This is a genomic window from Dyella solisilvae, assembly GCF_003351225.1.
Taxonomy (GTDB): Bacteria; Pseudomonadota; Gammaproteobacteria; order Xanthomonadales; family Rhodanobacteraceae; genus Dyella; species Dyella solisilvae.
In genome coordinates this window covers 1449389-1564275 of sequence record NZ_QQSY01000001.1, presented here as the reverse complement: position 1 = coordinate 1564275, position 114887 = coordinate 1449389, and the positions used below count along the sequence as shown (strand labels likewise).

Annotated in this window: 104 protein-coding genes, 1 tRNA gene and 2 pseudogenes (1 of these 107 cut by a window edge); 58 read left to right on the top strand and 49 right to left on the bottom strand. The window is 63.7% G+C overall.

The annotated features are described in order from the left end of the window. The 3 genes from DVT68_RS06880 to DVT68_RS06870 all read left to right on the top strand — a co-directional run. On the top strand, positions 1-131 hold the 3' end of the coding sequence (locus tag DVT68_RS06880; RefSeq protein WP_114824234.1) for an SPOR domain-containing protein. 631 nt of this gene lie to the left of the window's left edge; 131 of the gene's 762 nt are visible here — the last part of the coding sequence; its start codon lies beyond the left edge, outside the window; the stop codon is at positions 129-131. 52 nt (positions 132-183) lie between these two features. Further along, positions 184-259, top strand: a tRNA-Thr gene (locus tag DVT68_RS06875). A 1227-nt stretch (positions 260-1486) separates the two neighbouring features. Continuing rightward, positions 1487-2035, top strand: a complete 549-nt coding sequence (locus tag DVT68_RS06870; RefSeq protein ID WP_114824233.1) for a cytochrome b — start codon at positions 1487-1489, stop codon at positions 2033-2035. Between the two features lie 25 nt (positions 2036-2060). Here DVT68_RS06870 and DVT68_RS06865 read toward each other — a convergent pair whose 3' ends face one another. Next, positions 2061-2990, bottom strand: coding sequence for a hypothetical protein (locus DVT68_RS06865; RefSeq protein ID WP_114824232.1), 930 nt, complete (start codon positions 2988-2990; stop codon positions 2061-2063). 384 nt (positions 2991-3374) lie between these two features. Between DVT68_RS06865 and DVT68_RS20415 the strand changes: the two genes are divergently transcribed. The 5 genes from DVT68_RS20415 to DVT68_RS06840 are packed head-to-tail and all read left to right on the top strand — an operon-like array spanning position 3375 to position 7072. Beyond that, on the top strand, positions 3375-3737 hold the full coding sequence (locus DVT68_RS20415) for a rhodanese-like domain-containing protein (protein WP_158543460.1): 363 nt from the start codon (positions 3375-3377) through the stop codon (positions 3735-3737). Positions 3738-3746: 9 nt separating this feature from the next. Further along, on the top strand, positions 3747-4661 hold the full coding sequence (gene rocF, locus DVT68_RS06855; RefSeq protein WP_114824230.1) for an arginase: 915 nt from the start codon (positions 3747-3749) through the stop codon (positions 4659-4661). Positions 4662-4698: 37 nt separating this feature from the next. After that, a complete protein-coding gene (locus DVT68_RS06850) occupies positions 4699-6057 on the top strand; it encodes a tryptophan--tRNA ligase (protein WP_114824229.1) in 1359 nt (452 codons plus the stop codon). A gap of 29 nt (positions 6058-6086) precedes the next feature. Next, complete coding sequence (locus tag DVT68_RS06845) at positions 6087-6413, top strand: hypothetical protein (protein WP_114824228.1); 327 nt, start codon at positions 6087-6089, stop codon at positions 6411-6413. Between the two features lie 17 nt (positions 6414-6430). After that, positions 6431-7072, top strand: a complete 642-nt coding sequence (locus DVT68_RS06840; RefSeq protein WP_114824227.1) for a DUF6348 family protein — start codon at positions 6431-6433, stop codon at positions 7070-7072. Between the two features lie 9 nt (positions 7073-7081). Here DVT68_RS06840 and DVT68_RS06835 read toward each other — a convergent pair whose 3' ends face one another. After that, on the bottom strand, positions 7082-8812 hold the full coding sequence (locus DVT68_RS06835; RefSeq protein ID WP_114824226.1) for a SulP family inorganic anion transporter: 1731 nt from the start codon (positions 8810-8812) through the stop codon (positions 7082-7084). 26 nt (positions 8813-8838) lie between these two features. Next, positions 8839-9222 carry a VOC family protein gene (locus DVT68_RS06830; RefSeq protein ID WP_114824225.1) on the bottom strand — a complete coding sequence of 128 codons (384 nt, stop codon included), beginning with the start codon at positions 9220-9222 and terminating at the stop codon, positions 8839-8841. Positions 9223-9513: 291 nt separating this feature from the next. On the opposite strand from DVT68_RS06830, the gene DVT68_RS06825 reads away from it, so the two are divergent. Then, positions 9514-9918 (top strand): globin, encoded by a 405-nt coding sequence (locus DVT68_RS06825; RefSeq protein WP_114824224.1) that lies wholly within the window; start codon positions 9514-9516, stop codon positions 9916-9918. Positions 9919-9979: 61 nt separating this feature from the next. Here DVT68_RS06825 and DVT68_RS06820 read toward each other — a convergent pair whose 3' ends face one another. From DVT68_RS06820 to pdhA, 3 genes are all read right to left on the bottom strand, one after another. After that, positions 9980-11365, bottom strand: a complete 1386-nt coding sequence (locus DVT68_RS06820; protein WP_114824223.1) for a dihydrolipoamide acetyltransferase family protein — start codon at positions 11363-11365, stop codon at positions 9980-9982. Positions 11366-11488: 123 nt separating this feature from the next. Continuing rightward, positions 11489-12469, bottom strand: a complete 981-nt coding sequence (locus DVT68_RS06815; RefSeq protein ID WP_114824222.1) for an alpha-ketoacid dehydrogenase subunit beta — start codon at positions 12467-12469, stop codon at positions 11489-11491. A 3-nt stretch (positions 12470-12472) separates the two neighbouring features. Beyond that, entirely contained in the window at positions 12473-13558 is a 1086-nt protein-coding gene (pdhA, locus tag DVT68_RS06810) for a pyruvate dehydrogenase (acetyl-transferring) E1 component subunit alpha (RefSeq protein WP_114824221.1), read from the bottom strand. A gap of 212 nt (positions 13559-13770) precedes the next feature. Between pdhA and DVT68_RS06805 the strand changes: the two genes are divergently transcribed. The 3 genes from DVT68_RS06805 (at position 13771) to DVT68_RS06795 (ending at position 17965) form a co-directional block, all read left to right on the top strand. Next, on the top strand, positions 13771-14619 hold the full coding sequence (locus DVT68_RS06805; RefSeq protein WP_114824220.1) for a tryptophan 2,3-dioxygenase: 849 nt from the start codon (positions 13771-13773) through the stop codon (positions 14617-14619). 187 nt (positions 14620-14806) lie between these two features. Continuing rightward, positions 14807-16315 carry a peptide MFS transporter gene (locus DVT68_RS06800; protein WP_114824219.1) on the top strand — a complete coding sequence of 503 codons (1509 nt, stop codon included), beginning with the start codon at positions 14807-14809 and terminating at the stop codon, positions 16313-16315. 144 nt (positions 16316-16459) lie between these two features. Beyond that, positions 16460-17965, top strand: a complete 1506-nt coding sequence (locus tag DVT68_RS06795) for a peptide MFS transporter (RefSeq protein WP_114824218.1) — start codon at positions 16460-16462, stop codon at positions 17963-17965. 169 nt (positions 17966-18134) lie between these two features. On the opposite strand, the gene DVT68_RS06790 is transcribed toward DVT68_RS06795, so the two are convergent. Further along, positions 18135-18623, bottom strand: coding sequence for a MarR family winged helix-turn-helix transcriptional regulator (locus tag DVT68_RS06790; protein WP_114824217.1), 489 nt, complete (start codon positions 18621-18623; stop codon positions 18135-18137). Positions 18624-18728: 105 nt separating this feature from the next. Between DVT68_RS06790 and hppD the strand changes: the two genes are divergently transcribed. From hppD to fabB, 16 genes are all read left to right on the top strand, one after another. Continuing rightward, a complete protein-coding gene (gene hppD, locus DVT68_RS06785; RefSeq protein WP_114824436.1) occupies positions 18729-19802 on the top strand; it encodes a 4-hydroxyphenylpyruvate dioxygenase in 1074 nt (357 codons plus the stop codon). A 51-nt stretch (positions 19803-19853) separates the two neighbouring features. Beyond that, positions 19854-20252 carry an endonuclease domain-containing protein gene (locus DVT68_RS06780; protein ID WP_233523368.1) on the top strand — a complete coding sequence of 133 codons (399 nt, stop codon included), beginning with the start codon at positions 19854-19856 and terminating at the stop codon, positions 20250-20252. A 19-nt stretch (positions 20253-20271) separates the two neighbouring features. Next, on the top strand, positions 20272-21573 hold the full coding sequence (gene hmgA, locus DVT68_RS06775) for a homogentisate 1,2-dioxygenase (protein WP_114824216.1): 1302 nt from the start codon (positions 20272-20274) through the stop codon (positions 21571-21573). A 67-nt stretch (positions 21574-21640) separates the two neighbouring features. Then, positions 21641-22627, top strand: coding sequence for a fumarylacetoacetate hydrolase family protein (locus DVT68_RS06770; protein WP_114824215.1), 987 nt, complete (start codon positions 21641-21643; stop codon positions 22625-22627). A 124-nt stretch (positions 22628-22751) separates the two neighbouring features. Then, on the top strand, positions 22752-24152 hold the full coding sequence (hemN, locus tag DVT68_RS06765) for an oxygen-independent coproporphyrinogen III oxidase (RefSeq protein WP_114824434.1): 1401 nt from the start codon (positions 22752-22754) through the stop codon (positions 24150-24152). Positions 24153-24180: 28 nt separating this feature from the next. Further along, on the top strand, positions 24181-24942 hold the full coding sequence (locus DVT68_RS06760) for a helix-turn-helix domain-containing protein (protein WP_114824214.1): 762 nt from the start codon (positions 24181-24183) through the stop codon (positions 24940-24942). A gap of 121 nt (positions 24943-25063) precedes the next feature. After that, positions 25064-26587, top strand: a complete 1524-nt coding sequence (gene nirK / locus DVT68_RS06755) for a copper-containing nitrite reductase (RefSeq protein WP_114824213.1) — start codon at positions 25064-25066, stop codon at positions 26585-26587. A 1-nt stretch (position 26588) separates the two neighbouring features. Continuing rightward, positions 26589-27350, top strand: coding sequence for a formylglycine-generating enzyme family protein (locus DVT68_RS06750; RefSeq protein WP_114824212.1), 762 nt, complete (start codon positions 26589-26591; stop codon positions 27348-27350). A 10-nt stretch (positions 27351-27360) separates the two neighbouring features. Continuing rightward, entirely contained in the window at positions 27361-27930 is a 570-nt protein-coding gene (locus tag DVT68_RS06745) for an SCO family protein (protein ID WP_114824211.1), read from the top strand. A 716-nt stretch (positions 27931-28646) separates the two neighbouring features. Continuing rightward, positions 28647-29831 carry an alginate export family protein gene (locus tag DVT68_RS06740; RefSeq protein ID WP_233523367.1) on the top strand — a complete coding sequence of 395 codons (1185 nt, stop codon included), beginning with the start codon at positions 28647-28649 and terminating at the stop codon, positions 29829-29831. 91 nt (positions 29832-29922) lie between these two features. Next, positions 29923-30183, top strand: coding sequence for a DUF2249 domain-containing protein (locus DVT68_RS06735; protein WP_114824209.1), 261 nt, complete (start codon positions 29923-29925; stop codon positions 30181-30183). Between the two features lie 13 nt (positions 30184-30196). Beyond that, positions 30197-31453: a hypothetical protein gene (locus tag DVT68_RS06730; RefSeq protein ID WP_114824208.1), complete on the top strand. Its 1257-nt coding sequence runs from the start codon at positions 30197-30199 to the stop codon at positions 31451-31453. After that, positions 31450-31857, top strand: a complete 408-nt coding sequence (locus DVT68_RS06725) for a putative zinc-binding protein (protein WP_114824207.1) — start codon at positions 31450-31452, stop codon at positions 31855-31857. The genes DVT68_RS06730 and DVT68_RS06725 overlap by 4 nt, the downstream gene beginning before the upstream one ends. Then, the gene (gene ubiT / locus DVT68_RS06720; RefSeq protein WP_114824206.1) at positions 31838-32716 is read left to right on the top strand and encodes a ubiquinone anaerobic biosynthesis accessory factor UbiT; all 879 of its coding nucleotides are present in this window, start codon (positions 31838-31840) and stop codon (positions 32714-32716) included. The genes DVT68_RS06725 and ubiT overlap by 20 nt, the downstream gene beginning before the upstream one ends. A 117-nt stretch (positions 32717-32833) precedes the next feature. Further along, entirely contained in the window at positions 32834-33349 is a 516-nt protein-coding gene (fabA, locus tag DVT68_RS06715; RefSeq protein ID WP_114824205.1) for a 3-hydroxyacyl-[acyl-carrier-protein] dehydratase FabA, read from the top strand. Beyond that, entirely contained in the window at positions 33349-34557 is a 1209-nt protein-coding gene (gene fabB / locus DVT68_RS06710; protein WP_114824204.1) for a beta-ketoacyl-ACP synthase I, read from the top strand. Before fabA ends, fabB begins: the two co-directional genes overlap by 1 nt. 136 nt (positions 34558-34693) lie before the next feature. Here the strand turns inward: fabB and DVT68_RS06705 are convergent, their stop codons facing one another. Both DVT68_RS06705 and ubiU read right to left on the bottom strand, forming a co-directional pair. Then, positions 34694-35572, bottom strand: coding sequence for a U32 family peptidase (locus DVT68_RS06705; protein ID WP_114824433.1), 879 nt, complete (start codon positions 35570-35572; stop codon positions 34694-34696). A 13-nt stretch (positions 35573-35585) separates the two neighbouring features. Further along, on the bottom strand, positions 35586-36584 hold the full coding sequence (ubiU, locus tag DVT68_RS06700; protein WP_114824203.1) for a ubiquinone anaerobic biosynthesis protein UbiU: 999 nt from the start codon (positions 36582-36584) through the stop codon (positions 35586-35588). A gap of 131 nt (positions 36585-36715) precedes the next feature. On the opposite strand from ubiU, the gene DVT68_RS06695 reads away from it, so the two are divergent. After that, positions 36716-37204 (top strand): DnrO protein, encoded by a 489-nt coding sequence (locus DVT68_RS06695; RefSeq protein ID WP_233523365.1) that lies wholly within the window; start codon positions 36716-36718, stop codon positions 37202-37204. A 42-nt stretch (positions 37205-37246) separates the two neighbouring features. On the opposite strand, the gene DVT68_RS20410 is transcribed toward DVT68_RS06695, so the two are convergent. Continuing rightward, entirely contained in the window at positions 37247-37393 is a 147-nt protein-coding gene (locus tag DVT68_RS20410; protein WP_158543459.1) for a hypothetical protein, read from the bottom strand. A 235-nt stretch (positions 37394-37628) separates the two neighbouring features. Here DVT68_RS20410 and DVT68_RS06685 point away from each other — a divergent pair, with 235 nt between their 5' ends. Beyond that, positions 37629-37937 carry a hypothetical protein gene (locus tag DVT68_RS06685; RefSeq protein WP_114824201.1) on the top strand — a complete coding sequence of 103 codons (309 nt, stop codon included), beginning with the start codon at positions 37629-37631 and terminating at the stop codon, positions 37935-37937. 7 nt (positions 37938-37944) lie between these two features. Here DVT68_RS06685 and DVT68_RS06680 read toward each other — a convergent pair whose 3' ends face one another. The 4 genes from DVT68_RS06680 to DVT68_RS06665 are packed head-to-tail and all read right to left on the bottom strand — an operon-like array spanning position 37945 to position 42584. Then, positions 37945-39438 (bottom strand): UbiD family decarboxylase, encoded by a 1494-nt coding sequence (locus DVT68_RS06680; protein WP_114824200.1) that lies wholly within the window; start codon positions 39436-39438, stop codon positions 37945-37947. Then, positions 39435-40208, bottom strand: a complete 774-nt coding sequence (locus DVT68_RS06675; RefSeq protein ID WP_114824199.1) for a prephenate dehydrogenase — start codon at positions 40206-40208, stop codon at positions 39435-39437. The genes DVT68_RS06680 and DVT68_RS06675 overlap by 4 nt, the downstream gene beginning before the upstream one ends. A gap of 34 nt (positions 40209-40242) precedes the next feature. Next, complete coding sequence (locus DVT68_RS06670) at positions 40243-42174, bottom strand: pyridoxal phosphate-dependent decarboxylase family protein (RefSeq protein WP_114824198.1); 1932 nt, start codon at positions 42172-42174, stop codon at positions 40243-40245. Positions 42175-42179: 5 nt separating this feature from the next. Further along, positions 42180-42584 (bottom strand): SirB2 family protein, encoded by a 405-nt coding sequence (locus DVT68_RS06665; RefSeq protein ID WP_114824197.1) that lies wholly within the window; start codon positions 42582-42584, stop codon positions 42180-42182. Between the two features lie 319 nt (positions 42585-42903). On the opposite strand from DVT68_RS06665, the gene tpx reads away from it, so the two are divergent. Continuing rightward, entirely contained in the window at positions 42904-43404 is a 501-nt protein-coding gene (gene tpx / locus DVT68_RS06660) for a thiol peroxidase (protein ID WP_114824196.1), read from the top strand. Positions 43405-43470: 66 nt separating this feature from the next. Here the strand turns inward: tpx and DVT68_RS06655 are convergent, their stop codons facing one another. The 3 genes from DVT68_RS06655 to gap form a co-directional block, all read right to left on the bottom strand. Beyond that, positions 43471-44361: a hypothetical protein gene (locus DVT68_RS06655; protein ID WP_147281679.1), complete on the bottom strand. Its 891-nt coding sequence runs from the start codon at positions 44359-44361 to the stop codon at positions 43471-43473. Between the two features lie 131 nt (positions 44362-44492). Continuing rightward, the gene (azu, locus tag DVT68_RS06650; RefSeq protein ID WP_114824194.1) at positions 44493-44942 is read right to left on the bottom strand and encodes an azurin; all 450 of its coding nucleotides are present in this window, start codon (positions 44940-44942) and stop codon (positions 44493-44495) included. A gap of 183 nt (positions 44943-45125) precedes the next feature. Further along, the gene (gene gap, locus DVT68_RS06645) at positions 45126-46139 is read right to left on the bottom strand and encodes a type I glyceraldehyde-3-phosphate dehydrogenase (RefSeq protein WP_114824193.1); all 1014 of its coding nucleotides are present in this window, start codon (positions 46137-46139) and stop codon (positions 45126-45128) included. A gap of 194 nt (positions 46140-46333) precedes the next feature. Here gap and DVT68_RS06640 point away from each other — a divergent pair, with 194 nt between their 5' ends. Together DVT68_RS06640 and DVT68_RS06635 are read left to right on the top strand one after the other, a co-directional pair. Next, positions 46334-46804 (top strand): OsmC family protein, encoded by a 471-nt coding sequence (locus DVT68_RS06640; RefSeq protein WP_114824192.1) that lies wholly within the window; start codon positions 46334-46336, stop codon positions 46802-46804. 71 nt (positions 46805-46875) lie between these two features. Next, on the top strand, positions 46876-47688 hold the full coding sequence (locus tag DVT68_RS06635) for a S1/P1 nuclease (protein ID WP_114824191.1): 813 nt from the start codon (positions 46876-46878) through the stop codon (positions 47686-47688). A 47-nt stretch (positions 47689-47735) separates the two neighbouring features. On the opposite strand, the gene DVT68_RS06630 is transcribed toward DVT68_RS06635, so the two are convergent. Together DVT68_RS06630 and DVT68_RS06625 are read right to left on the bottom strand one after the other, a co-directional pair. Continuing rightward, the gene (locus DVT68_RS06630) at positions 47736-49757 is read right to left on the bottom strand and encodes a S9 family peptidase (RefSeq protein WP_114824190.1); all 2022 of its coding nucleotides are present in this window, start codon (positions 49755-49757) and stop codon (positions 47736-47738) included. A gap of 46 nt (positions 49758-49803) precedes the next feature. Continuing rightward, positions 49804-50103, bottom strand: a complete 300-nt coding sequence (locus DVT68_RS06625) for a hypothetical protein (protein WP_114824189.1) — start codon at positions 50101-50103, stop codon at positions 49804-49806. An 86-nt stretch (positions 50104-50189) separates the two neighbouring features. On the opposite strand from DVT68_RS06625, the gene pyk reads away from it, so the two are divergent. The 3 genes from pyk (at position 50190) to DVT68_RS06610 (ending at position 53350) form a co-directional block, all read left to right on the top strand. After that, on the top strand, positions 50190-51662 hold the full coding sequence (gene pyk / locus DVT68_RS06620; protein WP_114824188.1) for a pyruvate kinase: 1473 nt from the start codon (positions 50190-50192) through the stop codon (positions 51660-51662). Between the two features lie 80 nt (positions 51663-51742). Continuing rightward, a complete protein-coding gene (locus DVT68_RS06615; RefSeq protein ID WP_114824187.1) occupies positions 51743-52192 on the top strand; it encodes a TonB family protein in 450 nt (149 codons plus the stop codon). A 150-nt stretch (positions 52193-52342) separates the two neighbouring features. Continuing rightward, positions 52343-53350: a class I fructose-bisphosphate aldolase gene (locus DVT68_RS06610; RefSeq protein WP_114824186.1), complete on the top strand. Its 1008-nt coding sequence runs from the start codon at positions 52343-52345 to the stop codon at positions 53348-53350. A gap of 129 nt (positions 53351-53479) precedes the next feature. Here the strand turns inward: DVT68_RS06610 and DVT68_RS06605 are convergent, their stop codons facing one another. After that, the gene (locus DVT68_RS06605) at positions 53480-54094 is read right to left on the bottom strand and encodes an outer membrane beta-barrel protein (RefSeq protein WP_114824185.1); all 615 of its coding nucleotides are present in this window, start codon (positions 54092-54094) and stop codon (positions 53480-53482) included. A 254-nt stretch (positions 54095-54348) separates the two neighbouring features. Between DVT68_RS06605 and tkt the strand changes: the two genes are divergently transcribed. After that, entirely contained in the window at positions 54349-56352 is a 2004-nt protein-coding gene (gene tkt / locus DVT68_RS06600) for a transketolase (protein ID WP_114824184.1), read from the top strand. A 173-nt stretch (positions 56353-56525) separates the two neighbouring features. On the opposite strand, the gene DVT68_RS06595 is transcribed toward tkt, so the two are convergent. From DVT68_RS06595 to DVT68_RS06585, 3 genes are all read right to left on the bottom strand, one after another. Continuing rightward, positions 56526-58073, bottom strand: coding sequence for a rhomboid family intramembrane serine protease (locus tag DVT68_RS06595; RefSeq protein ID WP_114824183.1), 1548 nt, complete (start codon positions 58071-58073; stop codon positions 56526-56528). 134 nt (positions 58074-58207) lie between these two features. Continuing rightward, complete coding sequence (locus tag DVT68_RS06590) at positions 58208-58840, bottom strand: HAD hydrolase-like protein (protein ID WP_114824182.1); 633 nt, start codon at positions 58838-58840, stop codon at positions 58208-58210. Further along, entirely contained in the window at positions 58840-60018 is a 1179-nt protein-coding gene (locus DVT68_RS06585) for a phosphoglycerate kinase (RefSeq protein ID WP_114824181.1), read from the bottom strand. The genes DVT68_RS06590 and DVT68_RS06585 overlap by 1 nt, the downstream gene beginning before the upstream one ends. Before the next feature lie 136 nt (positions 60019-60154). On the opposite strand from DVT68_RS06585, the gene maiA reads away from it, so the two are divergent. After that, on the top strand, positions 60155-60820 hold the full coding sequence (gene maiA, locus DVT68_RS06580; protein ID WP_199535968.1) for a maleylacetoacetate isomerase: 666 nt from the start codon (positions 60155-60157) through the stop codon (positions 60818-60820). Between the two features lie 82 nt (positions 60821-60902). Here maiA and DVT68_RS06575 read toward each other — a convergent pair whose 3' ends face one another. Beyond that, positions 60903-62018, bottom strand: coding sequence for a PilT/PilU family type 4a pilus ATPase (locus DVT68_RS06575; RefSeq protein WP_199535967.1), 1116 nt, complete (start codon positions 62016-62018; stop codon positions 60903-60905). 83 nt (positions 62019-62101) lie between these two features. Here DVT68_RS06575 and DVT68_RS06570 point away from each other — a divergent pair, with 83 nt between their 5' ends. Both DVT68_RS06570 and DVT68_RS06565 read left to right on the top strand, forming a co-directional pair. Beyond that, positions 62102-62677 carry a DUF4398 domain-containing protein gene (locus DVT68_RS06570; protein WP_114824179.1) on the top strand — a complete coding sequence of 192 codons (576 nt, stop codon included), beginning with the start codon at positions 62102-62104 and terminating at the stop codon, positions 62675-62677. Further along, positions 62674-63303 carry a hypothetical protein gene (locus tag DVT68_RS06565; RefSeq protein ID WP_114824178.1) on the top strand — a complete coding sequence of 210 codons (630 nt, stop codon included), beginning with the start codon at positions 62674-62676 and terminating at the stop codon, positions 63301-63303. Before DVT68_RS06570 ends, DVT68_RS06565 begins: the two co-directional genes overlap by 4 nt. On the opposite strand, the gene DVT68_RS06560 is transcribed toward DVT68_RS06565, so the two are convergent. Then, positions 63291-63524, bottom strand: a complete 234-nt coding sequence (locus tag DVT68_RS06560) for a hypothetical protein (RefSeq protein WP_147281678.1) — start codon at positions 63522-63524, stop codon at positions 63291-63293. The genes DVT68_RS06565 and DVT68_RS06560 overlap by 13 nt on opposite strands. A 201-nt stretch (positions 63525-63725) precedes the next feature. Between DVT68_RS06560 and DVT68_RS06555 the strand changes: the two genes are divergently transcribed. The 3 genes from DVT68_RS06555 to glmS all read left to right on the top strand — a co-directional run bounded on the left by DVT68_RS06555 (position 63726) and on the right by glmS (position 67451). Continuing rightward, positions 63726-63953: an HP1242/YdcH family protein gene (locus DVT68_RS06555; RefSeq protein WP_114824176.1), complete on the top strand. Its 228-nt coding sequence runs from the start codon at positions 63726-63728 to the stop codon at positions 63951-63953. Between the two features lie 165 nt (positions 63954-64118). Further along, entirely contained in the window at positions 64119-65489 is a 1371-nt protein-coding gene (locus DVT68_RS06550) for a pyridoxal-phosphate dependent enzyme (RefSeq protein ID WP_114824175.1), read from the top strand. A gap of 132 nt (positions 65490-65621) precedes the next feature. Further along, on the top strand, positions 65622-67451 hold the full coding sequence (glmS, locus tag DVT68_RS06545) for a glutamine--fructose-6-phosphate transaminase (isomerizing) (RefSeq protein WP_114824174.1): 1830 nt from the start codon (positions 65622-65624) through the stop codon (positions 67449-67451). A 329-nt stretch (positions 67452-67780) separates the two neighbouring features. Here glmS and DVT68_RS06540 read toward each other — a convergent pair. Continuing rightward, positions 67781-68856 (bottom strand): IS3 family transposase gene (locus tag DVT68_RS06540; RefSeq protein ID WP_425477442.1). Its coding sequence is split into 2 segments (ribosomal slippage): positions 67781-68598 and positions 68598-68856, totalling 1077 coding nucleotides; the frame shifts between segments, so codons are not numbered across the junction. A gap of 537 nt (positions 68857-69393) precedes the next feature. Next, positions 69394-69552: a hypothetical protein gene (locus DVT68_RS20530; RefSeq protein WP_199535966.1), complete on the bottom strand. Its 159-nt coding sequence runs from the start codon at positions 69550-69552 to the stop codon at positions 69394-69396. Between DVT68_RS20530 and DVT68_RS06535 the strand changes: the two genes are divergently transcribed. After that, positions 69551-70894: a phosphohexomutase domain-containing protein gene (locus DVT68_RS06535; RefSeq protein WP_199535965.1), complete on the top strand. Its 1344-nt coding sequence runs from the start codon at positions 69551-69553 to the stop codon at positions 70892-70894. The genes DVT68_RS20530 and DVT68_RS06535 overlap by 2 nt on opposite strands. Before the next feature lie 101 nt (positions 70895-70995). Here DVT68_RS06535 and DVT68_RS06530 read toward each other — a convergent pair whose 3' ends face one another. Genes DVT68_RS06530 through rfbB form a run of 5 tightly spaced genes read right to left on the bottom strand, consistent with a single transcriptional unit; the run spans position 70996 to position 75834 of the window. Continuing rightward, a complete protein-coding gene (locus DVT68_RS06530) occupies positions 70996-72408 on the bottom strand; it encodes a mannose-1-phosphate guanylyltransferase/mannose-6-phosphate isomerase (RefSeq protein WP_114824172.1) in 1413 nt (470 codons plus the stop codon). A 6-nt stretch (positions 72409-72414) separates the two neighbouring features. Then, positions 72415-73350: a dTDP-4-dehydrorhamnose reductase gene (gene rfbD / locus DVT68_RS06525; protein ID WP_114824171.1), complete on the bottom strand. Its 936-nt coding sequence runs from the start codon at positions 73348-73350 to the stop codon at positions 72415-72417. After that, positions 73347-73904 carry a dTDP-4-dehydrorhamnose 3,5-epimerase gene (gene rfbC / locus DVT68_RS06520; protein WP_114824170.1) on the bottom strand — a complete coding sequence of 186 codons (558 nt, stop codon included), beginning with the start codon at positions 73902-73904 and terminating at the stop codon, positions 73347-73349. The genes rfbD and rfbC overlap by 4 nt, the downstream gene beginning before the upstream one ends. Continuing rightward, complete coding sequence (gene rfbA / locus DVT68_RS06515; protein ID WP_114824169.1) at positions 73901-74788, bottom strand: glucose-1-phosphate thymidylyltransferase RfbA; 888 nt, start codon at positions 74786-74788, stop codon at positions 73901-73903. The genes rfbC and rfbA overlap by 4 nt, the downstream gene beginning before the upstream one ends. Continuing rightward, a complete protein-coding gene (gene rfbB / locus DVT68_RS06510) occupies positions 74785-75834 on the bottom strand; it encodes a dTDP-glucose 4,6-dehydratase (protein ID WP_114824168.1) in 1050 nt (349 codons plus the stop codon). Before rfbB ends, rfbA begins: the two co-directional genes overlap by 4 nt. 162 nt (positions 75835-75996) lie before the next feature. Between rfbB and DVT68_RS06505 the strand changes: the two genes are divergently transcribed. From DVT68_RS06505 to DVT68_RS20670, 9 genes and pseudogenes are all read left to right on the top strand, one after another. Beyond that, positions 75997-77163, top strand: coding sequence for a cystathionine gamma-synthase (locus tag DVT68_RS06505; RefSeq protein ID WP_114824167.1), 1167 nt, complete (start codon positions 75997-75999; stop codon positions 77161-77163). 50 nt (positions 77164-77213) lie between these two features. Then, the gene (locus DVT68_RS06500) at positions 77214-78044 is read left to right on the top strand and encodes an ABC transporter permease (RefSeq protein WP_114824166.1); all 831 of its coding nucleotides are present in this window, start codon (positions 77214-77216) and stop codon (positions 78042-78044) included. Beyond that, positions 78034-79425 (top strand): ABC transporter ATP-binding protein, encoded by a 1392-nt coding sequence (locus tag DVT68_RS06495; protein ID WP_114824165.1) that lies wholly within the window; start codon positions 78034-78036, stop codon positions 79423-79425. Before DVT68_RS06500 ends, DVT68_RS06495 begins: the two co-directional genes overlap by 11 nt. Further along, positions 79422-84551, top strand: coding sequence for a glycoside hydrolase family 99-like domain-containing protein (locus DVT68_RS06490; protein ID WP_114824164.1), 5130 nt, complete (start codon positions 79422-79424; stop codon positions 84549-84551). Before DVT68_RS06495 ends, DVT68_RS06490 begins: the two co-directional genes overlap by 4 nt. A gap of 101 nt (positions 84552-84652) precedes the next feature. After that, positions 84653-85828 (top strand): acyltransferase family protein, encoded by a 1176-nt coding sequence (locus DVT68_RS06485; protein ID WP_158543458.1) that lies wholly within the window; start codon positions 84653-84655, stop codon positions 85826-85828. Positions 85829-86017: 189 nt separating this feature from the next. After that, positions 86018-86434 carry a hypothetical protein gene (locus DVT68_RS06480; protein ID WP_147281677.1) on the top strand — a complete coding sequence of 139 codons (417 nt, stop codon included), beginning with the start codon at positions 86018-86020 and terminating at the stop codon, positions 86432-86434. Positions 86435-86502: 68 nt separating this feature from the next. Beyond that, complete coding sequence (locus DVT68_RS06475; protein ID WP_114824161.1) at positions 86503-87462, top strand: phytanoyl-CoA dioxygenase family protein; 960 nt, start codon at positions 86503-86505, stop codon at positions 87460-87462. Between the two features lie 340 nt (positions 87463-87802). Continuing rightward, positions 87803-88672, top strand: a complete 870-nt coding sequence (locus DVT68_RS20260) for a class I SAM-dependent methyltransferase (protein WP_147281676.1) — start codon at positions 87803-87805, stop codon at positions 88670-88672. A 198-nt stretch (positions 88673-88870) separates the two neighbouring features. Beyond that, positions 88871-89201: pseudogene (locus DVT68_RS20670) on the top strand (transposase); the annotation flags it as partial. 11 nt (positions 89202-89212) lie between these two features. Here the strand turns inward: DVT68_RS20670 and DVT68_RS20665 are convergent. Then, positions 89213-89464, bottom strand: a pseudogene (locus tag DVT68_RS20665) (transposase); the annotation flags it as partial. Between the two features lie 470 nt (positions 89465-89934). Here DVT68_RS20665 and DVT68_RS06460 point away from each other — a divergent pair. Together DVT68_RS06460 and DVT68_RS06455 are read left to right on the top strand one after the other, a co-directional pair. Beyond that, complete coding sequence (locus tag DVT68_RS06460) at positions 89935-90534, top strand: hypothetical protein (RefSeq protein WP_147281675.1); 600 nt, start codon at positions 89935-89937, stop codon at positions 90532-90534. A gap of 9 nt (positions 90535-90543) precedes the next feature. After that, a complete protein-coding gene (locus tag DVT68_RS06455) occupies positions 90544-92097 on the top strand; it encodes a hypothetical protein (RefSeq protein WP_147281674.1) in 1554 nt (517 codons plus the stop codon). Positions 92098-92266: 169 nt separating this feature from the next. Here DVT68_RS06455 and DVT68_RS06450 read toward each other — a convergent pair whose 3' ends face one another. The 9 genes from DVT68_RS06450 to DVT68_RS06410 all read right to left on the bottom strand — a co-directional run bounded on the left by DVT68_RS06450 (position 92267) and on the right by DVT68_RS06410 (position 102065). Beyond that, the gene (locus DVT68_RS06450) at positions 92267-93901 is read right to left on the bottom strand and encodes an ArnT family glycosyltransferase (RefSeq protein WP_114824156.1); all 1635 of its coding nucleotides are present in this window, start codon (positions 93899-93901) and stop codon (positions 92267-92269) included. A gap of 83 nt (positions 93902-93984) precedes the next feature. After that, positions 93985-94380: a GtrA family protein gene (locus DVT68_RS06445; protein ID WP_114824155.1), complete on the bottom strand. Its 396-nt coding sequence runs from the start codon at positions 94378-94380 to the stop codon at positions 93985-93987. Beyond that, the gene (locus tag DVT68_RS06440; RefSeq protein ID WP_199535997.1) at positions 94377-95669 is read right to left on the bottom strand and encodes an NAD(P)/FAD-dependent oxidoreductase; all 1293 of its coding nucleotides are present in this window, start codon (positions 95667-95669) and stop codon (positions 94377-94379) included. Before DVT68_RS06440 ends, DVT68_RS06445 begins: the two co-directional genes overlap by 4 nt. 33 nt (positions 95670-95702) lie before the next feature. Continuing rightward, entirely contained in the window at positions 95703-96653 is a 951-nt protein-coding gene (locus DVT68_RS06435; RefSeq protein WP_114824429.1) for an NAD-dependent epimerase/dehydratase family protein, read from the bottom strand. 5 nt (positions 96654-96658) lie between these two features. Beyond that, positions 96659-97396 (bottom strand): SDR family oxidoreductase, encoded by a 738-nt coding sequence (locus DVT68_RS06430; RefSeq protein WP_114824153.1) that lies wholly within the window; start codon positions 97394-97396, stop codon positions 96659-96661. A 2-nt stretch (positions 97397-97398) separates the two neighbouring features. Next, positions 97399-98703: an FAD-binding oxidoreductase gene (locus DVT68_RS06425; RefSeq protein WP_114824152.1), complete on the bottom strand. Its 1305-nt coding sequence runs from the start codon at positions 98701-98703 to the stop codon at positions 97399-97401. Further along, a complete protein-coding gene (locus DVT68_RS06420; protein WP_114824151.1) occupies positions 98700-100139 on the bottom strand; it encodes a UbiA family prenyltransferase in 1440 nt (479 codons plus the stop codon). The genes DVT68_RS06425 and DVT68_RS06420 overlap by 4 nt, the downstream gene beginning before the upstream one ends. Positions 100140-100352: 213 nt before the next feature. Next, positions 100353-101297: an electron transfer flavoprotein subunit alpha/FixB family protein gene (locus DVT68_RS06415; RefSeq protein ID WP_114824150.1), complete on the bottom strand. Its 945-nt coding sequence runs from the start codon at positions 101295-101297 to the stop codon at positions 100353-100355. Between the two features lie 21 nt (positions 101298-101318). Then, complete coding sequence (locus tag DVT68_RS06410; protein ID WP_114824149.1) at positions 101319-102065, bottom strand: electron transfer flavoprotein subunit beta/FixA family protein; 747 nt, start codon at positions 102063-102065, stop codon at positions 101319-101321. Between the two features lie 134 nt (positions 102066-102199). On the opposite strand from DVT68_RS06410, the gene galE reads away from it, so the two are divergent. After that, on the top strand, positions 102200-103174 hold the full coding sequence (gene galE, locus DVT68_RS06405) for a UDP-glucose 4-epimerase GalE (protein WP_114824428.1): 975 nt from the start codon (positions 102200-102202) through the stop codon (positions 103172-103174). Between the two features lie 50 nt (positions 103175-103224). Here galE and DVT68_RS06400 read toward each other — a convergent pair whose 3' ends face one another. The 3 genes from DVT68_RS06400 to DVT68_RS06390 all read right to left on the bottom strand — a co-directional run bounded on the left by DVT68_RS06400 (position 103225) and on the right by DVT68_RS06390 (position 108957). Then, on the bottom strand, positions 103225-105249 hold the full coding sequence (locus DVT68_RS06400) for a glycoside hydrolase family 99-like domain-containing protein (protein ID WP_114824148.1): 2025 nt from the start codon (positions 105247-105249) through the stop codon (positions 103225-103227). 24 nt (positions 105250-105273) lie between these two features. Next, positions 105274-107289 (bottom strand): glycosyltransferase, encoded by a 2016-nt coding sequence (locus DVT68_RS06395; protein WP_233523364.1) that lies wholly within the window; start codon positions 107287-107289, stop codon positions 105274-105276. An 81-nt stretch (positions 107290-107370) separates the two neighbouring features. After that, entirely contained in the window at positions 107371-108957 is a 1587-nt protein-coding gene (locus DVT68_RS06390; RefSeq protein ID WP_114824426.1) for an electron transfer flavoprotein-ubiquinone oxidoreductase, read from the bottom strand. 184 nt (positions 108958-109141) lie between these two features. On the opposite strand from DVT68_RS06390, the gene DVT68_RS06385 reads away from it, so the two are divergent. Together DVT68_RS06385 and DVT68_RS06380 are read left to right on the top strand one after the other, a co-directional pair. Beyond that, positions 109142-110539 carry an amidase gene (locus DVT68_RS06385; protein WP_114824147.1) on the top strand — a complete coding sequence of 466 codons (1398 nt, stop codon included), beginning with the start codon at positions 109142-109144 and terminating at the stop codon, positions 110537-110539. A 22-nt stretch (positions 110540-110561) separates the two neighbouring features. Next, positions 110562-111185, top strand: coding sequence for an alpha-ketoglutarate-dependent dioxygenase AlkB family protein (locus DVT68_RS06380; protein WP_233523363.1), 624 nt, complete (start codon positions 110562-110564; stop codon positions 111183-111185). 18 nt (positions 111186-111203) lie between these two features. On the opposite strand, the gene DVT68_RS06375 is transcribed toward DVT68_RS06380, so the two are convergent. From DVT68_RS06375 to DVT68_RS06360, 4 genes are read right to left on the bottom strand one after another with little or no spacing between them, the layout of a single operon-like run. Continuing rightward, positions 111204-111824 (bottom strand): ABC-type transport auxiliary lipoprotein family protein, encoded by a 621-nt coding sequence (locus DVT68_RS06375; protein WP_114824146.1) that lies wholly within the window; start codon positions 111822-111824, stop codon positions 111204-111206. Next, entirely contained in the window at positions 111821-112759 is a 939-nt protein-coding gene (locus DVT68_RS06370) for an MlaD family protein (protein WP_114824145.1), read from the bottom strand. The genes DVT68_RS06375 and DVT68_RS06370 overlap by 4 nt, the downstream gene beginning before the upstream one ends. Before the next feature lies 1 nt (position 112760). Next, positions 112761-113576, bottom strand: a complete 816-nt coding sequence (locus DVT68_RS06365) for an ABC transporter ATP-binding protein (protein WP_267897409.1) — start codon at positions 113574-113576, stop codon at positions 112761-112763. Continuing rightward, positions 113573-114709, bottom strand: coding sequence for an MlaE family ABC transporter permease (locus DVT68_RS06360; protein WP_114824144.1), 1137 nt, complete (start codon positions 114707-114709; stop codon positions 113573-113575). Before DVT68_RS06360 ends, DVT68_RS06365 begins: the two co-directional genes overlap by 4 nt. Positions 114710-114887: the final 178 nt, after the last annotated feature.

Sequence of the window (114887 nt, the reverse complement as noted above, 5' to 3'; positions counted from 1 at the left end):
CGGCACAGATGGCCGAGCGCACCGAGAGCGTGCCCGAATACTGGCTGGACGTAGTGATGGCGGATAACGGCCACAGCGACTGGCGCAGCCGCGTGCACGGGGTCGGTTCCCACAGCACCGGCTGCTTCTGAGCCGCCGCCTTTGGCCTTGGCCCGGGCGAGCCTGCTAGACTTCGTCTCCTTCGCCGGTATAGCTCAGTTGGTAGAGCAACTGATTTGTAATCAGTAGGTCGCGGGTTCGACTCCTGCTGCCGGCACCAAACGATCTTCCGAATCCTTTGATTCCAGGCGCCAAGCCTGGAGGCAAACCATTGGAGCTAGCGCCTGGGCAATCCAGGCGTTTTTCTTTTGGCCAACCGGAAAAATCGACCTACATCCGCGCCGCTTGGCGGCCCTGCCATCGAAATCTACATGGGGCACGTGCTTGTGCTCATGGACCCGGGAGCCGTGCTCGCGGGCCGCATGTAAGGTCGTCATGGCGCCGCCAAGACATCTGCTTTGTTCCCTGGCCATGCAGCCGCGATCGTATCGAGCTACGCCGCCAGGCTCCTGCTGGATGACGCTGCCAATTGGCTGACCATGTCGCGTGGTCGCCAGCAAACGAACCCGGGCGGCGCAACGGATGCCGCATGAGAGGCGATGTGAGAAAGCGTGATGGAGGTCACATTGTGTGATCCATAGGATCAACGTCATTGCCGCGATTCAGCAGGGATGTCATGGCCCCATTTCTACGTCTTGTCTGTTGGCTCCGTAAGCATCAATGGGATAAACCTCAGCCAGGCGTGAGGATCTGCCGACGCTGCAGCGTGGAGCAGCGCCGAGTATGGGATGACTGAAGACTTGGGCGCCTCCGGCAGGTTTCTTCGGCGTCCCGTTTGATCTCAATTTGAGACGTTCATCCGCAGCCGGTCGAGTGATGAGTTCCCGATGCGCACTCTCGAACTCATGCGTCGAGATATTCGCGGAAGACGCCAGGGCGCCGTCACGAGCAGTCGGGCTAATGCTTGGCTCGAGTTCCTGAGGGGGCGACAAGATCAGCTCGCCCAAAGTTGCGCTGTCTTCGTGTGAACTAAGTCAATCGCAACGAGGCTACTCGATTCGCCTTACCCAAGATGGCCGTCCAAACACCGGGCTTCTTCCGCGATTGGCCCGGCATACTTTGTGTAGCGCCGCATCCAGCGGTGCGAGTCGACGATTGCAGGCCAGCATCCTGCCGATGCTGACGAGCACAAGCACCAAAACGGCGGCGCTCCAGCCGGTCGGTTGACGTGGCTGGTTGAGTGAAATGGCAGCGCGGCCGACGTGGAGTCGGTAATGAACGGCACGATTCCGCCGCAAGCGGTCCGCATTGACGCACGTGCATGATCCGAACCATCCGCTAAGCAAACGCAAAGCGGATTTGTCCGACCCTAATGATCCGGGGCGCGGCCCTGCGCGGACTCATGGTTGGCGCCGCGACGCCCTCTCACGTCACTACAGGAATGGACATGTCCAGCGCCACTTACTCACCGTGGATGCGACGCCTCCACTGGATCATCGCCCTGTGCGTCGGCATCGCGTTGCTGCTGATCGAGCTCAAGGGCTGGTTTCCGCGAGGTTCGGCGACGCGGCGCGCGGTGCAGTGGGGACATATCCAGTTTGGTATCGCGGTGCTGGTGTTGATGGCGCCTCGGGTGCTGGTTCGCCTTCGAGCCGCGACGCCGCCGATAACGCCGCCGTCACCGCCATGGCAGATGGTGCTGAGCAAGCTGGTCCATGCGGCCTTGCTGCTGCTGACCGTCGGCATTCCGGTGCTGGGCGTGTCGATGATGTTTGTCTCGGGCAAGCCCTGGAACCTGTTGGGCCTTGCCTTGCCGACCATGACAACGCCCGATTCCACCCTCGCGCATCAACTGAAGGAAGTGCACGAGACCTGTGGAAACGTGCTGATGTGGTTGGCCATCGCGCACGTCGCGGCGGCGCTCTATCACCACTTTGTGCAACGTGATGACACGCTGTTGCGCATGGCCCCGGGCCTGCGCAACCGCTCCCGCTGACTGAAGCAGGAGCTGACGCCAGACCTCAGGCGTTGCGCAGGTCGCGATACGCAGACGCGAGCGGCGCCACGAGGATGGTGAGCATCGGCCCCACCAGCGCGGCGACCAGAACCATCACAGGGCCCAGCACGGACAGCAGCGGCCCGATGTGGGGCAACTGCCCATCGTGGAACAGAGCATGCAGGTGGGGCGGATCGAAGCCGCCAAGTTGCGAATAAATGATCGCGAGAATGACGCCTTCAAGGGTCAAGCCGATGCCGAAGGCGATGATCGCCAGCACGACCATCAAACCGGCCAGTTTCCAGGCATGGTCCCTGGTGAAAGTCCAGGATTCGAACAGCCGGAACTCCCTGTCGACAAACGTCATGACCGGTCCGAGGGAGAGGCGAACCGCTACCCAGATCCACGCGCCCATGGCTGCAACCACGACGCCAGCGATCAGCACGACACGGGTGATGGTGGTCGCTGTCGGGTCCGGTATCAGGCCCGTGAGGAGCCAGACCAGGCCGCCCAGCGCGCCGCCGCCGAGCATCACCCCGAAGATGGCGAACATCATCATCACGCCATAGACGAATAGCGACAGCGCCAGCCAAAGCTCCTGCGTGCCGAGTCGCAGCGCAAAGAAGCGGCGGTTGTCGGGTTCAAGGATGCTGCGGTAGATGGCGCCCACCAGCAGTGCGCGGCCAGCCAGGCCGGTGACGAACATGATGGGGTTGGCCATCATCATCCGGCTCTGCAGCCGAAAGAAGTCGGGTGGCGGTCCGCCTTGGGGGTCGAGGTGCCTGATGCCCGCGAACAGCGATGGCAGCTCGGAGAACATGTAGCCAAATACGCATGCCACCGGGACGAGCGCGATGAGCAGGTAGGCTGCGCTCCATGCGAGGACCGACCCCGGTCGGCGCACGATAAGGTCAAAGCCCGAGCCGATGGCTCTGCTGATGGAGAAATCCGCCACGTTTCGCCCCTGTACGAAAGTGAGTGTTCCGACGCCTTGTCCCCAGACTGCCAGTTGCGCGGGCTTTTTGCAGCCGCCCCCCGGCAAGCCACGACACCCGGAATCTGTCGCCTGCCCTTCAGGCATGGGCGCCGAAGTGAGACCGATGCCCAGGCCGAATTGCCATCCGGCACGGGTAGAATGCCGGGGCTGAAGAGCAGTGAGCCGCACCAGGCGGCCCGCACGGATGACCATGGCGGGCGATGGCGCGCTGTTGTGGCAATTAAAGGCATATTAATCAAGACGTTGATGCGCATTATGGGTTCTGGCTGCCGCACCGCTACGAGGAAATCCGGCAGGCACGGGGGCCTTCTGGCCGTTCTCCTGATGCTGGCCGGCGTGGGCATGGCTATCGCGGCGGATGCGCCGTTGAGCCCCACGCAGCTGGTGGAGCGCCAGCAAGCCGGACAGGCGCCGCTGCTGCTCGATGTACGCCACACCGACGAATACCGCGCCGATCACATTGCCGGTGCGCTCAACATCCCCGTGGAAGAGCTGGGCAGCCGCGCGGGCGCGCTTGGCGTGCCGCACGACCGCGAGATCGTGGTGTACTGCGTGTCTGGGCGGCGCGCGGCCCGGGCGCTGGAAACGCTGCAGTCGATGGGCTACAGCCATGCACGCGTGCTCGATGGCAGCCTCAATGCCTGGCGTGACCAGCATCTTCCGCTGGTGCACGACGGCGTGGCTGCCGCAGGTCAATCTCACTGACGGGTTTTCATGGTCAACAAGTCAATTTCCCTGATTGGCGTTCCCACTGATATCGGCGCCGGCCATCGCGGCGCCTCGATGGGGCCCGAAGCCCTGCGCGTGGCGAACCTCAGCGCCAGGCTGGCCAAGCGCGGCCTGGACGTAGTCGATCGTGGCAATCTGCAAGGGCCGCTCAATCCCTGGCTGCCGCCGCAGGACGGTTATCGGCACCTGCCAGAAGTGCGGGCCTGGAACGAGGCGGTGCATGAGGCCGTGCACGCCGAGCTGGCGCTGGGGCGCTTGCCGATCATGCTTGGTGGCGACCACAGCCTGGCGATCGGTTCGATCAGCGCCGTGGCGCGCTACTGCCGCGAGCAGCGCAAGCAGCTGCGCGTGCTCTGGCTGGACGCACACGCCGACTTCAACACCGCCGAGGTCACGCCCTCCGGCAACATCCACGGCATGCCTGTCGCGTGCCTGTGCGGAAAGGGCCCGAAGGAACTAGTGGAAGTGGGCGGCCACGTGCCCGCCACCACGCCGGACGTGTTCCGCCAGGTCGGCATTCGCTCGGTGGACGAGGCCGAAAAGCGGCTGGTGCGCGAATCGCAGGTGAGCATCTTCGACATGCGCCACATCGACGAGGTGGGCATGAAGCGCACGATGGAAGAGGCGCTGGCCGGCGTGGATGAGAACACGCACCTGCACATCAGCTTCGACGTGGACTTCCTCGATCCGACCATTGCGCCGGGCGTGGGCACCACGGTGCGTGGCGGCCCCAATTACCGCGAAGCACAGCTGTGCATGGAGATGATCGCCGACACCGGCCGCATCGGCTCGATCGACATCGTCGAACTCAATCCCGCGTTCGACAAGAAGAACCAGACGGCGCGGCTGGCGGTGGATCTGGTCGAATCGCTGTTTGGCAAATCCACCCTGATCCGCTGACACTCCCTTTTTTTCAAGCTTCCAAGAACGAGAAACCATGAAGACCCGCGTACTCACTGGCATCACCACCACTGGCACCCCGCATCTGGGTAACTACGTCGGCGCGATCCGCCCGGCGGTGGCGGCGAGCTGGCGTGACGATGTCGACGCGTTCTACTTCATGGCTGACTACCACGCGCTGATCAAGAGCGACAACCCGGAGCGCATCGAGCGCTCGCGTCTGGAAATCGCGGCGACCTGGCTGGCCGCCGGTCTCGATCCGCAGAAGGTGACCTTCTACCGGCAGTCGGACATCCCCGAGATTCCGGAGCTGACCTGGTTCCTCACCTGCGTCACCGCGAAGGGTCTGCTCAACCGCGCGCACGCCTACAAGGCCTCGGTGGACAAGAACACCGAAGCGGGCGAGGACCCGGATGCCGGCATCACCGCGGGCCTGTACATGTATCCCGTGCTGATGGCCGCGGACATCCTCGCCTTCAACGCGAACAAGGTGCCGGTGGGCCGCGACCAGATCCAGCACATCGAGATGGCGCGCGACATCGCGCAGCGCTTCAACCACATCTACGGCCGCGAGTTCTTCGTGCTGCCGGAGGTGGTGATCGAGGAACAGGTGGCGACGTTGCCGGGCCTGGATGGTCGCAAGATGTCCAAGAGTTACGACAACACCATTCCGTTGTTCGCCGGCGGGCAGAAGCACCTGCGCGAGTCGATCATGCGCATCGTCACCGACTCGCGCCTGCCCGGCGAGGCCAAGGATCCGGACAGCTCCTCGCTGTTCACCATTTTCCGCGCGTTCGCCAGCGAGGCCGAATCGGTGGCGTTCCGCCAGGCGCTGGTCGACGGCATCGGCTGGGGCGAGGCCAAGCAGGTCCTGTTCGAGCGCATCGAAGTGGACGTGGCGCCGATGCGCGAAAGCTACGATGCCTTGATGGCGCGTCCCGCAGTGATCGAGGAAATCCTGCAGGAAGGCGCCAAGAAGGCCCGCGCCATCGCCGCGCCCAAGGTGGCTGAGCTGCGTGACGCGATCGGCCTGCGCTCGGGCGTGGCGATCGCGCCGCAGGCCGCCGCCAAGGCGGCGCCGAAGGGGGGCAAGGCGCCGCGCTTTGCGAGTTTCCGTGATACCGATGGCAGCTTCCGCTTCCGCCTGTTCAGCGCTGATGGCGAAGAGCTGCTGCTCTCCAAGTCGTTCGCCGATCCCAAGGCGGCCGGCTCGCTGCAGAAGCGCATCAAGGAGCTGGGCGCCGCCGCGGTGCTGCAGGTGCAGGCGCTCTCGATGGCGCTGGAGCTGGACGGCGAGCACGTCGCGGTTACGCCCACCTACACCGGCGAGCAGGCGCGCGACGAAGCGTTGACCCGCTTGCGCGGTGCATTGGACCAGTTGGCCGCCCAGGAATGAGCGCGGCGCCGCGAGCGGAGTGAACGGACATGCGATATCTCGCCATCGTGTTGCTGCTGCCCTGGCTGCTGATCCTCGCCTGGGCGTATTGGTCCTATCCCAAGAACCTGCTGCGCACACCCACGCGGCGCGCCTTCGACATCGCGGCGCTGCTGCTGGCGGCATTCGGCGCCGTGCAGTGCGCGAACGCAGCCTTCGATACCGCCAGCGTACCTGCCGTCGGCCAGTACGGGCCGCAGAGCGGGGCGATCTGGCAGCAGGTGCTGCCGGCGCTGTGCGGCTATGGGGCCTGCGTGTTGGTATTGGTGCTGGCCATGATCGTGCGCCAGCTGGTATGGCGTTCCCACGCACGTTGATCGGGTAGGGCCCAGAGATGCAAGACACCGCACTGCAGAGTTACCTCCTTCGCCTGTTTGAGCGCCACGACGTCGAGCTTGAGCCCGACGAGGAATGGCTGATGACCGACGGCGACTTTCCGGCCGTGCGCGCCAGCTGGTACGACGGCGCCGATGGCCAGCCTGGACGTCTGGACGTCGATATCGTGCTCAGTGAAGAGCGCCATATCGAAGAGAGCTTCGCTGGCGCCGGTGGCGGCGACTCCGGGTGCCGCCAGGCGCTGGAGGCCTTCGAGCGCAGCGTGTTCCACGTGCTGCTGGCGGCCTGCTGGTACGTCACCGACGATCGCCGGATGCACCTGGAGAGTTGGGACCTGGGCGTGCGCACCTGGGACGTGTTCGTCGGCCCGGTGCAGTCCAGCCACGAGAGCGTCGAGGCGCCGGCCGGCCTGCTGGCGAGCCTGCGGGATGCGCTGCAGAGCGAAGCGCTGAGCGCGGAACTGCATTGGGTGCGCCTGTTCTACCGCCGCGACGAGGACGGCCAGGTCAGTGCGGAAGCCCTGCTGGACAACGCGCCGTGGCCGGCCGGCGACCGCCTGCTGGCGGCGCTGGAGTGGCCCTCTGCCGTGAAGGGCTACAACGTGCGTGGGTTCGTCGCGCTGGATATCCGCGACTACTGAGCGGGATTCCTAGCCATGTGGGGAGGTCTCGTCGGTGGTGGCCGCACGAGACTCCGACCCTTCCCCGAATCGCTCGCGGTAGGCGACCAGCGCCGCCTGCCGCGATGGGTAGTACAGGATGCCGGTGCGTGCCGGTGGCAGCCCTGCCCGGGTCATCCGCGTGACCAACTCCTGGGTGCGGCCCGCGATGACCAACTGGATGCCCTGCGGCTGCAACGCGCGCTGCAATTCATCGATGGCATGCAGCCCGGTGATGTCGTTCTTGGTCATTGAGATGGCGTCGACCACCACCCAGCGCGGCTGTTCCTGGCGACACAGATGCTGGATGCGCCGGCGGAAGTAGTCCGCATTGAAAAAGGTCAGCGGCGATTCGAAGCGGTAGATCAGCAGGCCGGAAATGGCGCGTGCCTGCGGGTAGTGCGCCAGCTCGTAGAAACCATCCTGACCATCGATCAGGCCAAACAGCTGCTCGGTGGGGCGAGTCACCTGCGACAGGAAGCGCAGCAGCGCGATCGTCACCGCCAGCAGGATGCCGGACATCACGCCGAAGAGCACCACGCCGGCCACGGTCATCAGCGCGATCAGGTGCTCGCCGCGGCTGAAGCGGCGCAGTTCGCGCAGCCCACCCAGATCGATCAGGCCGGCCGCGGTGGCCAGCAGGATCGTGCTCAGTGCCGCGTGCGGCAGCATGGCGAGCGCTCCGGTGAGGTACAGCGGCACCAGCAGGATGACCAGGGCGGCCACGATCGACACCAGTCGGCTCTTGCCACCGGAGGTTTCGTTGACCGCCGTGCGTGAGCTGGAGCCGCTGACGGGAAAGCCCTGGCAGGCGGCGCTGGCCAGGTGCGAAAGGCCGAGCGCGAAGAACTCCTGGTCGCCGTCGACGTGGTAGCCGTTCCTGGCGGCGAAGGCGCGGCTGGTGAACATGCCGCTGCTGAACGTGATCAGGGTGAGCGCCCCGGCTGCCGGAACCAGCGTCCCGAGCAAGGCGTGCGGCAACGATGGCGCGACCCACGGCGGCAGGCCGGAGGGCAGGGCGCCCACCATGTCCACGCCCCTGGCGGCGAGACGGAACATCCAGGACGCAAGGCCGGCGCCGGCCAGCGCAATCAACGCGGCGGGTCCGCGTGGCCAGGCCAGCCTGAGACCAAGAAACGCGACCAGCGTTCCAGCCGACAGCAGGGCCGTGGGCCAGTGGATGTGCGCCAGCTGGGCCAGCAGCGAGTGCACCTGCGAGATGGTGTCGCCGCCGCCGAGGGTGATGCCCAGCGCCTTGCCGGACTGGCTGACCAGGATCGTCACGGCGACGCCGTTGAGCAAGCCGATCAGGATCGGTCGCGAGAGGAAATCCGCCAGGAAGCCGAGGTGGAAGCGGCTGGCGACCACGCTCATCACGCCGGTCATCAGGGTCAGCGCCATCGCATAGCCCTGATATTCATCGCTGCCGGGCGCCGCCAGCGGCATCAGGGTGGCGCCGAGCATCGCGCAGGTCGCGGCGTCGGGTCCGACGATCATCTGGCGCGACGAGCCGAACAACGCGTAGACGATCATCGGCAGCACCGCGCTGTACAGGCCGATCAGCGGGCTGAAGCCGGCCAGTTGCGCGTAGGCGATGTTGATCGGCAGCGCCACCGCCGCCACCGACAGCCCTGCCTGCAGATCGGTGCGCAGCCAACCGCGCTGATAGCGCAGCAGTTCCGCCAGTCCCGGTATCAGGCGCTGCAGCAGCGGTTGGGGCATGGCGGCGCCTGTGACGGCGTGGGCCGTCAATCCCAGAGATTGAGGTGGGGCCCGAAGCGGTCGCGCTGCGGTTGCACCACGCAGAATCGATGTCCGCTCGGCGCCTGCATCACCCACCAGCGGTCGCGCACGCAGGCCACCGGCGTGGCGCCAAGCTTCTCCAGCCGCGCCACCTCCGCCTGAAGGTCATCGGTTTCGATGTCCAGGTGCACCCGCGATTCATGCGCCACCCGCTGCAGCAGGATGATCGGCTCATCTTCCGCAGTGGCCAGCTCGGCGTAGCGCCCGTCACCATCCTGGTCCAGCGTCACGATCGCCTTGCCGAGCGCATGGCTCCAGAACGTGGCCGACTCACCGAGGTCCTCGACGTTGCAGTCGATCACGAGGGTGCACAAGCGACTGTGGTGCATGGAAGGCTCCCATCGAAGCGCCATGGCACACCGTATAGCGGCTGGCGGGTCGACGGGCTGTCAAACCGCGTGCCCGACTCGACGCCAGACAGTGGATCGGGCCCGGCGTGTGCCCACGGATCGATGACGTTGGATGTGAGCATCCTGCCTGGCGGGGCAGGCCCGCACGAACACAGTGCATCCGCGATGCGCCTGATCGTCATCTCGCGACCATGTGCCTCAAGAGGGCGAGCGCGCGTGGGTGTAGCTTGCAGCGCCGGAAGGACGATGACGTCCGGGTACGGAACAAGCATGCAAGACACCTTCGATGATCTGCAGACCAGCTATGGACGCTGTCTGCGCCACGGCGGCTTCATTGCCCGCTTCTACGAGATTTTCATGGCGAGCCATGCGGACATCCCCGCCATGTTCCGGCACACCGACTTCAGCGCGCAGTACCTCGCGCTGCGGCGTGGCATCAGCTCGGCCATCGCCTTTGCCGGCGGCAGCACGCTCACAAGGCGCACCATGATCGAGATGGCCAAGGTGCACAGCCGACAAGGCAGGGCGCCGGTGTCGCCCACGCTCTATCCCTATTGGTCAGACAGCCTGCTGCGCGCCATTGCCGAACACGATCCCGAATACGACTTCGCGCTCGAGCAACGCTGGCGCCAGGCGCTGGATCACACGACGGCGTATTTCGTCGCGCATTACTGAGCGAAGGCGACGCACAAAAAAAGCCCCGGACTGGCCGGGGCTCTTCGTGCAACGTCGAACCTCAGTTCGGCAGCGACAGGTCGTCCAGCAGCGCCTTGAGGAAGCGCGCGGCTTCACCGCCGGTGGCGGCGCGATGGTCGAAGGTGAGCGAGATCGGCATGCGGCGATGCACTTCGATGCCGCCCATCACCGCCACCACGTCGTGGCTCAGCTTACCGGCGCCGATGATGGCCACGCACGGCGGCACGACGACCGGCGTGGCGTAGCGACCGGCGAACATGCCGAAGTTGGACAGGCTGATGGTGTAGCCCGAAAGCTCCGACGCCGGGATGGAACGATCTTCCACCGACGTACGCAGGCGCTTGATCGCGGCGCGGATGCCGGCGCCGTCGAGCACGTCGGCGTTGCGCAGGGCCGGCACGAACAGGCCTTCCTCGGTGTCCACGGCGATGCCGATGTCCACGTGCGGGTGCAGCGTGCGGGTGAGGTTCTTGCCGTCGAACCAGGCGTTGAGCGCCGGCACGGTCTTGCATGCCACGACGATGGAACGGATCAGGCGGGCGGTGATGTCCTGCTTGCCGATCCAGGCGTGCAGGTCGGCGTCATCGACCAGCGTGGTGGGCACCACGTTGGCGTGGGCCTCGGCCATCACGCGCGCCATGTTGCGGCGGACACCCTTCAGCTGTTCCGGCTGGCCACTGGCCTGCACGCTCGGCGGGGCCGTGCGCACCGGCTTGCCGGCGAGCGAAGTGGCCGTGCGGGCCGGCTCGGGTTCCGGCAGCTGGGGCGCGAGGTGGCGACCGGCGGAAGCCGGTACGGCGGCGCGTGCCGGGGCGGCGCCCAGCGCGGCGCTGCCGTTGGCGGCGGCGTTCTTCACGTCCTGCATGGTGACGACGCCATCGGCGCCGGTCGGGCGCACGCGGGTCAGGTCGACCTTGAGCTTCTTGGCGAGCGCACGCACCGCCGGCACGGCCTTCACGCCGCCGACGCTGCTGGCCTGCTCCACGTGCACATGGCTGCCGGAGATCATCGCGCCGACCACGGTGCCTTCATCTTCACGATCGGCCGTGCCGTTGCTTTCGATCTCGCCGCCTTCATCGGAAGCGACCACCTTGTGGGCGTCCGGAGTGGCTGCGCCGGCGCCCTTCTTGGGGCCGTGGTGATGGCCGGTGGCTTCGGCCTCGGCGCGCTGCTTGGCGTTCGGATCGGGCTCGAAATCGGCCAGGGCGGCGCCGGTCTCGATGATGTCGCCCGGGGCGCCGTAAAGCTTCTTCACCGTGCCGGTATAGGGCGAGGGCACATCGACCACCGCCTTGGCGGTTTCCATCGAGCACAGCGGTGCATCGAGCTTGATGTAGTCGCCTTCCTTCACGTGCCACTCGACGATGGTTGCGTCGGGCAGGCCTTCGCCGAGGTCGGGCAGGTAGAACGTCTTGATGTCAGCCATGATTCTGATTCCGTGGGACAGGCGGAGAGTTTCATTTTCCGTCATCCCGGCGAAAGCCGGGATCCAGTGCCTTTAAAGTCGCTGGGTCCCGGCTTTCGCCGGGACGACGAGCGAGAAATGCGGTTAGCTGGCGGCCAGGGTGCGCTTGGCGGCTTCCACCACGCGCTCGGTGCTCGGCAGGTACTTCATCTCCAGGCGGAACAGCGGGATGTGCGTGTCGAAACCGGTGACGCGCTCGACCGGGGCCAGCAGGTCATACAGGCACTCCTCGGCGATGCGGGCGGCGATTTCCGCGCCGAAGCCAGCGGTCTTGGGCGCCTCGTGCACGATCACGCAGCGACCGGTCTTCTGCACCGACTCGGCGATGGTGTCGAAGTCCAGCGGGGTCAGCGTGGCCACGTCGATCACTTCGGCGCTGATGCCTTCGGCGGCGAGTTCGTCGGCGGCTTCCAGTGCTTCCTTCACCTGGGCGCCCCAGGTGACGATGGTGACGTCGGTGCCGTCGCGCAGCACGAAGCACACGTCCAGCGGCAGCGCCTCGCCGTCATCGGGCACTTCTTCCTTGTACTGGCGATAGATGCGCTTGGGCTCGAAGAACATCACCGGATCCGGATCGCGGATGGCGGCGAGCAGCAGGCCGTAGGCACGTGCCGGCGAAGACGGCATCACCACGCGCAGGCCCGGGATGTTGGTGAACAGGTGCTCGTTCGCCTCGGAGTGGTGCTCCGGCGCACGGATGCCGCCGCCCCACGGGGCGCGCCACACGGCAGGCACGGTGATGCGACCGCGGGTGCGGTTGCGCAGGCGCGCGGCGTGGCAGGCGATCTGCTCCATCATCGGGTAGATGAAGCCTTCGAACTGGGCTTCGGCCACCGGCTTCATGCCCTGGGCGGCGAGGCCCACGGTGACACCGGCGATGGTGGTTTCGTCCAGCGGCGTGTCGAGCACGCGCAGTTCGCCGAATTTTTCCTGCAGGCCCTGGGTGGCGCGGAACACGCCGCCGTTCACGCCGACGTCTTCGCCCAGCACCACGACGCTTTCGTCGTGAGCCATTTCATACGCGAGAGCCTGGGTGACGGCTTCGATAAGAGTGATCTGTGCCATGACTTAGTGGGCCTTCTTGTCGAGCTGGAGTGCGAGATCGCGCTGCTTGGCGAGATCAGCGGGGACTTCGGCGAAGGTGTAGTCGAACATCGCCGTGACCGGCTGGGTCTTGGTCTCGAGGTAGGCATTCACCTCGTTGTCCATCCACTCGTCGCACTCGTTCTTCCACGCCTCTTCCTTGGCGTCGTCCCACACGCCCTTGGCGACCAGCCAGGCGCGCAGGCGCTTCATCGGCTCCTTCGCCCAGGCGTCCTTCACTTCCTGCTCACCGCGGTAGCGGCGGGCGTCGTCGGCGGTGGTGTGGTCGCTGAGGCGATAGGTGACCAGCTCCAGCACGCTGCCGCCCTCGCCGTTGCGGGCGCGGTCCAGGGCGTCGCCCATGGCCTTGCGCACGGCGATGATGTCGTTGCCATCCACCTGGATGCAGTACAGGCCAGCCGCGATGCCCTTCTGCGCCAGCGTCGGGGCGCCCGACTGGATCTTGCGCGGCACCGAAATGGCCCACTGGTTGTTGACGATGACAGCCACGAGCGGCAGGTTCTGCGCGCCGGCGATGTTGATGGCGCCGTAGAAGTCGCCCTTGGACGAACCACCGTCACCGATAGTGCACACGGCCACGCGCTTCTCGTTGCGGATCTTGAACGCCAGCGCGGAGCCGGCGGCATGCAGGCACTGCGTGGCGATCGGCACCGACCAGGCGAAATCGTGGCGCGCCGGCTCCTTCTGGTAGTCGTTGCCGCGCTCGTCGCCGCCCCAGTACATGTACACCTCGCGCGGCTGCACGCCGCGGTAGAGCTGGGCGCCGTATTCGCGATAGCTGGGCGCGAACACGTCTTCTGGCTTCATGGCGCTGCCGATGCCGACGTGCGCCGCTTCGTGGCCCAGGCAGCTGGCGTAGGTGCCCAGCTTGCCGGTGCGCTGCAGGGCGACCGACTTCGCATCGAACACACGGGTCGACATCATCAGCTTGTACAGCTCGACCATGTGGTCGAGATCCTTGGCGAAGGCAGGCAGATCGTCACGGACCTGCTTGCCGTCCGCGTCGAGATACTGCAGGTATTCGATTTCGAACTTGGCGGCGATGGACACGACTCGCTCCCGGAGTGAGTAATGAAAAAATGGGGTGCGGGGGCGTCGGCGGCCCATCCAGTGGGGCCAGCGGCGGACGTAAAGCCCTGAGCAAGACCAAAATTGTTACAGGGCCTCATGTTGCGCCGCAAGGCACGGTGCAGCATGCGCACGGGTACGGCGCAGTCTTCGCAAGCGGTTAACATGCGTATTCCACCGCTAGCAGGCAGGCCATGACCACGAACCAGCGCGACCTTGAGGCCGGTATCGAACTCGACCTGAACGGGCGACTGACCTATGGCGGCTATCTGCGGCTGGACCAGCTGCTGACCGCGCAACAACCGTTGAGCGATCCGCCGCATCACGACGAGATGTTGTTCATCGTGCAGCACCAGGTCTCGGAGCTGTGGATGAAGCTGCTCATCCATGAGCTGAAGGCCGCCATCGCCCACCTGCAGCGCGACGAGCTTGATCCCTGCCTGAAAATCCTGGCGCGGGTGAAGCACGTGCAGCGGCAGCTGTTCGAGCAGTGGGCGGTGCTGGAGACGCTGACGCCGTCGGAGTACCTGGAATTTCGCGGCGTGCTGGGCTCGTCTTCGGGCTTCCAGTCGCTGCAGTACCGGCAGATCGAGTTCCTGTTGGGCAACAAGAATGCCCAGATGCTGCAGGTGTTTGCCTATGACCCGGCGGCGCAGGAAGCGTTGCGCGCCGTGCTCGAGGCGCCCAGCCTGTATGACGAGTTCCTGCGCTACCTGGCCCGCCGCGGCCACGCCGTGCCGCAGGAACTGACCGAGCGCGACTGGTCGCAGCCGTACCAGCGCCATCAGGGCCTGCTGCCGGTGTTCAAGCGCATTTACGAAGACCGCATGGCGTTCTGGCCCGAGTACCACATGTGCGAGCAACTGGTGGACATGGAGGGCAGTTTCCAGCTCTGGCGTTTCCGTCACATGAAAACCGTGGAGCGGATTATCGGCCACCGTCGCGGCACGGGCGGTTCCTCCGGCGTGTCCTTCCTCAAGAAGGCGTTGGACCTGGAGTTTTTCCCCGAATTGCTGGATGTGCGTACGGAACTGGGTAGCTGATTCGTCACCATTCCCGATTCCACCACCAGCGCTTGTTCACGCCTCCGAAACGGCGGTTGCCAGCTCACCGTCATTCACGCTTACGCGAAGATGACGAAGAGGCGGCCTCGAGGCCGAGGTCGCGAACAGGCTCCGACATCATTTCCGGCGGCGTACATGGCGCCGCTTCGCTTGCAAAGGGGCATGCATGAGCAACACCACCGAGACCGCACCCGCGTCCACGCCCGACTTCCCGCAGATGCTGGGGCATCCACGACCGCTGTGGATGTTGTTCATGACCGAGTTCTGGGAACGCTTCGCGTTCTACAGCGTGAGCTGGGCGCTGGCCCTGTACATCGTGGCGCACTTCTTCCACGGCGATCCGGCGGGCGAGGCCTGGGCCAGCAAGATCTACGGCGCCTATACCGCGCTGATCTACGCCACCAGCATCTTTGGCGGCTTCGTGGCGGACAAGGTCATCGGCTACCAGCGATCGATCCTGATCGGCGCCCTGGTGATGGCGCTGGGACTGTTCGTGGTGATGCTGCCGAGCAAGGAGCTGTTCCTGCTCGGGCTGGCGATGGTGGTGGTTGGCAACGGCCTGTTCAAGCCAAACATTTCGTCGATGGTCGGCCAGCTCTATGGCCCCAAGGATGAGCGCCGCGACCGCGGTTTCACGCTGTTCTACATGGGCATCAATGGTGGCGCGCTGCTGGCGCCGCTGCTGACCGGCTGGCTGGCCGGTTATTTCACCGACACGCCGACGCAGGAGAACTATCGCATCGTGTTCGCCGCGGCCGGCGTTGGCATGGCGCTGAGCCTGTTGTGGTTCTGGTTTGGCCGTCGCGGCCTGCGCAACGTGGGTCGTCCTGCGCCCGACCAGACCAATCGCATGCGCGTGGTGTGGGTGCTGGTGGGCGTGGCGGTGGCGGTGCCGCTGGTCTATCTGCTGTTGGCGTTCATTGGCGCGAGCGGCCTGCAGTGGTTGCTGAGCCTGTTGTTCGTCGGCGTGGCCGCGATGCTGGTGGTGGAGGCGGTGCGTCATGACCGCGTGCAGCTCGATCGCGTGATCGCGATGCTGATCATCTTCGCCTTCAACATCCTGTTCTGGATGATGTACTTCCAGCTCGGCACCTCGTTCAACTTCCTGGCGGAGAACATGGTCGACCGCCAGATGTTCGGCGGCTGGACGTTCCCCGTGGGCTGGTTCCAGTCGGTGAGCCCGGTGGCGATCATCGTGCTGGCGCCGCTGGTGACGCAGGTGTGGTCGTGGCTGGCGCGGCGCCACAAGGAGCCGTCGATCCCCCGCAAGTTCGGACTGGGCCTGGTGTTCAACGGCCTCGGTTTCACGGCGTTGATGTATGCGCTGACCTATTCGGTCGACAGCCACGGGCTGATCCCGTTCTGGCCGTTGACCGCCTGCTATGTGCTGCAGACCATCGGCGAGCTGTGCCTGTCGCCGATCGGCCTGTCGATGGTGACCAAGCTGGCGCCGCCGCGCGTGGTGGGCGTGGCGATGGGCGGCTGGTTCCTGTCGATGGCGGTGGGAGGCAACCTGTCGGGCCTGCTGGCCGGAGAGATCAGCGGCGAGAGCGGCATGACTGCGGCGTCCGCGCTGGCGGGCTTCACCTTCAGCTTCTGGCTGCTGGCGGGCGCCGGCGTGCTGTTGCTGCTGATTTCCCCGCTGATCAATCGCCTGATGCACGGCGTGCGCTGAGCCTGGGCCGCCGAAACCACCGGCGGTCGCGCCACGGAATGGTGCGCCGCATTTGACGGACGCGGCGGTGGCCGGTTACATCTTTAGAGGCGCAAGAAATTACGAGTGGCGCACGGGCGCCGATCCAGCCTCTATGGAAATTGCATGAGCGACACCACCGCCACCCTCAAGGCGATCCCCGAATACCCCCAGACCATGGGCCATCCGCGACCGTTGTGGATGCTGTTCATGACCGAGTTCTGGGAGCGCTTCGCCTTCTACGGCATGCGCTGGGCGCTGACCCTGTACATCGTGGCGGAGTTCTTCAAGGGCGATCCGTCGGGGCAGGCCTTCGCCAGCCGCACGTACGGCGCTTATCTGGCGCTGGTGTATGCGGCGGCGGTGTTCGGCGGCTACGTGGCCGATCGCATCATCGGCTACCAGCGCTCGATCCTGGTCGGCGCGGTCGTGATGGCGGCCGGCCTGTTCATGATCATGCTGCCGAACGAGCAGGTGTTCCTGTTCGGCCTGTCCACCGTCATCGTGGGCAACGGCCTGTTCAAGCCCAACATTTCCTCGATGGTCGGGCAGCTCTATGGCATGGCCGATGCGCGCCGCGACCGCGGCTTCACCCTGTTCTACATGGGCATCAACGCCGGCGCGTTGTTCTCGCCGCTGCTCACCGGCTGGCTGGCCAGCCACTTCACCGACACGCCGATGGAGCAGAACTACAAGCTGGTGTTCCTGGCCTCCGGGCTGGGCATGCTGGTGAGCCTGTTCTGGTTCTGGATCGGCCGCCGCCAGCTCAAGGGCGTAGGCCGCCCCGCGCCGGACCAGGCCAGCCGCCTGCGCGTGGCCTATGTGGTGATCGGCTGCGTGCTTGCCATTCCGCTGGTCTACGTGATGATGGCCAAGGCCGGCGCCGTGGTCTTGCAGTGGATGCTGAGCGCCCTGTTCGTCGGCTTGTCGCTGCTGCTGCTGGTAGAGGGCTTCCGCGAGGGCAAGGTGCAGCGCGACCGCGTGATCGCCATGCTGATCATCTTCGTGTTCAACGTGCTGTTCTGGATGTTCTACGAACAGGCCGGCAGCTCGTTCAACTTCCTCGCGCAAAACATTGTCGACCGCGAGCTGTTCGGTGGCTGGGTGTTCCCGGTGGGCTGGTTCCAGTCGGTCGCGCCGCTGGCGCTGGTGTTGCTGGCGCCGCTGGTGTCGATCGCCTGGGGCTGGCTGGACCAGCGCAAGCTGGAACCCTCCATCCCCCGCAAGTTCGGCCTGGGCCTGCTGGGCAACGCGCTGGCCTTCGTGGTGCTGATGTACGCGCTGTCCAGCCTCGTGGACAGCCGCCATCTCATCCCGTTCTGGCCGCTGGTGCTGGTCTACGTGCTGCAGACCCTCGGCGAGCTGTGCCTGTCGCCGATCGGCCTGTCGATGGTGACCAAGCTCGCGCCGGTGCGCCTGGTGGGCTTCGCGATGGGTGGCTGGTTCCTTTCCACCGGCATCGGCAACAACCTCTCGGGCATCTTTGCCGGCCACGTCAGCGGCAAGACCGGCATGACCGTCGCCTCCGCGCTGAGCGGCTTCACCTTCAGTTTCTGGCTGCTGGCCGGGGCCGGCGCGGTGCTATTCCTGATCGCGCCACTGATCAACCGGCTCATGCACGGCGTGAAATAAGGACACACTCACCCCTCCCGTCAGTCTCGCGAACCCCGAAGGGGGCGAGTGCGGGAATCCCTTGTCGTCAGCTTTCCATGCCCCCGAACTTGCTGGATGGCCAGCTTTGCTGTGGTACAGCGCTCCCGCCCCCGCGGGAGTGACGCAAACCAGGCGAGACGCCTGACGCTTATTTCGGTTCCATCGCCTGCAGCTTGTCGAGGATGCGCACCAGCCAGGTGCGTTCTTCCTCGTCCAGGCGGGCCAGCAGGTTGCGCTCGTGCTGGCGGGCCATGGGGGCGACCACTTCGTGCACCGCCCAGCCAGCCTCGCTCAATCCCAGCACGGAACGGCGCTTGTCGCCGTCATGGGTCGCGCGCGTCACCCAGCCAGCCTCGACCAGTTTGGCCAGGGCGCGGCTCACCGCCACCTTGTCCATCAGGGTGCGCTCGGCGACCTCGCGGGCCGACAGCCCGTCGAAGCGGGCCAGCACGGCCATCACTCGCCACTCGGTCATGCTCAGGTCGAATCGCCGCTGGTAATCGTCGGCAATGGCCTGGCTGACAGCATTGGAAAGGATCGAGAGCCGGTAGGGCAGGAAACGCTCGAGCTCCAGCGGGGCGTGGTCTGGGTGGTGTTCTTCGGGCACTGCTGCTACGCTCCTTGCAAGTGGTTTCATATGTAACTATAACGTCAGGATTATGAGGATGGTCGCACGCTTGGCGTAGGCCATTGAGCATCGATTCTTCAGGAGATCCCCATGAGCGCGCAGCCCAATCTTGGCATGCAGGTGACCACCTTCGAAAACCCCATGGGCATCAACGGTTTCGAGTTCGTTGAATTCGCTGCCCCGGCGGGTCGTGGCCCGGAGCTGCACGCCTTGTTCAAGCGCATGGGATTCTCCCCGGTGCTCAAGCACAAGTCCCGCGCGATCACGGTCTACCGCCAGGGCGACGTGAACCTGCTGGTCAACGAGGATCCGGACTCCTTCGCTGCCGAATTCGCAAAGGCGCATGGCCCCTGTGCAGCAGGCTTCGCCATCCGCTTCCGCAAGCCGTCCGGCGACGTGCGCGCCATGGTGATGGCCAATGGCGGTGAGGAAGTGGGCGCCAAGGGCGAAGCCACCAAGGCCGTGAACGCGCCGGTGGTGAAGGGCATCGGCGATTGCATGCTCTACCTGGTCGACCAGTACGGTGACAACGGCAGCATCTATGGCGATGACTACGCGCCGATACCGGGCGCCGATCAGCACCCGAAGGGTTTTGGCCTGACCTTCATCGACCACCTCACGCACAACCTCTACTTCGGCAACATGCAGAAGTGGTCCGATTACTACGAGCGCCTGTTCAACTTCCGCGAGATCCGCTACTTCGACATCAAGGGCGCCAAGACGGGGCTGGTGTCCAAGGCGATGACCGCGCCGGATGGCATCGTGCGCATCCCGCTCAATGAATCGAGCGATCCGAAGTCGCAGATCAACGAATACCTCGACGCCTATCACGGCGAGGGCATCCAGCACATCGCGATGTTCACCGACAACATCTACGACACGGTGGAGGCGATGCGCGCCAAGGGCGTGGAATTCCTCGACACGCCGGACACCTATTTCGACGTGATCGACCTGCGCATCCCGAACCATGGCGAGGACGTGCCGCGCCTGGCGAAGAACAAGATCCTGATCGACGCCGATCCGGAGACCAAGCAGCGCAAGCTGCTGCAGATCTTCACGCAGAACAACATCGGCCCGATCTTCTTCGAGATCATCCAGCGCAAGGGCAACGAAGGCTTCGGCGAAGGCAACTTCCAGGCGTTGTTCGAGTCGATCGAGCGCGACCAGATGAAGCGCGGCGTGCTGTAAGACCCGCAAGCCCCTCCCCCTTGGGGGAGGGGTGGGGGAGAGGGTGCGGGCATGCAAAAAGGCAGGATGCCGCCGCTACCAACAAGGACGCTCAAGCATGCTCGTGTTTTGCGGCAAGCAACGACCGAAGCCGAACAACGCCTGTGGCAGCATCTACGCGCCGGGCGACTGAATGGCTGGAAGTTTCGTCGCCAGCATCCTGTTCCTCCTTACATCGTTGATTTCTACTGCGAGGCTGCCAAAGTTGTCGTTGAACTCGATGGCTCGCAGCACAAGGCCGAAACGGACCACAAGCGCACGTCCTTTCTCGCAAGCCGGGGCCTGAAAGTTCTGCGCTATTGGGACAACGAAGTACTGAACGAGACCCATGCGGTGCTAGAGGCGATCCTCGGCGCCGTTGAATACCGGACCCTCACCCCAACCCCTCTCCCGGAGGGAGAGGGGCTTTAGCAAAGCCAAAGGCGTGCGTATGTCTGAGAAGGCCAGCAACGGTTTCCAAACCGGTTTCGCCAACGAGTTCGCCACCGAGGCCATGCCCGGCGTGCTTCCCGAGGGCCAGAACTCGCCCCAGCGCGCGGCGCACGGTCTGTACGCCGAACAGCTATCCGGCACCGCCTTCACCGCGCCGCGTCATAGCAATCGCCGCAGCTGGCTGTACCGCATCCGCCCGGCGGCGATGCATCACCCGTTCGAGGCGATGCCGGCCGGCCGTTTCCACAATCGCTTCGGCGAGGCGCCGGCCAACCCCAATCAGCTGCGCTGGGACCCGCTTCCGCTGCCCTCCACCCCGACGGATTTCATTGATGGCCTGGTCACCATGGCCGGCAACGGTGGCCCGGGTGAGCAATCGGGCGTGGGCATCCATTTGTATGCAGCCAACCGCTCGATGGAAGGGCGCTATTTCTACAACGCCGACGGCGAGCTGCTGATCGTGCCGCAGCTGGGCCGCCTGCGCCTGGCGACCGAGTTCGGCATCGTCGAGATCGAGCCGCTGGAAGTGGCGGTGATCCCGCGCGGCGTACGCTTCCGCGTGGAACTGCTGGACGAATCGGCGCGAGGCTACGTCGCCGAGAACTTCGGCGCGCTGCTGCGCCTGCCGGACCTAGGGCCAATCGGCAGCAACGGCCTGGCCAATCCGCGCGACTTCCTCACGCCGGTCGCCGCCTATGAAGACATCGAAGGCAACTTCGAGCTGATCGCCAAATTCCAGGGCGACCTGTGGCGCGCGAAGATCGACCACTCGCCGCTGGACGTGGTGGGCTGGCATGGCAACTACGCGCCGTACAAGTACGACCTGCGCCGATTCAACACCATCGGCTCGATCAGTTATGACCACCCTGATCCGAGCATCTTCCTGGTGCTGCATTCGCCCAGCGACACCCCGGGCGTGAGCAACATGGATTTCGTGATCTTCCCGCCGCGCTGGCTGGTGGCGCAGAACACCTTCCGGCCGCCGTGGTTCCACCGCAATATCGCCAGCGAGTTCATGGGGCTGATCACCGGCGCCTATGACGCCAAGGCCGAAGGCTTCGTGCCGGGCGGCGCCTCGCTGCACAATTGCATGAGCGGCCATGGTCCGGATGCGGCCACCTACGAGAAGGCTTCGACCCGTGACCTGTCCCAGCCAGACCTGATCACCGGCACCATGGCCTTCATGTTCGAGACGCGCCGGGTGATCCATCCGACCCGTCAGGCGCTGGAGGCGAAGGAGTTGCAGGGCAACTACTACGAGTGCTGGCAGGGCATCCAAAAGCATTTCACCGGCAAGTAAGCGCCGGCTCACCGAATCAACCAAGAACCACTGGGCTGCTGCCTGTGCACAGTCCGCGGAGCAAAACATGAAATTGGGTTCCCTGAAGGAAGGCGGCCGCGACGGCACGCTGATCGTGGTCAGCCGAGACCTCACCAAGGCGGTGAAGGCCAGCGGCATCGCCGCCACCATGCAGGCCGCACTGGACGACTGGTCGAACGTGGCGCCGCGCCTGAATGCGCTGTCCGACGAGCTCAATGCCGGCAAGGCCGCTGGCGCCTTCGCACTGGACATGGCCGCGCTCGCCTCGCCGTTGCCGCGCGCCTATGAATTCGTGGACGGCAGCGCCTACCTGCCGCACGTGGAGCGCGTGCGTCGCGCCCGCGGCGCCGAGGTGCCCGAGTCGTTCTACACCGACCCGCTGATGTACCAGGCCACCAGCGCCGGCTTCCTCGGCCCGCGCGACCCGGTGGTGGTGCCCAGCGAGCACTACGGCATCGACCTGGAGGCGGAGGTGGTGGTCATCACCGACGACGTGGCGATGGCGGTCACGCCGGATCAGGCGAGTGGCCACATCCAGCTGGTGGGTCTGGTCAACGACGTCTCGCTGCGCGGGCTGATCCCGGCCGAGCTGGCCAAGGGCTTCGGCTTCCTGCAGTCCAAGCCGCGCTCGGCCCTGTCGCCGGTGTTGGTCACCCCCGACGAGCTGGGCGACGCCTGGCGGGACGACAAGCTGCACCTGCCGATGCGCACCTGGCTCAACGGCCAGTGGTTCGGCGAGGCCGAATGCGGCGTGGACATGCAGTTCAGCTTTGCCCAGCTGGTCGCCCACGCGGCCAAGACCCGTCCCCTGACTGCCGGCACGATCGTCGGCTCGGGCACCATCGCCAACGAGGACACCGGCAAGGGCGCCTCCTGCCTGGCCGAGCAGCGCACGGTGGAGACCCTGCGCGACGGCAAGGCGAGCACGCCGTTCCTGAAGTTCGGCGACACCTTGCGCATCGAAGTTACCGACCCGGCTGGCGCTTCGATTTTCGGCGCCATCGAGCAAACCATTGCGCCTTTGACGCACTGAACGGCGGGATGGAGGGGCTGCGGCGCTTTACCACAGGGATTTGCGCTGCAGTCCTACGCAATTTGTCGCAGGAAACTGATCAACGTCAGTTTCGGCGCGCATGCCGGGCCCAATACTGCCGCGCATGCGCACTCCTACCATCGTCCCCGAATTCGATGCCGCGCTGATCGCGCGCTATGACGTCGCCGGCCCTCGCTATACGAGCTATCCGACGGCGCCCCAGTTCCACACCGGATTCGATGAAGCGGCCCTGCGGGCCGCGGCAAAAGCCTCCAACGAAGAGCTGATGCCGCGACCGCTGTCGGTCTACGTCCACGTCCCGTTCTGCTTCAGCCCCTGCTTCTATTGCGGCTGCATGCGCGTCATCACGCGCGAGATCAGCAAGGCGGATGAATACCTGCAACGGCTGTATCGCGAGATCGCGATGGTCGGCCCGCTGTTCGACCGCGACCGGCCAGTGAAGCAGCTGCACTTCGGGGGAGGCACCCCCAACTTCCTCGACGCCCCCCGCATGACCGCGCTGGTGGAAATGCTGGAGCGAAACTTCAACTACCGCCGTACCGGCGAACGCGAGTACGGCATCGAGATCGATCCCCGCTTCGCCGACGGCCGCTATATCACCGAACTGGCCAAGCTCGGCTTCAACCGCATGTCGGTGGGCATCCAGGATTTCGATCCAGCGGTGCAGGCGGCGGTCAACCGCATCCAGAGCGTGGAACAGACCCGCGAAGTGATCGATGCCGCACGTGACTCGGGTTACGGCTCAGTCAGCGTGGACCTCATCTACGGGTTGCCTCGCCAGACTATCGGCGGCTTTGACCGCACGCTCGACGAAGTGCTCGGACTGGCGCCCGACCGCATCGCGGTCTACGGCTACGCGCATCTCCCCAAACTGTTCAAGGCGCAGCGCCAGATCGACGCGGCCGAACTGCCCGATCCGGCGACGCGACTGGCCCTGTTCGGTCACGCCTTCAAGCGCCTGTGCGATGCGGGTTACGTCTACGTCGGCATGGACCACTTTGCGCGTGTCGATGACGAACTCTCGCAGGCACAGCGCAGCCGTACCCTGCAGCGCAACTTCCAGGGTTATTCCACCCACGGCGACTGCGACATCATCGGCCTGGGCGTGAGCGCCATCGGTCGCATTGGCGACAGCTACAGTCAGAACGCCAGGGATCTCATCGGCTATTACGCCGCGCTGGATGCGGGCCGCCTGCCGGTGGCCCGTGGCATCGCGCTGGAGGAAGACGACATCCTGCGCCGCGCCGTGATCGGCGAGCTGATGTGCCATGGCGAGCTGGACATGCACGCATTCGGCAGGCAGCACCAGCTCGACTTCGCTGACCGCTTCGGCAGGGAACTGGAGCGGTTGCGCGAGCAGGCATCCGATGGCCTGGTGACCTTCGACGAGTCGGTCATCCGCGTGACCGCGCGCGGACGGCTGCTGCTGCGCAACGTCGCCATGTCGTTCGACGCCTACCTCAACAACCCCACCGAATCTTCCCGTTACTCGCGCACGATCTGACGAATGCAATCCAGCCAGGGGGCTGACCATGCTTTCCGGTAAACCCACAGACTGCACACTCGACCTGTGCAACCCCATTGCGGATGACGGCGACGAAGTCCACTTCTGCAGCACCTGCGCCTTTTCCGACGCCTGCCTGTCGGTGGGATACGGCAAGCCGGAGCTCTCCCAGCTGCATTGCCTGGTGGAGCACGTCGGGCCCTATCGCGCCGGCTCTCACGTGTTTCGCACGGGCGACCCGTTCCGCGCCATCTATGCCGTGCGCGCCGGCACGGTGAAAACCTGCGTGGTGGACAAGGACGGCCGCGAACAGGTGCTCGGCTTCTATCTTCCGGGCGAAGTCATCGGCCTGAACGCCATCTACCCGGACCACTTCCCCTGCGATGCAGTGGCGCTTGAAGCGGCGCAGTTCTGCCGCTTCTCGTTCCCGGCGATGACCGCGCTGGCATCGCGCATGCCGGTGCTGCAGCAGCACCTGTTCCGCCTGCTGAGCAAAGAGCTGGGCACGGCGACCCTGCTGGCGGCGGACCACACCGCTGACGAACGCATGGCCGCGTTCCTGCTTGACCTCGGCGATCGCTACGAGGCGCGTGGCTTCTCCGGCACGCGTTTTCGCCTGAGCATGGCTCGCGGCGACATGGCGAACTATCTGCGCCTGGCTGCCGAGACGGTGAGCCGCGTGTTGGGCCGGTTCCGCTGCCAGGGACTGATCGACATCAACGGACGCGCAGTCACGCTGCTCAATCGCGAGCGCCTGCGCGAGCTCGCTCGCGGCGAGTGCACAAGCTGAGTCGAGCGATGGTCCGTGGCAGGTTGACGCATTAGGCCACGGCATGCTTGGACTCTGACATTGATCAAGCGAGGAATCGCAGCGCTGCCTAGGCTAGCGCCGGGAATCAAGGGAGAAACCCATGTCACGACTGTTAGCTACTGTACTCATCGCCGCCGGCCTGGTGCCTGGCGCCGTGCTCGCCGGCAAGGCGACCGGCGGCGCCCCACTGGCCATCGTTGCGGCCGCCAGTCCCGCACCGCTGGAAGCGCCTGTGGACTTCGGCCCACCGCAAGGTGAGCCCATTCATGCCCAGCTCGGTGTGCCGCCGAACGTGCCGGCGCCGATTCATCGCAACTACCCGGCCAAGGTCATCGTGGACCTGGAGGTGGTCGAGAAAGAGATGCAGATCTCTGAAGGCGTCACCTACACCTACTGGACCTTCGGCGGCACCGTGCCCGGCAGCTTCATCCGCGTGCGCCAGGGTGACACGGTGGAGTTCCACCTGAAGAACTCGCCCGACAGCAAGATGCCGCACAACATCGACCTGCACGGTGTGACGGGTCCGGGCGGTGGCGCCGCGTCGAGCTTCACCGCGCCGGGCCACGAGAGCCAGTTCACCTTCAAGGCGCTCAACTCGGGTCTCTTCGTCTATCACTGCGCCACCGCGCCGGTAGGCATGCACATCGCCAACGGCATGTACGGCCTGATCCTGGTCGAGCCGCCGCAAGGCCTGCCCAAGGTCGATCACGAGTACTACGTGATGCAGGGCGACTTCTACACCACGGGCAAGTACCGCGAGAAGGGCCACCAGCCGTTCGACATGGACAAGGCTATCGACGAGCATCCGACCTACGTGCTGTTCAACGGCCACGAAGGTTCGCTCACCGGCGACCATGCGCTGACCGCCAAGGTGGGTGACAACGTGCGCCTGTTCGTCGGCAACGGCGGCCCGAACCTGGTGTCGAGCTTCCACGTGATCGGTGAAATTTTCGATCGCGTGTACTACGAAGGTGGCAAGAACGCCCAGGAGAACGTGCAGACCACGCTCATCCCCGCCGGCGGCGCGATGATGGCCGAGTTCCATGTCGACGTTCCCGGCAGCTATGTGCTGGTCGACCACTCGATCTTCCGTGCATTCAACAAGGGCGCCATGGGCATCCTCAAGGTGGACGGACCGGAGAACAAGGCGATTTACTCGGGCAAGGAAGTGGACTCCGTGTACCTCGGTGACCGCGCCAATCCGAACCTGAAGGCGGTGGCGGTTGCCGCCAAGGCCAACGCCAGCGGCACGCTGAGCAAGGACGAACAGATCGCCGCCGGCAAGCAGCTGTTCACCGGCACCTGCTCGGTCTGCCACCAGGCCAATGGTGAAGGTCTGGAGAATGTGTTCCCGCCGCTGGCGAAGTCGGACTTCCTGGCCAAGCTGAGCAAGGAAGACCTGATTGGCATTCCGCTGCACGGCCACACCGGCAAGCTGACCGTCAACGGCAAGGACTACGACTCGGTCATGCCGCCGATGAGCCAGCTCACCGACGACGAGGTGTCGAACATCCTGACCTACGTGCTCAACAGCTGGGGCAACCCGGGTGGGCAGATCAGCAAGGAAGAGGTGTCCAAGGTCCGTGCCGCGCCGGCTCCGGCGGCAGCGGGGGCGGGGCACTGAGATGAAGTGGCTGGCCGCGATCCTTTCCGGCCTGCTGCTTGCCCTCCCGGCAGCAGCGGCAGACTACGCCGCGCTGCCGGGAGGCAGCTTTCCCAGCGTCCTGCCGGCCGACGGCAAGGCTGCTCCGGCGCAGATCGCACCGTTCGCGCTGCGCACCGAGCCAGTGACCAACGGTGAGTTCCTGGCCTTCACCCTCAAACATCCCGAATGGCGGCGCGATCGCATCGCCGGCGTCTTCGCCGATGGCGACTATCTGTCCCATTGGGCCAGCGCCGACAGCCTCGGCGGTTCCATATCGGCCGCGCAGCCAGTGACTCGTGTCAGCTGGTTTGCCGCCGAAGCATTCTGCGAGAGCGAACACGCGCGCCTGCCCACCTGGTACGAGTGGGAATATGCCGCGGCGGCGGATAGCCACCGGGCCGACGCCCGTCAGGATCCTGCCTGGCGCGAGCGCGTACTGCGCTGGTACGGCCGCCCCTCCAATGTCCCCTTGCCCGACGTCGGCGGATCACCGGACGTTCACGGCGTACGCGACCTCAATGGGCTCGTGTGGGAGTGGGTGGACGACTTCAATGCGCTGCTGGTCGGCAGCGACAGCCGCGATCAGGACGGCGCCGACAAGTTCAAATTCTGTGGCGCGGGCGCCATCAGCATGCGGGAAAAGGAGAACTACGCCACCCTGATGCGCGTGGCCATTTTGTCCTCGCTCAAGGCGCCCAACACCACTACCAATCTGGGCTTCCGCTGCGCCCGGTCGAAGTGAGGTCTGAGCGATGAAAAGACTGTTCGCGCTGCTGTGTCTGCTGCTGGTGGGTACGCTTCACGCGACGACGCCGCTGCCGGGAGATTCCATATACCAGCTCAACGCACAGCTTACCGACCAGGGTGGCAAGACCTGGCCGCTGGATGCGCGGCGCGGACAGGTGCAGCTGGTCGCGATGTTCTACTCATCCTGCTCCATGGTGTGCCCCATGATCGTGGACACCATGAAGCTGACCCAGAAGTCCGTGGATGAGGCGGACCGCGACCGTCTTGGCTTGTTGCTCATCAGCTTCGATCCCGCGCGAGACAGTGTGGAGGCGTTGCGCCAGTACGCCGAGCGACGCAAGCTAGATGCGCCCCGCTGGACGCTGGCGCGTGCCGAACCGGTCGCGACGAGGCAGCTGGCCGCGCTGCTCGGTGTCCAGTATCGCCCTTTGCCCGATGGCGATTTCAACCACTCCAGTGAGCTCCTGTTGCTCGATCCGGATGGCCGCATCGTTGCGCGAACGAACATCATCGGTCGTCTCGACCCTGAGTTCGCACAGGCTGTCGACAAGGCGTTGCACGCGTCGTCGAACTGACTGTCGATTACAGCATCCCAACATAACAACATCGCCGCGTGCAGTGATGCTCTCGTTGACTGCGAAGGGATTGCGGACTCTCGTGAGATCTTCGATCTTCCTCGCATATATGAGACTGCGACAGGATCGCGCAGAAAGGTGGCTGATTGGTGGGCCGCCTCCCCGTGGCATCCGAGCGACTTTTGCATCGCTAACCGCCTTATTTCATCTGTTCGTGCACTTTCATCGCAATGATAAATGCGATGCGTTATTGCATCTTCGCTTCGTGGCAGTCGGTCCTCTTCCTCATCGCGGCTCACCTACACACGTTCGCGTTCACGGGCGGTAGGTCAGCGAATCGCGATGCACCCGGCCGTCGTCTGTTCCTCGCGGCATGCTTGCTATCTCATGGCGTGTCGATCTCAAACATTAACGATGTGCTTTCGTCGTGGAAGAAAGCGCATAGACCAGTAAGCAGGCGATTCGTGGCATGACGGAGCGACGATCACTGCGTCGTTGCTGTTTTCAACGAGCAAACGACGTCGGTCTTGCATTGTCGGTGAAGCGCGTGGCGCGTTGTCACATTTGCTCTTCAAGCATGTTTGGCTTGACTACGGTCAGGCTGCTGATGCGTGTACCTGTCGAGACTACTTCCACTCCATGGGGAGTAGATCAATAGGAGTTACACGATGAATACAGGATGCCATCGCCGGTCATTGGCGGCTTGTGGATTGGCCATGCTTGGTTTGACCGCTGTCGCGCACGCGCAGTCGAGCACGGACCCGTCGCCACCGTTGCAGGTTGAATGGAACGCGCGGCTTCGCCAGGAGCAGGTGGACGACAATGCCTACCAGCGCGATGCCGAAGCGATTACGTTGCGTCTTCGCCTCGGCCTGCGCGCGAATCTTGGTGACGGATGGAGCGCCTTTGTGGAAGGCGCAGGCGTGGCCGCCGCAAACGATCACTACAACAGCGGCGCCAACGGACAGACTCAATATCCGACCGTCAACGATCCGCACGGCACGGAGCTCAACCAAGCCTGGCTGGCATGGCAGGGCAGCAACTTCGCAGCCAAGGCCGGCCGCCAGGAGATCATGCTCGACAACCAGCGCTGGATCGGCAATTCCGGCTGGCGGCAGTTCGAACAGACCTTCGACGCCGTGGACCTGCAGTGGAAGCCGGCCGCCGATTGGACGCTGCGTTACGACTGGCTGGACAAGGTGAATCGCGTGGCCGGGCCTGATGCGATCAATCCGCTTGCTCGAGAGCGTTTGCTCAACACGCACCTGCTCAATGCCGCGTGGGCGTACGGCGGCCAGCAGGTCACAGGTTATGCGTACCTGCACAAGGACAAGGACGTCCCGACCGCCTCGACCGAAACCTATGGCGTTCGTTGGGTCGGCGCGCTCGCGCGGGAGGGTGGTTTCAGCTGGGCCCTGGAAGGCGCACGTCAGTACGACTACGCCAACAATCCGCAAAACTTCGCCCACAGCTACTGGTTGCTGGAACCGGCGTGGACGCAGTGGGGCGTCACCGGCAAGCTCGGCTGGGAGCATCTGGGTGGCGATGGCCACACCGCCTTGCAGACGCCCTTGGCCACCCTGCATGCGTTCAACGGCTGGAACGATCAGTTCCTGGGGACTCCGGTGAACGGGTTGAATGACTACTACGCCACCGTCAATGGAAACTTTGGCAAGTCGGGCTGGGCCAGCAAGCTTGGTTGGATCGTGTCCTATCACGACTATCAGGCGGATCACGGCAGTGCGCATTACGGCAACGAGTGGGATGCGTCGCTCGCCTTCCCATTGGTGACTGGCCTGAGCGGACTGGTCAAGGTAGCCAGCTACCACGCGGATCAGTTCAGCCACGACGACACCAAGCTGTGGCTGCAACTGGAATGGCGCGGCAAGCAGGCGCTGTAACTCCCGAGCGTCAGCCATCGTGCGAGTCGCCCCTGGCGATGCGCTGACCTGGGTCAGCGCATCGCCGTACAGCTTTCGTTGAAATGGCCGCATGAGTACTTGTCTATGTAACGGAACCGGCGCGTCGGTCGAGCGAACCACGCTCGACTTGCGATCATTGCCGCCACCTGAGCCTATGCAGCAGACGCTGGCAGCTGTTGACCGGCTCGGCCCGGGCCAGGTGTTGGAGGTGCTGACGCCGCTGATGCCGATGCCTTTGCTGACCGCCCTGGCCGAATTGGGCGTGAAAGCCCAGGCCACGACGCTGCCGGAAGGAGGCGCGAAGGTGATCATCCGTCGCGCCTCGCCGTGAGTGGCCACCGCCCATGACCCGACTGGCGCTTGATCAGGCGCCGGTCGTTTCGCTGCCGCGCCGCTTCCTTTTCGCCATACCCGCGTGGGGTTTCTTGGCGGGGCTGTTGCTGCTGATCGACGGCGACGTCTTGCTGCGTTCCCGCTGGCATCCAGGCACGCTGGCGCTGGTGCATACGTACACGCTGGGCGTGCTGGGCAATGCCATGTTCGGCAGCCTGATGCAGTTCCTGCCGGCGGCAGCCGGTGTCCGGCTGCGCTTCAGCTGGTTGGGCCCATGGATGCTCGTCGGACTCAATGCAGGCGCATTGTTGCTCGTGGCAGGGTTCTACTTCAGTTCGCCGGTGTTGCTGACTCTGGCGGCCTTGTTACTGCCACTGACCTTTCTCTCACTCGCGGGCATGACACTTCCCGGAGTCATTCAATCAGCCGGTCAGCGCTTGCTGCGCGCGGGCATCGGCGCATCGCTGGCCTTTGGCATGACCACCGCACTGCTCGGTGGGGTGCTGGCGCTGGCCTGCGGTGGTCAGCTGTCGTTGACCATGCCGCCTTGGGTGGATGTCCATGCCTCGTTGGGCGTGCTCGGTTGGGTAGTGTTGCTGCTGGCCAGCGTCGGCCGGATCGTGATGCCGATGTTCCAGGGGACCGGCGTGCCGCCCCTGCGATGGCACGCGGCATGGATGATCGGCTTGCTTACGTGTCTGCCGGCGGCTGCTGGTTGGCGTGCGCTGGGACCTGATGACGCGGCCTTGCCGGTGACTCTCTCCATTCTTGCGCTGCCGTTCGCGCTGGCGATCTGCTGGTTGCAGCGGCGCACTCCCGCGGCAAGGCGTGGCCCCCTGTGGTGGAGCTGGCGTGCCGGCGCCGTCGTGCTGGCGCTGGCGGCGATGGCGCCGCTGCTGACCACGCGCCACGTCATGCTGGCTGGCGTGCTTGCGTTGGGGCTGGCGCTGCCCTGGCTGGTGGTCGGCATGATGCTGGAGATCGTGGCCTTCCTCGGTTGGATCGAATTGCACCGAACGGTCGGGCGCGGCGTGCAGTTGCCCGGTGTGCAGCGACTGATGCCCGCGCGCGAACGCGGCGCGGCGGTGCTGGCCCAGATGGTTGCCGGTGCGCTGCTTGCGCTCGCTGCCTTGCATCCGACCCCGTTGCTCGCGCGCCTCGCCGGGCTGCTGGTGGCGGCTGCGTGGCTTGGCGTGGGGCTGGTCTTTGTGCGTGCGCGTCGCCGCGTACGGCAGTTCATCGTGGGTCGAACGAAGGCGGAAACATGAGCAAGCCCAAGGGGACGTTGGTCTATTCCTGCTCGGGATGTTCGAGCGCGGCGCAGATGGCCAATCACCTGGCGCTGCGACTCGATCGCACCGGCGTGGCCGAGATGTCGTGCATCGCCGGGGTGGGCGGAGGTGTTCCAGGCTTGTTGCGCATGGCGCAGAGCGGCCGGCGGATCCTCGCGCTCGACGGATGCGAATTGCGTTGCGTGGCGGCATGCCTCAGCCGTGCAGGCGTCGTCGCGGACGCCCATCTGGTGCTGTCCGACCATGGCGTAAAGAAGCGCCAGCACGCGGATTTCGACCAGGACCAGGCTTCGCAGGTGTTTGACAGCATCGTGCTGCCCGCGGCGAAGACCTTGATGGACGCGGGCAAGGAGAACGTAGATGCCGTCGCCTCGGCCTGATCGGTGGTTGCTGCAAGGCGCCAGAGGCGCCATCGATGGCGTCGACGACGGCCTGATCCTGTTGCTTGCCGCGCGCCGCCGGCTGGTGCGAGTGGTGGGTGCGCTGAAGTGTCGCACCGGTCTGCCCATTCGCGACCCGCAACGCGAAGAACGCGTGCGGATGCGGGCGAAGGCGTTGGCGGTTCGGGTCGGCGTGCCGGGCAGTACGGCGCGAACCTTGGTGGATCTCGCCATCGGCGATGCCTGCTTGCAGCAGGAGAACGCGAGCGTCGATCCCGCCCACCAGCTTGACCCCGATCAGGGCGTGGCAGGGGTGGCTGGATCCAAGATCGCCGCCATGTCGATCTCGCTAGCTCCCTCCACGTTACTGCCGAACCTGCTGCGCTGGATGCCGCCGCCGCAGCGGCTGTCCCCCCTGGCTCGGGTCGTGCCGGATCGCTGGCAGCATGCCTTGCTGGAAGCGGCGATGGCCCGGGTGCTGGCCGTGCCGTTGCGCGATGGCTCGCTCGACTTCATGAAGGGGCGCCGCCTCGGCATAGAGGTGAGCGACCTCGGCCTGCGCTGGGTGCTGGGCTGGAGCGACGGCAAGCTGCGTGTGGTCGGGGGCGAGCCGGAGGCCAGCGTCCGTGGCAGCGCCACTGACCTCCTGCTGCTGGCCGGTCGCCTCGACGATGCCGATACGCTGTTCTTCCAGCGAGCGCTGGTGCTCACCGGTGATACCGAACTGGGCCTGACGGCGCGCAACCTGCTCGAACGTCTGCCCTGGGAGGACGTGCCGCTGGGCCTGCGCATAGCACTCAATCGCGGCGCCCGCGTCGCACGCATGGCGAGAGACGCGTATCGGGAACGGCTCGCCTGATGCGGTAACTGTCCGTCCTGCGCGTAGCGCGGTGTCGCGCTACGTCTTTGATCCTTGTCAGTGCCCGCAGGGAAGGGGTCACCCAGACTTCCTGTTCCCGAAAACTGCGGAAATGACATGACACGCGCTACTTCGTTTGATCGCGAGCAGCTTCTCGCCTGCGCCCGCGGCGAACTGTTCGGCTCCGGCAATGCACGATTGCCATCGCCTCCCATGCTGATGTTCGACCGCATCACGCACATCGGGGAGAACGATGGGGAGTTCGGCAAAGGCTCGCTTTCTGCAGAGCTCGATATCCATCCGGACCTTTGGTTTTTCGGCTGCCACTTCCAGGGCGATCCGGTGATGCCGGGCTGCCTGGGCCTGGACGCGCTGTGGCAGTTGAGCGGCTTCTTCCTGCCGTGGCTTGGTCTGCCGGGACGCGGACGCGCGCTTGGCGTGGGACAGGTGAAATTCACGGGTCAGGTGCTCCCGAGCGCCCGACTGGTCAGCTACCAGGTGGACATCAGCCGCGTGATCAAGGGCCGCATGAACGTCGTGGTGGCCAATGGCACGGTCAACGTCGATGGGCGTCAGATCTACGTCGCCACTGATATGCGCGTGGGCCTGTTCCAGTCCACGGAGGGTTTCTGATGCGCCGGGTGGTAGTAACGGGCATGGGTATCGTGTCCTGCCTGGGACACAGTCTGGATACCGTGACCCAGGCCTTGCGCGAACTGCGCAGCGGCATTCAGGCCATTCCCGACTACGCGGCGCGCGGATTGCGCAGCCAGGTGGCGGGAGTGCCCAACATTGACCTCGACAACCTGATCGACCGCAGGCTCAAGCGCTTCATGGGCGACGCCGCTGCCTATGCGTACCTTTCGATGCGCTCGGCGATCGAGGATGCGGGGCTGGCGCTGGAGCAGGTCCGAAATCCGCGCATTGGCGTGATCGCGGGCTCCGGCGGCGGATCGGCCCAATGGCAGATCGAGACCGCCGAATTGCTGCGTGAAAAGGGTGTGCGCCGCGTGGGCGCCTGCATGGTGCCGCGCACGATGTGCTCCACCGTGTCGGCCACACTCGCGACCGCGTTCGGCATTCTCGGCCTTAGCTATTCGATCGCGGCAGCCTGCGCCACCTCGGCGCATTGCATTGGCGCCGCGGCCGACCTGATCCGCCATGGCGCGCAGGACGTGGTCTTCGCCGGCGGCGGCGAGGAAGTGCATTGGGGCATGACGACCCAGTTCGATGCGATGGGCGCCCTGTCCAGCCAATTCAACGGCACGCCACAAACGGCGTCGCGCCCGTACGACGCCACGCGCGACGGTTTCGTGATCGGTGGTGGCGGCGGCATGCTGGTGCTGGAGGATTACGAGCACGCGGTGAAGCGCGGCGCCACCATCCATGCCGAACTGGTCGGCTATGGCGTGACGTCCGATGGCGCGGACATGGTGGCGCCGTCGGGTGAGGGCGCCGTGCGTTGCATGCGCATGGCGCTCGCCGGTTGCACAAGTCCGATCGATTACCTCAATACCCATGGCACGGCCACGCCGCTCGGCGACATCATCGAGCTGACCGCCGTGCGCGAAGCTTTCGGGCAGGACGTCCCGCCGCTGTCCTCGACCAAGGCGCTGACCGGGCATTCGCTGGGGGCCGCCAGCGTGCACGAGGCGATTTTCAGCCTGCTGATGCTCAAGAACAGCTTCATGGCCGGGTCCGCCCATATCGAGCAACTCGATCCCAAGGCGGAAGGTTTCCCGGTCCTGCGCGAGACGCGCGAGGCCGATTTGCGCACGGTGATGTCCAACAGCTTCGGCTTTGGCGGCACCAACGCAAGCCTGGTGTTCGGCAAGGTCTAGCAGGGACCACGCTTCGAAGGGGCCTCCGGGCCCCTTCTTTTTTGCAGTCTTGAAAGGGCGTGTCAATCCGAGGTGACTTCACCGCGACGTATCGGCCGATGACTGATCGGCGATTTCTGTTTCACTGCTCAAGCCCTCAGGGCAAATCGACGGATCGCATGCCCGGGGCGCCATGCCAGTAGCCATTGCGCGCGCCAATCCTCGGCGGAGCCGTGGGCGCCCGACGGGCGAGGTCGAAGTGCGCCACGATGTCCGCCATGCCTTCGGCCTGCGGATACAGGCGAAGCACGTCCACGCCCAGCGAACGTAGCGTGGCAAGTTCGGGGCCGAGATCGGTGATCTCCTCACCCTGGATCTGGATGCCGTTGATGCGAAGGAACGGGCGGCCTTCGCGGGTGGCCAGCGGCAAGCCGTCGGGGTAATCGATGCAGCGAAAACCGCACTGGTCCTTGGCGATGTCGAGGGCGCGCGCGGTAAAGCAGCGTGCCGAATAGGACAGGGGCAGGCGGCCAAAGCCGATGACTTCCAGTTCGGGCATGCTGCCGCCATCCTCAAGCAGGGCGGCCCGCAGTTCGTCGATCAGCACGGCGCCTTGCTCCACCCCGGGCACCCAGCGGCGCAGGCCGTCCTCCATCAGCATCGCCAGGGCGCGGTGGTTGTACACGTTGAGCGTCGGGCCGGCCACGAAAGGCACGCCGCGGGCGCGACACAGCTGCACGGCCGACAGATCGTTGGCCTCGATCCATCCCTGACCCTGGTCGATCAGGCGCTGCAAAACACCCAGCTCGGATTCGGCCTCGATGAGGGCGAGCGATGACAGCACAATCTGTTTGCCGCTGTTGGCCAGTTCCGCCGCGAGCGCGATCCAGTCCTGCGTGCGCAGTTCGCGCCGCTTGCTGCAGACAGTTTCGCCGAGATAGATGATGTCCAGCGGCCATTGCGCCGCCTCGCGATAAAACGCGAGCGTTCGCTCGCGCGGCCAGAAGTACTGCAAGGGGCCGAGGCTGAGTTTCATGGCGTGCATCGTGTCAGTGCCAATGGCGGTGATAGGGGCCGAGGGTGGTCTGGTGTCCTTCGGCATGCTTGGCGAGACCGGCTTGCCACTCGGGCCGCGCTTTCCAGCGATCCGGCGCAACCTTGTATCGGTCAAGCGCGTCGCGCCATGTGCGCGTCACCGAGGCCACATAGGCCACGCCGCGCTGGCGACCCTCGATCTTCAGTGCGGCCACGCCGGCGCTGGCCAGCCGCGGCAGCAATTCCAGCGTGTTGAGGCTGGTAGGTTCCTCCAGTGCGTGGAAAGTCTCGCCGCCCACGGCGAAACGACCCTTGCAGACGGTGGGGTAGCCGGCCGGTTCGGCGGGCTCGAAGCGGTCGATCAACACGCGATTGAGGCGCACGCTGCGGCCACCGTCGTCGTGCTCTTCCCAGCGCACGAAGCTTGCCGGCGAACACACGCCATGGCGATTTGGCGACGCTCCGGTGACATAGCTGGAGAGCTGGCAACGGCCTTCCACCATGATGCACAGACTGCCGAAGGCGAACACCTCGATCGGTACGGGCGCCTGTTCGCACAGGCGCTCCACCTGTTGCACCGACAGCACGCGCGGCAACACGGCGCGGCTGATGCCGAAACGTTCATGCATGTAGCGCAGGGCCGGTGCGGTGGTGGCCGAGCCCTGCACCGACAGATGCCTGGCCATCTGGGAGTGGCGGCGCGTCGCATAGTCCAGCACGGCCATCTCCGCCGCGATGATGGCGTCGCAACCCAACTCGGCGGCCTTGTCCACCGCCGCATACCACTGCGACAGACGTACGCTGTCGGGATAGGTGTTGAGCGCGAGGTACACCTTGCGAAGTCGGGCCTGGGCATAGGCGATGCCTTGCCGAAGCTCCTCGTCGTTGAAGTTCAGTCCGGGAAACGCCCGTGCGTTGGTCTGGTCGCGCAAGCCGACATAGACCGCATCCGCGCCGGCATCCACCGCCGCTTTCAGGGCCGGCAGGTTGCCGGCGGGACAGACCAATTGCATGAGGACCTCGACACCCGGGACGTCGGGTCGCATCCTGATTGCCGCAGGGCGGCGCGTCGCTGACGTGCGTCAGAGGTGATGCCGATCGCCCTGCCTATGATCGACTTCACCACGATGCAGGAGTCATCAACATGTCCATCAACCGAGTATCGGCGCTGTTGGTCGGCGCACTCGCCATCGCCGCGCCGCTCTACGCCGCCCCCCAGCATGACCACGCCGCACATGCCGCCTCCGACAGCCAGCAGGCGCCGGCGCCGTCCCCGCGATGGGCGACCGACGCGTCGCTGCGCGATGGCATGGGGCGTATCCACCAGGCGCTGGACGAGCTGCGCCACTACGAGATGGGCCACATGAACGAGACGATGGCCCAGGATCGCGCGGGCCTGATCCTCGACGCGGGCGCCTACATCTTCGCGAACTGCAAGTTGCCGCCGCAGCAGGATGAGGTGCTGCACGGCATGCTGGTTCCGCTGCTGGCCGCTGCGCAGAAGCTCAAGGACCACCCGCAGGACATGGCCCAGGTTGCGGCGATGCGCAAGGCCGTGGCCGACTATCCGCGTTACTTCGACGATCCGGGCTGGACGCAGGATGCCGTCCCGGCGCATCCGGCGCACAACTGACATGTAGTCGGGAGGACGGCCAGCGCTGTCCTCCCGGTTCGTTCAGTGCTTCACGTCCAGCTTCACCCAACAGGTTCGGTCGGACTCGTTCACCGGCGTCGTATTCACGTACCCCACCAGGCCCGCCGTGGCCGCGTTGACGTGCTCGGCATAGATCTTGTTGAACACGTTGTCGATGCCAGCGCTCAAGGCCGTGGCCCGATCGACGCGGTGGCAGCCATTGAGCGGGAACACGCCGAAGCTGGCGGTGGGTCCCGGGTTCTTGCCGATGCCACGTGGCTGCGTGGTCCCATGTTCCGAATCTCGCCCATGTTTGGCGCGTTAGCGCAGCTCGGTTCATTTGACCGCATGCACTGACTGATATCAGGAAACTTTGACGGCTCCTGAGGCACGATGGCGGCTCAAGCAGTGAGGGCTTCGCGCCATGATTGATTACATCCAGGCCTGGCAATGCATCGGTTGCGGCAAGATCGAGGCGCCGCAGCCCTGTATCGGCGTATGTCGCGACCGCAAGATCCTCATGGTGGGCAAGGACGACTACGAACGTGCGCAGGGCGAGATCGAGGCGTTGCGCGCGCAGATGACCAAGGCGCACGCGATGTTGCAGCGGTTCGGACTGGCCAAGCCCCTTGAGGGGCAATGGGAGCGTTCCTGGACGGCGTTGCAGGCGCAGGTGCGCGAAGTGTTGACCGTGCTTGACGTGCCTGAGCCCGGTCCAGCGGAATCCCGTTGAGGCGCGGCTACATCACGACGTCGCGCGTCGGCGTCGCCCTCTTAAGCGCCGACCACAGCGCATCGACGCGCCGTTCCACGGCGGCATCCGACACGATCGGCCGGCTCCACGTCCGACTGGTTTCCGCAGGCCACTTGTTGGTGGCGTCAATGCCCATCTTGGAGCCGATGCCGGCGACAGGGCTGGCGAAATCGAGGTAGTCGATCGGGGTGTTCTCCACCAGCATGGCGTCGCGCGCGGGATCGACGCGCGTGGAGACCGCCCACAGTACCTGCGACCAGTCGCGCACGTCGATGTCCTCGTCGGTGATGATCACGAACTTGGTGTAGGTGAACTGGCGCAGGTAGGACCACACGCCCATCATCACGCGGCGCGCGTGGCCGGCATACTGCTTGCGGATACTCACCACGGCGATGCGATAGGAGCAGGCCTCGGGCGGCAGGTAGAAGTCGACAATTTCGGGAAAAACTTTCTGCAGGATCGGCACGAAGACGTCATTGAGCGCCATCGCCATCACCGACGGCTCGTCGTGCGGCGCCCGGCCCATGTAGCTGCCGTGGTAGATCGCATCGCGCCGCAGGTGCATGCGCTCGATGGTGAACACCGGGAAATGGTCTTGCGCGTTGTAGTAGCCGGTGTGGTCACCGAACGGTCCTTCCAGCGCCGTGTCGCGCGGGTGGATGAAGCCCTCCAGCAGGATCTCCGCGCCCGCCGGCGCATCCAGGCCGGTGAGCGTGCTGTGCCAGGTGCGCGTGCGCTCGCCGCGCAGCAGGCCGGCGAATTCGTATTCGGACAGTGTGTCCGGCACCGGCGCGACGGCGGCCAGCATGGTCGCCGGATCAGCGCCGATGGCCACCAGCACGGGAAAGGGGCGGTCGGGGTGGGCCGTCTGCCAGTCGGCGAAGTCGAGCGCGCCGCCGCGGTGGGGCAGCCAGCGCATGATCACGCGGTTGGGGCCGATCACCTGCTGGCGATAGATGGCGACGTTCTGGCGCGCCTGCCGCGTGCCCTTGGTCACCACCATGCCGAAGGTGATCAGCTTGCCGGCGTCTTCCGGCCAGCACTGCTGGATGGGCAGTCGCGCGAGGTCGATGTCCTCGCCCTGCAGGGTTTCGTACTGGAAAGCGGCCTCGGCGACGCGCCGCGGCGCAACGTGCGCCAGCTGCGCCAGTTCCGGCCAGGTGCCGAGCGCCTGGCGCAGGTTGGAGGGCCAGCGTGGTTCCTTGATCGAGGCGAGCAATCGGCCCAGCTCGCGCAGCGAGGCCAGAGGGCGTCCAGCCAGCGCCAGCTCGATGCGCCGACGATGTCCGAACAGGTTGCCCAGCAGCGGATGGCCCGCGTTGAGCGGCTTTTCCATCAGCAATGCGGGACCCTGCTCACGCAGCGCGCGCAGGCTTAGCGCGGTGGACTCCAGGTGGGGATCGACGGGCGCGCTGACGCGTTGCAGCTGCCGTTCGCGTTCGAGCTGGTCGAGGAAGCTGCGTAGATCGTGGTGACTCATGAGGGCGGTTCGGTAAGGTCGGGAATCGACAGTGCGCCACCCTCGACGTCCGACAGGCGCCGATGGATGACGTCGAGGTGCGCGATCAGGCTCGCACGCGCCTCGGCGGCGTAGGGGTTCTCGCGCTGGATGGCGGCGAACAGATGTCCGGCGTCGCCACGCACGGCGGCCAGCATGTTGGCCAGCCCGAGGAAGGACGGCGGCGCCAACGACAGGTCGTCGCCGATGCCCATGTCGACCAGGGCCTTGGCGATGAAGAAGGCCAGCGCGTGGGTTTCGGCCATGGCGCGATCGTGCGCGGCCGGGTCGCGTTCAATCACTTCGCAGCCGATCGAGGCCAGCAGCGCGCGCGTGCGGCGTGCGGCGTCCGGATGCTGCGGGCTGGCGCAGAGCACCGTGCGCAGCGGCCGTTCGTCGCGCGACAGGCTGAGCGGGCCGAACAGGGGGTGCGTGCCCGCATGCGGAATGGCCGGGCCCAGCAGTTCATCCATCAGGCGGCAGGGCTGCTGCTTCACGCTGCCGACGTCGAAGACCGTCTGCGAGCTGTCGAGCAGGGGCCGCAGTTCGCGCAGGATGCCCTCCAGCGCGGGCACGGGCGCCGCCAGCACGACCCAGGTCGCCCCGCGTACGGCTTCCGCCAGCGACGAGCGCCGCAACGCGGGAGGCACGTCGGCGCGGGGGTCGAATACGGCGACGCGGTATCCCGCTTGTTGGAGCAGGCCGGCAAAGGCCTGGCCGAACCGGCCGTAGCCGAGCAGGGCGATGGTCATGGAAAGCGCCTTCTACGCGTGGGCAAGACCGACACTATGCCGCGTCGGCGCGTGTCAGTGCGCGTATCTGGCCCCCCAGGAATTCGAAATAGCGATCGATGTAGCTGATGCCGTTGTGGGTATCGATCAGATAGGGATTCATCAGCGTGTGGCGCAGAATCAGCAAGCGACCCTCGGCCTGGCTGTCCGCGAGCGTTGCGGTGTCCAGGCCGACTGCGGCGAGGATGCGCGCCGTCTCGGCAGGTCCGAGCCGCTCGGGCTGCAGGCTGGTCATCGAGCCGAAGAACTCTTTCATCTGCAGCGGGCGCGTGGGATCGCAGCGCAGCGTGTCGTACAGGCGCTGTACGAAGGTGTTGGCCTCGGCCACCTGCGCATTGCCGCACGGATTGAGCGCGAGGCAGACCAGGTTGCTGTCCGGCTCGAACGGCACGATCACATGGGCGCATCCCGCCATCTGGCTGGCGAAGCGCTGCGCGGCGACGTGGAACGCCTCGGCGGCGCGGATCGTCGCGCCGGTCAGTCGTCCAAACTGGGCGTGGTCCAGCGGCATCACCTGGTGCGCGACGTAGGCCGCCGCGGCCGCGGCTCCGGGCTTGGACCCCTCGGGGATGTACTGGCCCAGGCTGCGGTAGCGCGTCATGTAGTCCGCTGGCGCCTTGCCGTTGAACACGTAGTCGGCCTGCTCACTCAACAGGGCCATGGCGCGATGGTCGCGGCAGATGAAGGCGCCGGTGCCGTAGGGCAGGTAACCGAGTTTGTGCGGATCGACCGTGACCGAATCGGTGTCGCCCAGATTGGCGAACGCGGCATGCACCTCACGCGAGGGGAAGTGCGTGAACTCGGCCGCGACCTCCTTGTGGGTGCGCAGCGAGCCATCGGCGTTGCGGAACAGCGTGGCGAGATAACCGCCCCAGGCGGCATCGACGTGGACCGAAAAATCGAGGCCCCAGGTGCGCGCCTGCCGGCGGGCTGCGAGCACGTCATGGATGGGGTCGACGGTGCCGTACTCGGTGCTGCCCAGCACGGCCACGCACATCAGGACCGGTTGGCGCGCCTTGGCGCACTGGTCCAGGGCCGACTGCAGGGCGTCGGCATCGAGCCGCATGCCCTGGGTGGGCAGCAGCCGCAGTTGGTCGCGGCCCAGGCCGAGCAGCTTCAGGCCCTTGCTCCACGAGTAGTGCGCCGTGATCGGCGCCATCACCAGGGGCGTCTGCAGGCGCGGATGGGCGGCGAAGAACGCCGACAATCCCCGCTGCTCGATGCGCTCGGCTTCCACGCGCGAGCGCCAGTCCATCGCGACGTCGGCGGATTGGGCGGCGAGCCAGTGCTGCCATGCCTCCAGTAGCGCGATGACCTCGGTCTGGCGCAGGTTGAACGCCTGCCAGTCGTCATCGGGAAGCTGGAGTTCGGGCACGCGTGCGGCGCGAAGCGCCACCGGAAACGCCTTCATCGCCAGCGCCAGTCGCAAGGCCTGGTAGTTGGCGAGCGTGCCACCGGAGGTGAGATGTCCGAACGCGCACTCGGGCTTGGCCGGGTCACTGGGATAGCCGAGCATCCGCGCCAGTTGCAGCCCGACCTTGACCTCCAGCTCCACCGTGACCGGGGCGGCGTCTTCGCAGACGTTGTTGGGGTTGTAGGGCAAGGTCAGCATGTGCGCCGCCAAGCCTGGCAGCAGCAGGTCGGAGGCCATGTGGCCGATGTAGCGCGGGCTATGGAACGGGACCGACTTCTTCAGCGCTGCCGACAGCAGGTGCAGTTCCCGTCGCGTGCGCGCCTCGAAGGCAAGGTAGTCCGGATGGTGCGCCGCCGCCGTGGCGATGACCGGCGGATCCTCGGGATGGAAATTGCGGCGCCAGTACACATGGTCGCGCTGGAATTCCACCAGCAGCTTTTCCAGCAGCGTGTCGTTCTCGCCGTAGGGTCCGAGGAAGCAGGCGTCCAGCGTGTGATCGTGTGGGGTGGGCATGTCGGTCAGGCTAACCAGAGGTGGATCCAACCCAGCGGATGGTGGGCGAGGGCAATGCCGATGATGGTGATGTAGGTCAGCATGGCCCCAGCGAAACCGAGTCGCCGGATGCCGGGCGCGCTATCGCGGCGCATCGCCAGCATGCCCAGCCCGACATAGGCGGTGACGAACAGGAGTTTGGTAGCCAGCCAGCCGTTGGCGAACATGGCGTTTGGGAGGATGGTGGCCAGCGTCAGCGCGGCGCCAAGCAAGGTCGTATCGATGGTGTAGCTGAGCCATCGCAGCGGCGTCGCCAGTGCGATGCGATCGCGTCCGACCTGCATCAGCAGGCCGCGCACCACGAACAACGCGCCGCTGGCGATGATGCACGCGATGTGCACCCATTTGATCTGGGGATAGAACTCGAGCATGACGGGATGAATTCGAACCAGTGATCCGGAGCCTTGAGGAGACCGGGCGGCGGGAGCGTCCCCTTGGCCTGCGTGGACGTCCCGGACGGCTTGTGGCGCTGCGCCGCGAGCCGTGCGCACATGCTCAGCGGCAGGGCTGCCTCATGGCGATGACGCAGGTCAAATGCTCGTGATGGCGCTGGTGGCGCGATGACGCGCATCGCGTGGCCTCCATGGCGCGTGAAAGACGTGTCGTCGCGCGCGGACTGCCTGCGGGGGACATCGTCTTTCCCGCCGGGGCCGTGTTCTACTTATAGGCCCCATTCCAAGGAGATGTCCCATGTCCCAGGTTACGCTCAAGGGCAACCCGATCCAGGTCGACGGTCACTTTCCGGCCAAGGGCGAACACGCTCCCGCGTTTTCGCTGGTCGGCAAGGATCTGTCCGACGTCACGCTGGCCAGCTTCAGTGGCAAGCGCAAGGTGCTGAACATCTTCCCCAGCATCGACACGCCCACCTGCGCCACCTCGGTGCGTCGCTTCAACGAGAAGGCGAGCAAGCTCGACCACGCGGTGGTGCTGTGCATCTCGGCTGACCTGCCGTTCGCGCAGGCGCGTTTCTGCGGCGCCGAAGGCCTGAACAACGTGGTCACCCTGTCCACCCTGCGTGGCCATGAGTTCCTGAACAACTACGGCGTGGAGATCACCTCCGGTCCGCTGACCGGCCTGGCTGCGCGCGCCGTGGTCGTGCTCGATGCCAATGACCAGATCGTGCACAGCGAGCTGGTCGGGGAGATCGCCGACGAGCCGAACTACGACGCGGCGCTCGCTGCGTTGGGCTGAGCAGACGTTGTCCCGCTGACATAAGAGGCCGGGTTTTCCGGCCTCTTTCGCATTACTGGCAGGGCATTACGGCAGGTCGTGTGTCCTGTACCGCTGGCCACCCATGACGATGGGTATCCACAGGTAACGCAAGGCCTGCGCATCACCGCCGGACGCCGGCTCCACCTTCATCGAGGCGACAAAACTGCGCATGGCGTCGGCGTCCGAACGATGGGGCGCGACGTCGAGCAGTTGCACGCTGGCGGCCTGGCCGCTGCTGTCGAAGCCGACCAGGAAGTCGCCGATGCTTGCCGTGGACAGTTGCCCGTCGGTCGTCGTCGGCGTGTAGTGCCGCCGGTTCGAGTTGGGGTGAAGATCAGGCTCGTCCAGCCCTGAGTTCGCCATGCCCTCGCGGATCGCCTTGTCATTGACGAACACGAAGCTATTCACGTCCTTCATGATGGCGTCCATGGACGACGCATCGACGTTTTGCTGGATGCGCTGCGCCAGGTCGCCGGAGTACGCCTGGTCCGCTGACCCCTGGCGCCCGGCGATCGGTGCGTAGTGCGCGTAGATCTCGGCCCAGTTCATCGCCTCGCGAAAATCGCCGGTTTCGATCTTGAGCTCCGCCATCTTGGCCATGCCGAGCACATTGCCTCGCACGGCAGCATTCGCGAAGTAGGTCGCCGCTCTGGCGTCGTCCGCATCGACCGGCGAATTCGGCGCGTGTCGCCCCATGTGGTAGAGCGTGCCGAGCAGATACAGCTCGTCGCCGCTGGCGGCGCCGGCATCGCGTTCGATATCAGCCAATGCGCTGCTACGCTCGGGCAGCGGGATGGCGGGATCGAACAACGTGGCCCATTGGGCGGTGGAGAGTCGGTGATGGGGGACGCTGCCCGAAAGTTCGGCAGCACCAACTGCCCGCGCGCTCCCCGAAGGCCCGACCAGACAACCCAACACCAGCACAGTGATTGCCACCGTTCCCCGCCGCCACACGTTCATCGCCATCCCCCGATGTATGTCACGCAAGTATTTCCGGTAGACAGGCATAAGAAAAGCGGCCAGCCGAAGCTGACCGCTTTCCCCCCTCCCAACCGGTCTGGGCCGGCTTACTTGGCGAGCGTAAGCGTGCCCTTCATCAGGGCGGCATGGCCCGGGAACGTGCAGAAGTAGGCGTAGCTTTCGCCGGCCTTGAGCTTGGCCACCGACAGCGTGACGCTGTCCGACTCGCCGCCGCCGACCAGCTTGGTATGAGCGATCACGCGTGCGTCGTCCGGCTTGACGTAATTCTGATCTGCGCCTGCCTTCATGCCGTCGGCGATGATGCCGGTCTGGTCAGCCGCCGTGCCCAGCACCCAGTTGTGGCCCATCGAGGCCTTGGGCAGCTTGCCCGTGTGCTTGAGGGTCACGGTGAACTGCTTGCAGGTCTTGGGCACCTCGATGCTCTTCTGGTTGTACTGCATGGCATCGTTGCCTTCGATGGTGGTGGAGCAGTCGGCGGCCCACAGCGGCGCAGCGAACAAACCAAGCAGGGCGAGGGCAAGAGTGGTGCGAACCATCGGTGAATCTCCATGGGGCTTGTAGGTGGGCGCAACGATGGAGATGGCGCTGGTTTGCTGCGCTGATCTGGATCACTTGGGCCCGGCGACACGCCATGTCGCGACAGCACGCCGCAGGCATACCCGCAAAAAACAAAAGCCGGGCAGTGCCCGGCTTTTGCGTCGACGCGTTTGGCGACCGTCTTACTTGGCGGCCATCAGCGCGATGGTCATGTCGAGCATACGGTTGGAGAAGCCCCACTCGTTGTCGTACCACGACAGCACCTTCACCAGTGTGCCGCCCATGACGCGCGTCTGGGTCGCGTCGTAGGTGGAGGAGGCCGGGTTGTGGTTGAAGTCGATCGACACCAGCGGCTGCGTGTTGACGGCCAGGATGCCCTTCAACGCGCCGTTGGCGGCTTCATGGATGACCGCGTCGATCTCTTCCTTGGTGGTCGCACGGGCGGCGTCGAAGGTGAGGTCGACGACCGACACGTTGATGGTCGGCACGCGCATGGCGAAACCGTCCAGCTTGCCGTTGAGCTCCGGCAGCACCAGGCCCACCGCGGCGGCGGCGCCGGTCTTGGTCGGGATCTGCGAGTGCGTGGCCGAACGGGCGCGGCGCAGGTCGGAGTGGTAGACGTCCGTCAGCACCTGGTCGTTGGTGTAGGCGTGGATGGTCGTCATCAGGCCGCGCTCGATGCCGATCTTCTCATGCAGCACCTTGGCCAGCGGAGCGAGGCAATTGGTGGTGCACGAGGCGTTGGAGATCACTTCCAGCTTGGAGGTGAGCTTGTCGGTGTTGACGCCGACGACGAAGGTGCCGTCCACGTCCTTGTCGCCCGGGGCGGAGATGATCACCTTCTTGGCGCCGGCGACGAGGTGCGCGCCGGCCTTGGCCTTGGAGGTGAACAGGCCGGTGCACTCGAGCACCACGTCCACGCCCAGGGCGCCCCACGGCAGCTTCGACGGGTCGCGCTCGGCGCAGACCTTGATGCGGTCGCCGTTGACGATCAGGTCGCCGCCGTCCACCGAGACCGTGCCCGGGAACTTGCCGTGCGCCGTGTCGTACTGGGTCAGGTGCGCATTGGTCTCGGCATTGCCGAGGTCATTGATCGCAACGATCTGGATCTCGTTGGTGCGACCGGCTTCGTACAGCGCGCGCAAGATGTTGCGGCCAATGCGACCGTAACCGTTGATGGCGACCTTGATGGCCATGGGACAGCGTCCTCCGGAGTGAGATGACGAAAATGGCGGCTGTGGGGCCGCCGTAAAACGGTCATTTTAGCCTGAACCGGGCTAAGGGCTCACGCGGAGCCCCGTTCGGGGGCGGCCGGGCTGTTCAGGAAGCCGCCAACGCGCTTGAATCGGGCCTTTGGAAACATCGCAGCCCCCACCCCGAGGAGTACGCCATGAGCGAGGCAGAGCAGTTCGTCGACATCACCGTGGAACAGGTGGCCGATTACGAGTTCCGGATCCGCTTCGACGACACCGCCATCCCCGACCTGACCACCGACGAGACCTCGCCCATCGGGCGTGACGCGGGCCCCAACCCCTCCCGGCTGCTGGCCGCCGCGGTGGCCAACTGCCTGACCGCCAGCCTGTTGTTCGCCCTGCGCAAGTACAAGAACACGCCCGGCCAGCTGGGCGCCAAGGCCCGCGCGACGCTGGCCCGAAACGAGCACGGCCGCTGGCGCATCGCCCATATCGGGGTGGACCTGCAGCTGGCGGACCGGGCCGAGGTGCTGGAGCACCTCGATCGCGTGTTGGCCCAGTTCGAGGACTTCTGCATCGTGACCCAGAGCGTGCGCCAGGGCATCGCCGTGGACGTGAGCGTGCGCGACGGCGCCGGCCAGTCCCTGTCCGTGCCGAACGCCGGTTGATGAAAACCTTGCGGCGGACTGTCATGCGGCTATGGCAGACTTCGCGGCCCCCAATCAGGACTCCTGCCCGCATGAAGCTTCCACGCCGCTCCGTCGCCGCCGCCCTCGTCTGTCTTGCCCTGGCGCCGATGGCCTATGGCTGGGGCCAGCTCGGCCACAGCGTCGTCGCCGACGTGGCGCAGCGCCACCTGAGCCCTGCGGCGGAAGCCGAGGTGGAGCGCCTGCTGGCGCCCGAACACACCAAGTCGCTGGCGGATATCGCCAGCTGGGCGGACGAGATCCGCAACGATCCCGCCCAGGACGCGCTGTGGAAGCAGACCCGCGCCCTCCACTATGTCGATTTCACCTCCGGCGATTGCAACTACACGCCGCCGCGCGACTGCAAGGACGGCCAGTGCGTGGTGGCCGGTATCGACCATTACGTGAAGATCCTCGCCGACCGGAGCCAGCCGGACGCCGCCCGCCTGCAGGCGCTCAAGTTCGTGGTGCATTTCATCGGTGACGAGCACCAACCTCTGCACGGCGGCTCGCGCGACGACAAGGGTGGCAACGCCTACCAGGTGCAGTTCAACGGCAAGGGAACCAACCTGCACAGCGTGTGGGACTCGGGCCTGCTGAAGACTCGCGGCCTGGAATCGAAGCCCTACGCCGACGAGCTGGAGTCCCGCGGCACGGTCGCGCTCCCGCCGCCCATCGCGCCGCTGGACAACCCGTACGCGCAGTGGGCCGAAGAGTCCTGCCAGATCTCGCGCGACATCTACCCGGACGGCCACAAGATCGACCAGGCCTACGTGGACAAGGAATTGCCCGTGGCAGAACTGCGCCTGCGCCAGGCGGGACGCCGCCTCGCCGAGGTGCTGAATCTCGCCCTGTCAGGCGGCTGAGGCAGGCCACCCCAGCGCCACGCTATCCATCGAACGCGCCCGTCGGCTCAGGGATTGGCGGGCAGCGTGCGCGAAGTGGCGGTGGTGTCGCCGGTCGCCGCCGAGGAGGGGCCGATATTGCGGGCCAGGAAATCCAGCAGCTTGTCGTACATGGCAAGTTGATGGTCCAGCAGGAAGAATCCGTGACCTTCGCTTGACTCCACCAGCGACTCGTAATGCTTGCGTTGTTTGTCCAAGGCGTTGGTCAGGGCCTTGAAGTGGGCGTAGGGCGCCCGCTCGTCCAGGTAACCATGGATCAGCAGCAGATTGGCCTTGATCTGGTCGGCGCCGGCGATGGGCGAGCGGCGCAGCAGGTCGGCCGTGTCGTCGCCCATCGCTTCGTGCAGATAGTCCAGTCCGCTGTCAGTGCGCTGCGTATCGCTCTTGGTGAGCTGGAGGCGCAGGTCATACACGCCGGCATAACCGATGGCGCATCGATACAGGTCCGGCTCGCGCACCGCGCCTTCCAGCGCAGCGTAGCCACCGTAGCTGCCGCCGTAGATGCACACGCGCGCGCTGTCGGCGTGCCCTTCGCGGATCGCCCAGCGGGTGGCATCGGTGATGTCGTCCTGCATCGCCAGTCCCCACTGGCGATAACCCATGTTCTCGAAGTGCGCGCCGTAACCGCCGGAACCGCGATAGTTGATCTGCAGCACCGCATAGCCACGGCTCGCCAATAGCTGCGTTTCCTCATCAAACATCCACTGGTCGAACAGGCCATGCGGTCCGCCGTGTGGCAGCACCACCATCGGAAAGGGCCCCTTGCCCTCCGGCTCGGTGAGGAAGCCGTGCAACTGCACGCCATCGCGCGCGTTCAGCGCGATGGGTTGCATCGGCCGCATGCGCTTCGTGGGCAGCCAACGCCTCTCGCTGAAGAGATAGCGCGCCTGGCTCTTGTCGAGATCGAACAGGTAATAGTCGCCCGGATTTCGATCGCTACTGACGTCCACGATGGCCAATCGGCCGTCGCGGGTGAACGACGTCAGCCTGATCAGCTGGCCCGGAAAACTGGCGGCCAGCGCGTCGGTGATCTGCGCCTCGATGCCATGGAGATCGAAGAAGTGAACGGCCTGCACGCCGTCGCCCGTGATCACGCCGTAGAAATCGCTTCCATCGGCGGCGGGCAGCAGTTCGCCTGGATCGGCAAATTCGCCACGATAGAGCAGGGTGCGCTCGCTGCTTTGGAGGTCCATCAGTTCGATGGAGTCGGGGCCCTCCGGGTGGGTCACCTCGACATACAGTCTGGTGTTGTCATGATTGAAGCCAATCGGTGATATCCCCACGTGCGACGCATTCGGGTTGTTGCTCAGGGTCCATTTGCCGTGGGCTTCACGCGTCCAAAGGAGTCCATCGCTGTATGCCGCGCGAACCTCGCCAGTATGGTCAAGGGTCATCGAGACATCGGGCGCGGGGCCTTCCAGTACGCGGCGGCTTTCGCCACTCGCCACATCGAGTCGTTCGATGGATGGCACGCTGCCCTCACGGTGGTCAGTGAACGGTTGCGTCTGCACCAGCAGAAAGCGCTCGTCACCGAAGGGGGCTGACGAGAGCAGCTTTGCATAGGCGTCCCGGCGCAGGCCGCCCTGCTGCATGTGGTTGCTGTCGGCGCTCACGTTGCCACGCGCGCCGAACAAATAGATGCCATGGTTACCGTCGGCATCGAACGCCATCAGTTCGCCAGTGGGCGAAGGCGTTGCCAGGCTGCCCACCCGGGTGGCGAAGGCCAGGACAAGGCGGTGATCGTTGACCCAGCGATACTCGAGGATTTCGTTGCGACTGCCCGCGCGAATGCTGGAGACCGGCTTGCCGGTGGTGGTGTCGATGACCGCCAGCATGTTTTCGTAGGGTGTGTTGGGGCGGGGCGCCAGTGCGGAGATGTAGCGGCCATCCGGCGAAAGCAGCACGTCAGTGAATTCACTCGGGCGGATGAAGTCTCGCGTGGCGATCGTGGCCGATTCCACCGCGGCGGCCACAGCAGGAGCGATGCACAGCAATGCCAGCGCGATAGCCGCGCTCCTACGACGTGTCATCTCGATGGTCCCCTGTGTGTGGATCTCCCCGATCCATGCGGCGATGCTAGCGCAATGTCTTGCGCATCCGGATGCCTGGTCCGAAGCCGCGGTTTGCCCCTTCAAATGCCTGCGGGTGATGCACTGCACAATGCTTGATGGAGGCTCCGGGCGGGGCTTCGGCCAGGCTTTGCCGCAGCCGGTCGATGGGCCCGGACCGCATGTGCGGCGCGGTCGTCAAATGGGCTGATACCACACCAGTGATCGACATATTCGGTCCTTGCAAAGCAGACCAGTCGATCCCTTTGATGCCTTCAATGATGTTGATGAACCATACCACTTCGGTGAGGTGGTAATCAGGCCACATGCAGTCCACTTTCGTCCCTCGAGATGGTCGCCGGGAACCTGCAAATACCCTCTGGCAGATCGATCCAAATCTGCTAGCGTGGATGCATGACTACTGAAAATCCGCTGCGCCGCACAAAGATTGTCGCCACCCTCGGTCCTGCGACCGACGCGCCTGGCATGCTCGAAAAAATCATCGCCGAAGGCGTCGACGTGGTTCGCTTGAACCTCTCGCACGGCCAGCCGGACGATCACCGCGCGCGCGCCGTGGCCGTACGCGAAGCGGCCGCCAAGCTCGGCCGCGAGGTCGGCGTGCTGGCGGACCTGCAAGGTCCGAAAATCCGTGTTGAAAGGTTCGCCAATGGTCCGATCGAGCTGAAGGTCGGCGACAGCTTCGTGCTGGACTGCCGCCCTGGCGCCCCGCTGGGCGACGCCACTCGCGTCGGCGTGAGCTACTACGGCCTGCCCAACGATGTGGCTGCGGGTGACGTGCTGCTGTTCGACGACGGCCTGGTCGCGATGACGGTGGAATCGGTGGAGGGCGCCGAAGTGCGTTGCCGCGTACTGATCGCCGGCCGCCTCTCCGACCGCAAGGGACTCAACCGCCAGGGCGGTGGTCTCTCGGTGGACGCGCTGTCGGACAAGGACCGGGCGGACATCAAGCTGGCTGCCGAGATCGGCGCTGACTTCCTGGCCGTGTCGTTCGTACGCTCCGCGCAAGACATGCATGAGGCGCGTCGACTGCTGACGGAAGCGGGCGGCAAGGCTTCGCTCGTGTCCAAGATCGAGCGCGCCGATGCGCTCCCCGTGCTGGGCGAGATCATCGACGCCTCCGACGTGGTGATGGTGGCGCGCGGCGACCTGGGCGTGGAAATCGGCGACGCCGAACTGCCCGGCCTGCAGAAGAAGATCATCCGTGAGTCGGTGCAGCGCAATCGCGCCGTGATCACCGCGACGCAGATGCTGCAGTCGATGGTGCGCTCGCCGATCCCGACCCGCGCCGAAGTGATGGACGTGGCCAACGCGGTCATCGACGGCACCGATGCGGTGATGCTGTCGGAGGAATCGGCTGCCGGCGCCCATCCGGACAAGGCCGTGGCCGCGCTCCGCCGCATCTGCCTCGGCGCCGAGCGCCAGTTCGAGCCGAAGGAAGATCCCGCCACCCAGGGTCACTTGCTGGACCGCACGGACCAAGCCATCGCCCTGGCCGCCATGGTGCTGGCCAGCCAGCTCGGCGTGCGCGCCATCGTGTCCCTGACCGAATCGGGCGCCACCGCGCAGTGGCTGTCGCGCTACCGCAGCGCCGTGCCGATCTACGCGCTGTCGCCGTTTGATGACGCGCGCCGTCGCATGTCGGTGTTCCGTGACGTGCAGCCGGTGAAGTTCACCCACGTGTCGCAGACCCCGGCCGGCTCCGCCCGCGATGCGGTGCGCCAGCTGTTCGTCCAGGGTCGACTGGTCGAGGGTGATCGCGTGGTGCTGACCCACGGCGACCACATCGGCCAGGGTGGCGGCACCAACACGCTCAAGCTGCTCTCGGTGGGCGCCGAGGGCGTGGTGGAGTGCCTGCGCGACCTGTAAGCGTGGTTTCGACGTCGGCACGGGCCGATGGGACTAGAATCCCGGCCGACGTCCCCCAACCCATGCGCAGGAGGTTTTCCATGAACACGATGTCACGCCGCTTCGGTCAGGCCCTGGTGCTGGCGCTGGCCACGGTGGCGGCGGCGCCGCTGCTGGCGCAATCGCAGGCGCGCATGGTGGGTCCGGAGCAGATCCAAAACTACTGGATCATGCTCAACACCAAGGTGGACGCCGACATCCCCAACAGCGGCCGCAACATGACCGCGCCCGGCTGCGTGGCGGTGAGCTTCATGATCGGCTCGGACGGCGTGCCGCAGAACGTGACGGTACGCAAGGTGGTGCCGCAGAGCGACCTGGATCGGGTGGCTACCAGCGTGGTCAGCAACTTCCGTTATGGCCCGTCGCTGAAGAACAACACCCACGAGCCGATCAACACCTACTTCATCGTACCGTTCAACCTGCCGGCGGACCCGGCCCAGCGCCAGTCCATTACCAACGCCTGCAAGCTGCCTGGCTTCGACCAGGCCTGATCCCGGTCCCGGAGCCGGTGGCAGGGCCGTTCAGGGGTGCTCCGGACCCCCGGGCGGCTTATGGCCTATAATCGCGGCCTTTCAGCCTGGCTGCCCCTCGGGGCGGCGCCACCTTGTGCGGCCCACACCGCCTAAGTATCCGGAGTTGTCATGAGCATCGAAGATCTCGAAAGCGTCGCCCTTGCGATGGTCGCGCCCGGCAAGGGCATCATCGCCATCGACGAGTCGACCAACACCATCAAGAAGCGTTTCGAGGCCGTTGGCATCGAGAACACGGAAGAGAATCGCCGCGCCTACCGTGAGCTGCTGCTCACCGCGCCGGGTCTCAGCGAGCACATCTCCGGCGCCATCCTGTACGACGAAACCATTCGTCAGTCGACCAAGGACGGCGTGCCGTTCACCCAGGTCATGAAGAAGAACGGCATCATCCCGGGCATCAAGGTCGACAAGGGTCCGGTGCCGCTGGCTGGCTTCCCGGGCGACGTGATCACCGAAGGCCTCGACGGCCTGCGCGAGCGTCTCGCCGAGTACGTGAAGCTGGGCGCCCAGTTCGCCAAGTGGCGCGCTGTCATCAACATCAGCGAAGACAACCCGTCGTCGACCGCCATCGAGGCGAACTGCCACGCGCTGGCCCGTTACGCCGCGCTGTGCCAGGAAGCCGGCCTGGTGCCGATGGTCGAGCCGGAAGTGATCATGGACGGCGACCACAGCATCGAAGTCAGCTACGAAGTGCACGAAGCCGTGCTGCGCAGCCTGTTCAATGCGCTGTACGAGCAGAACGTGATGCTGGAAGGCACCATCCTGAAGGTCAGCATGGTCATTCCGGGCAAGGAAGCGGACGAGCAGGCCGAGGTCGAGGAAGTCGCCGAAGCCACCGTTCGCGTGCTCAAGACCACCGTGCCGGCCACGCTGCCGGGCATCGTGTTCCTCTCGGGCGGCCAGACCGACGAGCAGTCCACCGCGCACCTCAACGCCATGAACCGCATGGGCCCGCATCCGTGGCCGCTGAGCTTCTCCTACGGTCGCGCCATGCAGCAGGCCGCGCTGAAGCTGTGGTCCAAGGACATGAAGGCCAACTACGCCGACGCGCAGAAGACCGTCCTGGCCCGCGCCAAGGACAATGGCCTCGCCGCGCTGGGCCAGTGGCACGGCAAGTAAAGAGCCGCATCCTGTGGCGAGGCGCACTCGGCGCCCCTCCTGCGGAAAAAGCGGAAGCATCGAAGAACCAAAAGAAAACGGGCGCCTCGCGGCGCCCGTTTTTTGTTGCCCTGTTCCTGGAGACCGCTATCAGAAGCGGTATTCCGCGCTGACGCTGTACAGGTTGGTCGGCAGATGGATGTTCTTGTCGCTGTCGCTGGCCTGGTAGTAGTCGTAGTTCAGGCCCACGCTCCACTTCGGGGTGATGTTGTAGCCCACGCCGGCGCCGGCGTAGTAGTCCGTGCTGTTGAAGCGGACCGCCTGCGGGTTGAACCTGTCGTCGGTCAGGCCCGAACCCTTGGCGAAGAACGCGCCGCCGCGAAGCTCGGCGTACCAGCTCTGGCTGATGTTGTAGCGCAGGTCCAGGCCGGCGGTCGCGCCCTGCAGCTTGGACTGGCCATTGCTGCCGGTGTAGTTGGCGAAGTTCTGGGTGTACTGGCCACGGGCGCTGGCGCGGCCCAGGTAGACATAGCCCACTTCCATGCCCAGCGAGGTCTCGGGGTTGATGGCGAAGCGGTAACCGCCCTTGATGCCGCCGGCGAAGTCGCCGTTGTCATAAGGGCCCTTCTGCACCTGGCCGTAACCGGCGTTGGCGCCGACGTACCAGCCCTGCTGGGCGGTCTGGCCCGCGTCCTGCGCGAAAGCGGCGGGAACGGCCGCCAGACCGGCAGCGGCAAGGCCAAGGGCAAGAATGGTGTTCTTCATCGGGTACTCCTCTTTGTCTTTTTTGGGCCAGTCCGCGGCGCCGGGGGTTCGGTCGTGGGGCGGCTGGGCACCTCGTGGCGACGGTGCGTGACTTAGATGGGGTACGGGTCCCGGAGTTTCAATACTCGTTAGTGCATTATTAAGGCCTTGTTAATATGAAACATGGGTCTGCTAAAAATCGGGAGCGACAGCGCGGTCAGCATTCGGCGACAATAGGCGCTTTTCTGGCCGCCATACCCCCGGAGACTTTCTAGATGACTACCCGCCGTGAACTCGCCAACGCCGTGCGCGCCCTTGCCATGGACGCCGTGGAACAGGCCAACTCCGGCCACCCGGGCATGCCCATGGGCATGGCGGACATTGCAGAAGTGCTGTGGAACGACTTCCTTCAGCACAACCCGGTCAATCCCAAGTGGTTCAACCGCGACCGCTTCGTGCTCTCCAATGGCCACGGCTCGATGCTGCAGTACGCGCTGCTGCACCTGACCGGCTATGACCTGCCGATGGACCAGCTCAAGCGCTTCCGCCAGCTGCACTCCAAGACCGCCGGCCATCCGGAAGCCAGCGAAACCCCAGGCGTGGAAACCACCACCGGCCCGCTGGGCCAGGGTCTGGCCAATGCGGTCGGCTTCGCGCTCGCCGAGAAGGTGCTGGCGGCTCACTTCAACCGTCCGGGCCACGAGATCGTCAACCACCACACCTATGTGTTCCTCGGCGACGGCTGCCTGATGGAAGGCATCTCGCATGAAGTGGCCGCGCTGGCGGGCACCTGGAAGCTCGGCAAGCTGGTGGCGGTTTACGACGACAACGGCATCTCCATCGACGGCGAAGTGCACGGCTGGTTCACCGACGACACGCCGAAGCGTTTCGAGGCCTATGGCTGGAACGTGATCCGTGGCGTGGACGGCCATGACGCCGCCGCGATCAAGCAGGCGATCACCGAGGCCACCTCGCAGAGCGACAAGCCCACCCTGATCTGCGCCCGCACCATCATCGGCTTCGGCGCGCCCCACAAGCAGGGCAAGGAAGAGAGCCACGGCGCCGCGCTGGGCAAGGCCGAAGTGGCCGCCGCCCGCGACGAGCTGGACTGGCGCCATGCCCCTTTCGAGATCCCGGCCGAGATCTACGCCGGTTGGGACCACAAGCAGGCCGGCGCAGAGCGCGAGCGCACCTGGCACGATGCCGTCGCCAAGTACACCGCGGCGTTCCCGGAGCTGGCGGCCGAGTTCACCCGCCGCATGAACGGCGAGTTGCCGGCGGACTGGGCCGCCAAGTCGCAGGCCTTCGTCGACAAGCTGCAGGCCGACGGCGTGGACGTCGCTTCGCGCAAGGCCTCGCAGATGACCATCCAGGCGTTCGCGCCGCTGCTGCCCGAGCTGATCGGCGGCTCGGCGGACCTTGCCGGCTCCAACCTCACAAAGTGGACGGGTAGCGTCGATGCCGGCAACGGCCATGACCCCAACGGCAACTACGTCTACTACGGCGTGCGCGAGTTCGGCATGACCGCCATCGCCAACGGCCTGGCCCTGCATGGCGGCTTCATCCCGTACGACGCCACCTTCCTGGTGTTCTCCGACTATGCCCGCAACGCAGTGCGCATGAGCGCGCTGATCCCGGCGCACGCCATCCACGTCTACACCCACGACTCGATCGGCCTGGGCGAAGACGGCCCGACCCACCAGCCGGTGGAGCACCTGGCCTCGCTGCGCTACATCCCGAACAACCAGGTGTGGCGTCCGTGCGATGCGGTGGAATCGGCGATGTCCTGGAAGCTGGCCATCGAGCGCAAGGGCCACCCGGCGTGCCTCGTGTTCTCTCGCCAGAACCTCAAGCCGCAGCAGCGCACCGCGCAGCAGGTGGCGGACATCGCCCGCGGCGCCTACGTGCTGTCGGATCCGCAGGACACCAAGTTCAAGGCCATCCTGATCGCCACCGGTTCGGAAGTGGAACTGGCGATGGAAGCGGCGCGCACGCTGGCGCAGCAGAACGTGCCGGTGCGCGTGGTGTCGATGCCCTGCGCCGAAGCGTTCGACGCCCAGCCGCTGGAGTATCGCGAAGCCATCCTGCCGGGCTGGTGCCGCGCCCGCGTGGCGGTGGAAGCGGCCACGGCCGACTTCTGGCGCAAGTACGTGGGCCTGGACGGCGAAGTGATCGGCATGCACAGCTTCGGCGCCTCGGCTCCGGCGGCCAAGCTGTTCGAGGAGTTCGGCTTCACCGTGCCGCACGTGGTCGACGCCGTGAAGCGCGTGATTGGCTGATGCGATGTAACCCTCTCCCCTCGGGGAGAGGGCATTGCCATCTTTATGGTGGAGGGGTGGGTGATCGCCCAAACCTTCCAGAAAAAACGCCGCGACTATCGCGGCGTTTTTTTGTGTCCGCATGAGCGGACTTTGCAATAGCACGCGACGCGCTTTCACGCGCGACGATGGATTCACTTTCGTTTGGCGACGGCCGACTTGATTTCGTCCATGGCGGCGGCGGTATTCCCCCGAGCGGTACCTAGCGCCGTACTGTCGGCAGGATCGATGGAAGTGGCCGCCTTCGCGAGGGCTCGTGCCTCCAGCCGACGGGCATCCGTGTAGTGCAGCAAGGCTTGGTGCAGGGCGTAGTCACGGTGGTCTGGCGGAATCGTCTCGGCAGCGAATTCCTCGTGCAGCGCATCCCATTGGGGCGTGATCTGGCTGGCGAAAGCAGCGGCGAAAGCGGCGGAGGACAAGCTGCCGCCACGCACCTGTTCGATCAGGCCCTTGGCCTGCGCAAGGATGGCCTTCTCGTGCTCACTGAACTCCATCAGGTTGCGTTCGAATCGCGCGATCTGCTGTGCCTGACCTGACGGATGAACCAACGGCCACGCCATGGCCAGAAGTGCGCCGGCGCCTAGCAGGATCGACAGCAGCAGGCGTGGCAGCCCGGCCTGGCTGCGGTGCTCGGTATTGAGCGGGCGCGCCAGCAACAGCCCCATGGCGAAACCGCCTACCAGGCCGCCCAGGTGCGCAGCGTTGTCGATGCCGCTATGGGCGAACCCATAGAAGAGCGAATATCCCGCGAACAGCAGAGTGCTGTTGCGATGCTCCGCCATCACTTCCTTGGGCACGGCGTTATGCGGGTTGATGACGAAGGCAAGCAGGCCACCGAAGATGCCGAAGATGGCGCCAGAAGCGCCGGCGCCGTTCACCATGGGATTCCACAACAGGCTGGCCAGGCTCCCGGCGAGACCGGCGAACACATACAGCAGCAGGAAGCGGCTGCTGCCGAACAGACGCTCGATGGTGCGGCCGTTCTGGTACAGCGCCAGCATGTTCAGAGCAAGGTGGATGATGCCGAAGTGTATGAAGGTGGCGGTAAACAGTCGCCACCACTGGCCGCCCATGGTGAGCGGACCAAAGTTGGAACCGACCTGGACGGCAGACTCGCCAGTGGGCGAAATCGGGTTCATGCCTGCCACGCAGGCGACGATGAACACGATGACGTTGAGCGCGACGAGGACGGGAGTGACCGGGGCGCGCGGGCTCAGGCGGTCCAGTCGCTGCTGGAAGTCGACCAGTGCCGCCTGGCTGCTCGCGAACTCGGCGGTCTGTTCGCCCGGCAGATGGGCCAGGATGGCCAGCGCCTGGGCGGGGTTGCTGGCAGTGAAGCGGACAGTCTGCATCGACTCCCCCGGCACGCGGCGCTGGAATTTCACCGTGCTGCCGGTGACGGCGGCATTGAGAATCTCCTGCCGCTGAAAAGTCCGGCTTTCCTGGACGCTGGTGAGGAACGGACGCTTGCGCGGACCGCTGAGGGTCACCGTGTTCTCGTCGAAGCGGATCTGTCCTTTGCCGGCCCAGCGGGAGTCGTCGGTCGGTACTTTGTTGAGTCCGACCTGCTGGCCAAACATGACCGCAAACGCCGTCGTGGGTGGTCGATCTCCCGCAGGCCCCAGTTCAAGTACACCCACGCTACCGCCGCCGCGCTGTGGCGCAGCCTGTTCGTGCGACATGCCTATCCCCCTGGTGGACGCCGCCCCCTCTGCGACGGCTTGCGCAGGATGCCAGCCAGCCCTCGCCGGTGACAGTGGCCCCGGCGGGCGGCGTTCGCGGCGGCCCGCCAGTGCTGGCGGGCCAGAGTCATGGATCAGGCTGAGAGAAGCGCGGTGAGGTCTTGGGGCGTTGCCGCCATGGCGTGCGCGCCGGCCTTCTCCAGCTCCGCGCGGCTGCCGAAACCCCACAGCACGCCGACGCCGCGCACGCGGTTGGCCACGGCGCCGTCGATGTCGAAATGACGGTCGCCGATCATCGCGGTGTCTTCGGGCTTCGCGCCGAAATCGGCCAGCGCTGCCGCGATCATGGCGGCCTTCTCGCTGTGCGGGCTCGACGGATGTGGCCCGTACAGACGGCTGAACGCGCCGCCGAACGGCAGGTGCTCGATGATCGGGCGTGCGTGCCGCTCGGGCTTGCTGGTGACCACCGCCAGTTCATGGCCGGCGGCCTTGAGCTGGCCAATCATCGCCTCGATGCCCGGATACACCGTGTGCTCGCGCCAGCCGATGGTGTGGAAGCGCTCGTGGTAGTGCTCCACCGCTTGCTCGATGCGATCGTGGTCGTGCTCCAGCAGCGGCGCGAAGCTGTGCCGCAGTGGCGGACCGATCCAGTGGCGCATCTCGGTCGGATGGGGCACGCCCAGCTGCGTCAGCGCATGGCGGACGCAGCCGAGGATCCCGACTTCCGAATCGATCAGGGTGCCGTCGAGGTCGAACAGGCAGAGCATTACTTGCCCGCGCGAGCCTTGAGGGCCGCCACGGCCGGGAGTTCCTTGCCTTCGAGGAATTCGAGGAAGGCGCCGCCACCGGTGGAGATGTAGGAGACGTTGTCGGCGATGCCGTACTTGTCCACCGCCGCCAGGGTGTCGCCACCGCCGGCGATGGAGAAGGCCGGAGACGTCGCGACGGCGCGCGCCAGGGTTTCGGTGCCATGACCGAAGGCGTCGAACTCGAACACGCCGACCGGGCCGTTCCACACCACCGTGCCGGCCTTGGCGATCATCTCGGCGTAGCGGCGGGCGGTCTCCGGGCCGATGTCCAGGATCATCTCGCCGTCCTTCACTTCATCGACCGCCTTGACGGTGGCCGGGGCATGGGCGGAGAACTCCGGCGCGACCACCACGTCGACCGGGATCGGCACGTCGGCATTGCGGCGCTTGGCGTCGGCGATGACCTTCTTGGCCGCCTGGATGAGGTCGGGCTCGTACAGCGAGTTGCCCACCGAGTAGCCCATCGCCGCGATGAAGGTGTTGGCGATGCCGCCGCCGACGATCAGCTGGTCGACCTTGCCGATCAGGTTCTCCAGCAGGGTGAGCTTGGTGGACACCTTGGAACCGGCCACGATGGCCAGCAGCGGGTGGGCCGGGTGCTCCAGCGCCTTGCCCAGCGCGTCCAGCTCGCCCGACAGCAGCGGACCGGCGGCGGCCACCGGGGCGTACTTGATCACGCCGTGGGTGGAGGCCTGGGCGCGGTGGGCGGTGCCAAAGGCGTCCATCACGAAGATGTCGCAGAGGGCGGCGTACTTGCGGGACAGGGCCTCGTCGTCCTTGCCTTCGCCCACGTTCATGCGGCAGTTCTCCAGCACCACCACTTCGCCATCAGCGACGTCGACACCGTCGAGGTAGTCGGCCACCAGGCGCACCGGCTGGCCGAGCTTGTCGCTCAGCCACTTGGCGACGGGGGCGAGCGAGGATTCGGCGTCGAACTGGCCTTCCTTCGGGCGACCCAGGTGCGACAGCACCATCACCTTGGCGCCGGCGTCGCGGGCGGCCTTGATGGTGGGCAGGGAGGCGTCCAGGCGCTGGGTGGAGGTGATGTGGCCGTTCTCGATCGGCACGTTCAGGTCTTCGCGGATCAGCACGCGCTTGCCGCGCAGATCAAGATCGCTCATGCGGGTAACGGACACGGGGAACTCCCTGGCTTGGATTCGTGGATGGGGCGCCATTCGGCGCAAGCCGCGTATTGTCCCGCCCGGTACGCAGCGATGCAAACCGGCGCGCAGGTATCCTAGGAGGCTGATATTTCCCCCGGAGGACACGGCCATGGGCCAGGATCTGGTGTTGTACGGCTACTGGCGTTCCAGCGCCGCTTATCGCGTGCGCATTGCCCTCAATCTCAAGGGACTGGATTACGAGTCGCGGCCGGTGCACCTGATCAACAACGGTGGCGAGCAGCATGCGCCGGAGTTCCAGGCGTTGAATCCCCAGGAGCTGGTGCCTTGCCTGGTCGACCAGGGCCGCGTGCTCACCCAGTCCATGGCCATCATGGAGTACCTGGATGAAACCCGGCCGACTCCGGCACTGCTCCCGGCCGACCCGGCCGGCCGGGCGCGGGTGCGCGCGCTGGCCCAGGTGGTCGGCTGCGACATCCATCCGCTGGGCAACTTGCGCGTGCTGCAGCACCTGGTGACGCAGTTCGGCGCCGACGATGCGGCCAAGGGCGTGTGGTCCAGGCATTGGATCGGCCTGGGCCTGCAGGCGCTGGAAACCATGTTGGCCGGCAACGTGGCCACCGGTCGCTTCTGCCACGGCGACAGCCCGAGCATGGCCGACGCCTGCCTCGTGCCGCAGGTCTACAACGCCGTGCGCTGGAAGATGCCCATGGACGATTACCCGACCATCCGCCGCATCCATGAGGCCTGCCAGGCGCTGGACGCCTTCCAGCGGGCCGTGCCGGAGGCGCAGCCGGATGCACCCAAGGGAAGCTGAGGAGTGAGTGGAGAGGAGTGAGAAGTGAGAGGCGGGCCGTGCCTTCTCTCGTTTCTCACTACTCCATCGTCACTTCAGGCCCTTAAAACCCGAGCCCGTACGGGTCGTTGCCCGCCAGTTCCATGCTTTCCGTGTTGCCGCCCTCGGACAGGCGGATCTTGAGCGCCAGGCCGTCGCGCGAGTCGGCCTTGTTGAGCGCTTCGTCCAGCTCGATGCGGCCTTCCTTGTACAGGCGGTACAGCGACTGGTCGAAGGTCTGCATGCCTTCCTGCAGGCTGCGGTCCATCGCTTCCTTGACGTCGTGCACCTGGCCACGGCGGATCATGTCGCGGATCAGCGGCGTGTTGAGCAGCACTTCCACCGCTGGCAGGCGGCGGCCGTCCTTGCCGATCACCAGGCGCTGGCTGATCACCGCGCGCAGGTTGAGCGCGAGGTTCATCAGCACGTTCTTGTGCGCCGATTCCGGGAAGAAGTTGAGGATGCGCTCCAGCGTCTGGTCGGCGTTGTTGGAATGCAGGGTGGCCAGGCAGAGATGGCCGGTTTCGGAGAACGCGATCGCCGCTTCCATCGTGTCGGTGTCGCGGATCTCACCGATCATGATCACGTCGGGCGCCTCGCGCATCGCGTTGCGCAGGGCCTCGTGGTAGCTGTGCGTGTCCAGGCCGACTTCGCGCTGGTTCACGATCGACTTCTTGTGGCGGTGCAGGTATTCGATCGGGTCCTCGATGGTGAGGATATGGCCCGAGGAGTTCTGGTTGCGGTGGTCGATCATCGCCGCCAGGGTGGTCGACTTGCCCGAGCCGGTGGCGCCCACCACCAGGATCAGTCCGCGCGGCTCCATGATCAGCTCGCGGAAGATGGTCGGCAGCTGCAGCTGGTCGATGCTGGGGATCTCGCTCTTGATCGCGCGGATCACCATGCCCACCTCGCCGCGCTGCTTGAACACGTTGATGCGGAAGCGGCCGGCTTCCTTCACCGCCAGCGCCATGTTCAGTTCCAGGTCGCGTTCGAACTGCGGTACCTGGCCCTCGTCCATCAGCGAGTAGGCAATCTTCTTGACCATGCCGCTCGGCAGGCCGGTATTGCCCAGTGGGTAAAGCTTGCCCTCGACTTTGATGTTCACAGGGGCGCCCGTCGTCAGGAACATATCCGACGCGCCCTTGTCAACCATTAGCTTGAGGAAGTAACCAATGTCCACTCGAATCCCCTAATTTCGCGCGCATTGCTAAAGTCGATTATGCCCGCCCACAATACGCTGTGACACTCCGAGAGGACTGAGTGATGGTGCACACCTTTTTCCCGCTGTCAGGCCGCCGTAGGGCTGGCCAGGTAGCGGTTTCGACCCTGATGCTGGCGGCGACGCTGGCGCTTTCCAGCTGCGCCTCCACCCCGCCGCCGGACGGGGCCATGAACCAGGCGCAGGTACAGCTACAGGCGGCCCGCGACGCCGATGCCGCCGTATACGACCCGATTGACCTGGGCAACGCCCAGGACAAGTTCCAGCAGGCCCAGAGCGCCATGGCCAAGCGCGACTACGACGTCGCGGCCCAGTTGGCCGAAGAGGCGCGGGCGAGCGCCGAACTGGCGCGCGCCAAGGCCCGCCTGGGTACGGCCCGCACCCAGATCCAGAACAAGACGTCAGCCAACCAGCAGTTGCGCGACCAGATCGACCAGTCGCTGGCTGACCAGCAACAGCAGGACCAGGGGCAGAACGCCGGCCAGCCCCCGCAGCAGACCACCGACATGCCGGCTCCGCCGAGCTCGGCCCTGGGTGAGCCGATTCCCCAGGGTCAGGGCTTCCAGACCATTCCCCAGAACCCGCCCCAGTCGACCACTGACCAGGGAGGCCACCCATGAAATCCTTGACCTACCGACTTTCGTTCCTGCTGCTGGCGGTGGCTGCCGCCGGCGTCGTCCACGCCAAGGACGACATGGACGTGGCGCGCCTCAACAACAGCCTGGATCAGCTCGCCGCCGATCCGGCGCTCGGCGGCAACGCCCAGGCCGAGCAGCTGCGCGCCCGTGAGGCCGTGAACCAGCTCGCCAACGCCCGCTCGCGCGATCGCGCCCATGCGCTCTACATGGCCGAGCGCCGCGTCGACCTGGCGCGTGCCTCCGCCGAGCTGCAGCAGGCCCAGCTGCAGATCAACAAGCTCGACCGCGAGCACGACCAGATCCAGCTCGACGGCAGCCGCCGCGAGGCGGATATGGCGCGCCGCGAGCTGGAGCGCCAGCGCCTGCAATACCAGATGGCGCAGGAGGAGGCCGCCCGTCAGGCCGCGGAAGGCGCCGAGGCGACCGCCCAGGCCCAGGCCGAGGCCGCCCAGGCCAAGAAGCTGGCTGCAGCCCAGGCCAAGGTGGCCAATGCGGCCAAGAAGCAGGCCGAGCTGGCGGCTCAGGCGGCCAAGCTGATGCGCACCCAGATGCAGCAGGGCGATACCGGCGCCGCTGCCGACAGCGCGTCGAAGGATCAGGGCAAGTAAACGACCCTGGCGCAGTTTGTCGCACTCAGCACGTCGCGAAGGCCGGCCGGTTCCACCCGCCGGCCTTCGTCGTTTCCGGCCTCGGCGCCCAGCCATGCGGCCCGCCGGACGCTTTGTTCAAGACCCGGAAAGCCGTTGTTGGAATCGTGCAAAAGACTGTTCCGGCAGCTTTCGGCCAACCGCGGTTCGCGGGCGTCCCAGGCCTTTTGTGACGCTTGCATGACCCTTTCCTCGGGAGTAGCGTCGGCCTTCCAGGGGGCAGCTCCGCCGCCTGGGTCACCGACCTGAATCATGCACTCATCCTTCCCCTTCATTGCGCTCCATGGCCCGGTCAAACGGCATGGATCGCGGACGTGTGCATGTTCATCGTCAGCAGTCGCCTTCCCCGGGCGCCTGCCGTTCTCTCCAGAGGAGGTTCGATCATGTTTGAAAACCAGCAGCGTGATGATGTCGAAGCTTTGATGAAGGCCGATGCGGAGTTTCGTCGGCTGTACCAGCACCATCAGGAGCTCGACAGCAAGGTGCACGACGCCGAGATCGGCGTGCTTCCCATCGATGACATGACCTTGTCCGGCATGAAGAAGGAGAAACTCCACGCGAAGGAGCGCCTCCAGCGCATGTGGGACAGTCGCGCGCACCGCATCAACTGAACCTGCGAGGTTTCGCATGAACGCGGCCCCGGGGCCTCCCGTCAAGGGAAGGTTTCCGGGGCCGCCGTCGTTTTGGGGGCAGGGGAGCCGTCAGCGCCGCTCGGTTATGATCGACCTCCCTTCCGGTCGCCGCGATGCGCCCGGGGCTTACAGCAAGGAGTCCCCATGACGGTCCACCAGAGTGTCCTCGAACTGATCGGACGTACCCCGACGGTACGCGCGCAGCGCCTGGATGTCGGACCGTGCGAGCTGTTCCTCAAGCTGGAAAGCGCCAACCCTGGCGGCTCGATCAAGGACCGCATCGGCTTGTCGATGATCGAAGGCGCGGAGAAGGCGGGCAAGATCCGACCGGGTGACACCCTGGTCGAGGGCACCGCCGGCAACACCGGCCTCGGCCTGGCCCTGGTGGCGCAGCAGAAGGGTTACCGCCTGATCCTGGTGGTGCCGGACAAGATGAGCCGGGAGAAGATCTTCAACCTCAAGGCCATGGGCGCCGAGGTCGTGCTGACCCGCTCGGACGTGGCCAAGGGGCACCCCGAGTACTACCAGGACATGGCCGAGCGCATCGCTCGTGAAACGCCCGGCGCCTACTTCATCAACCAGTTCGGCAACCCGGACAACCCGGCGGCGCATATCGCCACTACCGGCCCCGAGATCCTCGAGCAGCTGGACGGCAAGGTCGACGCCATCGTCGTGGGCTGTGGCTCGTCGGGCACGCTGAGCGGCCTGTCCAAGTACTTCGCCCAGCATTCGCCGAACACCGAATTCGTGCTGGCCGACCCGGTCGGCTCGATCCTGGCCCAGTACATCAACGAGGGCACGCTCTCGACCAAGTCGGGCAGCTGGATGGTGGAAGGCATCGGCGAGGATTTCCTGCCGACCATCAGTGACTTCACCCGCGTGAAGAAGGCCTACGCCATCCCCGACAAGGAGAGCTTCCTGGCGGCGCGCGAACTGCTGGCGAAGGAGGGCATCCTCGGCGGTTCCTCCACCGGCACCCTGCTGGCCGCCGCGTTGCGCTACTGCCGCGAGCAGACCAGCTCCAAGCGCGTGCTGACGCTGGTATGCGACACCGGCAACAAGTACCTGTCGAAGATGTACAACGACTACTGGATGCTCGACAACGGCTTCATCGAGCGCGAGCAGCATGGCGATCTGCGCGACCTGTTGCTGCGCCCGTTCGCCCAGCGCGACACGGTGGTGGTGGGGCCGAAGGAGTTGCTGATGACCGCGTACACGCGCATGAAGCTGTACGACGTGTCGCAGCTGCCGGTGATGGACGGCAATCAGCTGGTCGGCATCCTCGACGAATCGGACGTGCTGATGCACGTGCATGCGGACGAAGCCAGGTTCCGCGACGCGGTCGCCACCGCAATGATCACCAACCTGCAGATGCTGGACGTGCGCTCGCCGATCGAGTCGCTGCTGCCGGTGTTCGACCGGGGGCATGTCGCGATCGTGGTTGATGGCGAGCAGTTCCTGGGTCTCATCACACGGATCGATTTGCTGAACTACCTACGACGCAAGGTGCATTGATCGGCGTGGGGCGATGTGCCAACGATGGAACGTCGCCCATCCTTCGCCATGAAAGCTTGTTGAAATTGCGCGCGTCCAAAGTCGCAGCCCGCGATCGAGTGGTTCGCGCCCAGTTCGAAGGAGTAACAGCTTATGTGTGGAATCGTTGCTGCCGCCGCCCAGCGTGATGTGGCGCCGCTGCTTATCGTCGGACTCAAGGCGCTGGAATACCGCGGGTATGACTCCGCTGGACTGGCCGTGCTCGATCGCGGCGAGATCCATCGCGTACGCGCCAAGGGCAAGGTGCGCGAGATGGAGTCGCTGTACCTGGCCGATCCGTTCCCCGGCAGCACCGGTATCGCCCACACGCGCTGGGCGACCCACGGCGTGCCGAATGAGGCCAATGCCCATCCGCACATGGCCGGCAGCGTGGCGCTGGTGCACAACGGCATCATCGAAAACTACGCCGCCTTGCGTGCTGACCTGCAGGCGCGCGGCCACGAGTTCACGTCGGAAACGGACACCGAGGTGATGGCCGCGCTGATCAACGAACACATGGAATCGGGACTGGGCCTGCGCGAAGCCGTGCTGGCAACGGTGCGCGAACTGGAAGGCGCCTATGCCATCGCCGTGGTGAGCAGCAAGGAGCCGGGCCGCGTGGTTGGCGCCCGCCACGGTGCGCCACTGCTGGTGGGCGTGGGTATCGGCGAGCATTTCCTGGGATCGGATGCGCAGGCGCTGATCCAGGTCACCAACAAGATCATCTACCTCGACGAGGACGATGTCGCCGACATCACGCGCGACAGCGTGGCGATCTACTCGCTCGACGGCGAGCGCGTCCAGCGATCCGTCCACGAAAGCGAGCTTTCGGCCGATGCAGTGGAGCGCGGGGAATTCCGCCACTACATGCAGAAGGAAATCTTCGAGCAGCCCAACGCGGTCGCGGCGACGCTGGAGGCACGCATTGGTCCGCACGGCGTGCTGCCCAGCATCTTCGGCGTGGACGGCGACGAACTGCTGACCAGGGTTCGCGGCGTGCACATCATCGCCTGCGGCACCAGCTATCACGCCGGCCTGGTGGCCAAGTACTGGCTGGAGGAGCACGCGCGCCTGCCGGTGAGCGTCGAAGTGGCCAGCGAATACCGCTATCGCGAAGCCGTGGTGCCCGACGGCACCCTGTTCGTGGCCATCTCCCAGTCCGGCGAAACCGCCGACACGCTGGCGGCGATGCGCGAGTCGCGCCGTCGCGGCTACCTGGGCACGCTGGCCATCTGCAACGTGCCCGAGTCTTCAGTGGTGCGTGAGGCCGACCTCAAGCTGATGACGCGTGCCGGCCCGGAAATCGGCGTCGCCTCCACCAAGGCGTTCACCACCCAGCTCGCGGCGCTTGCGTTGCTGACCCTGCACCTGGCGCAGCAACGGGGCCTCGAGCGGGGGCGCTATATCGACCTGTGCACCCAGCTGCAGCACATGCCGCGGGCTATCGAGAACGCACTCAAGCTCGAACCCCAGGTCATCGCCCTGGCCGAGCACCTGATCCATCGCCAGCATGCGCTGTTCCTCGGCCGTGGCGTGCAGTACCCGGTGGCGCTGGAGGGCTCGCTCAAGCTCAAGGAAATCTCCTATATCCACGCCGAGGCCTATCCGGCCGGCGAGCTCAAGCATGGCCCGCTGGCGCTGGTGGACGAGGACATGCCGGTGATCGCCGTGGCCCCGAACGGCCCCCTGCTGGACAAGCTCAAGTCCAACCTGCAGGAAGTCCGCGCCCGCGGCGGCGAACTGCTGGTGTTCGCCGATGGCGAAGCCAGCCTGGAAAACCACGGCGCCCGCGGCGTCACGCTGCGCATCAACGGCGGCGGCGACTTCATCGCCCCGGCGGTGTTCACCGTCCCCCTGCAGTTGCTCGCCTACCACGTCGCCGTACTTCGCGGCACCGACGTTGACCAGCCGCGCAACCTGGCCAAATCGGTGACGGTGGAATAAGGGCTGGCAGCTGTGACGGCAGAATTGGTAATTGGAAATAGTTGGTCCAACTGGTTAATAGTTGGACCAACTGGGCATCGTGGCGGGCACAATAGTTGATCCAACATGCGGTCAAGTCCTCTCAGGTCGGGTTCCCTTCGATTCGTGGGGATATCCAAGTCCACTGATGAAGATTCCGTATGGCGTGTAACTGACGTTATTTTGTCCTCTAGACCTTCTAATTTCGCCCGTTGCGGTTCTCGCATCTTCTGCGCCTTAAATTGAGCAGCGTCATGCTATGGATGCGACGTCCCCCCGCTTTCAGTAGCGGGACGAATTGGAGCCCGGGGTTACTTTAGCTGCTCGGCGTAGGCGGCGGGCGTCAGCGCGCCCAACGCCTTCTTGCGTCGCTCCTCGTTGTACTCCCGACGCCATGATTCGATCTCCGTGCGGGCGTGAAGCAGACTGGGGAACCAGTGCTCGTTGAGGCATTCGTCGCGAAAGCGGCCGTTGAACGATTCGATATAGGCGTTCTGGTTCGGCTTACCGGGTTCAATCAAACGAAGCTGCACACCACGTTCATGCGCCCAGGTGACCATGGCTCTGCCGCAGAACTCCTTGCCGTTGTCGCTGCGAATCACCTTGGGTAGGCCACGGCTGAGCGCCAGGCGATCCAGCACACGCGTCACACCCGTGCCGGAGATTGCCCGCTCGACCTCGATGACGACCGCTTCGTGGGTGGCGTCATCGACAACCGTCAGGCATTTGATGACGCGGCCCTCGGCGGTCCGATCGAACACGAAGTCCATCGACCAGACCTCGTTGGGTGCCGTCGGTCGGAACAGGGGCTGCCGTTCGCCCGCAGGCACCTTCTTGCGTTTGCGCCGGCGCACCTGCAGCTTCGCGTCCTGATACAGCCGCTCCACACGCTTGTAGTTCACCAGCAGCCCCTCCTGCCGCAGCTTCAGGTAGATCATTCCCACGCCGTAGCGCTTGTGTCGCTGCGCCAAGGCCATGATCCGTTGCCGAAGCGCCATGTTGCGGTCCGGGCGCGTCTCGTAGCGATACGCACTGGCACTCCTGCGCACCACCGTCAGCGCACGGCGCTCGCTCAGTCCTTGGCTCGTCATCTGCCGCACCAGCAGCCGTCGTGCTGGTGCGGTCACCACTTTTTTCGCAGCGCCTCGCAGGTGATCTCAATTTCCAGCATCGACTCGGCCGGCAGCTTCTTCAGCCGCGTGTTCTCGGCCTCCAGTTCCTTCAGCCGCCTGGCTTCAGGCACCGTCATGCCACCGAACTTGCTGCGCCACAGGTAGTACGAGGCTTCGCTGAAACCGTGCTTGCGGCACAGGTCCTTTACCGCCACGCCGGCTTCGGCCTCTCGTAGGAAGCCGATGATCTGCTCTTCGGAAAAACGCTTCTTCACGTCCAATCTCCGTCAGTTGGGGGATTGGACTCCAAATCGCCGTGCTACCCAAAAGCGGGGGGACGTCGAACCGGGGCCATTGATACGCTCGATCAGGAGCTCTTTATTCGAGCGTGGTTTGATTTGAATCCAGTCCTCGACCAGGATGCCGCGAATCCAGCGAACCTTCAGTCGGTCGCGGACGATCTTGGGGGCGGCACCCTGCCTCAGGGACCAAAAGAGCAACCAGGGCGTGCCATGACGACTGTGCGCGCGAAGCTCAAAGCGGAACTCGCCGCCGCACTGCGTGCCAAGCGAGCTGATCGGTGACCACCAAATTCATAACGGAAGATCAAAATACCGATGTACCGGCTATGTGCAGGGCGGCAACGTAGAAGGTCGATGGCACTCTGCAAGTGCTTAGGCATTCTGCAAGTGCGCAACGGACGGGTAACGGCTGAACGCAGGGCGGACGGGAATGGGACCAGGTCGGATTGCCTCGGGCAACACAGACTTTGTTCCCAATTTCCCCTGAACGAGGCGTCAGCAGAGCACGGGCTACTGATTTTTCCCGCCAGCCTGGTTTTGTAACGCATTGATTGTATTAATTAATGCGTTACCGACTTTAATCTTTGCGATCAAGAAGGCCGCGTTCTGGCGTAGTTGGGCGACCAAGGCTATAGAATCCCACGCCCCTTCGTTGCGACGACTGCTCATGAAGTGCTTCAAGGCTTACGACATCCGTGGCCGCGTGCCCGATGAACTCAACGAAGACATTGCCTATCGGTTGGGACGGGCGTTTGCGCGCACAGTGGGTACAGGTGCCGTCGTCGTCGGTTTCGACATCCGTCGTGACAGCCCGGCATTGGCGAAGTCCGTCATCCGTGGACTGATCGACGAAGGGCGCGACGTCATCGATATTGGCTTGTGTGGCACGGAGGAGGTCTATTTCCACACGTTTCACCGGCAGGTGGCCGGGGGCATCATGGTGACCGCAAGCCACAATCCCATCGACTACAACGGCATGAAGTTGGTCCGCGAGGGCGCGCGACCCATCAGTGGTGATACCGGGCTGCGCGACATTGAGAGCATGGTCGAGCGAAATGAGTTTGGTCCGATATCGACCGCGTGCGGCAAGATAACTCACAACCACGATAAATCAGCCTATATCCGCCATCTGCTCGGATACATTGACGCTGAAGCCATGCGGCCCCTCAAGATCGTGGCCAATGCCGGTAACGGTGCCGCCGGTGGGGTAATTGACCTGCTGGCGGCGAACCTGCCGCTGGAATTCATCCGTATTCATCACGAACCAGACGGCAGCTTTCCCAACGGCATTCCGAATCCACTGTTGCCGGAGAACCGGGCCGCCACGGCTGATGCTGTTCGCAGGCATGGCGCGGACTTCGGTGTTGCATGGGACGGAGACTTCGACCGTTGTTTCCTGTTCGATGCGCAGGGTGAGTTCATCGAGGGCTACTACATTGTTGGTCTACTTGCCGCTCAGTTGCTACACAAGCACCCGGGCGCCAAAGTCATTCACGATCCGCGGCTGATTTGGAACACCATCGAGATGGTCAGGCTGGCCGGAGGCGTGCCTATCGAGAGCAAGACTGGCCATGCTTTCATCAAGGAGCGGATGCGGGCCGAGAACGCCGTGTATGGCGGCGAGATGAGTGCCCACCACTACTTTCGTGAATTCGCCTATTGTGACTCGGGCATGATTCCCTGGTTGCTGATCGCCGAGCGAATCTCCAAGACCGCTGTCAGCCTGGCCGACATGCTGGCCGAGCGCATGGCCGCCTATCCGTGCAGCGGCGAGATCAACTTCGTGGTGGAAGATGCAAGGGCCGCTGTCGCAAAGGTGTTGGAACATTTCGCCGGGCAGAATCCATCCATCGAACACATCGACGGCATAAGTGCCGATCTTGGCGTTTGGCGGTTCAATCTTCGCTCATCCAATACGGAGCCGTTGCTGCGCCTTAATGTGGAGTCGCGTGGGGATGCCGAATTGATGAGGGCGAAGACCCGTGAGCTATCCGCCTTGATCCAGCAATGAACAAGGGCCCACATGGGGCCCTTTTCATTCCACTCTCAAGCAATGGCGAGTTGACGGGACGTACTTTGCAGCGAACCCGGCTGGCGATGAGGGTAACGCTCTTATGCGCGTCCGTAGACGTCGTCGAAGCGAACGATGTCGTCTTCGCCGAGGTAGCTGCCTGACTGTACTTCAATGAGCTCGACAGGCACCTTGCCTGGATTTCGCAGCCGGTGCTTGCTGCCCAAAGGCAAATAGGTGCTCTGGTTTTCTGCCAGCAGGAACACCTTGTCATCACACGTGACTTCCGCGACGCCCTTGACGACGATCCAGTGCTCGGCGCGGTGATGGTGCATTTGCAAGCTTAGCGAAGCGCCGGGCTTCACGACAATGCGCTTGACCTGGAAGCGGTCACCGCTTTCCAACGAGTCAAACATGCCCCATGGGCGGCGAACCGCCCGGTGCAGGTCGTGCTCGGTACGTCCAGCGGACTTCAACTCTTCCACGATCTTCTTGACGTCTTGCGAGGCGTCTCGTCGTGCGACAAGCGTGGCGTCCGGCGTGGTGACGACGATGATGTCCTCCAGCCCCACCGTGGCTACGAGATGCCGGTCGTGCGACCGGATGAGGGAGCCCTTGGTGTCCATTGCAATCACGTCACCCTCAAGGTGATTGCCATTGACATCTTTGTCTGCTGCAAGCCAAAGCGCGTCCCATGAGCCGATATCCGACCACTCGCAGCTTACCGGCACGAGGGCGGCGCGGGTGGTTTTTTCCATCACGGCATAGTCAATGGAAACGTTAGGGGCCGAGGAGAACGCTTCCGCATCGAGGCGGACAAAATCTAGATCGGCGATTGCCTTGTCGAAGGCCGCCTGCGCCGCCTGTAGCATGGCTGGCGCGTGCAGGCCGAGCTCTTCCAGATAACGTGAAGCGCGGAACATGAACATGCCCGAGTTCCAGTCATACTCGCCGCTGGCCAAGTAGTGCGTGGCGACGTCCAGCTTGGGCTTTTCCACGAACTGCGCGACCTGGAAGGCCGCGTTCTCCAATGGCTCGCCTCGGCGGATATAGCCAAAGCCGGTTTCCGGGCGGTCCGGACGAATGCCAAATGTCACCAGCCAGCCCATTTCGGCCAGCGGGAGCGCCTTGGCTACGGCGGTGCGGAACGATTCGTTGTCACCGATCAGATGGTCAGCCGGAAGCACGAGAATGATGGCATCGGTGTTGCGGGCCATGGCCTGCATCGCACCGACAGCGATCGCTGGCGCCGTATTGCGGGCCATGGGTTCCAGCAGGATGCTGGCCCCTTCGATCTTCAGCTCCTGAAGCTGCTCGGCGGCCAGGAAGCGGTGGCCGTCGCTGGCAACGACGATGGGGGCCGCCACTTCCTCCAGGCCCATGGAACGCTGAGTCGTCTGCTGGAAAAGCGTCTCGTTGCCCGTGAGGGACAGGAACTGCTTGGGAAGATTCTTGCGGGAAATGGGCCATAGCCTGGTGCCGCTGCCCCCGCTGAGGATAAGTGGGATGAGCATGGCGTCTCAGCCGTGGGAGTGGATGACCGCATCGAGCGTACGTTCCAGGCCTGCCCGCCAGTCGGGCAGGGCATAGCCAAACGTACGCCCAAAGCGGGAGTTGTCGAGCACTGAATAGGCTGGGCGCCGGGCCGGCGTTGGGTACTCGCTGGTGCGAATTGCATGAACCACCGGCGCCCTCGCCAGCAGGCCCCTTTGTGCAGCCTGCTGGAGGAGCGCTGTAGCGAATCCATGCCAGCTGGTCTGGCCGCTGGCGGTCAGATGGTAAGTCCCTTCCAGCGCCTTGCGGCCGTTTGCATCGGCACTCTGCCAGCGGTCGATGGCGGCCAGCGTGCCCTCGACGATCAGCGACGTATCCGTGGGGCTGCCGACCTGGTCCGCTACCACTCGCAGTTCGTCGCGCTCGCCGCCAAGGCGCAACATCGTACGTAGGAAGTTATGGCCTACCGGGGAGTAGACCCAGGCAGTACGGAAATTGAAGTGCGGGGCACCGCTCGCAGCCAAGGCCTCTTCGCCGGCCAGCTTGCTGCGGCCATAGGCACCCGTAGGTGCTACAGCGGCATCTTCGTCATAGGGCTGGCTGGCGTCGCCCGCAAACACATAGTCGGTTGAATAGTGGACCAGCAGTGCGCCATGCGCATGAGCCCAGCGGGCCAGCTCGCCAACAGCCTCGGCATTGATGCGTGTGGCCAACGCCTCTTCCTGTTCCGCGCGATCGACGGCGGTATAGGCGGCGGCGTTGACAATGACGTCCGGGTGTTCGCTGTTCAGTAACGCTTGGAGCGTTTCCGGGGCCGAAAGATCGGCGACCATGCCGCGGCAGCCATCGACCAGGCTGCCGTCACGGCTGGCGGCCACAACCTTGCCGCGTGCTGCCAGGCCGCCGTGGCCCAGAAATGTGCGGCCAAGCTGGCCGTTGGCTCCCAGCAACAGGATCTTCAAGGACGGTACTCCGGCAGGCGATCCTGCGGTACTTCAGCGAGCGCAGGCGCGTTGCGATCTTTGTCCGATAGCAGTGGTTCGCCAATCGGCCAATCGATGCCAATGGCAGCGTCGTTCCAGCGGACACTGCCGTCCGCTTTCGCGTCGTAGAGGTCCGTGCATTGGTAAGAGAATGTCGCGAACTCGGAAAGCACACAGAAGCCGTGGGCGAAGCCCTCGGGAATCCAGAAATGCCGATGGTTCTCCGCGGTGAGCATTACGCCGGTCCACTGTCCGAAAGTTGGCGATCCGCGTCGAATATCCACGGCCACGTCGTAGACTTCCCCCTCCAGGACGCTGACGAGCTTGCCCTGTGGTTGAGGCCATTGGTAATGCAGGCCGCGCAGCACGCCGCGTGCCGAGCGGGACACATTCGATTGCACAAACTTTCTGACAATGCGCGCTTCGCGATACTTCGCTTCGTTGTAGCTCTCGTAGAAGAAGCCACGCGAGTCACCAAACACTTGTGGTTCGATTACGACACAGCCTGGCAGGGACGTTTCGATGAATTTCATCCGACGTAACCCTGCTTGACCAGATTCTGGAGGTATTGTCCGTAGCCCGTCTTGGCGAGTGGCGCGGCAAGTCGCAGCATTTGTTCGGCATCGATCCACTTGTTGACGTAGGCGACTTCTTCCGGGCAGCAGACCTTGAGGCCCTGGCGGTTCTCAATAGTCTGGATGTAATCGCCAGCTTCCATCAGGGACTCATGCGTGCCTGTATCAAGCCACGCATAGCCGCGGCCCAACTGCTCAAGATGCAGCGAATCGTCGTTGAGGTAGCAACGGTTGAGGTCGGTGATCTCCAGCTCGCCGCGCGGCGATGGCTTCAAATTCCTGGCAAATTCAGGTGCCCGATTGTCATAGAAGTACAGTCCCGTCACGGCATAGTGCGACTTGGGCATGGCGGGCTTTTCTTCCAGGCCGACAACCTTGCCGTTGCCATCGAATTCGGCCACGCCGTAACGCTCGGGGTCCTTTACCCAATAGCCAAACACCGTGGCCCCTTGTTCACGGGCCGCAGCACGCTTCATGCGTTCGGTGAGCCCAACGCCGTAGAAGATGTTGTCACCGAGGACCAGGCAACTACCGTTGTTGCCGACAAAATCTCTGCCTATGACAAAGGCCTGAGCGAGGCCATCTGGAGATGGCTGTACAGCATAAGTGATGTTGATGCCCCATTGGCTGCCGTCCCCCAGCAACCGCTGGAACAGGGCTTGTTCGTGCGGCGTGTTGATCACCAGCACGTCGCGAATCCCGGCCAGCATCAGCGTGGCCAAGGGGTAATAGATCATCGGCTTGTCATAGACCGGCAGCAGCTGCTTGCTGATGGCCTGCGTGATTGGATACAACCGGGTGCCGGAGCCTCCCGCCAGGATGATGCCTTTCGTGGTGCTCATGAGCCCAGCCTCTCCATGCGGTAGCTGCCGTCCAGCACGCGGCCGACCCACGGCTGGTTGCTCAGATACCAGTCCACGGTAGCGGCGATGCCACTTTCAAACGTCTGCGTCGGCTTCCAGCCCAGTTCACTCTGCAGTTTGCTGGAATCGATGGCATAGCGCCGGTCGTGGCCGGGGCGGTCCCTGACGTAGGTGATGAGCGATTCGCGTGGGCGACCGTCGGCCAGTGGGCGGTGCACGTCGAGCAGGCTGCAAATGGCCTTGACCACGGTGATGTTTTCACGCTCCGCGTTACCGCCGACGTTGTACGTCTCGCCGATGCGGCCGGCTTCCAGCACGCGGCTGATGGCGCTGCAATGGTCACCGACGAATAGCCAGTCGCGAATGTTCAACCCATCGCCATAGACCGGCAGGGGTTCGCCGGCCAGGGCTTTTTGGATCACCAGCGGAATCAACTTTTCTGGGAACTGGAACGGCCCGTAGTTATTGGAGCAGTTGGTCGTCAGCGTTGGCAGGCCGTAGGTATGGTGGAAGGCACGAACCAAATGGTCAGATGCAGCCTTGGACGCTGAGTACGGGGAGTTGGGAGCATAGGGCGTTTGTTCTGTGAACTTGCCGTCGGCGCCAAGCGAGCCGTAGACCTCGTCGGTGGATACATGGAGGAACCGAAAGGCGGGGCGGGCATCTTCGGCAAGGGCTCGCCAGTAATCGCGGGCACATTCGAGTAGCCCGAGGGTCCCGACCACATTAGTCTCGACGAAGGCGGCCGGACCGTCGATGGAGCGATCCACATGGGACTCGGCGGCAAAGTTGACGATGACGGTCGGCTGATGTTCCCGCAGCAGGCGGGTTACGAGGGTCCGGTCACCGATATCCCCTTGTATGAACGTATGCCGCCCGTTGCCCTGAAGCGAGTGCAGGGTGTCGAGATTCCCGGCGTAGGTCAGTTTGTCCAGGTTGACCACCCGCGATCCTGCCGCGATGGCTTGAAGTACGAAATTGGCGCCAATGAAGCCCGCGCCTCCCGTGACAAACAGCGTCGTCATCAATTTCTGCCTCGATTCACGTCGATGGGGCGGGCATTGTGACATGAGCTTGCAGGTGCCTGTAGCCTGAAGGCGGCACGGTAACGGGCCATTTAGGCAAAAGCACGGGGGGCGGGTAACATGTCCGGTCACATTTGGAACCCACCAGGTCAGAAGCACGCCATGGCCCGAAAGTCAATGGAACGCCATCAGGGGATGGGCACTCGCGCTATCCATGCCGGACAAGCGCCCGACCCCGCTACCGGGGCCATCATGACCCCCATCTACGCGACCTCCACTTATGTTCAGGAGAGTCCGGGCCGCCACAAGGGTTACGAGTACTCCCGAACGCAAAATCCTACGCGCATGGCCTATGAGCGCTGCGTGGCTGCACTTGAGGGCGGTGATGCGGGGTTTGCCTTCGCGTCGGGATTGGCGGCTGCGTCGACGACGCTCGAGCTTCTGGATGCCGGCGACCACGTGATTGCCATGGACGACCTTTACGGCGGCACCTATCGGCTGTTCGAGCGGGTCCGTCGTCGCTCGGCCGGTCTGGACTTCAGCTTCGTGGACCTCAATGATTTCAAGGCATTGAGTGCTGCGTTGAAGCCCAATACGCGGATGATTTGGGCCGAAACGCCCACTAACCCCATGTTGAAGCTGGTCGATCTGCAGAAGATCAGTGCATTTGCCCGCCAGCACGGGCTGATCCTGGTGGTCGACAACACCTTCTGCTCCCCGGTGCTGCAGCGCCCGATCGAGTACGGCGCAGACCTGGTGCTGCACTCGGCCACCAAGTACTTGAATGGTCACTCAGACATGGTTGGGGGCGTCGTGGTGGCCAAGGGCGAGCAGCTGGTCGAACGCATGGGCTTCCTGCAGAACTCTGTGGGCGCGGTGGCCGGCCCGTTTGACTCGTTCCTGGCCATGAGGGGCCTGAAGACCCTCCATTTGCGCATGAAGGCGCATTGCGAAAATGCGCTATTGATTGCCAAGTGGTTGGAAGGGCACGAGGCCATCGAGCGGGTCATTTATCCCGGTTTGAAGAGCCATCCGCAGCACGCCCTGGCCCGTCGCCAGATGCAAGGCTACGGCGGCATTATGAGCGTCGAGGTCAAGGGTGGCCTGAAGCGCGCCCGGCGCGTGCTGGAGCGATGCGAGCTGTTTGCGTTGGCTGAGTCTCTCGGCGGCGTGGAAAGCCTGATCGAGCATCCCGCCATCATGACTCATGCGTCCCTGCCCGCTGCCAAGCGCAAGGCGCTCGGAATCAGTGATGGTCTCATCAGGTTGTCGGTCGGCGTGGAAGACTGCGATGACCTGGTTGCGGAACTCGAGACTGCATTGCGCTGACTCGGGTCGTATACGCCATACCGATTTCACCTTTGTTCGGAGTAAGTTTAGTGGATCCGCATTCGGCACAGGCATCGTCACCATTGGCGATGGCCAGGACCATTTGGGCGCATCGGGCGCTAATTTGGCAAATGACGACACGCGAAGTGTTGGGACGCTATCGCGGGTCCTTTCTTGGGCTTGCTTGGTCCTTTTTCAATCCGCTCCTGATGCTCTTGGTGTATACGTTTGTATTCACTACTGTATTCCATGCCCGCTGGGGTGGAGCCGGCGAAACCGGCAAGGCCAACTTTGCAATTGTGCTATTCGTGGGAATGATCGTTTACACGATATTTTCGGACAGTATCAATCGGGCGCCTACACTCATTGTTTCCAATGTCAGTTATGTAAAGCGGGTGGTATTTCCTCTCGAAATCATGCCGGTGATTGGCATGGGGGCATCGCTGTTTCACTGCTTCATCAGCCTGCTTGTGTGGTTGGGGGCCTACCTCGTGTTGGTGGGAATCCCTCATCCGACGGCGCTGTTGTTGCCGTTGGTTATCCTGCCCTTCTCGCTGGGTATCCTCGGTGTCAGCTGGTTCTTGGCTTCGCTGGGCGTGTTCATGCGCGACGTAGCACAGACGACTGGCATCATCACCACGGCGCTGATGTTCCTGGCTCCCGTGTTCTATTCGGTCGACAACCTGCCGGAGGGCTTCAAGGGCATCATCTTGGCCAACCCTTCCACCTTCATTATCGAGCAGTCTCGCGCCGTGCTGGTTTGGGGACGGATGCCGGACTGGTTCGGTCTGGGCATCTATGCCGTGGTGAGTCTGGGCATTGCCTGGTTGGGATTCTGGTGGTTCCAGAAGACGCGTAAGGGGTTTGCAGATGTCCTCTGAAGCCAATGCCATTGAAATCTGCGGTATCAGTAAATCGTTTCCGGTTTACGAGCGTCCGCACCATCGTCTGTGGCAAATGCTTTCAAGGCGCAACAAACAGCGTTGGTACAACGAGTTCGTTGCTTTGAAGAGCATCGATTTCACCATAGCGCGAGGCGAGACACTTGGCGTCGTCGGTCGCAATGGCTCGGGAAAATCGACGCTCCTGCAGATCATTTGCGGCACGCTCACTCCAAGTGCCGGCGAAGTGCAGGTCAATGGTCGTGTGGCGGCGCTATTGGAGCTTGGTTCGGGGTTTAATCCTGAATTCACTGGTCGCGAGAACGTTTACCTGAATGGCATGGTTCTGGGCCTCCAGCGTGAGGAGATCGACGAGCGCTTCGAGGATATCGCCGCATTCGCGGAAATCGGCGATTTCATGGATCGTCCGGTACGCACGTATTCGAGCGGCATGTACGTGCGACTTGCCTTTGCGGTGGCAATTAACGTCGATCCAGACATCCTTATCGTCGACGAAGCCCTCTCGGTCGGTGACGAAGCGTTCCAGCGCAAGTGCTTCGCGAGAATTAATCGAATCCGCGAAAACGGGGCCACCATCCTGTTTGTGTCCCATTCGGCAAGTACCGTCATTGAATTGTGTGACCGCGCCGTGTTGTTGGATGGGGGGGAGTTGCTCGCGGTAGGTACTCCCAAGCACGTGGTTTCGCGTTACCAGAAGCTGTTGTACTCACCCTCGGACAAGGTGGCCTCGATCCGTTCGGCGATCAAGCTGGAGTCTCAGCGGGGTGCAGGGGCGCCGGACCTGGCGGCCACGCAGCCTGTGGCGATGCTGGCGCCCGAGGCTCTGGGTAGTACCGAGCAGTGCGACGAGGACGAGTCTTACCTGGAGCCTGGCATGGTGCCCAAGAGCACCTTCCATTACGACCCGGTAGGAGCAGCGATCCGCGATCCGCACATCGAGACGGAAAGTGGGCGAAGGGTCAACGTACTAAAGGTGGGTAGGGATTACGTATACACCTATCGCGTCAGATTCAGTCAGGCCGCCACCGCCATCCGTTGCGGCATGCTGATCAAGACCATTACTGGGCTGGAGCTTGCCGGCAGCGTGACGTCTTGGACGGGAGACAATCTGCCTTATATCTCAGCGGACGGTGAGATTGAGGTGCGGTTTCGATTCCGTTGCGCTTTTGCCTCGGGGAGTTACTTTCTCAATGCGGGCGTACAGGGGCGCCTGGGCGAGGAGGAGGTGTACCTCGATCGGTGGATTGATGCGGCCATGTTCAAGGTCATACACGAACCGGGCCGACTGGCGACGACGACCATGGATTTGGACATTACCCCTGAAATCAACGCCGAAGGCGTTGCAATGGTTATTTCATGATTTCCAATCACGGCGTACAGAAGCGCGCACTACTCGTACTGGGCATGCATCGCAGCGGCACGTCTGCGGTGACGCGTCTCGTCAACCTTCTGGGTCTCGAACTTGGCCAGAACTTGGTAACCCCCGCCAGCGATAATCCGGAGGGTTTCTGGGAGCATGCCGAAGCAGTTGAAATTAATGAGGAGCTGCTGAAAAGGCTGGATCGCACTTGGTACGACATGCGCGAGATGCCTGTAGGCTGGCTGGACAGCGAGCCGGCCAAGGATGCGCTTGCACGCATCGAGCTGTTGATTCAGCGAGAGTTTGCGTCCTCCTCGGCGATCGCCATCAAGGATCCCCGCATCTGTCTGACGGCACCGATCTGGATCAGTGCCTTGCAGTCAGCCGGCTACGCGGTGGACTGCCTTTTCGTAGTGCGTGACCCACGTGAAGTTGTCGAGTCGCTCCACGTTCGCAATCAGTGGGCTCGCGAACCCCTGTTCCTCATGTGGGCGCAGTACCTGCTCCAGGCTGAGTCCACTTCGCGGGATTGTCCCCGCACCATGGTCACCTATGACCAGCTGCTCACCGATTGGCGGGGGCAGGTTGATCGCATTGCGCAGCATCTTGCGATTTCCTGGCCTTGCCCAGTAGAGCAGGCGGCGGAAGATGTCGACGACTTCCTCAAGAAGGGGCGGCGCCATCATGTCGCGGTAACCGATGGAGCCAAATTGGCTGGTCTGGCTACGACTCCCCCATTTGTCTCGCAGCTCTATGAGGACTGCCTCAGGCTTTCCGAAGATGACCTGAGTTGGGAGGTTATTTCAAACGCCGGCAAGCACTTTCACGCAGTTGCCAGCGTGTATGGCAGCCATGTCGATGCGCTCACCAAAGAGCGCTGGACGGCCGAAGGGCGCGCCATCTTCGCTGAAACTCGGCTGGCCGAAAGCACGGATTTCCTGGATCAATCGATTGAAAGAAATCGCGACATCCTGTCGTCCCAGTTGGATGCCACCTTTGCGAGCGTATCGCATAGAATTGACGACTTGACTCGCCTTGTGGCGGAACTGCAGGAGGGGCAGGCTCTGTTGAAGGAAATAATGCCGGTGGAAGGGCATGGCCGCTTGGCCGCCCTTGAAACCATCGTGGAAGAATTTTCGTTATGGGCGCGAACCAATCGACATGTAGCGCAAGCTCATGCGGATGGACAGCATTCTGCGCTTGTCGAAATAGCGGAGCAGTTTCGGCACCAGGCCAGCAACCAGGACCGGCTGATAACGCTGCTCGCCCAGCAGGGCGAAAAGGCTGCAACGCAAAATAGCGACGCGTTGTGCGCGTTGACTGACAAAATTGATTCACTGCACCAAGACCTTGGGCGTCAACAAGAGCTGTCGGGGGCGTTGAATCATGAGTTGAGCGAAAGGCTGGCCTCCATCGACACGGATATCGAAGGCAAGTTCGACGATCTTCGGCAGCAGTTGAAAGAGCAGCTCGAACGCGAGGAGTACATCGATGCGCGGGTAACTGAGCGCCTGGATACTCTCGACGCGGACATTCAACGCAAGCTGGAAGATTTGCAGGGAGTGCTGGATTCCAAGGACAGCAAGCTTCAGGCGTTGTCCGGCGAGCTTGCCGACAGCCAGGCGCAAATCGGGGATCTGCTCGCTTCTACCAGCTGGCGGATTACCGCGCCAATCCGGTGGGTGCGTGGAGCGCTCTCCCCCCGTGCCTGGAAGCGAATGGTCGGGCGCAGCGTCAAGTACGCATACGACAAACTGCCGATGTCCACCGAGGCTCGCTTGAAGGTGAAGGGTCGCCTATTTCGCGCGACGGCTCCGTTGCTTCGCAATACGCGCAGCCATCGAGCCTGGAGGGCGTTTGAGGAGCGGCGCGCCGCTGCCCTGGCCATGCAGCCCCCCTTTACCGCGGAGCCGCCTGCAAGGACGGCACTGGATCCTGCGCTTGCAGCGGGTGAAGGCGGCCGGGCTGAACACCTGCTCTCACATGTGTATTCGCTGGCCGACAATATCCCGAGCAACGAGTACGTCGCGCTGGACGATCGGCCTGCGGATCTGCAACGCATTGATGTGCGCGCTATAGCGTTCTATTTGCCCCAATTCCACCCGATTCCCGAGAACGACGAGTGGTGGGGACGGGGTTTTACCGAATGGACGAACGTATCCAAGGCAGCGCCCCAGTTCGTTGGCCATTACCAGCCTCACCTACCGGGCGAGCTGGGTTTTTATGATCTGCGAGTGGTCGATGTGATGCGCAGGCAGGTCGAGTTGGCCCGGCACTACGGCTTGCAAGGCTTCTGCTTCCACTACTACTGGTTTGCGGGTCGGCGTCTGCTCGAGCGCCCGCTGGAACAGTTCCTTGCCCACAAGGATATTGATTTTCCATTCTGCATTTGCTGGGCGAACGAGAACTGGACGCGTCGCTGGGATGGACTGGATCAGGAGGTTCTCATCGGTCAGAACTATTCGCCGGAGGATGATCAGGCCTTCATTACGGCGTTGGAGCCCTTGCTACGCGACCCGCGCTACATCCGTGTGAATGGCCGGCCGCTGATCGTGCTTTATCGTCCGTCGATCCTGCCCGACGCCGCGGCCACGCTGCAGCGCTGGCGTGAGCACTGCCGAAAGGTCGGTATTGGCGAGTTGTTCCTTGCCATGGTGCAGTTCGACGTCGAGGATCCGCGCACCTTCGGTTTTGATGCGGCGATCGAATTCCCGCCCCACAAGCTGGCACGCAATCTCGATGCAATCAATGACCACCTGCAAATCATCAATCCGAACTATTCCGGTCATGTGATTGACTACGGAACCGTCGTCCAGCGTGCGCGAAATCACGGAGTGCCGGCGTACAACATGATTCGCGGCGTTTTCCCGTCCTGGGACAATGAGGCGCGCAAGCCCGGACGCGGCTACACGTTCGCCAACGCCACGCCGCAGCGCTATCGCGAATGGTTGGATGTCGCCACCGATTACGCCCGCTCCCATCCCGTCGCTGGGGAAAGCCTGGTCTTCATCAATGCCTGGAACGAATGGGCCGAAGGCGCACACCTCGAACCGGACAGGCGCTTCGGCTACGCCTTCCTGCAACAGACGCGCGATGCGTTGCTGCACCAGACGACTGATGTCGTATCGAAAAAGCGTATCGTCATCGTGTCCCATGACGCACACCCGCATGGTGCGCAATTACTGGCGCTGCACATGGCGCGTGCCTTGGGGCAGACCTTCAAGTTTGAAGTGGATCTGATACTGCTTGGGGAGGGACGACTTGCCGGCGATTTTTCTCGCTGGGCGATAGTGCATGATCTCAGCGGGAAGGATCCGCAGGGGGAGGAGGCCGTTCACCTCGCGGAAATGCTCTACCGCGCCGGAGCGCGCCAGGTCATCGCCAACACAACAGTGGCGGGCTTGCTGGTGAAGACGCTTAAGCGTGCGGGCATGACGGTGGTGAGTTTGGTGCACGAACTCTCCGGCATGATCGAGAGCAACAAGCTTGAAGCACATGCGCAAACGATCGCCGAGTACGCAGATCGGGTGGTATTCCCGGCCGAGCAAGTGCGCCGCGAATTCGCGCGGAGCGCCAACGTGCCGAGCGAAAAGACAGTCATTCGACCTCAGGGACTGTACAAGCTCAATCGCTTTGCGTCTCCGGATGGTCGAAGGCAGGCACGGCAGCAACTTCGCCAGCAGCTGGGTATCGACTCCGACACAAAGATCGTCCTGTGCGTCGGTTATGCCGATCATCGCAAGGGAGTCGATCTGTTCGTGGAATCTGGCATTCGGCTCATGCGGCAACGCGCTGATGTTCACTATGTGTGGGTAGGACATGCCGACGTGCGCCTGCAGCCGCAAATCGAAGATATCATCGCCGCGTCGGGGCTGGTTGACCGTTTCCACTTTGTGGGTTTGCAGTCCGATACGGACGTCTATTACGCGGGTGCTGATATTTATGCACTGACATCGCGCGAAGATCCTTTCCCGTCGGTCGTCATGGAATCGCTGCAGGTAGGCGTGCCGGTGGTCGGCTTCAAGGACGCCGGTGGTTTCACTGAGTTGCTCGGCCAGGGTGGCGGCCGGCTGGTACCCATGGAGAACGTGGGGCTGCTGACCTCGGCCATCGCGGATCTGATAACCAACGAGATGCTGTCTCGCGCCGAGGGGGAAAAAGGCCGCGCTCTGGTCGAAACGGACTACTGCTTCCGCAGCTATCTGTTTGACCTGCTAGAGATGGCCGGTGCACCGTTGCCCAAGGTGTCGGTGGTTGTGCCGAACTACAATTATGCTGGTTATATCGCCTCGCGTATTGATTCGGTCCTGAATCAGCGGGTGCCGTTTTATGAGTTGATCGTCCTCGACGACGCTTCGACGGACGATAGTGTACAGGTCATCGAGAGATTGGCGGCCGATCGAGGCATCCACATCAGGCTCGTTCGTAACAGGCGAAACTCCGGATCGGTCTTCAAGCAGTGGGAGAAGGGAGTCGAGCTGGCTCGCGGCGAATTCATCTGGATTGCCGAAGCTGACGACCTGGCCGAACCAGATTTTCTATCGGCGCTGCTTGAAAGCATAAGGGATCCGGAGATCGTCATGGCCTACTGTCAGTCCAAGCAGATCGACGGCGGTGGCCGTCTGTTGGCCAAGAACTACACGGATTACACCAGTGACGTGTCTTCGGATGCTTGGGTCAAGCCCTATCGTCAATCGGGGCAGAACGAGATCGTGCGGCACCTGGCGATCAAGAACACCGTGCCGAATGTTAGTGCCGTGCTGTTCCGGCGGGACGTATTGAGGTCTGCCATGGCCCGTGAACGGAAGAACCTGGAAGGCTTTCGTGTGGCCGGCGATTGGCTGGTCTACCTGTCCGTGCTGGAGCAGGGGGAGGTCGCTTTCGTCGCGGAAGGGCTCAACCTGCATCGGCGGCACCAGACGAGCGTCACGATCGGCGGTGACAGCCGGCCCCACATGAAGGAGATTCTCCGCATGCAGCGCCTGGTGAGGTCGCGTTACGTGGTTCCAGAGGAGGTCTTGGCGAAGGCCGATGCTTACGTTCGCTCGCTTTGCGATTATTTCGATCTCTCTGCAGAAGAGGCGGGGAGGTTGCAAGCCCAGGTGGAGCAAGAGTCGATTCAATAAAGCGCATGCCCGTGAGCCAAGGCACGGGCCTTGACTGTTGTATCGTTTGAATGGGATATCGACGCGGGACCATGACGGTCCCGCGATGTGCGAGGCATGTAATGGCAAACACAACATCAAGCGCTTCGGCCGCAACCTCGCGATCCGCAATGCGCCTAGATTTTCTGGACGCGCTACGAGGACTGGCTGCGGCCTACGTGGTCGTGTTCCACATGATTTTGATTTCCAACCCAAATCTGGATGTGCCGGCCTGGGGACATTTGGTTGCCTTCAACGGCGGCACCGGTGTGACATTGTTTTTTGTCATCAGCTCGTTTTCGTTGTTCTACACGATGCCTGCGAGAGAGAAGGAGCGCTGGCCATGGCTGAGCTACGCACTGCATCGGTTTTTCCGCATTGCTCCTCTTTTCTATCTGTGGATCGTGCTGACAATAATTCGGGACCACTACGTTTATCAGGCGACGCATACATGGGGGATGATCCTGGCCAGCGGATCATTTCTGTTCAATTTCATTCCTATGCACCAGGAAGGCTTTGTCTGGGCCAGTTGGACGATCGGCGTGGAGATGCTGTTCTACGTCGTATTTCCGTTCGTCTATCTGCGAACGAAGAATGTCTGGCAGGCCATCTCGTTCCTGCTGGCGTCCATGCTAGTGTGGTGGGCGTGCGACTTGGTCCTCAGTTACCTGAATATATCGGCGCAAGCCTTGGCGTCGTATCGGCAGTGGTTCTTTCCGAAATTCCTGCCTGAGTTCGCCTTCGGTGCCATTGCCTTTTTCATAGTGCAAAAGGCCCTTCCGTGGTCCCATGAGCGACCGGCGACTGCTTCTTCCGTTGGAATGATGATGTTGCTGGCGGCGGCCTTCATGTATTTGTCGGTGCTCGACGGGGTCGGCTACTTTGGGTTGCCTGATCCGAGGTATGCGAAAGCGCTATGTTGCTTCTTGGCGGTGCTGGCACTTTCGGTCCGCCCCGTCGGCCTGCTGGTCAACGGCTTGACTCGGTTGATGGGCAAGGTCAGCTATTCGATGTATTTGAATCATCCGACCCTGGTGTTCTTCCTGGGTCCGGTCTACAGGTGGATCTATGGCCACGTCGGTAGCATGAGCGTGGCATTCGTAGCGAGCTGCGTGTTGACTTACGCGATTCTCATTCCGTTATCGGTGCTGACCTACAATTTGATCGAGCGTCCCGGCATGAAGCTTGGCAAGAGGTGCTATGCCTGGCTTGAACGGCGATACGCCGTCATTGGGCCAATTGTTCAGCAGGCCCACTGAGCACCAGTGGGCAAATCGATAATTGGAGTGAGGGTGATGAGAACGTGGAATAGAAAGTCTGTTTTGGCGGTGGTATGTCTCGCATCTAGTGCGCTCGTGGGTTGTCACGAACCAAATCAGACCGCACAGGTCGGCCAGCAGAAGCGGGCGGACCAAAAGGCGGAGGCAGCGGCTACCGTGCAGGGTGACGTGAAGTCCGAGGCTCTGGCTGCTTATCAGCCGGGGAGCGATGTTGGGGAGTTGAAGACCTGCAATATCGAACGCCTGGATAGCGCCGTTTTCCAAGGTCAGAAGATTGCCGTGTCAAGCGCAAAGCCGGTTCACTTCTCTGGGTGGATTGCCGCGCCGCAGGTAGCGTCCCCCCGCTACGTGATTCGTTTTGAGGACAAGGCGTCTTCCCGTTTCTTTGAGAAGGCCATTGTGCCGTCCATTGATCGCCCGGATGTGGAGGCGGACTTGGGGCAAAAGGCTGCGCATGCTGGCTTTACGGTCGAGTTGGACCTGAAAGGCCTGCCTGCGGCGGATTACCATGTTTACCTAGCTGTTGCCGATGGAGGCTCACTAAGTGCGTGTGACAACGGTCGCATGGTGGCAGTTGGTCCTTAAAGTTGAAAGACGCGACGGTGATGTGCTGCGCCTTAAGCGGCTAACCGCTGCGCACAGGGAGGAATTGAATGAAGCTGTTTACGAAAGATGACTGGATGTCGAGCCGCACCTGGATCGATCTCGACGGAGCTGACGTTAGCGGATACCTGGCGAAAGTTTCGGACCGCGCGGGTCACGACCTGGAACAAAAGCTTAGCGACTGGCATAGCCGCGGTGTTGTGATTTTCGAGCGTGCTGTGGACTCCGCCTTGATCGAAGCCTTGCTCAATGACGTGGAGTATCTGCGCAGGCATCATCGGGACTTCGAGCTCAGCGCTGAAATCAAGGGCGTTCAAAAAGACATTGCCACGTTTACCGACGAAGAGCTTGATTCGGATGGAGTCAAGTTCAACAGCATCCATTCCATCTCCCGGGCGGCGGGCCAATTGAGCTTGACGCCGGTGGTGACAGAGTTCCTCGAGCACGTCTTTGGTTCGCCCGCCTGTGCCTTGCAATCGCTAACGTTCTATCGTGGCAGTCAACAGCCGGCGCATGTGGATTATCCGTATGTGCGATGCCAGACCAAGTTGGCACACTTGGCTGCCAGTTGGATACCGCTCGAGGATATCCATCCCGACTCCGGTCCCCTTGCCTACTATCCCGGTTCTCACCAGCCGGAAGTCTCGGGATTCTTCGACTGGGGCCAAGGGAGCATTCTGCTGGAGCCGGCTAGCGTCAGGACCCCCATCGAATTCTCGAGGTACCTTGAGGGAAGAGTCCAGGAGGCGGCCATTGCGCCGGAAGTCTTCCTTCCAAAGCGAGGTGACGTGCTCATTTGGCACGGCAATTTGATTCATGAGGGTACGGCCATCAACAACCCGGCGCTTACCCGCAAGTCTTATGTCACGCACTACACCTCGTTGAGCGCCTACCCGAAGGAGCATCGGCGACCGAATGGCGACGGGTTGACGCTAAATGGCGGCTTCGCGTATGACTATCCATGGTTGCCGCTGGACCGGAATCAGTTGCCCAGTTCGAGTGCACGATGAAGTCGACTAAGTTCGCTGGCAGCCAAGGAGCGTTTCGCAGGCTGCCGGCGGTTGAGTCAGAGGTCCAGCGGTTCGCCGGTGAATTTCTACTGGGATGTACGCTTCGATGGGGGCGCTGTGAGCCCCACAAGGGAGAAAGAGCTGGATCTTCTAGCGGTCCTTCAGAGGTTGCGGCTGGTCCCGATGACCGCTGATGGGTAGATGTCGATAGCTGGGGCGCACCGCCAGTTCGATCTGACCCGTCACCAAATTGAAGTGGCCACTCTTGCCAAATTGGTGGGTATGTCGTGTCCGAACACGGCCGCCTGAATATCTTTTTTCACTGCGCGTGGGGGAAGACATGATTCATTGGCTTGAGGGACGCGAACAGTTCCAGGCGTTTGCCGATCAGTGTGCGCGTCTGAGAGTAGCTTCTGAGGAATGGCTTTCCACGATCGATTCAGTTAATGGTTACTGTGTGTGTTGTGAGCGCGTGACCACGATGCAGATTCGGAGTGGTGCAATGCTTGGTCACCTCCCGAATCTGAGGGAGGGCCTTCTTTGTAGCGACTGCGGTTTATCTAATCGGTGCCGGTTGATTTACAAGGCAGTTGTTGAGGAGATGCATGGTGATAATGCCGGTGCCAAATCCATTCTCTTGCTTGAGAGGGTAACTCCACTTTACGCAAGGCTGGCTAATCATTTTCCTGATCTGATCGGAAGTGAGTACCTTGGTCCTGGGCATCAAGGGGGGGGGGAATATCCATGCGGCCCGGAGACTTCAGTCCGACATGAGTCACTGGTCTCACTAAGCTTTGCAAATAACAGTCTCCGATTGCTTGTTCACAACGATATTCTTGAGCATATTCCTGATTACCGCCAAGCTATTAGTGAGAGCCATCGTGCGCTAATCGTTGGTGGAGCGACGATTTTCACCTGTCCATTTTTCGTGGAAAGAGAAGAGACACTTATTCGGGCAAGAATGAACGAGGATGGCACTCTTCGTCACTTCGAAACACCCGAATTCCACGGCGATCCATTGAATTCGAGTGAAGGTATTCTCGCTTTTTATCACCACGGCTGGGATTTGCTCGACGATCTTCGCGCTGCAGGATTTCGAGACGTAAAGCTTGGGGTCACTTATGATGTTTTTGCGGGGTTCGTTTCCAATAATTTCCCAGGCGGGGGTTACGGGTTAATGCTTCCCATCCTTATTCGTGCGCGCAAGTAAGGTATACGCTTACGACGCGAGTATTTTCATGGCTGGATTGTCTGGAAGCTATGGACATGAGCGAGCCGCATCGGCATCGCTTGCCGCAGCGATGGCAGCTCTTTCGGCGCGCCCATCCGTATTTGGCGGCTAGACTGCGAATCCGATGTGAATCACCCCGGGTTTCCGAGAGGCTGCCAGCTTTGCGAATCTGGATTCATGAAAACGCCGAAGTTCTTACCCGGGGTGCGAGAGCGAGCGGCGAGGATGGTGCTGGAGCACTGGACGGAGTACTCCTTGTGTGGGCGGCAATCCTGTCGATTGCGCCGAAGATGGGTTGTACACCGCAGACCTTATGTAACTGGGTGCGTCGGCATGACCGGGACCAAGGACTACGCCCGGGTCTCGCCACGGCCGATCGCGAGCGCATCAAGCAACTGGAGCGGGAGATTCGCGAGCTCTGCCAGGTCAATGAGATCCCGCGCAAGGCCAGCGCGTATTGTGCCCAGGCAGAGCTCGATCGCCGGTTCAAGCCATGAAAATATTCGTCCGCGAGGTGTCGAGTACGCCCTGAAGCATCGCTTTGTCCAAGCTCAAGGCAACGACCAACTGCTTGAGTTTGCGGCTCTCTTCCTCCAGTTGGCGCCGCCCGCGTAGATCGGACACCCCCAAACCGGCAAACTTTTCGCGCCAGGCGTAAAAGGCCGCCTGTGAGACGCCCATCTTCCGGGATATCTTTTCCACGGACCTGCCGCCCTCGGCATGCTTCAGGGCAACAACCATCTGCTCTTCGGTGAAATTGGTCTTCTTGATAGCGACGGGCCCCCTTGGGGCCAAAGTGTCGCCGAATTTTTTCTTCTGCGCGGGCCTAGTTAGCGATAGGACGTCACGCGGCATACGACCCATCTTCGGTGCAATCGACAGGATCGCCGCCCACTGTGAGGGGCACACCGTCTGATGCTCCAGCACCATTCTTACCTCTCGTCCTCGTGAATCAGGGGCGAACTTCGGTGTTTTCATGACTCCAGCCTCACAAAGGATGGAGCCTCTCGGAAACCTGAGGCGGTTCAATCTCAATACAGCCCAGTTCGAGCTTGCCCATGTCACATACACTGGAGCGCTCGATTCGGAGCAGGAGCACACCTGCCATTGGCGCAATCTGGTTGCGGGTGGCTGGGGCTAGGATCAACAGGCTGGAATGTCAGCGAACAACGCGATGGCCTGTCCCATGCATGTAAAATTTCAGTCGATCGAAGGTTCGTCAAGTGAAAATAGGGGAAATGATGTCATTTAACGATGGGCGCTCGAACTCGCTTCGTGAGTCGAAGATCGGCCTCACAGTGCTCATGATCCTGTTTGTGAGTGTCGCCGGTTCACGTGGGCTCGCTACCAGGAAAGTAGGTGATTCCGCGCTACCCCCTGTACATGCGGCGGGGATCGAGTTGCGTGCACTTTCGCCGCTGCCACTTTCCCCCGCAAGCCAGTCGTTGCCGTTTCATGGTGTCGCCAGTTGCAACCTCGGCTACATCGCTGGACGCAAATTCGGACCAGGCGATGAAACGGTTTCCTCGGGCGTCGTGGGCCTTGGGGGCTGGGTCGTTGATGAGGTGAACCATAGAGTTCCATCGGAAGCCAACCTGGTCTTCTTCGATGATCAGGCGGGACAAGGGTTCAGCATTTCCGTCACCAATTGGCTGACGAGGCCGGATGTCCAGGACAGTCACGGAGGTTTAGCCGCCTTTCGAAAGCCGGGTTTCGTCGAAGAAGCGGATCTTGCCTACCTGCCGGTCGGTAGATACCACGTTTACATGACGTTTAACGCGGGTAATTGGACCTACACGTGCGACAACGGTCGTTTCATCAATTTGATCCATGGGCGCTGACGGGGCGGCATGAATATCTCCATCAATCAAGACGGCCTGATTCAGCGTAGTCGCTGGTGGATTGAAAGAGGCTTTTTGCTGTTGGGTGTCGGCTTCTGCATTTTCCAACTGGCGCTTAGTTGGAACGCGCCGATTTCCGAGCAATACGCTTTCCGCCAGGCCCAGACGGCGATCAGTGTGACGTGGCTGCTCAACGGCAGCGGATGGCTCGACTATCAAACGCCCGTTTTCGGCGCGCCCTGGTCGGTACCTTTCGAGTTTCCCGTGTATCAGTGGCTGGTTGCCCTCATAAAAGAGGTGTTCTGGGGCCTGACGGTGGACCAAGCGGGACGCATTGTCAGCCTGTCGTTCACGCTGGCCTGCCTGTGGCCTCTACGCCGCCTCACGCGCCATCTGCACAATGGGACCAGCCTTTTCTACGTGATCGGGGCTTTGTTCCTGCTTTCACCGATCTACGCCTTCTGGGCGAGGTCGTTCATGATCGAATCGACGGCCCTGTTCTTCTCGATCTGGTTTCTGGCGGCCCTGCAGGACTACCTGCGTGGCGGCCAATCCGTGTCTGGCTATGTGGAGTTGACGCTGGTTGCAGCGCTGGCCGCACTGGTCAAGGTCACCACGTTCGTCGGCTTCTCACTGGCCGGCTTGATCGTGTTGTGCGTCTACGCCCTGAATACATGGCGTCAAGGCCATGTGCGCGAGGCGATCAAGGCCGTGATCTCTGTTGGCTTCTCGATGTTGATCAGTCTCGTCGTGCTCTGGCTGTGGGTGCGCTACGCCGACGGCCTGAAGTCTGCCAATCCGCTGTCCGCGATGTTTACGGGACAGTCCCTGGAGAGGTGGAACTTCGGCACGCTTCCACAGCGAATGAGCCCGGATCTGCTCCGCGTCGTTGCGATTCGCGGGCCCAACGAGGCCTTGGGTTCATGGCTTGTGCCACTGGTACTGGTCCTGTGGTCGCTCATCAAGCTCAGCCGTGGCAAGATTCGCGTGTGCCTGTGCCTAGTGGGTCTTTACGTAGTGCCGTTTTACATATTCACCAACCTCCATCTGGTCCACCACTACTACCAGCTCGCCAATTCGGTGTTCCTCGTTGCCGCCGTGGGCTACGCCATGGTCAGCCTGGACGAGGCGATGCCTGGCCTGCTGGGCCCCCTGCTGATCGCCGGCGCCGCGCTGGGTTTCTACGGCTACCAGAAGTACTACCTCGACGACGAGCTTCGTGGAAGCCGGGAGCATGAGCTGGCGGTGGCCAGCGAACTGCGCCAGAGCATTCCGGCCAATGACGTGTTCATGGGCTTTGGCCTGGAATGGTCTTCCGAGGTGCCGTACTACGCCGGGCGACGCGCCATTCTGGTGCCGGACCGCACTACAGCGCCCATTCTGCGGGACGTCAAGGATCATCTGGCGACCTATCTTGATGGCCACACGCTGGCCGGCGTAGTGGTTTGCCCGAACGGACTGGCTACCGACGAAGCAAAGAAGAGGGACTACCAGGCCTTGCTGGACAGCGTGACCAGCAACAGGACATCTCAGGTCGTCGGGTATTGCTTACTCTATCGTTGATGGAGGGTTGCGTTTCGGCCGGCGTGCCCGTTCATGCGGGAAGCGGCGAAACGATCATCTAGAAAAAGGGCCTTGTCGTGACGCTTGTTGTTGCCACGCGTCGCGGCCAAGGCCCTTGTGATCTGCATCGCCGCCGATGGCTTGCCTGCGCTCCCTGTCGGCGATGTCATCATGCAGGCCCGTGAGGTGCCAAAGGCAGGGCCGTAGCGGTGCTTGCGCCTGCATCGGCAGCACGGTAGTAGATTTTGCAGTCCGATATGACTGTCTGCTGCATACCTGCCGTAGCGTCGTGCATATAGCTCACATAGGCATCGCGCATATCGGGCATGTCCGCGAGCTTGTTCGGGCATTCCACGATGGCACCCAAGGCGAGCCCTCCGGTGTACTGCGACGGTGCCTGGCGCATGTTGCGCAGCGTTTCCGTCTCGTGCCAATCCGGGAACAGCAGGGCCTTACGCTTGCTGTAGTACGGAACATCCGAAGCCCAGTCCAATCCAAAGCCAACGAACATTGCATCCGATGGCAGCTGCTTGTCGAGGAATGAAGCGACGCGAAGCGCCCGTATGTCGCTCATGTCCTTCCTCATGTCCGGATAGAAGTATCGGTGGAAGCCGAGCAATTCAAAGCCAACCAGGAGTACGAAAACCACCGAACCAAACAGGGGGTTGCGCGACAATCCTTGCCAGGCCACGTAGGCCAATCCCAACACCAGGAAGAGGCCGTTCGCGTACTGGTAATAGTTGTGGACGATATGAAGGTTGGTGAAGATGAGGAACGGTGCCACATAGAGCACGAGCGCCACCCCCAGGCCCGCCATGGCCTTCTTTCCCAGGTAAGCCGCGGCGGCCAGGGCGAGGATCAGTGGCGTAACAGCACCAATGGCTTCCCTAGTGGAACGGCCCCACACCACGTCACGCCACAGTGCGCCGCTCACTCGTTGCGGGAACGTGCCGAAGTTCCATGCGTTGAGATTCGTCGAGGTCAGCACGGCGCCGAGCCTCGATTGCGTTTTCAGCGCGTCGGCGTAGTGCGTCCACATCGCAAGGGTGACGATGGCGATCAGGATGGCAAGCGCCGGCCACAAATATCGCATCATCAGCGCGCTAATCGAGTGAGTGCGCCAGTGCCTGGCAAAGTCGGCCAGGGTGATGATGGCTCCCGCCAGAGCAAAGCCCACGAAGGTAGTGATCTTGACGCAGGACGCCAGGGCGGCGGCGGCGATTAGGCAGCCGACGAGCAGTGTCGAGGGCCGCCGAAAGTAGGCCATCAGAAGACTGACGAAACCGACTGAGAAGAACAGCGCCGTCGATTCGATCATCAGCGCTCGCGACCAGAACAGGTACATCGGCGACAGCACGAGCAAACCGCTCGCCACGAGGAACAGCTTCCTGTCCGCGCCCAACGAGCGAGTGATCGACGCCAGCGGCCAAAGCGTCGCGAGGAAAAAGCCATCGCTCACCAGTCGTCCGACCTGGTCAAGGCTGAAGGGTAGGACGCCGGCGAGTGCGGCCACGAACCACTGGTAAAGGGGGAACTCGAAGGGGATGGTCCAGGGGGCACCCAGCGTAGGCGTCTGGTAGGCGAGCAAGGGGCCGCCGGCATGCAGCCAATAGGCAGAGAGCGCCGTTTGCGTCTGTCGAAAGCCGTGCTGGTCAAGGATCGGCTGGCTCCAGCTCCAGACGAGCGTCAACAGGTTAAAGACAAGGGCAAGGAGCCATACGCCGACGGCCAACCCATTTGCCAACGCGGAATACGGGACGCTGCCCCATGATTTGGCATGATCATGGGATGGCTGCTGCTTCATTCCCTGGTACTTCGGGGAGCTTTCCCGTGTGCTTCCTGCTGTCATTGCGGACTCAATCTACTGAGGGTGGGCCGTAGGCTTCGTTACGAACGCCGAAAGGTGAGGTGCTTGTGCCCCAAGTAACTTGTCACGGTTGGAACGGCTACCCCTACCGCATGTGCGATCGTCTCCAGGTGTTCGTGCAGTCCCATCGCCGGTAGCGCATAGTCGGCCAGCAGCACGCTGATGACGGCCGTCTGCGCGACCGCCGCCAGGTTGACCAGGATGAACCAGTAGACCTGGTTGTGCAGCGAGTTCTGGATCGACGTGAAGACAAACAGCCGGTTGAGCACGAATGCCGTGATCATACCGATCACATAGGCGACGATGATCGCCGGCACGTAAGGCATCCAGCGACTGAGGAGGATGCGCGAGCCAAAGTTGGCAAGCGCTGCCGTACCCCCGGCAAACAGGAACTTGACGAATTGCCGGGACTTCATACGCGGTCTTCAAGCACCGTATCGACCAAACGCTTGGCCACGGCGATGCTCTCGTTGATCGAGCGGTCTTCCGGGTAGTAGTAGGCCGTGTCAGCCATGTACAGGCCTTGCACGGGCGTGCGCATTGACGGAAGCATGTCATAGAAGCCGGGCGGGCAGATGGCCTGCGCGAACTCGTATCGATGGCAGTGGCGTGCCAGCACCCAGCTGGGATCGAATGCCGGATTCAGGCGTGCCAAGTAGCCGATGACCTCGTCGATGAGTTCGTCGTTGCTCTTGGCCCACTTCGGATGCGTCTTGGGCATGTAGAAGGGCGCGTAGAGCACCGAGGGCGTCATCCGGTTGAGGTTGGAGTACTCGATCACTCCCGGGATCTCGATCGCCGGATCGCTGATGTTCATCCAGAAGTTCTCGCTGAGTGGCTTCTTCAGCTTGAGGATGACGCAGGCCACCGGGATGTTCTTGATGTTGCTGATCTGCTGCGCAAGGGCCGGCGGGAGCGTCGGCACGATCTTCGGAACGTATTGAATGGGCGCGGTGGAGATCACGGCATCGCACGGCAGCTCCTGGCCATTCACGACGATGCCGCTGACCTTGCCATCGATCGTGTTGACCCTGTCGATCCCGGACTGCAGGTGGATGCGGCCACCCTTTGCCTCAATGAAGGCCCGCATCTTGTCCAGCAGGATGATGGAGCCACCCTCTAGATACCCCATGGTTTCTTGCATGAGGCTGCGCCGCGACAGCGCCACGCGCTTGATGCGGGTGCCGATCCAGGCCGCGGAGATCTCGTCGCTGTGCTCGAACAGCTTGAGGTCGAACAGACTCTTCCAGAGCACGTTGTAGGCGCGCTCACCTACCCAGCGACGGAGCCAGGACGTTGCCTGGATGCGGTCGTAGGGGCGCCAGTCCTGGATATTCTTGGTGTACATGGCGTGGACGCCATAGCGAAGCTTGCTGATCAAGCCCAGACCCTTGAAGCCGAGCAGGGCGAACGGCGTACCCCACTTGTAAAGCGTGCCATTGTAGAAGAAGCCCATCTTGGTATCGGTCCACTTCAGCGTGTCGCTGAGGCCGAGTTCACCCAGGAGTTCGAAGAGCGGGAAATCGGTCTTGCAGACGAAGTGGTAGTAGCGCTCGATGTCCAGTCCGTCGAAATTGAACGTTGCTGACATACCGCCGATGCGGTCGTCACGCTCGTAGATGTCGACTTCATGGCCCCGCTTGAGCAGTTCCATGGCGGCCATCAAACCCATCGGGCCGGCACCGAGAATGGCGTACTTCATGATCAGATTCCTGGATGGATCGGGTGGGGCGGCGGCTTAGCGCCTCAGTACGATCGAGCTGTAGCGCGGATCGCAGTAGCTCTCTTTGATGGCATCGGCGAATGGCGTCTGGCAGAAGCCAAACACCTTCTGCGTGTCGATACCGTGGAATTCGTCACCGGCGGTCAGCGCCTTGAGCTGGTCGGCCGTGAAGGGAGGTTTGCCGCTGAACATCGCGTACAGGCGCAGCAGGAAATGGAACAGGCCATAGGGGATGTGAACGATCAGCGTGCGCAGGCCCTTCGCTTGTTTGATCGTTTTGATGATGTCCACGTAGTCGATACGGGTGTCGCCAACGACGTCGTAGATGTGGCCTTCGGGCTGGGTCTCGATGCAGCGCACAATGCAACGACAGAAGTCGCGCTCGTACAGTGGCTGTCGCATGTAGCGACCGTCGCCCGGGATGGGGAACACCGGCGTTTTCGCCATGAAGCGAGACAGCCACCCAAGGTGCTTGGGATCGAACCAGCCGAACATCAGCGTCGGGCGCAACACGCAATGCGGAATGCCGCTTTCGACAACGAGTCTTTCCTGCGACTTCTTGGTGTTGGTGTAGTCATCATCGGCAACCGAAACGACGACCGATGAACTGATGTGCACGAGGTAAGGCACGTTGTGCTGGTCAATGGCATCCAGTACGCGCTTGGTTGCGTCGATGTTGTTGCGGGTAAAGAGTTCGGTGTGCTTGCCGGTGATCTGGGCGTGCAATTGCACGACGCACGCGGCGCCGGCGAAGGCGTCCGTCCAGCGACCACCCTCAGCCAGATCGGCGTGAATGACCTGGACGTCCGGGTGTAGCTGGTGAAGGATGCCAAGATTGTATTCGTGCTTATCGATGGCGACGAGGTTGGTGTGGCCCTGGGCTTTTAGCTCGACGATGAGATTTTGTCCGACGAGGCCGGCGGCGCCGGTCAGCACGAGCTTGGAGCGCTTGTCGATCTTGTTCATGGGCATTAGAGCTTGATGCGCTTGAAGACGAATTCGGGAATGTGACGGATGATCAGCATGATCAGCAGCCAGAAACCGGGTAAATAGACCACGCTGCGTCCGCGGTCGGCCGCGCGCACGATGCCCTTGGCCACCGTGTCCGGCTTGGCCCAGAGCGCGCCCTTCTTGAATCCGCGCGTCATCGGCGTGTCGACGAAGCCTGGCTTGATGGTGAGCACATTGACGCCCACCTTCGCCAGGCGCTGGCGCAGGCCGCTGGAAAAGGCGGTGATTGCCGCTTTGGCGGATCCATAGAGGTAATTGCTTTGGCGCCCCCGGTCTCCGGCCACGGACGAGATGACCGCGATGACGCCCTTTTGCTGCGCCTCGAAGCGAGGCACCACGGCCGTGACCAAGGCGATGGTGGATGTGCCGTTGGTGGCAAATTCCTTGAGCGCCAGTTCGACAGACGCTTCGCACTGCGCCTGATCGGGCAATGTGCCGTGGGCTACCAGCAGCACGTCCACGTGCCCGAGCGAGGTCCAGATTTGTTCGAGCAGGTGCGCGTGGTCCTGAACGTCGTTCACGTCGAGCGGCGCATGGAAGACGTCCGCGGCGCCGCGTACCCGTAGGTCTTCGGCCATGTCCTTAAGGCGCATGACGTTGCGTGCAACCAGGAACAGCTGTGCCCCGCGTGCGGCATAAAGGCGCGCGGTGGATTCCGCAATGGCGGACGTAGCGCCAATGATGACGACCTTTTGCATGCTTACTCCGAGACCCGGCGCCAGAGGCTGGAAGAAAACTTCGGGTCGATGTAGTGGCTGAATGATTCCCAGGCGGGAAAATACTGTTTGAAATACCTGGCAGGCATGCGCGCGTCTTTGGCCGGATAAACCGCCCCTCCGGCGGCCCCGACGATGTCGTCCAGGCGATCAAGCAGGGCAAGCGTGCCCGGACCGCGGTTCGGGAAATCCAACGCCAGCGTGGTGCCCGGACGCGGGAAGGACAGCATGCCGGGTGATGTGATGTCGCCGAATTGCTTGAGTACGGCCAGGAACGAACCCTCGCCCGACGCAGCAATGGTCTTTACCAGCGTTTCCATGCAATCAAGCGACACGCTCGGAGGTACCACGCATTGGTATTGCATGAAGCCGCGAGGACCGTAGATGCGATTCCAGTCACCGATGCCGTCTAGCGGATAGAAATGCGGCTCGAAGTGCATGGTGAGGTGGCTGACGCTTTCGCGTTGCCTGTGGTAGTAGAGCGTATTGAAGGCGCGCAGGCTGAGCGGATTGATCAGCGACACCGGCGACGTTACCGGGACGCGCACTCGGCGCGAGGGAGCGTGTGGACGCCTGTCCGGATGGGCCGGGGCATGGTTGGCGCGAGTAAAGATGCCGCGTCCCAAAGCCTTGCCTTGGCTCGCGCAGTCGATCCAAGCCACGGTGTATTCGTAGTCGCGGTCCGATGCCTGGGACAGCTGGAAGAATTCGCGCAGATTGTGGAAACGATAGACCTCCGCACTCATCCATGGTCCGGCCACGCGACGCAACTGGATGGTCGCGCGTGTCACCAGGCCAGTGAGACCCAGGCCGCCGATGGTGGCAGCGAACCATTCCGGGTGCTGTTGGGGGCTGCAGATGCGGCGGCTACCGTCAGATCGCAGCAACTCGAACTCGAGCACATGCTGCCCGAACGTGCCCGCCTTGTGGTGATTCTTGCCGTGCACATCGTTGGCAATGGCGCCGCCGACGGTGACAAACTTGGTGCCGGGCGTGACGGGCAGAAACCACCCTTGTGGCACGACCAGATCGAGGATCTCGGAAAAAAGGACTCCGGCTTCGCACTCCAGTACTCCCGTCTGGGTATCGAAGCGAATAAAGCGGTCCATCGGGCGGGCGTGGAGCAAGGTGCCCCCGTCGTTGAGGCAACTGTCACCGTAACTGCGGCCGTTGCCGTACGGCAGCACTGATCCGGTCGCCGCGGGGAGGTCTGCATGGCGGTTGGTCAGCACGACGACGGTCTGGTTTGCGTTCGGGTAACGCCCCCAGGATTCACCGATCTTGCTCATCGGATGGCAAACAGTATGACGAATGCGGCAATCACCAGCAGTGCCCGGCTGAGCTTGTCGGTGACGGCGAACACCACCGGATCGTCATGCATGATGCCACGGTGGGCGATTGCCCATGTGCGGCTGATCCAATAGAGCAATATAGGGCAGAGCAGCCACAGGACGTGCGGGTGGTGATAGAGGACACGGCTATCGGGGCTGTCGATAAAAAGGGCCAGCACGAGTACCGACAGATACCCGCTGGCTGCACCGAGCGACTGGATGAGCGGGATGTCGCCCACGTCATAACCGCGGCCATTGGCGTTTATCTTGCCCGCCTTCTGTGCAGAAAGCAGCTCGATGTAGCGCTTCACCATGGCGAGGCTGAGGAAGATGAACATCGAAAATGCCAGAAGCCAGAACGACGGCTTCGTATGAATGGCTGCAATGCCGGCCACGATGCGGCTGGTATAGAGCGTGGCCAGGACCACGACGTCAAGCATGACGACGCGCTTGAAGCGCAGTGAATAGGCGCTCGTAAGCAGGTAGTAGCCACCAAGCACCGCCACGAACGCCTCGCGCAACACGGTAGCCAGTGCGAAGCTGAGAATCAGTAGCCCGGCGGCGGCCAGGGGGCCGGCGAGCAGCGGAATGCGACCGGCCGCGAAAGGGCGACTCTTCTTGCGGTGATGCTGGCGGTCCGACGCGAGATCCAGCAGGTCGTTGGTGATGTAGACGCTTGAGGCACAAAGGTTGAAGCAAACAAAGGCAAGTATGGTCGCCAGCACCGCGTCGATGTCGAAAAGGCGGTGCGCCGCCAGCAGGGGAAGAAATACCAGGACGTTTTTCACCCACTGGTGGACGCGTAACGCCTTCAGCCAGTGGCGGATGCTCGCTCTGGGTAGCTGGAATTGCTTTTCCACAGTGGTGAGCTGGGCGGCCGCCTTGCTCAATGCGTTGCCGGACTCCACCGTGATGGCAGCACGGGCGTGTCTCCACACCTTGAGGTCGACCTTGGCGTTGCCGACGTAATCGAACCCACGTTCGCCGTAACGTTCGACGAGCACCAGCGCCTTGTTGCCTCCTGACAGGTTGCGTTCGCCGTTGCTGGCAAGTACGGTCTCAAAGCCGCCCACGTGGGTGGCAATGGCCTCCGCCATTCCGGCGTCCGATGCCGTGCAGAGAATCACGGGACGGAGCGCCTGTTGTTCCTTGATCCAGGCGAGGACGTCGCGGTTGTACGGGAGATGGGTGGGATCCAGGGTGATCCGGCGGGCGATTTCCCGTTTGAGGTGGGCTTTGCCGTGAAGCAGCCAGCCCAGCATGAGGAAAATCGACAGGGGATTGCGGGACAGGAGCGCCAGCGCGGATTCGATCAACATGTCCGAATGGATCAGTGTGCCGTCGAGGTCGACACAAAGCGGTACGCACACCGATTCGGAGCGACCAGGCTCCATTTTGACAGACAAGTTTTCCATAACGCCCCTAAATTCGACCCGGGCCGGCGTCCTTGACTGGGACTCTCGGCTTGGGCGCACAAAGTGCAAGGGGGCATAGTACTACGACAAACATGACTGCATGCCCAGTCAAGCCCGGGGCGCGCGCGTGCCCATCGCGATGGCGATGGTAGTGGGCGGCAGCCCAGCGCGCTGCCGCCACGGAAGGGCGGATCAGCCCAGTGCTTGTTCCAGCTCCAGAATGATCTTGAACAGGTCGCCTACCAGGCCAATGTCCGCGATCTCGAAGATCGGCGCCTCGCCATCCTTGTTGATGGCCACGATGGTGCCGGCGTCCTTGATGCCGGTGAGGTGCTGGATGGCGCCAGAGATGCCGATCGCCATGTAAAGCTCGGGGGCGATGATCTTGCCGGTCTGGCCTACCTGGAGGTCGCTCGGCACGTAACCGGCGTCGACGGCGGCACGCGAGGCGCCCACGGCGGCGCCGATCTTGTCGGCGAACTTGAAGATGACCTCGAAGTTCTCCTTCGAACCCACGCCGCGGCCGCCGGAGACCACCTTGTTGGCGCTCTGCAGGTCGGGGCGATCGCTCTTGCCCGACTGCAGTTCGACGAAACGGGTGTGCGCGGCAAGGGCGACGTCGACGTTCACGGCCTCGATTGGCGCACTGCTGGCGCCCGTGGCGGCGGCCGGCCAGGAGGCCGTGCGGATGGTGGCTACCAGCGTGGCGTTCGGGTCCGCTTCGACGGTGATGATCGCGTTGCCGGCGTAGATCGGGCGCTTGAAGGCGTGCGTGCCTTCCACGCTCATCACGTCGCTGACCTGGGCCACGCCCAGCAGGGCGGCGACACGCGGCAGCACATCTTTGCCGAAGGTGGTGGAAGGAGCGAACACGTGGCTGTAGCCGGCGGCGACCTTGGCGATCTGCGGCGCCAGCACGGCGGCCAGCGGATGCGCATTCTCGGCGCGGGCGACGGTCAGCACGCGGCTCACGCCGCCAATGCTGGCGGCCTCGGCGGCGATCGCGTCGACCTTGTCGGCCAGCACCAGCACGTCGATGGCCTCCGGCTTGACGGCTGCGGCGGCGCTCACGGCGCGCGCGGTGGAGGAATTCAGCTTGCCGCCCAGGTGTTCGGCGATGACGAGGATCTTGCTCATGTCATGTCTCCGTGAGGCTGCTTAGAGCAAGCCCTTCTGCTTCAGCGCCGCGACCAGTTCGGCCGCATCCTTCACCATCACGCCCTTGCTGCGCTTGGCCGGCGCGGCGTAGTGCGTGGTCTTGAGGTGGTCGTTGGCCTCCACACTCAGCGAGGCGAACTCGATGGCGTCGATCGGCTTGGACTTGGCCTTCATGATGTCCGGCAGCTTGATGAAGCGCGGCTCGTTGAGGCGCAGGTCGGTGGTGATCACGGCCGGCAATTCGGCTTCGATCACTTCCAGGCCGGCGTCGACTTCGCGGGTCACCGTGACCTTGCCGTTGGCGATCTCGACCTTGCTGGCAAAGGTGGCCTGCGGACGATCCCACAGCGCGGCCAGCATTTGGCCGGTCTGGTTGGCGTCATCGTCGATCGCCTGCTTGCCGAGGATGACCAGGCCGGGCTGCTCCTTCTCGATCAGCTTTTGGAATACGCGGGCTGCAGTGAGCGGCTGCACGGCATCCGTGGTGACGACATGGATGGCGCGATTGGCGCCCATGGCCAGGCCGTTGCGCAGATGCGCGGTGAGGTCGGCCGGGCCGATCCCCACCACCACGACCTCTTCCGCCACGCCTTTTTCGCGCAGACGCAGCGCTTCTTCAAGCGCGATGTCGTCGAAGGGGTTGGCGGAAAGTTTCACGCCATCGGTCACCACGCCCGTGCCATCGGGCTTCACCTGGATGCGGACGTTGTAGTCCACGACGCGCTTGTAGCCGACCAGAATTTTCATCAGCGGGATTTCCTCGGGTGGCAGACGGTTCGCACCGGCTGGACGAACATTGGATCCGGTATTCTAACTGGATTGGCCGACCATGCGGGCGCGAATGGTCGTGTCTTCCGGAAGGCGTGGCAGGGAGGATGGGAGTGAAGATTCTCGTTTGTGGCGGAGCAGGCTATATCGGTTCGCACATGGTTCGGTACCTCGGGGGGCGTGGGCATGAAGTTATCGTGCTCGACAACCTTTCCACTGGACACCGAGAGGCTGTGGACGAACGGCAGCTGGAGGTGGCGGACCTGCTGGTCCCGTCCTCCCTCAAGGCTGTCTTCTCCAGGCACAGTTTTGACGGTGTCATCCATTTCTGCGCACGCTCTTTGGTTGGGGAGTCCGTAAGCCAGCCTTACGCCTATTACGAGAACAATGTGGCGGGGACGCTGAATCTTCTGCAGGCGATGCGTGAGGCTGGCGTTTCCAAACTGGTTTTTTCATCGACGGCGGCCGTATTCGGCCATCCCGAAACCACTTTGATCGCCGAGGATCATCCGACCCGCCCGATCAATCCCTATGGGGCCAGCAAGCTGATGGTCGAACGCATCCTGGCTGATGCGGCCAGCGCCTATGGGCTGCGCTCCACTGCGCTCCGATACTTCAATGCCGCAGGAGCCCACCCTGAGGGAAGGATCGGTGAGTCCCACCAGCCAGAAACGCACCTGATACCCAATGTCCTGCGTGCGGCGCTGGGCCAGGAAGCGGGGCTGAAGGTATTTGGATTGGACTATCCGACGCGCGATGGCACCTGTGTCCGCGACTATGTCCACGTCAATGACCTGGCCTCGGCCCATCTGCTGGCGCTGCAGCATATGGAGTCGTACGAGGGGGCGCACCTGTTCAACTTGGGCAACGGCCAGGGGTTCACCGTGCTTGAAGTGATCGAGGCGGCGCGTCACGTTACTGGCCGTTCCATCAGTTACGCCCAAGGCAATCGCCGTCCGGGAGATCCAGCGGTGCTGGTGGCCTCCAGCGACAAGGCTCAACGTGTCCTGGGTTGGCGCCCCAGGTTCACCGATATCGGCGAGATTATCGAGACGGCCTGGCGCTGGCACCAGGCACCGCGCTACTGACCAAGGCCTGGTGATTTTGTTGTAGGCGCGGCGGTCGTTGCAGAAGAAGCTTATTGGCAGACGGCTAAAGCTTCGGCAGTCGAAAAGCCTTGATAAGTGGCCGCCAGGCAGAACACGCGCTCGATTGCGACCGAAAGGGTCCCGTCAGCCGGGCCGGCTTCAGCCTCGAACTCCCAAAGGCCCAAGTGCGCGTCCAGCAGCGGGCGCATCGCATCGAGACGGATCCAGAACATCGATCCGGCCGTGTAGCAATCACTCTCGGATGGTGGCTGCTCGATGCCTAAGCGACGGCACAGATACTCCACGTTGACTCGGTTCACGTCCAAGTGGCGATTCAGCGGCTGCAAATGCCCATCGGCTGCCACCATGCCGAGTTCAGGCAATCGGTGGAACGCGGCCAGTATTGCCGGGGCGCGCTCGGGCGAGAGCAGCTTGTCGACGAGCTCCACGCTCCAGCGCGCGCCATCCTGTCGGTGCGTCCGCCCCTTGGTGTGGATCTTGAGCACAAGGCGAGCGCCTTCGTCATAGAGACGGTTGGCGACTTGCAGGAACGGCAATACGTCGCGGCCATTATCTTCGTACACCTCGATTTCAGCACTCAGGCCAAGCTTCTTCGCACGCTCTCCCACTTCGCCGGCGCGCTCATGCGTCGTTGTAAGTACGATGCGCCACTGGAGCAAGCTGGCGCGCAGCGCTTGAACGAGTTCGTCGAGCAGGTCGACATGCCAGACGTGGATCACTACGCACGGTGGGGAATCGGGGGCAGTCGCCGCTGTGTCGATAGGCGCGACCGCGCGTCGCGTCGCCTCCAGCCACGCATAACCTAGCCGGGTATCGGGCTCCAGTACGGCACCTTCGGCCCATTCATTCCAAGCGTTGACGAAGACCATGGGGCAGGACGGTTGTTGTCGCCTCGCTGCCTTTATGGCGTGCTGCAGCCATTGCTGGTAACGGCGTGGTGAGGAATGCACGAACACGCGACCGCGGCCGCTGCGGCGGGGCTCGTTGTCCCATCCGGGATTGACGCCCGGAAAACACGGATACGCAGGATCCGCGGCGGCTTCGGCCGCGTGCGCAAGCTCTCGCCAGTCCAGCACTTCGCCTTGGAAGCCGGGGTTGATGAGTTGCTGCGCGGCCGTGATGGGACTGAGTGACGTGTTGTTCGGCGGGAACTCCACGGCGGAGTCGAAGCCGATGCTCCGCGGGTCGATGCGGTCGAAACTCTGCACGTAGGCAAGATGGATCTCGCCCACGTCATGCTCGATGCACCACTCGCGCCAACGCTGTGCTGTGGCCTTTGGGCTGGGCAGTAGACCCGGTCGATACACCAATAGCAGCGGCTTGCCGTCGACGCGAAGGTAGCGCGGATCCTTCAGATAGGATGACACGTGCGCAATGAACGCAACGTTGTCGGCGTCTCCATGCTCTTGCCCGATCAAGATATCGTCGCCTCGCCCATCCCAGCGACGCGACCAGTTTTCATTGGCCCAGCACAGGCAGATCGGAAGCGACAGGCCCGGATCATCGAGCCATCGGCGCAGAGGTGCCTCCAGCAGGGTCTTGCCAGCGAACCAATAGAAGTACGTACAGAACGCCGCCACGCCGTATTCCCTGGCCAGCTGCATTTGCCGGCGCATCACTTCCGGCTGCCGAAGGTCGTAGAAGCCAAGCTCGCCAGGCAGTCGGGGTTGCTCATGACCTTCGAACTGGGGCAGCGCTCGCGTCACATTGTTCCACTCGGTGAAGCCGGCGCCCCACCAGGCGTCGTTCTCCGGGATGGCGTGGAATTGCGGAAGGTAGAACGCGATGATCTTGACATCGGTATCCGGAGGAGCCCCCGGCGCGCGATAGGGGGCATAGCCAATCGCACGTCCTCCGGTGTGGCGCATCGCCCGGTGCAGCTTGTTCGGCGCGTGAGGCAGCTTTCCTGCCGGGCCCTGCGGGATTAGGTCGCTATGGCGCTCGATGAAGCGCTGGCGCAGCCGGTCGCGTGTCGCGGTGGGCAGCGGAGCAAGCCGGAAACCCGCGCGCAGCAGCCGGAACAGGTGGCGCTTGGCTTGTTGAGTCAATGGCATAAACGTCTCAGGGGCCGGGCGCCGTCATTCCAACACGAGACGCAGCGTCTGTGCGGCCGCCTTGGCAGAAAAGTGGGCTCGAATGTTATCCAGGCCGTGTTGCGACAGCTTGGCCCAAAGCGCCTGGTCGTGGCGCAGTCGCTCATAGGCGCGGACGAATCCGGTCGCGTCCTCGGCGACGAGCACATCGTGGCCATCCTGCAGTCGCATGCCTTCCACGGCGGTTGGTGTGGCAATGACGGGCAGGCCGAAGCTCATTGCCATGTTGATCTTGCCCTTGACGCCGGCGCCGAAGCGAAGCGGGGCCAAAGAAGCAAGTGCACCATCGAGCCACGGCGCCAGGTCCGCAACCCTGCCATGCAGTTCCAAACCGGGTTGCTTCAGCGCAGCGCGTACGTCGTTCGGCACATCACCCAGGACGTGTACCAGCACGTGGGAATCAATGGCCCTGATGGCGGGCAGAAGCTCGCTGGCAATCCAATGGACGGCATCCGAGTTCGGCGGATGGCCAAATCCGCCAATGAACACCAGGTCTTTCCGCTGGCCGTGGGGCTGGCCGCAGCCGTGCACCTCATGGATGTTGGTCAGCAGCTCGACCCTTGCCCGAGGCAGCTCGCGCGCAAGCATCTCCTGTTCATGCGGGCTCACCACAAACGTCACATCGGCATTCTCGATCATGGTCAGCTCGCTCTTGCGCGAGGCTAGCGCTTGCCTGGCCATGGCATGACTGCCGCTGATCTCCGCGGCTCGTTGCTCGCGCAGATAATGCAGGTCGACGGTGTCGAACAGCAGGCGAGCATGCGGTGCATACTTGCGCACGAGAGTCGCGTATTGGCCCGCCACCGTGTGCCGACAGAGCATGACCGCATGCAGGCTCGTCCCGTGCTCACGTAACCACTGAGGGGCATTGTCGACCCACGGCTGGCGCAGGACCTCGATGCCAAGGGAGCCGAGCGCGCGTACTTCGGTCTCGCTGGCGCGCCCGTCGTCAGGTAGGAAGCTGGTGGACCAGCCGGACTCATCCAGGAGCTTGAGGATGGCGGTGAGGCGAAGCGAGCCGGAATCGCGCGAGGGGTCGGGCGTCATGCTGTCGACAACCAATACGCGCCCCTTGCGATGCCAGCGCAAAGCCTCCCCCAGCGGAGAGCCGGCCGGTGGCTGGCCGCCCAGTACCTCTGACCACTTGGACACAAACTTCGGTTGGTTGGTAACCTGATGGCGCTTCATGCCCGTCGTCAAGTCAACGCCGGCGCTGATCCCTTCGAAATGGATGACAGTACTGCTGGGCTCGTAGTAGACCTTGAGGCCGAGTTGCCGGACCGCGAAGGCCAAGTCCGCGTCTTCGTAATACGCGGGCATGTAGCGGCTGTCGAAGCCGCCAACTTGCTCGAATGTCGTGCGGCGGATCAACAGGGAAGCGCCGCTGACATAGTCGACCTCCCGGCGGTATTGCCAGGAGGGAGCGTCGCGCTGTTCGAACCGGCCGCAGTTCCAGCAGCTCCCATCCGCGAAGATCAGTCCACCGGCCTCCTGCAATCGGCCATCCGGATAGATCAGTCGGCTTCCGGCAATTCCGCAGTCGGCGTGTTCGCTGAAACATTTCAGCAAACCATCCAGCCAGTTGGGGGTCACCTGGGTGTCGTTGTTGAGAAACAGCACGAACTCACCCAACGCAACCGACGCTCCGGCGTTGCAACTCCCGATAAAGCCGAGATTTGCAGCGTTTCGAATCAGGCGTACGCCCGCGATTTGCGCGAGCATCGGGCTGGGGTCTTCCGGCGAGGCATCGTCGACCACGACGACTTCGAACGAAGTGTCAGGGCGATGCCTCAGCAACGAGCGCAGGCACGCCAGCGTGTATTCCAGCTTGCCATAGGTCGGTATGACGACGGATACGCATGGTTGCCCAGAAGTCGGCAACGCAAAGGGCTCGAAAGGCACATCCACTGGGCCCATTGGCAACGTATCGTCCAGAGCGGGACGCCGTGCAAACTCCTGCCTGACGCGCGCCAGCGTGCCGCGCCAGCCGCGCAACGCCACGCTGCCACGGATCCGTTGCAGCGTGTAATTCAGGCGCTTGAATCGCCAAGTCAGTCGAGCGGACAGCGCACTATCCTCGCATCACAGGTTCTGATAATTCGGCCCCGACCCACCCTCCGGCGTCACCCAATTGATGATCTGGTACGGGTCCTTGATGTCGCAGGTCTTGCAGTGCACGCAGTTGGCGGCGTTGATCTGCAGGCGTTTGCCGGCCTCGTCTTCCACGATTTCGTAGACGTTGGCGGGGCAGAAGCGGGTGCAGGGGTTGCCGAACTCGACGCTGCACTTGGTGACGCACACGTTGGTGTCGGCCACCTGCAGGTGGATGGGCTGGTCCTCGTCGTGCTCGGTGGCGGCGAAGTACACGGCCGCCAGGCGGTCGCGCGGCGGCAGTTCGCGCGGTTGCACGTAGTCGCGCTTGGGCGCTTCGTACTGTCCCAGCTTCTGCAGGGACGACCAGTCCGGCTTGTTCTTGAGCGTCCACGGGGAGGCGCCGCCGGTGACGGTTTCCCAGGCGGCGTTGAACATGCCGAACCACAGACCCTTCTTGAAGCCGGGTTTGACGTTGCGGACCTTCTTGAGCTCGGCCATCACGTCCGAACCGCGCAGCCTGGCGTCGAAGCCGGCCGGGTTGAGGTCGTTGGCGGCCAGGTGTTCGGCGGCGAGCATGCCGCTCTTGATGGCCTGGTGAGTGCCCTTGATCTTGGGCACGTTGAGCAGGCCGGCGGTATCGCCGATCAGCAGCGCGCCAGGCATCTCCACCTTCGGCAGCGACTGATAGCCGCCCGTGACGATGGCGCGGGCGCCAGCGGAGAGGATCGTGCCGCCTTCCAGCAGCGACTTCACCGACGGGTGGTTCTTCCACTGCTGGAAGGCTTCCCACGGCTGGTAGTTCGGATCGCTGTAATCCAGGCCGCTGACGTAGCCGAGCGCGATGCGGTCCTTGTCCAGGTGGTAGAGGAAGCTGCCGCCGTAGGTGTGGCTGTCGGCCGGCCAGCCGAAGGTGTGCACGATCTTGCCGGGCTGCACGCGGCCCGCCGGCACCTGCCACAGCTCCTTGATGCCGATCGAGTAGCCCTGCGGATCGCTGTCCTTGTCCAGCGCAAAGCGCTTGATCAGCTGCTTGGTGAGGCTGCCGCGCGCGCCCTCGGCCAGCACAGTGACCTTTGCCTTGATGTCGATGCCCTGGGTGTAGCCCGGCTTGTGAGAACCGTCCTTGGCCACGCCCATGTCGCCGATGCGCACGCCGGCGACCGAGCCGTCTTCGTTGAAAACGGTGTCGGCGGCGGCGAAGCCCGGGAACACGTCCACGCCCAGGGCCTCGGCCTGCGGCGCCAGCCACGCGCACATCGCGCCCAGCGACACGATGACGTTGCCGTGGTTGTTCATCCCCGGCGGCACCGGCAGCTTGCGGCTGCCGGTCTTGCTGAGCAGCCAGAATTCGTCCTCGGTGGCCGGCACGCAGATCGGCGGCGGATTGTCGCGCCAACCTGGCAGCAGGGCATCCAGCGGCTGCGGCTCGATCACCGCGCCGGAGAGGATCTGGGCGCCGATGGTGGAGGCCTTCTCGATCACGCACACGCTCAGGTCCGGCTTGAGCTGCTTCAGGCGGATGGCAAAGGAAAGGCCGGAGGGGCCTGCGCCAACGACGACGACGTCGTATTCCATGATTTCGCGGTCGCTCACGGCGGACTCCAGCTGATTTGGGGCGGCACGGTTCCGTTCCCTCACGTATGGAACGGGCAAAGCTGCATTGTCCGGGTTCGGGCGGTACGCGGCAACGGCGTCCGTCCTTGCAATCCTTTCATCCTCGGTAGCGATAATCCTCCTCGAGTGTCCCAGGGATGAACCCATGAACCTGCAGCCACTGATCAGTGACCTTGACCTGCGCCGGGCCACCATGTGCCAGCTGCTGCACTGGCTGGCGGTGGAGCGGGTACGCCCCCAGGGGCTGGCCGAGGTCTACGAGGAGGCGATCGAGCGCTTCAATCCGACGCTCAACGCCTACGTGGGCCTGAGTTCGGCCCTGCTCCAGGAGCAATCGCTGGCGGCGGAGCATCGCCGACGCGATGGCGTCATCGGCCGGCTCGACGGTATTCCGGTGGCGATCAAGGACAATTTCGACGTGGCCGGCTGGCCGACGGGCGCCGGCCTGCTCGGGCGTCGCCGGCCGGTCGCCGAAGATGCCCATGTGGTGACGCGCCTGCGTGCTTCGGGGGCCCTGCTGGTGGGCAAGACCAACATGGACGAGGGCGCGCTGGGCGCGGTCACCGACAATCCGCACCACGGCGCCACCCACAATCCGCACCGCCATGGCTACACCGCGGGCGGTTCGTCCGGTGGCGCGGCGGCGGCGGTGGCGGCGGGGTTGGCGGTGGCCGCGGTGGGCTCGGACAGCCTGGGCTCGATCCGCATTCCGGCCAGCTACTGCGGCGTCTATGCGCTGAAGCCGACCCACGGCGAGATCTCCACGCGTGGCATGTTGCCGGCGGCGCGGCGGCTGGACACGGTGGGCCTGCTGGCGCGCAGCGCGGACGATCTCACGGTGCTGCTGCAGGTGTTGGCCGGCTATGACGCCGACGATCCGCGTTCGCGACGTCGCCGCGTCGCGCTGGCGCCGCCGGACTGGGAACCGGGTCGCCTGCGCGCCGGCTTCCTGCCGAGCCTGGAAGACGTTGGTGTCAAACCCGAGGTGAGCGCCGTGTTCGAAGCCGCCCTGGCCAAATGGCCGCACGAGCTTGGCGAACGGCGCACGGTGGATTTTTCGGACTGGGATTTCGCGCGCACCCGCCGCGCCGGCCTGCTCTTGATGGAAGCGGAGATGCTGGCCACGTACGCGCCGGATCTGGCCAACACCGAGCATCGCGTGTCCGAGGGTTTCCGCAGGCTGCTCAGCTACGCGGCAGGCAAGAGCGCCGCGGACTATGCCGCCGCCGACCGCGTGCTGGACGTGGCCACCCTGAAGATGCGCCGCTTGTTTGCGCAGATCGACGTGCTGGTGTTGCCCACCACGCCGCAAGGCGCCTTCCCGCTGGATGGCCCGGTGCCCGACTCGCAGGGCGACCTGACCAGCTTCGCCAGCCTCGCAGGCTGCCCGGCGGTGAGCATTCCCATGGGCTACTTGCCCGACGGCATGCCCATCGGGCTGCAACTGGTCGGCGCGCGTGGTTCGGATCTGCGCCTGCTCGAGCTGGCTTCGATCTGCGCGGCGACGCTGGACGTGGAGCCGGCGTTCCCGGCGATCCACTGAGGCGACATGCAGGACGTCTGAAGTGAGCTTGTTTGATCACGTGACGCCTACCTGCTGGCAGGCGCTGCCGTTGCCGGGAGCCGACCTGTCGATTTGGCCGCATTGGCTGCCTGCGGCGGAAGCCGATGCCGTACTGGCCGAATTGGTGGCGTCCATTCCGTGGGAGGTCCATCGCATCCGCATCTACGGGCGCGAGGTGGATTCGCCGCGGCTGAGTTGCTGGATTGGCGACGCCGACGCCACCTACGTCTATTCGCGCACGCGTTTCGAGCCGCGTCCGTGGACACCGGCGCTGTCCGCGTTGCGGCGCCGGGCGGAGGAGGCGTGCGGCGCCAGCTTCAACAGCGTGCTGGCCAACCTCTATCGCGATGGCCGGGACTCGATGGGCTGGCACAGTGATGACGAGCAGGAACTGGGCGAACGCCCCGTGATCGCCTCACTGAGTCTTGGCGCGGTGCGGCGTTTCCGCGTGAAGCCGCGCCGTGCGGACGGCCGCGCGCAGGTGCATGCGATCGAACTGGGCCACGGCAGTTTGTTGCGCATGGCGGGCGACACCCAGCGGCACTATGTGCACGACCTGCCCAAGGTCGCCGGCGTGACGGAGCCGCGCCTCAACCTCACGTTCCGCCATATCAGGGCGCGCTGACGGTAGTCCCCAGGGCAGCTAGTTCACCTGCGGATGCGCCTGCAGCGGCTGCTGCATGGTCCACGCCACCAACTGGCTCGCCAATTGGTCGCTGGCCTGGCCAAAGGCGGCCACCACTTGCGGCACGGCCGTACCGGACACCGGCTGGCTCACCTCGAAACGGCGCGTGGCGATGATGCGCAGGCCGTTGTTCTGGACAAGGCGAGCGTCGAAGCGGATCACCACCACCGGCTGGCTGCCCTGGTACTCGGACTGGAACGCCCGCAGGTCGCCGGCCAGCGCGTAGTCGGCCTGCAGGCTGCTGTCGTCGCTGCTCAATGCGCCGATGCGTCCATCGTCACGGAACGCGTCTATCACGCGGTTGCGCAGCAGGGTGGGGCCGTTGTCGCTCCAGCGGGCTCCCTTGTAGACACTCACCACGTCGCCCTGCGGCAGCACGTTGATGCGCGAGCTGTCCACCATGCGCGCGGCCTGTGGCGTGTCCACGCGTAGCGACCAGTTGACGGGGGATGCCTGTGCGCGCGGCAGCGCGGTCTGCGGCAGGCGATAGATGTCCGGCGATTCCGCCTTGGGCAGCACCGAGCATCCGGCGAGCAGGCCGAGGACGATGGCGGCCAGCGAACATAGCGACAGCTTCATGGTACGAACTCCCTGCTGCGATCACGGCCGAGCAGGAAGCCGGCCGGGTTGTCGTCGAGGCGACGCGAGATGCCGCGCAGCGAACTTGCTGCATCACGCAATTCACGCACCGCTGGTCCCAATTCGTTGAAGCCCTGCATGCCACCGCTGATCGCAGCCCGGTTGTCGCTGACCAGACGGTCGATGTTGGCGGTGACGCGTTCCACCGAGGCCAGCGCGTTCCTGGCGCTGTCCAGTGTGGCGCGCGCCTGGTTGTCGACCAGGCCGTTCGTGCTCTGCACCAGGCGCTGGGTCTGCGCCAGCGTTTCATTGGCCTGCTTGCTGGCCTCGGCCAGTTGCCGGAGCAGGGTGCGGATATCGTCGCGCTGGTCGGCGATGGCGCCGGTCGCCTTGTCCAGGTGATCGAGCGTACGGCTCAGGTGGTCCATGTTCTCCGGCGAAAGCACGGCGCTGGCGCGCGCCAGCACATCGTTGATATTCATCACCAGGTCTTCGCCGTTGGCGAGGATGCGGCTGAGCGGAGAGGGATCCGCCACGATCACCGGCAACTCGCCATTCTTGCCCACCAGTGGCGGGCTCTCCGGCGAGCCGCCGCTGAGCTGGACGATCGCCAGGCCGGTGACGCCGGTCAGCGCGAGCTTGGCGTGCGTGTCCTGTCGCACCGGCGTATCCGCGCCCAGCCGGATACGCGCCAGCACCTTGCGTGGGTCCTGCTTGTCGAGCTTGAGCTGCGTGACATCGCCGACCTTGATGCCGTTGTATTGCACCGCGCTGCCTTGCGAAAGGCCCATGACCGCCTCGTTGAAGACGACCTGGAAGTACGCGAACTGACGGTCACTGCTGGATTTGGCCAGCCACAGCGCAAACAGCAGTGCGGCAGTCACCACGATCATGGTGAACAGGCCGATCAGCACGTGATGGGCTCGCGTTTCCATATCACTTCACCTCGGGCGATGGTTCGCGCTCATGCGCCTCTTCCGCGGCGCGGCCGCGCGGGCCGTGGAAATACGACTGCACCCACGGGTCGCCGTTTTCGGCGACCACGTCGAGCGGGCCGACCACCAGCACCTTCTTCTGCGACAGCACGGCCACGCGGTCGCAGGTGGTGTACAGCGTGTCCAGGTCGTGGGTGACCAGGAACACGGTCAGGCCCAGCGCATCACGCAGGGTCAGGATCAATCGGTCGAACGCCGCGGCGCTGATCGGATCAAGTCCGGCGGTGGGCTCGTCCAGGAACAGGATTTCAGGGTCCATCGACAATGCCCGCGCGAGCGCCGCGCGCTTGACCATGCCGCCGGACAGTTCCGAGGGGTATTTGATCTCGGTGCCCGGGGGCAAGCCCGCCAGCGCCAGCTTCACGCCGGCCAGCCGTTGCGCCTCGGGGCGCGACAGGCCGGCGTGCTCGATCAGCGGCATCGCCACGTTTTCCACCACGTTGAGCGAGGAGAACAGTGCGCCGTTCTGGAACAGCACGCCGAAGCGCCGCTCGAGCTGGGAGCGCTGCTCCGGCGACAGGCTCAGCAGGTCCTGACCGAAAACGTGCACCTGCCCCGAGGTGGGGCGACGCAGCCCCACGATGCTGCGCAGAAGGACCGACTTGCCGGTGCCCGAGCCGCCCACCACGCCGAGGATCTCGCCGCGACGCACGTCGAGATCCAGATGCTCGTGCACGGTTTGGGAGCCGAAGCGATTGACCAGGTCGCGCACCTGGATCACGTTCTCCTGCGGCGCTGGCTGCGGTATCGCATTCACCAGCCCATCTCCATGTAGAACAGCGCGGCGATGGCGTCGAGCAGGATCACCACGAAGATCGACTGCACCACCGCCGAGGTGGTGTGCTCACCCACCGATTCGGCGCTGCCGGTGACCTTGAAGCCCTCGAGGCAGCCGATCACCGCGATCAGGAAGGCGAACACCGGAGCCTTGGCCATGCCGACCAGGAAATGCTGCAGGCCGATGTCCGACTTGACCAGGTTGACGAACATGATCGGCGGGATGTCCAGCACCATCGCGCAGACCAGTCCACCGCCAATGAGTCCGGCCATCATGGCGAGGAAGGTGAGCAACGGTAGCGAGACCAGCATGGCCAGCACGCGGGGAAGTACCAACAGCTCCATCGGGTCGAGGCCGAGTGCGCGAATCGCGTCGATCTCTTCGTTCGCCTTCATCGAGCCGATCTGCGCGGTGAAGGCGCTGGCGGTGCGGCCGGCGAGCAGGATCGCGGTGAGCAGTACGCCGAATTCGCGCAGGAAGGAGTACGCCACCAGATCCACCGTGTAGATAGTGGCGCCGAAGTCGGCCAACACGGTGGAGCCGAGGAAGGCCACCACGGCGCCAACCATGAAGGTGAGCAGGGCCACGATCGGCACGGCATCGAGGCCGGTCTGCTCCACGTGGGCGATCAGTGAGGTGACGCGCCAGCGCCGTGGCTTGAAGACCGTGCGCGCCAGCGTCTCCAGAGTCAGGCCCACGAAGCCAAGCAGCCGCACCTGCTGATGGTAGACGTGCTCCATCGTGCGGCCGATGCGTGCGAGCAACTCGGTGACGGTGTGGCTGCGGCGCGCCACCGCCGGCTCCTTGTAACCGACCATGGCTGCGCCCACGGTTTGCAGCAGGGCGCGCTGCGCCGGCGGCAGGGTGGGGTCGGCGCTGGCCAGGCGCTCGGAACCGAGCAGGCCAACCAGCAGCGATGCGCCGGCGGTGTCCAGGGCGCCCAGTCCGCTCAGGTCCGCGGTGGCGCCGGAGGGCAGCGGGGTCCGGAGGGCGGCCACGACGCGTTGCAGCGCGGCGTAGTGGGCCAGGGTCCAGTCCCCGGCCACGCGCAGGCACGGCGGCGTAGCGCTGGCATCGAATTGTGCGCTTCCTGTCGCCATCGATGTGCTCATGGGGCGATCTTAGTGGACAGTTGCCCAGGGCAGGTGACGAAAGAATGGCGCCGGTCATCGCCTGGCGTCTTCACGCGTTGTTTCACCTTTTTGGAGCGGCGGCGCTGCCCGTCAGGCCCATTTCAGCTAGATTTGCCGTTTGACCGCCCGTCGATGGGCGTCCAAGCCAGAGGCCAGT

Coding starts and splice junctions, on each gene's coding strand:
- DVT68_RS06870 (WP_114824233.1), top strand. CDS start 1,487: ATGTCCAGCGCCACTTACTCACCGTGGATGCGACGCCTCCACTGGATC.
- DVT68_RS20415 (WP_158543460.1), top strand. CDS start 3,375: ATGGCTATCGCGGCGGATGCGCCGTTGAGCCCCACGCAGCTGGTGGAG.
- rocF (WP_114824230.1), top strand. CDS start 3,747: ATGGTCAACAAGTCAATTTCCCTGATTGGCGTTCCCACTGATATCGGC.
- DVT68_RS06850 (WP_114824229.1), top strand. CDS start 4,699: ATGAAGACCCGCGTACTCACTGGCATCACCACCACTGGCACCCCGCAT.
- DVT68_RS06845 (WP_114824228.1), top strand. CDS start 6,087: ATGCGATATCTCGCCATCGTGTTGCTGCTGCCCTGGCTGCTGATCCTC.
- DVT68_RS06840 (WP_114824227.1), top strand. CDS start 6,431: ATGCAAGACACCGCACTGCAGAGTTACCTCCTTCGCCTGTTTGAGCGC.
- DVT68_RS06835 (WP_114824226.1), bottom strand. CDS start 8,812: ATGCCCCAACCGCTGCTGCAGCGCCTGATACCGGGACTGGCGGAACTG.
- DVT68_RS06830 (WP_114824225.1), bottom strand. CDS start 9,222: ATGCACCACAGTCGCTTGTGCACCCTCGTGATCGACTGCAACGTCGAG.
- DVT68_RS06825 (WP_114824224.1), top strand. CDS start 9,514: ATGCAAGACACCTTCGATGATCTGCAGACCAGCTATGGACGCTGTCTG.
- DVT68_RS06820 (WP_114824223.1), bottom strand. CDS start 11,365: ATGGCTGACATCAAGACGTTCTACCTGCCCGACCTCGGCGAAGGCCTG.
- DVT68_RS06815 (WP_114824222.1), bottom strand. CDS start 12,469: ATGGCACAGATCACTCTTATCGAAGCCGTCACCCAGGCTCTCGCGTAT.
- DVT68_RS06805 (WP_114824220.1), top strand. CDS start 13,771: ATGACCACGAACCAGCGCGACCTTGAGGCCGGTATCGAACTCGACCTG.
- DVT68_RS06800 (WP_114824219.1), top strand. CDS start 14,807: ATGAGCAACACCACCGAGACCGCACCCGCGTCCACGCCCGACTTCCCG.
- DVT68_RS06795 (WP_114824218.1), top strand. CDS start 16,460: ATGAGCGACACCACCGCCACCCTCAAGGCGATCCCCGAATACCCCCAG.
- DVT68_RS06790 (WP_114824217.1), bottom strand. CDS start 18,623: ATGAAACCACTTGCAAGGAGCGTAGCAGCAGTGCCCGAAGAACACCAC.
- hppD (WP_114824436.1), top strand. CDS start 18,729: ATGCAGGTGACCACCTTCGAAAACCCCATGGGCATCAACGGTTTCGAG.
- DVT68_RS06780 (WP_233523368.1), top strand. CDS start 19,854: ATGCAAAAAGGCAGGATGCCGCCGCTACCAACAAGGACGCTCAAGCAT.
- hmgA (WP_114824216.1), top strand. CDS start 20,272: ATGTCTGAGAAGGCCAGCAACGGTTTCCAAACCGGTTTCGCCAACGAG.
- DVT68_RS06770 (WP_114824215.1), top strand. CDS start 21,641: ATGAAATTGGGTTCCCTGAAGGAAGGCGGCCGCGACGGCACGCTGATC.
- hemN (WP_114824434.1), top strand. CDS start 22,752: ATGCGCACTCCTACCATCGTCCCCGAATTCGATGCCGCGCTGATCGCG.
- DVT68_RS06760 (WP_114824214.1), top strand. CDS start 24,181: ATGCTTTCCGGTAAACCCACAGACTGCACACTCGACCTGTGCAACCCC.
- nirK (WP_114824213.1), top strand. CDS start 25,064: ATGTCACGACTGTTAGCTACTGTACTCATCGCCGCCGGCCTGGTGCCT.
- DVT68_RS06750 (WP_114824212.1), top strand. CDS start 26,589: ATGAAGTGGCTGGCCGCGATCCTTTCCGGCCTGCTGCTTGCCCTCCCG.
- DVT68_RS06745 (WP_114824211.1), top strand. CDS start 27,361: ATGAAAAGACTGTTCGCGCTGCTGTGTCTGCTGCTGGTGGGTACGCTT.
- DVT68_RS06740 (WP_233523367.1), top strand. CDS start 28,647: ATGCTTGGTTTGACCGCTGTCGCGCACGCGCAGTCGAGCACGGACCCG.
- DVT68_RS06735 (WP_114824209.1), top strand. CDS start 29,923: ATGAGTACTTGTCTATGTAACGGAACCGGCGCGTCGGTCGAGCGAACC.
- DVT68_RS06730 (WP_114824208.1), top strand. CDS start 30,197: ATGACCCGACTGGCGCTTGATCAGGCGCCGGTCGTTTCGCTGCCGCGC.
- DVT68_RS06725 (WP_114824207.1), top strand. CDS start 31,450: ATGAGCAAGCCCAAGGGGACGTTGGTCTATTCCTGCTCGGGATGTTCG.
- ubiT (WP_114824206.1), top strand. CDS start 31,838: ATGCCGTCGCCTCGGCCTGATCGGTGGTTGCTGCAAGGCGCCAGAGGC.
- fabA (WP_114824205.1), top strand. CDS start 32,834: ATGACACGCGCTACTTCGTTTGATCGCGAGCAGCTTCTCGCCTGCGCC.
- fabB (WP_114824204.1), top strand. CDS start 33,349: ATGCGCCGGGTGGTAGTAACGGGCATGGGTATCGTGTCCTGCCTGGGA.
- DVT68_RS06705 (WP_114824433.1), bottom strand. CDS start 35,572: ATGAAACTCAGCCTCGGCCCCTTGCAGTACTTCTGGCCGCGCGAGCGA.
- ubiU (WP_114824203.1), bottom strand. CDS start 36,584: ATGCAATTGGTCTGTCCCGCCGGCAACCTGCCGGCCCTGAAAGCGGCG.
- DVT68_RS06695 (WP_233523365.1), top strand. CDS start 36,716: ATGTCCATCAACCGAGTATCGGCGCTGTTGGTCGGCGCACTCGCCATC.
- DVT68_RS06685 (WP_114824201.1), top strand. CDS start 37,629: ATGATTGATTACATCCAGGCCTGGCAATGCATCGGTTGCGGCAAGATC.
- DVT68_RS06680 (WP_114824200.1), bottom strand. CDS start 39,438: ATGAGTCACCACGATCTACGCAGCTTCCTCGACCAGCTCGAACGCGAA.
- DVT68_RS06675 (WP_114824199.1), bottom strand. CDS start 40,208: ATGACCATCGCCCTGCTCGGCTACGGCCGGTTCGGCCAGGCCTTTGCC.
- DVT68_RS06670 (WP_114824198.1), bottom strand. CDS start 42,174: ATGCCCACCCCACACGATCACACGCTGGACGCCTGCTTCCTCGGACCC.
- DVT68_RS06665 (WP_114824197.1), bottom strand. CDS start 42,584: ATGCTCGAGTTCTATCCCCAGATCAAATGGGTGCACATCGCGTGCATC.
- tpx (WP_114824196.1), top strand. CDS start 42,904: ATGTCCCAGGTTACGCTCAAGGGCAACCCGATCCAGGTCGACGGTCAC.
- azu (WP_114824194.1), bottom strand. CDS start 44,942: ATGGTTCGCACCACTCTTGCCCTCGCCCTGCTTGGTTTGTTCGCTGCG.
- gap (WP_114824193.1), bottom strand. CDS start 46,139: ATGGCCATCAAGGTCGCCATCAACGGTTACGGTCGCATTGGCCGCAAC.
- DVT68_RS06640 (WP_114824192.1), top strand. CDS start 46,334: ATGAGCGAGGCAGAGCAGTTCGTCGACATCACCGTGGAACAGGTGGCC.
- DVT68_RS06635 (WP_114824191.1), top strand. CDS start 46,876: ATGAAGCTTCCACGCCGCTCCGTCGCCGCCGCCCTCGTCTGTCTTGCC.
- DVT68_RS06630 (WP_114824190.1), bottom strand. CDS start 49,757: ATGACACGTCGTAGGAGCGCGGCTATCGCGCTGGCATTGCTGTGCATC.
- DVT68_RS06625 (WP_114824189.1), bottom strand. CDS start 50,103: ATGTGGCCTGATTACCACCTCACCGAAGTGGTATGGTTCATCAACATC.
- pyk (WP_114824188.1), top strand. CDS start 50,190: ATGACTACTGAAAATCCGCTGCGCCGCACAAAGATTGTCGCCACCCTC.
- DVT68_RS06615 (WP_114824187.1), top strand. CDS start 51,743: ATGAACACGATGTCACGCCGCTTCGGTCAGGCCCTGGTGCTGGCGCTG.
- DVT68_RS06610 (WP_114824186.1), top strand. CDS start 52,343: ATGAGCATCGAAGATCTCGAAAGCGTCGCCCTTGCGATGGTCGCGCCC.
- DVT68_RS06605 (WP_114824185.1), bottom strand. CDS start 54,094: ATGAAGAACACCATTCTTGCCCTTGGCCTTGCCGCTGCCGGTCTGGCG.
- tkt (WP_114824184.1), top strand. CDS start 54,349: ATGACTACCCGCCGTGAACTCGCCAACGCCGTGCGCGCCCTTGCCATG.
- DVT68_RS06595 (WP_114824183.1), bottom strand. CDS start 58,073: ATGTCGCACGAACAGGCTGCGCCACAGCGCGGCGGCGGTAGCGTGGGT.
- DVT68_RS06590 (WP_114824182.1), bottom strand. CDS start 58,840: ATGCTCTGCCTGTTCGACCTCGACGGCACCCTGATCGATTCGGAAGTC.
- maiA (WP_199535968.1), top strand. CDS start 60,155: ATGGGCCAGGATCTGGTGTTGTACGGCTACTGGCGTTCCAGCGCCGCT.
- DVT68_RS06570 (WP_114824179.1), top strand. CDS start 62,102: ATGGTGCACACCTTTTTCCCGCTGTCAGGCCGCCGTAGGGCTGGCCAG.
- DVT68_RS06565 (WP_114824178.1), top strand. CDS start 62,674: ATGAAATCCTTGACCTACCGACTTTCGTTCCTGCTGCTGGCGGTGGCT.
- DVT68_RS06560 (WP_147281678.1), bottom strand. CDS start 63,524: ATGCAAGCGTCACAAAAGGCCTGGGACGCCCGCGAACCGCGGTTGGCC.
- DVT68_RS06555 (WP_114824176.1), top strand. CDS start 63,726: ATGTTTGAAAACCAGCAGCGTGATGATGTCGAAGCTTTGATGAAGGCC.
- DVT68_RS06550 (WP_114824175.1), top strand. CDS start 64,119: ATGACGGTCCACCAGAGTGTCCTCGAACTGATCGGACGTACCCCGACG.
- glmS (WP_114824174.1), top strand. CDS start 65,622: ATGTGTGGAATCGTTGCTGCCGCCGCCCAGCGTGATGTGGCGCCGCTG.
- DVT68_RS06535 (WP_199535965.1), top strand. CDS start 69,551: ATGAAGTGCTTCAAGGCTTACGACATCCGTGGCCGCGTGCCCGATGAA.
- DVT68_RS20530 (WP_199535966.1), bottom strand. CDS start 69,552: ATGAGCAGTCGTCGCAACGAAGGGGCGTGGGATTCTATAGCCTTGGTC.
- DVT68_RS06530 (WP_114824172.1), bottom strand. CDS start 72,408: ATGCTCATCCCACTTATCCTCAGCGGGGGCAGCGGCACCAGGCTATGG.
- rfbC (WP_114824170.1), bottom strand. CDS start 73,904: ATGAAATTCATCGAAACGTCCCTGCCAGGCTGTGTCGTAATCGAACCA.
- rfbA (WP_114824169.1), bottom strand. CDS start 74,788: ATGAGCACCACGAAAGGCATCATCCTGGCGGGAGGCTCCGGCACCCGG.
- rfbB (WP_114824168.1), bottom strand. CDS start 75,834: ATGACGACGCTGTTTGTCACGGGAGGCGCGGGCTTCATTGGCGCCAAT.
- DVT68_RS06505 (WP_114824167.1), top strand. CDS start 75,997: ATGGCCCGAAAGTCAATGGAACGCCATCAGGGGATGGGCACTCGCGCT.
- DVT68_RS06495 (WP_114824165.1), top strand. CDS start 78,034: ATGTCCTCTGAAGCCAATGCCATTGAAATCTGCGGTATCAGTAAATCG.
- DVT68_RS06490 (WP_114824164.1), top strand. CDS start 79,422: ATGATTTCCAATCACGGCGTACAGAAGCGCGCACTACTCGTACTGGGC.
- DVT68_RS06485 (WP_158543458.1), top strand. CDS start 84,653: ATGGCAAACACAACATCAAGCGCTTCGGCCGCAACCTCGCGATCCGCA.
- DVT68_RS06475 (WP_114824161.1), top strand. CDS start 86,503: ATGAAGCTGTTTACGAAAGATGACTGGATGTCGAGCCGCACCTGGATC.
- DVT68_RS20260 (WP_147281676.1), top strand. CDS start 87,803: ATGATTCATTGGCTTGAGGGACGCGAACAGTTCCAGGCGTTTGCCGAT.
- DVT68_RS06460 (WP_147281675.1), top strand. CDS start 89,935: ATGTCATTTAACGATGGGCGCTCGAACTCGCTTCGTGAGTCGAAGATC.
- DVT68_RS06455 (WP_147281674.1), top strand. CDS start 90,544: ATGAATATCTCCATCAATCAAGACGGCCTGATTCAGCGTAGTCGCTGG.
- DVT68_RS06450 (WP_114824156.1), bottom strand. CDS start 93,901: ATGAAGCAGCAGCCATCCCATGATCATGCCAAATCATGGGGCAGCGTC.
- DVT68_RS06445 (WP_114824155.1), bottom strand. CDS start 94,380: ATGAAGTCCCGGCAATTCGTCAAGTTCCTGTTTGCCGGGGGTACGGCA.
- DVT68_RS06435 (WP_114824429.1), bottom strand. CDS start 96,653: ATGAACAAGATCGACAAGCGCTCCAAGCTCGTGCTGACCGGCGCCGCC.
- DVT68_RS06430 (WP_114824153.1), bottom strand. CDS start 97,396: ATGCAAAAGGTCGTCATCATTGGCGCTACGTCCGCCATTGCGGAATCC.
- DVT68_RS06425 (WP_114824152.1), bottom strand. CDS start 98,703: ATGAGCAAGATCGGTGAATCCTGGGGGCGTTACCCGAACGCAAACCAG.
- DVT68_RS06420 (WP_114824151.1), bottom strand. CDS start 100,139: ATGGAGCCTGGTCGCTCCGAATCGGTGTGCGTACCGCTTTGTGTCGAC.
- DVT68_RS06415 (WP_114824150.1), bottom strand. CDS start 101,297: ATGAGCAAGATCCTCGTCATCGCCGAACACCTGGGCGGCAAGCTGAAT.
- DVT68_RS06410 (WP_114824149.1), bottom strand. CDS start 102,065: ATGAAAATTCTGGTCGGCTACAAGCGCGTCGTGGACTACAACGTCCGC.
- DVT68_RS06400 (WP_114824148.1), bottom strand. CDS start 105,249: ATGCCATTGACTCAACAAGCCAAGCGCCACCTGTTCCGGCTGCTGCGC.
- DVT68_RS06390 (WP_114824426.1), bottom strand. CDS start 108,957: ATGGAATACGACGTCGTCGTCGTTGGCGCAGGCCCCTCCGGCCTTTCC.
- DVT68_RS06385 (WP_114824147.1), top strand. CDS start 109,142: ATGAACCTGCAGCCACTGATCAGTGACCTTGACCTGCGCCGGGCCACC.
- DVT68_RS06375 (WP_114824146.1), bottom strand. CDS start 111,824: ATGAAGCTGTCGCTATGTTCGCTGGCCGCCATCGTCCTCGGCCTGCTC.
- DVT68_RS06370 (WP_114824145.1), bottom strand. CDS start 112,759: ATGGAAACGCGAGCCCATCACGTGCTGATCGGCCTGTTCACCATGATC.
- DVT68_RS06360 (WP_114824144.1), bottom strand. CDS start 114,709: ATGAGCACATCGATGGCGACAGGAAGCGCACAATTCGATGCCAGCGCT.